At 69.0% G+C, this 115,343-nt stretch carries 89 protein-coding genes, 1 tRNA gene and 3 pseudogenes (1 of these 93 running past the window's edge); 43 read left to right on the top strand and 50 right to left on the bottom strand.

The genetic code is table 11. The annotated features are described in order from the left end of the window. From ASD47_RS04840 to ASD47_RS04830, 3 genes are all read right to left on the bottom strand, one after another. Positions 1 to 427: the 5' portion of a hypothetical protein gene (locus tag ASD47_RS04840; protein ID WP_056752438.1), read on the bottom strand. It extends 35 nt beyond the left edge of the window; only the first 427 of its 462 coding nucleotides appear in the window; the start codon lies at positions 425 to 427; the stop codon falls past the left edge of the window. A gap of 104 nt (positions 428 to 531) precedes the next feature. After that, positions 532 to 2,685: a methylmalonyl-CoA mutase gene (gene scpA / locus ASD47_RS04835; RefSeq protein ID WP_056752436.1), complete on the bottom strand. Its 2,154-nt coding sequence runs from the start codon at positions 2,683 to 2,685 to the stop codon at positions 532 to 534. Then, the gene (locus tag ASD47_RS04830; RefSeq protein ID WP_056752433.1) at positions 2,682 to 4,079 is read right to left on the bottom strand and encodes a methylmalonyl-CoA mutase family protein; all 1,398 of its coding nucleotides are present in this window, start codon (positions 4,077 to 4,079) and stop codon (positions 2,682 to 2,684) included. Before ASD47_RS04830 ends, scpA begins: the two co-directional genes overlap by 4 nt. A gap of 219 nt (positions 4,080 to 4,298) precedes the next feature. On the opposite strand from ASD47_RS04830, the gene ASD47_RS04825 reads away from it, so the two are divergent. The 4 genes from ASD47_RS04825 to ASD47_RS04810 all read left to right on the top strand — a co-directional run bounded on the left by ASD47_RS04825 (position 4,299) and on the right by ASD47_RS04810 (position 10,677). Continuing rightward, positions 4,299 to 5,306 carry a nitronate monooxygenase family protein gene (locus tag ASD47_RS04825; protein ID WP_056752430.1) on the top strand — a complete coding sequence of 336 codons (1,008 nt, stop codon included), beginning with the start codon at positions 4,299 to 4,301 and terminating at the stop codon, positions 5,304 to 5,306. A 90-nt stretch (positions 5,307 to 5,396) separates the two neighbouring features. Beyond that, positions 5,397 to 6,134, top strand: a complete 738-nt coding sequence (locus tag ASD47_RS04820; RefSeq protein ID WP_056752428.1) for a DUF2793 domain-containing protein — start codon at positions 5,397 to 5,399, stop codon at positions 6,132 to 6,134. A 284-nt stretch (positions 6,135 to 6,418) separates the two neighbouring features. After that, positions 6,419 to 6,985 carry a TMEM165/GDT1 family protein gene (locus tag ASD47_RS04815; protein ID WP_056752425.1) on the top strand — a complete coding sequence of 189 codons (567 nt, stop codon included), beginning with the start codon at positions 6,419 to 6,421 and terminating at the stop codon, positions 6,983 to 6,985. Positions 6,986 to 7,092: 107 nt separating this feature from the next. Further along, positions 7,093 to 10,677 (top strand): hydantoinase B/oxoprolinase family protein, encoded by a 3,585-nt coding sequence (locus ASD47_RS04810; protein ID WP_056752423.1) that lies wholly within the window; start codon positions 7,093 to 7,095, stop codon positions 10,675 to 10,677. Positions 10,678 to 10,733: 56 nt separating this feature from the next. Here ASD47_RS04810 and ASD47_RS04805 read toward each other — a convergent pair whose 3' ends face one another. Further along, on the bottom strand, positions 10,734 to 12,311 hold the full coding sequence (locus ASD47_RS04805; protein WP_056752420.1) for an aldehyde dehydrogenase (NADP(+)): 1,578 nt from the start codon (positions 12,309 to 12,311) through the stop codon (positions 10,734 to 10,736). Between the two features lie 167 nt (positions 12,312 to 12,478). On the opposite strand from ASD47_RS04805, the gene ASD47_RS04800 reads away from it, so the two are divergent. Genes ASD47_RS04800 through ASD47_RS04780 form a run of 5 tightly spaced genes read left to right on the top strand, consistent with a single transcriptional unit; the run spans position 12,479 to position 14,353 of the window. Next, on the top strand, positions 12,479 to 12,802 hold the full coding sequence (locus ASD47_RS04800) for a helix-turn-helix transcriptional regulator (RefSeq protein ID WP_056752417.1): 324 nt from the start codon (positions 12,479 to 12,481) through the stop codon (positions 12,800 to 12,802). Further along, positions 12,799 to 13,230, top strand: a complete 432-nt coding sequence (locus tag ASD47_RS04795; protein WP_056752413.1) for an SRPBCC domain-containing protein — start codon at positions 12,799 to 12,801, stop codon at positions 13,228 to 13,230. Before ASD47_RS04800 ends, ASD47_RS04795 begins: the two co-directional genes overlap by 4 nt. 36 nt (positions 13,231 to 13,266) lie before the next feature. Beyond that, positions 13,267 to 13,488, top strand: coding sequence for a hypothetical protein (locus ASD47_RS04790; protein ID WP_056752411.1), 222 nt, complete (start codon positions 13,267 to 13,269; stop codon positions 13,486 to 13,488). A gap of 9 nt (positions 13,489 to 13,497) precedes the next feature. Beyond that, positions 13,498 to 13,917, top strand: a complete 420-nt coding sequence (locus ASD47_RS04785) for a DUF1801 domain-containing protein (protein WP_056752409.1) — start codon at positions 13,498 to 13,500, stop codon at positions 13,915 to 13,917. Between the two features lie 25 nt (positions 13,918 to 13,942). After that, positions 13,943 to 14,353, top strand: a complete 411-nt coding sequence (locus tag ASD47_RS04780; protein ID WP_056752406.1) for a DUF1801 domain-containing protein — start codon at positions 13,943 to 13,945, stop codon at positions 14,351 to 14,353. 123 nt (positions 14,354 to 14,476) lie between these two features. On the opposite strand, the gene ASD47_RS04775 is transcribed toward ASD47_RS04780, so the two are convergent. The 11 genes from ASD47_RS04775 to araD1 all read right to left on the bottom strand — a co-directional run bounded on the left by ASD47_RS04775 (position 14,477) and on the right by araD1 (position 29,431). Further along, the gene (locus ASD47_RS04775; protein WP_056752404.1) at positions 14,477 to 15,631 is read right to left on the bottom strand and encodes an aldose epimerase family protein; all 1,155 of its coding nucleotides are present in this window, start codon (positions 15,629 to 15,631) and stop codon (positions 14,477 to 14,479) included. Between the two features lie 145 nt (positions 15,632 to 15,776). After that, positions 15,777 to 16,784, bottom strand: coding sequence for an arabinan endo-1,5-alpha-L-arabinosidase (locus ASD47_RS04770; RefSeq protein ID WP_056752402.1), 1,008 nt, complete (start codon positions 16,782 to 16,784; stop codon positions 15,777 to 15,779). A 72-nt stretch (positions 16,785 to 16,856) separates the two neighbouring features. After that, on the bottom strand, positions 16,857 to 19,571 hold the full coding sequence (locus tag ASD47_RS04765) for a TonB-dependent receptor (protein WP_056752400.1): 2,715 nt from the start codon (positions 19,569 to 19,571) through the stop codon (positions 16,857 to 16,859). A gap of 401 nt (positions 19,572 to 19,972) precedes the next feature. After that, positions 19,973 to 21,484 (bottom strand): alpha-N-arabinofuranosidase, encoded by a 1,512-nt coding sequence (locus ASD47_RS04760; RefSeq protein WP_056752396.1) that lies wholly within the window; start codon positions 21,482 to 21,484, stop codon positions 19,973 to 19,975. A gap of 15 nt (positions 21,485 to 21,499) precedes the next feature. Next, entirely contained in the window at positions 21,500 to 22,807 is a 1,308-nt protein-coding gene (locus ASD47_RS04755; protein WP_056752393.1) for an extracellular solute-binding protein, read from the bottom strand. Next, positions 22,804 to 23,652, bottom strand: coding sequence for a carbohydrate ABC transporter permease (locus ASD47_RS04750; protein WP_056752390.1), 849 nt, complete (start codon positions 23,650 to 23,652; stop codon positions 22,804 to 22,806). Before ASD47_RS04750 ends, ASD47_RS04755 begins: the two co-directional genes overlap by 4 nt. Continuing rightward, the gene (locus tag ASD47_RS04745; protein ID WP_056752389.1) at positions 23,649 to 24,530 is read right to left on the bottom strand and encodes a carbohydrate ABC transporter permease; all 882 of its coding nucleotides are present in this window, start codon (positions 24,528 to 24,530) and stop codon (positions 23,649 to 23,651) included. The genes ASD47_RS04750 and ASD47_RS04745 overlap by 4 nt, the downstream gene beginning before the upstream one ends. Further along, entirely contained in the window at positions 24,527 to 25,633 is a 1,107-nt protein-coding gene (locus ASD47_RS04740; RefSeq protein ID WP_056752386.1) for an ABC transporter ATP-binding protein, read from the bottom strand. The genes ASD47_RS04745 and ASD47_RS04740 overlap by 4 nt, the downstream gene beginning before the upstream one ends. A gap of 328 nt (positions 25,634 to 25,961) precedes the next feature. Next, positions 25,962 to 27,500 (bottom strand): aldehyde dehydrogenase (NADP(+)), encoded by a 1,539-nt coding sequence (locus ASD47_RS04735; RefSeq protein ID WP_056752383.1) that lies wholly within the window; start codon positions 27,498 to 27,500, stop codon positions 25,962 to 25,964. Positions 27,501 to 27,512: 12 nt separating this feature from the next. Then, positions 27,513 to 28,439, bottom strand: coding sequence for a Gfo/Idh/MocA family protein (locus ASD47_RS04730; protein WP_056752378.1), 927 nt, complete (start codon positions 28,437 to 28,439; stop codon positions 27,513 to 27,515). Continuing rightward, positions 28,436 to 29,431 carry an AraD1 family protein gene (araD1, locus tag ASD47_RS04725; protein WP_056752374.1) on the bottom strand — a complete coding sequence of 332 codons (996 nt, stop codon included), beginning with the start codon at positions 29,429 to 29,431 and terminating at the stop codon, positions 28,436 to 28,438. Before araD1 ends, ASD47_RS04730 begins: the two co-directional genes overlap by 4 nt. A 321-nt stretch (positions 29,432 to 29,752) precedes the next feature. Here araD1 and ASD47_RS04720 point away from each other — a divergent pair, with 321 nt between their 5' ends. The 5 genes from ASD47_RS04720 to ASD47_RS04700 all read left to right on the top strand — a co-directional run bounded on the left by ASD47_RS04720 (position 29,753) and on the right by ASD47_RS04700 (position 36,359). Then, positions 29,753 to 30,505 (top strand): FadR/GntR family transcriptional regulator, encoded by a 753-nt coding sequence (locus ASD47_RS04720; RefSeq protein ID WP_056752370.1) that lies wholly within the window; start codon positions 29,753 to 29,755, stop codon positions 30,503 to 30,505. 14 nt (positions 30,506 to 30,519) lie between these two features. Further along, positions 30,520 to 31,950, top strand: a complete 1,431-nt coding sequence (locus ASD47_RS04715) for a family 43 glycosylhydrolase (protein ID WP_082564460.1) — start codon at positions 30,520 to 30,522, stop codon at positions 31,948 to 31,950. Positions 31,951 to 32,405: 455 nt separating this feature from the next. Beyond that, positions 32,406 to 34,208: an IlvD/Edd family dehydratase gene (locus tag ASD47_RS04710; protein WP_056752367.1), complete on the top strand. Its 1,803-nt coding sequence runs from the start codon at positions 32,406 to 32,408 to the stop codon at positions 34,206 to 34,208. Between the two features lie 52 nt (positions 34,209 to 34,260). Then, a complete protein-coding gene (locus tag ASD47_RS04705; protein ID WP_082564459.1) occupies positions 34,261 to 35,826 on the top strand; it encodes an alpha-N-arabinofuranosidase in 1,566 nt (521 codons plus the stop codon). Between the two features lie 194 nt (positions 35,827 to 36,020). Then, positions 36,021 to 36,359 (top strand): hypothetical protein, encoded by a 339-nt coding sequence (locus ASD47_RS04700; protein WP_230983925.1) that lies wholly within the window; start codon positions 36,021 to 36,023, stop codon positions 36,357 to 36,359. Positions 36,360 to 36,416: 57 nt separating this feature from the next. Here ASD47_RS04700 and ASD47_RS04695 read toward each other — a convergent pair whose 3' ends face one another. The 8 genes and pseudogenes from ASD47_RS04695 to ASD47_RS28100 all read right to left on the bottom strand — a co-directional run. After that, entirely contained in the window at positions 36,417 to 38,012 is a 1,596-nt protein-coding gene (locus ASD47_RS04695; RefSeq protein WP_056752361.1) for an MFS transporter, read from the bottom strand. 177 nt (positions 38,013 to 38,189) lie between these two features. Further along, the gene (locus ASD47_RS04690; RefSeq protein WP_056752357.1) at positions 38,190 to 39,299 is read right to left on the bottom strand and encodes a glycoside hydrolase family 105 protein; all 1,110 of its coding nucleotides are present in this window, start codon (positions 39,297 to 39,299) and stop codon (positions 38,190 to 38,192) included. A gap of 48 nt (positions 39,300 to 39,347) precedes the next feature. Further along, positions 39,348 to 43,118, bottom strand: coding sequence for a beta-galactosidase (locus ASD47_RS04685; RefSeq protein WP_056752355.1), 3,771 nt, complete (start codon positions 43,116 to 43,118; stop codon positions 39,348 to 39,350). A 152-nt stretch (positions 43,119 to 43,270) separates the two neighbouring features. Next, positions 43,271 to 43,603 carry an L-rhamnose mutarotase gene (gene rhaM / locus ASD47_RS04680; protein ID WP_028041357.1) on the bottom strand — a complete coding sequence of 111 codons (333 nt, stop codon included), beginning with the start codon at positions 43,601 to 43,603 and terminating at the stop codon, positions 43,271 to 43,273. A 32-nt stretch (positions 43,604 to 43,635) separates the two neighbouring features. Then, positions 43,636 to 44,550, bottom strand: a complete 915-nt coding sequence (locus tag ASD47_RS04675; protein ID WP_056752352.1) for an amidohydrolase — start codon at positions 44,548 to 44,550, stop codon at positions 43,636 to 43,638. Positions 44,551 to 44,578: 28 nt separating this feature from the next. After that, positions 44,579 to 44,819, bottom strand: a pseudogene (locus ASD47_RS27220) (SDR family oxidoreductase); the annotation flags it as partial. A gap of 1 nt (position 44,820) precedes the next feature. Continuing rightward, positions 44,821 to 45,373 (bottom strand): annotated as a pseudogene (locus ASD47_RS04670) (SDR family NAD(P)-dependent oxidoreductase); the annotation flags it as partial. 1 nt (position 45,374) lies between these two features. Next, positions 45,375 to 45,496 (bottom strand): SDR family NAD(P)-dependent oxidoreductase (locus ASD47_RS28100; protein WP_369800254.1); only part of this gene is annotated, 122 nt, incomplete at its 3' end. A 268-nt stretch (positions 45,497 to 45,764) separates the two neighbouring features. Here ASD47_RS28100 and ASD47_RS04665 point away from each other — a divergent pair. Then, positions 45,765 to 48,026 carry a hypothetical protein gene (locus ASD47_RS04665; RefSeq protein WP_056752347.1) on the top strand — a complete coding sequence of 754 codons (2,262 nt, stop codon included), beginning with the start codon at positions 45,765 to 45,767 and terminating at the stop codon, positions 48,024 to 48,026. A 49-nt stretch (positions 48,027 to 48,075) separates the two neighbouring features. On the opposite strand, the gene ASD47_RS04660 is transcribed toward ASD47_RS04665, so the two are convergent. Further along, a complete protein-coding gene (locus ASD47_RS04660) occupies positions 48,076 to 49,437 on the bottom strand; it encodes a polysaccharide lyase family 1 protein (RefSeq protein WP_235525763.1) in 1,362 nt (453 codons plus the stop codon). 262 nt (positions 49,438 to 49,699) lie between these two features. Here ASD47_RS04660 and ASD47_RS04655 point away from each other — a divergent pair, with 262 nt between their 5' ends. Continuing rightward, positions 49,700 to 52,411, top strand: a complete 2,712-nt coding sequence (locus tag ASD47_RS04655) for a TonB-dependent receptor (RefSeq protein WP_056752342.1) — start codon at positions 49,700 to 49,702, stop codon at positions 52,409 to 52,411. Positions 52,412 to 52,507: 96 nt separating this feature from the next. Then, positions 52,508 to 53,890 (top strand): oligogalacturonate lyase family protein, encoded by a 1,383-nt coding sequence (locus ASD47_RS04650; RefSeq protein WP_082564457.1) that lies wholly within the window; start codon positions 52,508 to 52,510, stop codon positions 53,888 to 53,890. 1,471 nt (positions 53,891 to 55,361) lie between these two features. On the opposite strand, the gene ASD47_RS04645 is transcribed toward ASD47_RS04650, so the two are convergent. From ASD47_RS04645 to ASD47_RS04635, 3 genes are read right to left on the bottom strand one after another with little or no spacing between them, the layout of a single operon-like run. Next, complete coding sequence (locus ASD47_RS04645; RefSeq protein WP_056752340.1) at positions 55,362 to 56,741, bottom strand: glycoside hydrolase family 28 protein; 1,380 nt, start codon at positions 56,739 to 56,741, stop codon at positions 55,362 to 55,364. A gap of 17 nt (positions 56,742 to 56,758) precedes the next feature. Then, positions 56,759 to 59,968 carry an alpha-L-rhamnosidase gene (locus tag ASD47_RS04640; protein ID WP_056752337.1) on the bottom strand — a complete coding sequence of 1,070 codons (3,210 nt, stop codon included), beginning with the start codon at positions 59,966 to 59,968 and terminating at the stop codon, positions 56,759 to 56,761. A gap of 3 nt (positions 59,969 to 59,971) precedes the next feature. After that, positions 59,972 to 62,239 carry a glycoside hydrolase family 88 protein gene (locus ASD47_RS04635; protein ID WP_056752333.1) on the bottom strand — a complete coding sequence of 756 codons (2,268 nt, stop codon included), beginning with the start codon at positions 62,237 to 62,239 and terminating at the stop codon, positions 59,972 to 59,974. 357 nt (positions 62,240 to 62,596) lie between these two features. On the opposite strand from ASD47_RS04635, the gene ASD47_RS04630 reads away from it, so the two are divergent. The 6 genes from ASD47_RS04630 to ASD47_RS04605 all read left to right on the top strand — a co-directional run bounded on the left by ASD47_RS04630 (position 62,597) and on the right by ASD47_RS04605 (position 76,340). Further along, positions 62,597 to 65,554, top strand: a complete 2,958-nt coding sequence (locus tag ASD47_RS04630; protein WP_056752330.1) for a TonB-dependent receptor — start codon at positions 62,597 to 62,599, stop codon at positions 65,552 to 65,554. A gap of 52 nt (positions 65,555 to 65,606) precedes the next feature. Continuing rightward, positions 65,607 to 66,719 carry a pectinesterase family protein gene (locus tag ASD47_RS04625; protein WP_056752328.1) on the top strand — a complete coding sequence of 371 codons (1,113 nt, stop codon included), beginning with the start codon at positions 65,607 to 65,609 and terminating at the stop codon, positions 66,717 to 66,719. A 2-nt stretch (positions 66,720 to 66,721) separates the two neighbouring features. Beyond that, positions 66,722 to 67,447, top strand: coding sequence for a LamG domain-containing protein (locus tag ASD47_RS04620; protein ID WP_056752326.1), 726 nt, complete (start codon positions 66,722 to 66,724; stop codon positions 67,445 to 67,447). 116 nt (positions 67,448 to 67,563) lie between these two features. Then, positions 67,564 to 70,794 (top strand): glycosyl hydrolase, encoded by a 3,231-nt coding sequence (locus tag ASD47_RS04615; RefSeq protein WP_056752323.1) that lies wholly within the window; start codon positions 67,564 to 67,566, stop codon positions 70,792 to 70,794. Positions 70,795 to 70,908: 114 nt separating this feature from the next. Then, positions 70,909 to 73,830 carry a TonB-dependent receptor gene (locus tag ASD47_RS04610; RefSeq protein WP_056752320.1) on the top strand — a complete coding sequence of 974 codons (2,922 nt, stop codon included), beginning with the start codon at positions 70,909 to 70,911 and terminating at the stop codon, positions 73,828 to 73,830. A 113-nt stretch (positions 73,831 to 73,943) separates the two neighbouring features. Then, entirely contained in the window at positions 73,944 to 76,340 is a 2,397-nt protein-coding gene (locus tag ASD47_RS04605) for a TIM-barrel domain-containing protein (RefSeq protein ID WP_056752318.1), read from the top strand. Positions 76,341 to 76,350: 10 nt separating this feature from the next. On the opposite strand, the gene ASD47_RS04600 is transcribed toward ASD47_RS04605, so the two are convergent. The 4 genes from ASD47_RS04600 to ASD47_RS04585 all read right to left on the bottom strand — a co-directional run bounded on the left by ASD47_RS04600 (position 76,351) and on the right by ASD47_RS04585 (position 79,987). After that, complete coding sequence (locus tag ASD47_RS04600) at positions 76,351 to 78,138, bottom strand: M1 family metallopeptidase (protein ID WP_056752315.1); 1,788 nt, start codon at positions 78,136 to 78,138, stop codon at positions 76,351 to 76,353. A 112-nt stretch (positions 78,139 to 78,250) separates the two neighbouring features. Continuing rightward, entirely contained in the window at positions 78,251 to 78,811 is a 561-nt protein-coding gene (locus ASD47_RS04595) for a demethoxyubiquinone hydroxylase family protein (RefSeq protein WP_056752314.1), read from the bottom strand. 1 nt (position 78,812) lies between these two features. Continuing rightward, positions 78,813 to 79,385 carry a disulfide bond formation protein B gene (locus ASD47_RS04590; RefSeq protein ID WP_056752310.1) on the bottom strand — a complete coding sequence of 191 codons (573 nt, stop codon included), beginning with the start codon at positions 79,383 to 79,385 and terminating at the stop codon, positions 78,813 to 78,815. Further along, a complete protein-coding gene (locus ASD47_RS04585; RefSeq protein WP_056752308.1) occupies positions 79,382 to 79,987 on the bottom strand; it encodes a YqaA family protein in 606 nt (201 codons plus the stop codon). Before ASD47_RS04585 ends, ASD47_RS04590 begins: the two co-directional genes overlap by 4 nt. A gap of 160 nt (positions 79,988 to 80,147) precedes the next feature. On the opposite strand from ASD47_RS04585, the gene ASD47_RS04580 reads away from it, so the two are divergent. Then, positions 80,148 to 80,399, top strand: coding sequence for a DUF3297 family protein (locus tag ASD47_RS04580; protein ID WP_056752306.1), 252 nt, complete (start codon positions 80,148 to 80,150; stop codon positions 80,397 to 80,399). Positions 80,400 to 80,404: 5 nt separating this feature from the next. Next, the gene (locus ASD47_RS04575; protein ID WP_056752303.1) at positions 80,405 to 80,827 is read left to right on the top strand and encodes a hypothetical protein; all 423 of its coding nucleotides are present in this window, start codon (positions 80,405 to 80,407) and stop codon (positions 80,825 to 80,827) included. Between the two features lie 119 nt (positions 80,828 to 80,946). On the opposite strand, the gene ASD47_RS04570 is transcribed toward ASD47_RS04575, so the two are convergent. Beyond that, positions 80,947 to 81,129, bottom strand: coding sequence for a DUF3606 domain-containing protein (locus tag ASD47_RS04570; protein WP_018112967.1), 183 nt, complete (start codon positions 81,127 to 81,129; stop codon positions 80,947 to 80,949). A 105-nt stretch (positions 81,130 to 81,234) separates the two neighbouring features. On the opposite strand from ASD47_RS04570, the gene ASD47_RS04565 reads away from it, so the two are divergent. Continuing rightward, entirely contained in the window at positions 81,235 to 81,471 is a 237-nt protein-coding gene (locus ASD47_RS04565; protein ID WP_056752504.1) for a hypothetical protein, read from the top strand. A 346-nt stretch (positions 81,472 to 81,817) separates the two neighbouring features. Further along, the gene (locus tag ASD47_RS04560; RefSeq protein WP_056752300.1) at positions 81,818 to 82,342 is read left to right on the top strand and encodes a MarR family winged helix-turn-helix transcriptional regulator; all 525 of its coding nucleotides are present in this window, start codon (positions 81,818 to 81,820) and stop codon (positions 82,340 to 82,342) included. On the opposite strand, the gene ASD47_RS04555 is transcribed toward ASD47_RS04560, so the two are convergent. Then, positions 82,297 to 83,325: a P1 family peptidase gene (locus ASD47_RS04555; protein WP_056752298.1), complete on the bottom strand. Its 1,029-nt coding sequence runs from the start codon at positions 83,323 to 83,325 to the stop codon at positions 82,297 to 82,299. The genes ASD47_RS04560 and ASD47_RS04555 overlap by 46 nt on opposite strands. Positions 83,326 to 83,472: 147 nt before the next feature. Between ASD47_RS04555 and ASD47_RS04550 the strand changes: the two genes are divergently transcribed. From ASD47_RS04550 to ASD47_RS04540, 3 genes are all read left to right on the top strand, one after another. Continuing rightward, positions 83,473 to 83,557: transfer RNA gene (locus ASD47_RS04550), tRNA-Leu, on the top strand. Positions 83,558 to 83,602: 45 nt separating this feature from the next. Beyond that, positions 83,603 to 83,794 (top strand): hypothetical protein, encoded by a 192-nt coding sequence (locus tag ASD47_RS26475; protein ID WP_156402111.1) that lies wholly within the window; start codon positions 83,603 to 83,605, stop codon positions 83,792 to 83,794. Between the two features lie 516 nt (positions 83,795 to 84,310). Beyond that, complete coding sequence (locus tag ASD47_RS04540) at positions 84,311 to 85,540, top strand: glycoside hydrolase family 27 protein (RefSeq protein ID WP_056752291.1); 1,230 nt, start codon at positions 84,311 to 84,313, stop codon at positions 85,538 to 85,540. A gap of 118 nt (positions 85,541 to 85,658) precedes the next feature. On the opposite strand, the gene ASD47_RS04535 is transcribed toward ASD47_RS04540, so the two are convergent. Both ASD47_RS04535 and ASD47_RS04530 read right to left on the bottom strand, forming a co-directional pair. Then, the gene (locus ASD47_RS04535) at positions 85,659 to 86,612 is read right to left on the bottom strand and encodes a DUF4861 family protein (protein WP_056752289.1); all 954 of its coding nucleotides are present in this window, start codon (positions 86,610 to 86,612) and stop codon (positions 85,659 to 85,661) included. Between the two features lie 29 nt (positions 86,613 to 86,641). Beyond that, positions 86,642 to 87,400 carry a FadR/GntR family transcriptional regulator gene (locus ASD47_RS04530; protein WP_056752286.1) on the bottom strand — a complete coding sequence of 253 codons (759 nt, stop codon included), beginning with the start codon at positions 87,398 to 87,400 and terminating at the stop codon, positions 86,642 to 86,644. Between the two features lie 197 nt (positions 87,401 to 87,597). Here ASD47_RS04530 and ASD47_RS04525 point away from each other — a divergent pair, with 197 nt between their 5' ends. Then, positions 87,598 to 89,601, top strand: a complete 2,004-nt coding sequence (locus ASD47_RS04525; RefSeq protein ID WP_369800253.1) for a transglycosylase domain-containing protein — start codon at positions 87,598 to 87,600, stop codon at positions 89,599 to 89,601. A gap of 92 nt (positions 89,602 to 89,693) precedes the next feature. Here ASD47_RS04525 and ASD47_RS04520 read toward each other — a convergent pair whose 3' ends face one another. The 4 genes from ASD47_RS04520 to ASD47_RS04505 all read right to left on the bottom strand — a co-directional run bounded on the left by ASD47_RS04520 (position 89,694) and on the right by ASD47_RS04505 (position 94,910). Beyond that, positions 89,694 to 90,467 (bottom strand): FadR/GntR family transcriptional regulator, encoded by a 774-nt coding sequence (locus ASD47_RS04520; RefSeq protein WP_056752502.1) that lies wholly within the window; start codon positions 90,465 to 90,467, stop codon positions 89,694 to 89,696. Positions 90,468 to 90,650: 183 nt separating this feature from the next. Beyond that, positions 90,651 to 92,234, bottom strand: a complete 1,584-nt coding sequence (locus ASD47_RS04515) for a DHA2 family efflux MFS transporter permease subunit (protein ID WP_056752283.1) — start codon at positions 92,232 to 92,234, stop codon at positions 90,651 to 90,653. Positions 92,235 to 92,269: 35 nt separating this feature from the next. Continuing rightward, positions 92,270 to 93,385, bottom strand: coding sequence for an HlyD family efflux transporter periplasmic adaptor subunit (locus ASD47_RS04510; RefSeq protein ID WP_056752279.1), 1,116 nt, complete (start codon positions 93,383 to 93,385; stop codon positions 92,270 to 92,272). Between the two features lie 55 nt (positions 93,386 to 93,440). Continuing rightward, the gene (locus ASD47_RS04505; RefSeq protein ID WP_164468865.1) at positions 93,441 to 94,910 is read right to left on the bottom strand and encodes an efflux transporter outer membrane subunit; all 1,470 of its coding nucleotides are present in this window, start codon (positions 94,908 to 94,910) and stop codon (positions 93,441 to 93,443) included. Positions 94,911 to 95,012: 102 nt separating this feature from the next. On the opposite strand from ASD47_RS04505, the gene ASD47_RS04500 reads away from it, so the two are divergent. Beyond that, complete coding sequence (locus ASD47_RS04500) at positions 95,013 to 95,636, top strand: TetR/AcrR family transcriptional regulator (RefSeq protein ID WP_235525761.1); 624 nt, start codon at positions 95,013 to 95,015, stop codon at positions 95,634 to 95,636. Between the two features lie 89 nt (positions 95,637 to 95,725). Further along, positions 95,726 to 96,355: a uracil phosphoribosyltransferase gene (gene upp, locus ASD47_RS04495; protein WP_056752274.1), complete on the top strand. Its 630-nt coding sequence runs from the start codon at positions 95,726 to 95,728 to the stop codon at positions 96,353 to 96,355. Positions 96,356 to 96,491: 136 nt separating this feature from the next. Here the strand turns inward: upp and ASD47_RS04490 are convergent, their stop codons facing one another. Next, on the bottom strand, positions 96,492 to 97,130 hold the full coding sequence (locus ASD47_RS04490) for a hypothetical protein (RefSeq protein WP_056752271.1): 639 nt from the start codon (positions 97,128 to 97,130) through the stop codon (positions 96,492 to 96,494). 60 nt (positions 97,131 to 97,190) lie between these two features. Here ASD47_RS04490 and ASD47_RS28095 point away from each other — a divergent pair. Then, positions 97,191 to 97,296 (top strand): annotated as a pseudogene (locus ASD47_RS28095) (hypothetical protein); the annotation flags it as partial. A gap of 29 nt (positions 97,297 to 97,325) precedes the next feature. Here the strand turns inward: ASD47_RS28095 and ASD47_RS04485 are convergent. Together ASD47_RS04485 and ASD47_RS04480 are read right to left on the bottom strand one after the other, a co-directional pair. After that, positions 97,326 to 98,456 carry an HPP family protein gene (locus tag ASD47_RS04485; protein ID WP_056752265.1) on the bottom strand — a complete coding sequence of 377 codons (1,131 nt, stop codon included), beginning with the start codon at positions 98,454 to 98,456 and terminating at the stop codon, positions 97,326 to 97,328. Between the two features lie 20 nt (positions 98,457 to 98,476). Next, positions 98,477 to 98,914 carry a helix-turn-helix domain-containing protein gene (locus ASD47_RS04480; protein ID WP_200945225.1) on the bottom strand — a complete coding sequence of 146 codons (438 nt, stop codon included), beginning with the start codon at positions 98,912 to 98,914 and terminating at the stop codon, positions 98,477 to 98,479. Positions 98,915 to 98,987: 73 nt separating this feature from the next. Here ASD47_RS04480 and ASD47_RS04475 point away from each other — a divergent pair, with 73 nt between their 5' ends. Further along, positions 98,988 to 100,787, top strand: a complete 1,800-nt coding sequence (locus ASD47_RS04475; protein WP_056752263.1) for a chloride channel protein — start codon at positions 98,988 to 98,990, stop codon at positions 100,785 to 100,787. A gap of 593 nt (positions 100,788 to 101,380) precedes the next feature. Here ASD47_RS04475 and ASD47_RS04470 read toward each other — a convergent pair. Both ASD47_RS04470 and ASD47_RS04465 read right to left on the bottom strand, forming a co-directional pair. Then, positions 101,381 to 102,337, bottom strand: a complete 957-nt coding sequence (locus ASD47_RS04470; protein WP_056752261.1) for an SIS domain-containing protein — start codon at positions 102,335 to 102,337, stop codon at positions 101,381 to 101,383. Further along, positions 102,334 to 102,576 carry a hypothetical protein gene (locus ASD47_RS04465; RefSeq protein ID WP_056752258.1) on the bottom strand — a complete coding sequence of 81 codons (243 nt, stop codon included), beginning with the start codon at positions 102,574 to 102,576 and terminating at the stop codon, positions 102,334 to 102,336. The genes ASD47_RS04470 and ASD47_RS04465 overlap by 4 nt, the downstream gene beginning before the upstream one ends. A 122-nt stretch (positions 102,577 to 102,698) precedes the next feature. On the opposite strand from ASD47_RS04465, the gene gpmA reads away from it, so the two are divergent. The 3 genes from gpmA to ASD47_RS04450 all read left to right on the top strand — a co-directional run bounded on the left by gpmA (position 102,699) and on the right by ASD47_RS04450 (position 106,198). Continuing rightward, entirely contained in the window at positions 102,699 to 103,412 is a 714-nt protein-coding gene (gpmA, locus tag ASD47_RS04460; protein WP_056752255.1) for a 2,3-diphosphoglycerate-dependent phosphoglycerate mutase, read from the top strand. Between the two features lie 120 nt (positions 103,413 to 103,532). Beyond that, positions 103,533 to 104,792, top strand: a complete 1,260-nt coding sequence (locus ASD47_RS04455) for a pentapeptide repeat-containing protein (RefSeq protein ID WP_056752253.1) — start codon at positions 103,533 to 103,535, stop codon at positions 104,790 to 104,792. Positions 104,793 to 104,935: 143 nt separating this feature from the next. Next, positions 104,936 to 106,198, top strand: a complete 1,263-nt coding sequence (locus ASD47_RS04450; RefSeq protein WP_056752251.1) for a pentapeptide repeat-containing protein — start codon at positions 104,936 to 104,938, stop codon at positions 106,196 to 106,198. Between the two features lie 90 nt (positions 106,199 to 106,288). Here the strand turns inward: ASD47_RS04450 and ASD47_RS04445 are convergent, their stop codons facing one another. Further along, complete coding sequence (locus tag ASD47_RS04445; protein WP_056752494.1) at positions 106,289 to 106,771, bottom strand: Hsp20 family protein; 483 nt, start codon at positions 106,769 to 106,771, stop codon at positions 106,289 to 106,291. 237 nt (positions 106,772 to 107,008) lie between these two features. Between ASD47_RS04445 and ASD47_RS04440 the strand changes: the two genes are divergently transcribed. From ASD47_RS04440 to ASD47_RS04425, 4 genes are all read left to right on the top strand, one after another. Continuing rightward, positions 107,009 to 107,851, top strand: a complete 843-nt coding sequence (locus tag ASD47_RS04440) for a class I SAM-dependent methyltransferase (RefSeq protein ID WP_056752247.1) — start codon at positions 107,009 to 107,011, stop codon at positions 107,849 to 107,851. Positions 107,852 to 107,927: 76 nt separating this feature from the next. Then, positions 107,928 to 108,818 carry a class I SAM-dependent methyltransferase gene (locus ASD47_RS04435; protein WP_056752245.1) on the top strand — a complete coding sequence of 297 codons (891 nt, stop codon included), beginning with the start codon at positions 107,928 to 107,930 and terminating at the stop codon, positions 108,816 to 108,818. 165 nt (positions 108,819 to 108,983) lie between these two features. After that, positions 108,984 to 109,292, top strand: a complete 309-nt coding sequence (locus ASD47_RS04430) for an SCP2 sterol-binding domain-containing protein (protein ID WP_035070458.1) — start codon at positions 108,984 to 108,986, stop codon at positions 109,290 to 109,292. Positions 109,293 to 109,295: 3 nt separating this feature from the next. Next, on the top strand, positions 109,296 to 110,243 hold the full coding sequence (locus ASD47_RS04425) for an alpha/beta fold hydrolase (protein WP_056752242.1): 948 nt from the start codon (positions 109,296 to 109,298) through the stop codon (positions 110,241 to 110,243). Positions 110,244 to 110,258: 15 nt separating this feature from the next. Here the strand turns inward: ASD47_RS04425 and hisN are convergent, their stop codons facing one another. Together hisN and ASD47_RS04415 are read right to left on the bottom strand one after the other, a co-directional pair. Beyond that, positions 110,259 to 111,095 carry a histidinol-phosphatase gene (hisN, locus tag ASD47_RS04420; protein ID WP_056752239.1) on the bottom strand — a complete coding sequence of 279 codons (837 nt, stop codon included), beginning with the start codon at positions 111,093 to 111,095 and terminating at the stop codon, positions 110,259 to 110,261. Between the two features lie 63 nt (positions 111,096 to 111,158). After that, a complete protein-coding gene (locus tag ASD47_RS04415) occupies positions 111,159 to 111,545 on the bottom strand; it encodes a helix-turn-helix domain-containing protein (RefSeq protein ID WP_056752236.1) in 387 nt (128 codons plus the stop codon). Positions 111,546 to 111,684: 139 nt separating this feature from the next. Here ASD47_RS04415 and ASD47_RS04410 point away from each other — a divergent pair, with 139 nt between their 5' ends. Continuing rightward, entirely contained in the window at positions 111,685 to 112,611 is a 927-nt protein-coding gene (locus ASD47_RS04410) for a lysophospholipid acyltransferase family protein (RefSeq protein WP_056752234.1), read from the top strand. A gap of 1 nt (position 112,612) precedes the next feature. Here ASD47_RS04410 and ASD47_RS04405 read toward each other — a convergent pair whose 3' ends face one another. The 3 genes from ASD47_RS04405 to xseA form a co-directional block, all read right to left on the bottom strand. Next, positions 112,613 to 113,116, bottom strand: a complete 504-nt coding sequence (locus ASD47_RS04405; protein WP_056752231.1) for a response regulator — start codon at positions 113,114 to 113,116, stop codon at positions 112,613 to 112,615. A gap of 123 nt (positions 113,117 to 113,239) precedes the next feature. Continuing rightward, positions 113,240 to 113,461, bottom strand: coding sequence for a DUF2093 domain-containing protein (locus tag ASD47_RS04400; RefSeq protein WP_056752229.1), 222 nt, complete (start codon positions 113,459 to 113,461; stop codon positions 113,240 to 113,242). 93 nt (positions 113,462 to 113,554) lie between these two features. After that, on the bottom strand, positions 113,555 to 115,141 hold the full coding sequence (gene xseA, locus ASD47_RS04395; protein ID WP_056752226.1) for an exodeoxyribonuclease VII large subunit: 1,587 nt from the start codon (positions 115,139 to 115,141) through the stop codon (positions 113,555 to 113,557). Positions 115,142 to 115,343 lie beyond the last annotated feature (202 nt).

Raw genomic sequence — 115,343 nt, 5'->3', positions numbered from 1 at the left:
GGAACCGTTCTTGCCGGCCGTAGGCTATCCACCAGACGCCGAGGCCCGTGAGAAGGCCGGCCGCCGCGCCGGTCAGGTGCATGGCGACGGCTTGGGTGTCTTCGTCGTCAAAGGTCTTCAGCAGGGCGGCGAAGGCCAGACCGGTCGCCAAACCCACAAAGGCCGCCGCCGATCGGTATTGCCGGTCCAACTGATGCAGCACCGCCCAGGCCACGCAGGCCGGCAGCACGAAGATCCAGCCCGCGAGCAGGCTCATCATCAGCGCGCCAGGCAGGGCCGCCACCACGATGGAAATCCTGTGCGGCTCCTTCGGCAGCGCCATGGCCGCGGCCAGCAGGTCTACGGCCAGGGGCGGAAAAGCGAAGGCGAACAGGATCGCCGCGACGACTCGCGGCGGGCTGGTCATTTCGCGTGCGGGCTGGAACATGGCGGGTCTCGACGGAGGAACGATCGCTCCATCCAGCCCGCCGCGTGTGAACCGAAGATCGCGCTCCCCGGGGAGTTCGGATCGAGGGAACGTGCAGCCTCCGCCTAGGCCGCCTCGCCCTGGGTGTAGCCGAGCTGCTTGTTCAGCTTGTCCAGCAACTCGATCACCGCCTCGGCGATCACCGTACCGGGCGGGAAGATCGCCGCGGCGCCGGCGTCGATCAGCGCCTGGAAGTCCTGCGGCGGGATCACGCCGCCGACCACCATCATGATGTCCGGGCGGCCCTGCCTAGCCAGTTCGGCCTTCAGCTCCGGGGCCAGGGTCAGGTGGCCGGCCGCCAGCGAGCTGGCCCCGACGATGTGGACGGCGTTGTCGACCGCCAGCTTGGCGGCCTCGGCCGGGGTCTGGAACAACGGGCCGATGTCGACGTCGAAGCCGAGGTCGGAAAAGGCGCTGGCGATCACCTTCTGGCCGCGGTCATGGCCGTCCTGGCCCATCTTGGCCACCAAGATGCGAGGCGGACCGCCATGGGCCTCCTGGAAGGCGGCGACCATGGCCCGGGCTCGGGCGGCCTTGGGATCGGCGCCGGCCTCGGCGCCGTAGACGCCCTGGATCGCCTGGATGCTGGCGCGGTGACGACCGAAGACGTTTTCCATCGCCAGGCTGATCTCGCCGACCGTGGCCTTGGCGCGGGCCGCGTCGACGGCCAGGGCCAGCAGGTTGCCGGTTCCCCGCGCCCCGTCCTCCAGCGCCTTCAGCGCCGCGGCCGTCGCGGCCGGATCGCGCTCGGCCTTCAGCCGGGCCAGCTTCTCCAGCTGCTGATTGCGCACCGAGGTGTTGTCGACCTTCAGCATCGGGATGTCGTCGGCGACCTCCGGCTTGTAGCGGTTGACGCCGACCACGCTCTGGCGATTGGCGTCAATGCGGGCCTGGGTCTTGGCGGCGGCCTCCTCAATGCGCAGTTTGGGAATGCCCTGCTCGATGGCCTTGGCCATGCCGCCGGCGGCCTCGACCTCCTCGATATGCGCCAGGGCCCTGACGGCCAGGTCGTGGGTCAGGCGCTCGACATAGTAGGAGCCGCCCCACGGGTCGGCGACACGGGTCGTGCCGCTTTCCATCTGAAGGAACAGCTGGGTGTTGCGGGCGATGCGGGCCGAGAAGTCAGTCGGCAAGGCCAGGGCCTCGTCCAGGGCGTTGGTGTGCAGGCTCTGGGTCTGGCCGTTGACCGCCGCCATGGCCTCGACGCAGGTGCGGGCCACGTTGTTGAACACGTCCTGGGCGGCCAGGGACCAGCCCGAGGTCTGGCTGTGGGTGCGCAGGGACAGCGACCGGTCATCCTTGGGATCGAACTCGCGCTTCATCAGCCGGGCCCACAGCAGGCGGGCTGCGCGCATCTTGGCCACTTCCATGAAGTAGTTCATGCCGATCGCCCAGAAGAACGACAGGCGCGGGGCGAAGGTGTCGATGCTCATGCCGGCGGCGACGCCCGCCCGGGCGTACTCGATCCCGTCGGCCAGGGTGTAGGCCAGCTCCAGGTCGGCCGTCGCTCCGGCCTCCTGCATGTGATAGCCGCTGATCGAGATCGAGTTGAACTTGGGCATGTTCGCCGAGGTGAAGGCGAAGATGTCCGAGATGATCCGCATCGAGGGCGCGGGCGGATAGATATAGGTGTTGCGGACCATGAACTCCTTGAGGATGTCGTTCTGGATGGTCCCCGAGAGCTTGTCGGGGCTGACGCCCTGTTCCTCGGCCGCCACGATGTAGAGCGCCAGGATCGGCAGCACCGCGCCGTTCATGGTCATCGACACGCTCATCTTGTCGAGCGGGATGCCGGAAAACAGGGTGCGCATGTCGAGGATCGAGTCGATGGCCACGCCGGCCATGCCGACGTCGCCCTTCACTCGCTCGTGGTCGCTGTCATAGCCCCGGTGGGTGGCCAGGTCGAAGGCCACCGACAGGCCCATCTGACCAGCGGCCAGGTTGCGTCTGTAGAAGGCGTTGCTGTCCTCGGCGGTCGAAAAGCCCGCGTACTGCCGCACCGTCCACGGGTTGGTCACGTACATGGTCGGGTAGGGGCCGCGCACGAACGGCGCGACGCCGGGATAGCCGCCGGTGAAGTCCAGGCCGGCGGTGTCGTCGGCCGTGAAGGCCGGGGGCACGTCGATCCCCTCCGGCGTGGCCCAGGCGGCGCCTTCCGGAGCGGAGTTGGTCGCGGCGGCCTCGAAGGGTAGGCTCGTGAAGTCGGGGAACTTGCTCATGCCTGGGCTCCCTCGAAGGCGGCCGAGAACCGGATGGGCGCCAGCGGCGGACAGCGGGAATCTGGTCCAGGCACGCGAACGTTGGGCGGATCGACGGCGAAGTCGCCGGTGCTGGGCGTTGCGACCTCCACCGGCTTGTCGTCGGCGTTGGGAAAGGCGGTGACCCCCAGGATCTTGCGGCTTTTGTCGGCGAAGGCAGCCTCCTGCGCCGCGCGCGTGGCGTCGACGATATCGGCGACCCGTCCGCTCTCCAGCGCCTTGACGATCCCGCCGGCCGCCTCGATGGCCTGGAAGCCGCCCCAGGCGGCGCGGGCCAGCTGGTCGGTCAGGCTGTCCAGGTACCAGGACCCGCCGGCCGGGTCGGCGACGCGGCCCAGATGGCTTTCCTCCATCAGCACCAGCTGGGTGTTGCGGGCCTGGCGGCGGCCGAAGGCGGTGGGCAGGCCGATGGCGTCGGTGAACGCGCCCAGGACGATGGCGTCGGCGCCGCCGACCGCGCCGGCGAAGCCCGCAGCGGTCAGGCGCAGCAGGTTGGTCCAGGCGTCGGCCCGGGTCAGCATGCGCTGCGACGAGCGGGCCTCGATGACGGCGGTAACCGATACGCCGCAGGCGTCGGTGATCCGCGCCCACAGGGCCCGGGCGGCGCGGACCTTGGCCACGCCGGTGAAATATTCCGCGTCGAGGCTGACGCCCAGGGTGATCCGGGAGAAGGCCTCCTGCATGGAGAGGCCGGCTCGCGCCAAAGCCTTGGCGTAGGCCAGGGCGCAGGCGGCCATCACCGCCAGCTCCTCGGTGTTGGAGCCGCCGGCCTCGTGCGCCGCGCGGCCGGTGGCCAGCATCAGGCTGGCCTTGGCGTAGGTGTCCGACAGCCGCGCCCCGACCGTCGCCGCCGAAACCAGGTGACCCTCGATGGGCCCCGGGCTGGCGCCGGCCTGGGCGAAGGCGGTCAGCGGATCCATGTGGAAGGCGAGGGGCGCGTTGGGCGCCGCCTTGGCCAAGGCGGCCAGCCAGTCGGCGGCCTTGGGGCCCAGGAAACCGGCGTCCAGGGCGACGGGGGCCAGGTCCAGCAGCACGCCGTTCAGCGCCTGGGCCATGTCCTGCAGCGAACCGACGGCCACGCCGTTGACCCCGGTGGGATCGAGAACCAGCAGCACCGAGGCCGCACCGTTCTCCAGGTCCTTCATGATCTCGGCGGCGGCCTGGCGGGGATCGGGATGGGCGGCGGGCATGCGCAGGTCCCAGGGCCGCACGGCGTCGCGCGCCCGCAGGTCGCGGGCCACGGCCACGCCGTCCTGCGCCGTGTAGAGCGGCTGGATGGCGAGGCCGTCGGCGGTCGGGGTGACCAGGGCGTCGTCGAACGCCTGGCCCTTGAGGGTCTTGTCGACCAGGGCCATCCATTTCGAGGGGTCCGGGGCGCCAAAATCCTCGGCCAGCCGGGAGGGCGGGTGAATCACGACGTTTGTCTCCTGCACCGCAGCATTTTCTTGTTTTGGCCAGCAGATGCCCCCGTGCCGCCGGGGAGGTCAAGCGCTTGCGCCGGGTACGAACGACCGTTTAAGCTAACGCTGTTTACATGCGCCGCCCGCAGCGGCCGCCCCAAAGGAGACGTTCCCATGGCCTTGCCGCCGATCCTGCGCGACCGCCTGCGCCTGCCCGTCATCGCGTCTCCGCTGTTCATCATCAGCAATCCCGACCTGGTCATCGCCCAGTGCAAGGCCGGCGTCGTCGGTTCGTTCCCGGCCCTGAACGCCCGGCCGATCTCGCAGCTGGACGAGTGGCTGGCGCGGATCACCGAGGAACTGGCGGCCCATGACCGGGCCAATCCCGACGCGCCCTCGGCCCCGTTCGCCGTCAACCAGATCGTCCACAAGAGCAACAACCGGCTCCAGGAGGATGTCGAGCTCTGCGTGAAGTACAAGGTTCCGGTGGTGATCACATCGCTGGGCGCGCGCGAGGACCTGAACGCCGCGATCCACAGCTATGGCGGGATCACACTGCACGACGTGATCAACGACAAGCACGCCCACAAGGCCATCGAGAAGGGCGCGAACGGCCTGATCCCGGTGGCGGCGGGGGCCGGAGGTCACGCCGGAACCCTGTCGCCGTTCGCCCTGATCCAGGAGATCCGCCAGTGGTTCGACGGGCCGGTGGCGCTGTCGGGCTCGATCGCCTCGGGCCGCTCGATCCTGGCCGCCCAGGCCATGGGCGCCGACCTGGCCTATATCGGCTCGGCCTTCATCGCGACCAAGGAGGCCAACGCGCCCCAGGGCTACAAGGACACTATCGTCGAGGCCCGGGCCAACGACATCGTCTATTCGAACCTGTTCACCGGCGTGCACGGCAACTATCTGCGCCAGTCGATCGTCCGGGCGGGGCTCGATCCCGAGAACCTGCCGGTCAGCGACCCATCGGCCATGAACTTCGGTTCCGGCGGCAATCAGGAAGCCAAGGCCTGGCGCGACATCTGGGGTTCCGGCCAGGGCGTCGGCGCCATCGACGCGGTGCTGTCGGCCGGCGAGCTGATCGCCAAGTTCGCGGAGCAGTATGAGGACGCCAAGGCGGAGCTGGCCGCCAAGACCGCGTTGACATCGGGCAATCGCCTGGCTTTCGCGGCCCAGTAGGCGGGGACGAGCAGGGGATCCACGGCTGTCGATCCTCGGGGACTCGCGGCGGGGCGACACTGGAGGCGTTGAAACCCTCCAGGAGTTCCCATGTCCAACACCACCACGCCTCGCCTGTCGCTGCCCTTCCTAGCGGCCGGCCAGGCCCAGAAGCACATCACCGTCAACGAGGCCCTCGGCAGGCTGGACGGCCTGGTCCAGCTGGCGGTCCAGAGCCGGACCGTCGCCGCCCAGCCGGCTTCCCCGGCCGACGGGGCGATGCACATCCTGCCGACCGGCGCGACCGGCGCCGCCTGGTTCGACAAGGCCGCCGGCCTGCTGGCCCATTATGTCGACGGCGTCTGGGAGGCCCTGACGCCCAGGGCCGGCTGGCTGGCCTGGATCATCGACGAGGGCCTGGCCCTGATCCACGACGGCGAGAACTGGACTCCGCTGTCCTCGACCTTCAAGGCCCTGACGGCCGCTCGCTCGCCGTTCTTCGCCGCCACGCGATTCGAGATTCTCGAGCAGGAGGTGACCCTGTCCGGCGCCTCGGTGGCCACGACCGTGATGATCCCGGCCCGCGCCATCGTGCTGGGCGTCTCGACCCGCACCAGCGCGGCGATCACCGGAGCGACCTCCTACAGCTGCGGCGTGGCCGGCGAGGCGGGCAAGTTCGGCGCCGCGCTGGGCGTGGCCAAGAACGCCAGCAATGTGGGGGTGATCGGCCCGACGGCCTACTACGCCGACACGCCGGTGGTGATCACGTCGTCTGGCGGCGCCTTCACCGGCGGCAAGGTGCGGGTGTCGATCCACGCGATGCGGTTCGACCCGCCGGCGGCGATCTGAGAGGACGGGGACAGGCGCATGCGCCTGTCCCCAGCCGCAGCGCGACTTGACCTCCACACCCAACGCCGCTACTCACCCCGCACCTTTGGGGAGTAGCCGCCCGCGCCGATCAGCGGGGCCCGTCGTCAACACACTTGCCTCCTTTCTTTCATCGGGAAGGGGCATGGCGCGGGTGAAGGAGGCCATCGGCTTCCGCGGCGAGACCAATGGCGTCGGTTTCCGTTCCGGGCTGGGCGGGGTCTCCGACGCTATTGGCGTGCGCTCGGCCCGGACGGTTTGATTTCATGGAATCCCTGCTCGTTTCGGCCCTCGTGGTGGCCATCGCCGAGATCGGCGACAAGACCCAGCTTCTGGCCATTATCCTGGCCACCCGCTTCAAGAAGCCCGTTTCCATCATCCTGGGCATACTGGTCGCCACCCTGGCCAACCACGCCCTGGCGGCCCTGGCTGGATCGCTGGTCTCGGGCCTGTTCGACGGCGCCTGGTTCAAGTGGGCCATCGCCGTCTCGTTCGTCGCCATGGCCGCCTGGGCCCTGATCCCCGACAAGGCCGACGACGATCTGCCCGGCGGCGCGGGTCGCTATGGGGTGTTCCTGACCACCACCATCGCCTTTTTTCTGGTCGAGATGGGCGACAAGACCCAGATCGCCACGGTCGCCCTGGGCGCGCGCTTCCATGACGTGTTCTGGGTGGCGGCCGGCACCACCGTGGGCATGATGGCCGCCAACATCCCCGCCGTGTACCTGGGCGAGGCGGCGACCAAGATCGTGCCGCTGAAATATGTGCGCCTGGGCGCGGCGCTGATCTTCCTGGGCCTGGGGATCTGGGCGGGCGTGGAGGCGATGCGCTGAGTGGGCTGGGGACAGGCGCATGCGCCTGTCCCCGATCGTGCGGGCGGCCAGAGTCCTTGATACCGACCAGCCTCAGCGCCAAAAGGGATCCGACGAAGGGGATCTTGATGACCGACCGCGGCTGGGAGTTCTGGATCGACCGAGGCGGCACCTTCACCGACATCGTCGCGCGGCGCCCGGACGGGACCCTGCTGACCCACAAGCTGCTGTCGGAAAACCCCGAGCAGTATGACGACGCGGCGGTGGCCGGCGTGCGGGCGCTGCTGGACGGCGACGGCGCCATCGACGCGGTCAAGATGGGCACCACCGTGGCCACCAACGCCCTGCTCGAGCGGGCGGGCGAGCCCACGGTCCTGGCGATCACCCGGGGCCACGCCGACGCCCTGCGCATCGGCTACCAGGCCCGGCCCAAGCTGTTCGACCGGCGGATCGTCAAGCCCGAGGCGCTGTACGGCCACGTGGTCGAGGTCGACGAACGGATCAGCGTCGAGGGCGCGGTGCTGCGGCCGCTCGACGAGCTCGGGGCCCGCGCGGGGCTGCAGGCCGCCTTCGACGCCGGCTTTCGGGCCGTGGCCGTCGTGCTGCTGCACGGCTTTCGCTTCACCGATCACGAGGCGAGGGTCGCGGCGATCGCCCGCGAGGTCGGCTTCACCCAGGTGTCGGTCAGTCACGAGGTCAGCCCGCTGATGAAGCTGGTCGGGCGCGGGGACACGACCGTGGTCGACGCCTACCTGTCGCCGATCCTGCGCCGTTATGTCGACAAGGTCGCCGACGCCCTGGGGCGCGAGACCCGGCTGCTGTTCATGCAATCCAACGGAGGCCTGACCGACGCCCACGCCTTCCGGGGCAAGGACGCGATCCTGTCCGGTCCGGCCGGCGGGGTCGTCGGCATGGCCAGGACGGCGGCCCAGGCCGGCTTCGAGCGGGTGATCGGCTTCGACATGGGCGGCACCTCGACCGACGTCTGCCACTTCGCGGGCGAGTACGAGCGGGCCTACGAGACGGTGGTGGCCGGGGTGCGGATGCGCGCGCCGATGATGAACATCCACACCGTGGCGGCCGGCGGCGGTTCGATCTGTTCGTTCGACGGGGCGCGGTTCCGGGTCGGCCCGGCCTCGGCCGGCGCCAATCCCGGCCCGGCCTGCTACCGGCGTGGCGGGCCGCTGACCGTGACCGATTGCAACGTCATGCTGGGCAAGCTGTCGCCCGACTTCTTCCCGGCGGTGTTCGGCCCGAACGCCGACCAGCCGCTGGATCGCCACGTGGTCACGGCGAAATTCGAGGCGCTCGCGGCCGAGATCCTGGTCGCGACCGGCAGAGCCATGACGCCGGTCGAGATCGCCGAGGGTTTCGTCACCATCGCCGTGGAGAACATGGCCAAGGCCGTGCGGCAGATCTCGATCCAGCGCGGCTACGACGTCACCCGCTACGTGTTGGCCTGCTTCGGCGGGGCGGGCGGCCAGCATGCCTGCCTGGTCGCCGACGCCCTGGGCATGACCGAGGTGATGATCCACCCCTTCGCCGGGGTGCTCAGCGCCTACGGCATGGGCCTGGCCGACCTGCGGACCCTGCGCGAGGCGACAGTGGAGCGGCCGCTGGCCGACGCCGCCGAAGACCTGACCGGCCGCGCGGCCGTCCTGGCGAGCGAGGCCGAGGCCGCGCTGTGGGCCCAGAACGCGCCGCTGGTCCGGGTCGAGACGATCGCCAGCGTGCTGGTCAAGTACGCCGGGACCGACACCCCGCTGCGCGTGCCGCTGGGCGACGCGGCGGCCGTGGGCGAGGCTTTCGAGGCCCTGCACCATCGGCGCTTTGGCTTCGTCTCGCCGGGCACGGCCCTGGTCGTCGAGGCTCTGGCCGTGGAAGCTATCGGTCACGCCGACGCCGGCGGGGCGCCGGACCTGGGCCTCGGCGCGGACTCCAAGCCCGAGCCCCTGGCGGTCCTCACCGTCCGCATGGCCGGCGCCGAGCACGCCGCGCCGGTGTTCGACCGCGCCGCCCTGCCGATCGGCGGCGAGGTGGCGGGGCCGGCCATCGTCCGCGAAGACACCGGCACCACGGTGATCGAGCCTGGTTGGCGGGCGACGGTCGACCGCCACCTGAACCTGATCATCGACCGCGTCGTCGCCCTGGCCCCGCGCCAGGCGGCCGGGACCAAGGCCGATCCTGTGATGCTGGAGGTGTTCAACAACCTGTTCATGGCCGTGGCCGAGGAGATGGGCTTCGCGCTGCAGAACACCGCCTATTCCGTCAACATCAAGGAGCGGCTGGACTTCTCCTGCGCCCTGTTCGACCGCGACGGCGCCCTGATCGCCAACGCCCCGCACATGCCCGTGCACCTGGGCTCGATGGGCGACAGCGTGCGGGCTGTCCGCGACGGACGGCTGCACGATCGCCGGGGCCTCCTGCCCGGCGACGTCTACATGCTCAACGCGCCCTATAACGGCGGCACCCACCTGCCGGACGTGACCGTGGTCATGCCGGTGTTCGACGCGGCCGGGGCGCTGGCCTTCTATGTCGCGGCGCGGGGCCACCAGGGCGATATCGGCGGGATCACGCCGGGTTCGATGCCGCCGGGCAGCCGCACCGTCGAGGAGGAGGGGGTGCTGATCGAGAACTTCCTGCTGGTCGAGGGCGGGCGGTTCCGCGAGGCCGAGGTTCGGGCGCTATTGGCCTCGGGCAAGTGGCCGGCCCGCAATCCCGACCAGAACATCGGCGACCTCAAGGCCCAGGTGGCGGCGTGCGCGCGCGGCGCCGAAAGCCTAACGGGCCTGGTCGCCGAGTTCGGCCAGGCGGTGGTCGAGGCCTACATGGCTCACGTGCAGGACAACGCCGAGGAGGCCGTGCGGCGTGTGCTGGCCACCCTGTCGGACGGGGCCTTCGCCTACGAACTGGACGACGGTTCGGTGGTGAAGGTGGCGATCACGGTGGACCGCGCGACGCGCATCGCGCGGGTCGATTTCACCGGCACCAGCGACCAGGTCCCGACCAATTTCAACGCCCCGGCCTCGATCTGCCGGGCGGCGGCGCTCTACGTGTTCCGCACCCTGGTCGACGACGAGATCCCGATGAACGACGGCTGCCTGCGGCCGGTCGAGCTGGTGATCCCCGAGGGCTCGATGCTGCGGCCGCGCTATCCGGCGGCGGTGGTGGCCGGCAATGTCGAGACCAGCCAGGTGGTGGTGGACGCCCTCTATGGCGCGCTGGGGGTGATGGCGGCCGCCCAGGGGACGATGAACAACTTCACCTTCGGCGACGACCGGCGGCAATATTACGAGACCATCTGCGGCGGGGCCGGGGCCGGGCCGGACTTCGACGGCGCCGACGCGGTCCAGACCCACATGACCAACAGCCGCCTGACCGACCCGGAGGTGCTGGAGAGCCGCTATCCGGTGCTGGTCGAGGCGTTCTCGATCCGGCGCGGCTCGGGCGGGGCCGGCGCCCGTCGCGGCGGCGACGGGGTGGTGCGCAGGATCGGCTTCCGCGAACCGATGACGGCGACCCTGCTGTCCAACCGCCGACGGGTGGCGCCGTTCGGGTTGGCGGGCGGTGGTCCAGGCGCGTTGGGCGCGGCCCGCGTCGAGCGGGAGGACGGCTCGGTTCAGGTGCTCGGCGCGACCGACGCTGTGGAGGTCGCGGCGGGGGATTCAATCGTCATTGAGACCCCCGGTGGCGGGGGCTACGGGGCGGTTTAGGCCGAGGAACGATTGGGGACAGGCGCATGCGCCTGTCCCCGACCGAGGCGAGGCGCCTAGGCCAGCACGACCTTGCCATCCACCCGCCGCGCGATGCCCAGCGGGTTGGCGTCCTGCAGTTCCACCGGCAGCAGGGCCGCCGGCAGGTTCTGGTAGCTGACCGGCCGCAGGAAGCGGAAGATCGCCAGCGAACCGACCGAGGTCGAGCGGCTGTCGGAAGTCGACGGGAACGGGCCGCCGTGGACCATGGCGTGGCCGACCTCGACGCCGGTGCCGAAGCCGTTGACCAGCACGCGGCCGGCCTTCAGCTCCAGGGTCGGCAGCAGGGCGCGGGCCAGGTCTGTGTCGGCCTCGTCCATGTGCACGGCGATGGTCAGCTGGCCTTCCAGGGCGGCGAGCACCTGGGTCAGCTGGGCCAGGTCCTGGGCGCGGACCACCAGCGAGGCGGCGCCGAACACTTCGTCCTGCAGGTGCGGCGTGGCCAGGAAGGTGGCGGCGTCCACCGAGAACAGGGTCGCGCGGCCCTGGCCGTGGCCGCCTTCCAGGCCGTGCGCCACCTCGGTGACGCCCGAGGTTTCGGCCAGGGCTTTCACGCCGCCGGTATAGGCCTTGCAGATACCGGGGGTCAGCATCTGGCCGGCCGGGGCCTTGGCGATCACCTCGGCGGTGGCCGCCAGGAAGGCGTCCAGCTCGGGGCCGTCGATGCCCAGGATCAGGCCGGGATTGGTGCAGAACTGACCGGCGCCTTGGGTGAGAGCGGCGACGAACTCGGGGGCGATGGCCGCGCCGCGCGCCTTCAGGGCGTTCGGCAGCAGCAGCACCGGGTTGATGCTGCTCATCTCGGCGTAGAACGGGATCGGCTCGGGACGGCCCTGGGCGACGGCCGTCAGGGCCAGGCCCGCGCGGCGCGACCCGGTGAAGCCCGCGGCCTTGATGCGGGCGTCGGCGACCAGGCCTTGCGAGATCTCGATGCCGGCGTCGTGCAGCAGGGCGAAGACGCCCGACGGCAGGCCGCATGCCTTCACGGCCTCCTGAACGGCGCGGCCGACTAGTTCCGACGTACCCGGATGCGCCGGGTGGGCCTTGACCACCACCGGGCAGCCGGCCGCCAGGGCCGAGGCGGTGTCGCCGCCGGCCACCGAGAAGGCCAGCGGGAAGTTGCTGGCGCCGAACACCGCCACCGGACCCAGCGGCACGTTGCGCAGGCGCAGGTCCGGACGCGGCAGCGGCTTGCGGTCCGGCTGGGCCGGGTCGATCCGGGCCTCCAGCCAGCCGCCGTCGCGCAGCACGCCGGCGAACATCTTCAGCTGGCCCATGGTGCGGCCGCGCTCGCCTTCCAGGCGGGCGCGGGGCAGGCCGGTCTCGGCCATGGCCCGAACGATCAGGTCGTCGCCGATCGCCTCGATCTTGGCGGCGACGGTTTCCAGGAACACGGCCCGCTGCTCGGGCGAGGTGGCGCGATAGGGCCCGAAGGCCGCGGCCGCCAGGGCACAGGCCTCGTCGAGATCGGCCTTGGTCGCGCCACCGAAGGTCACGTCCAGGGTGGCTCCGGTGCTGGGGTCGACCGCGTGGATCGCGCCGCCGGTCCCGGGGCGGGCGCCGCCGTCGATCAGAAGCTCTCCGGTGATGGTCATGGCGCGATCCTCGTGTCGTCGTTGAACGGGTCTTAGATGATACCGCTCCCATAGACGTCAAGCCGATGGCTCGGATACCGGCCGATTTCGAAGCTTTCGGCAGGCCTTGACTGACTCATAACTCGCCAGCTATGAGTAACCCATAGCCAACGGGTTATCGGTTTTTCATGACGGACGCTCACGACCTGCTTTTCAAGACGCTCGCCGATCCCACCCGACGTGGGATCTTCGAGCGGCTGTGCCGCGACGGCGAACAGACGGTCGGGGCCCTGACGGCCTTGGCCGGAGTCTCGCAGCCGGCGGTCTCCAAGCATCTTGGGGTGCTCAAGCAGGCCGGCCTAGTCAGCGACCGTCATGAGGGCCGGCAGACGCACTACAGCGCCCAGCTGAACGCCCTGGCCCCGTTGGTCGACTGGACAAGCCGCATGGCCGGGTTCTGGGAAACCCGGTTCGACAATCTCGAAGACCTGCTCAACAGGATGGACCAATGACCAGCACCGCGACGCAAACCCGTTCCGTCGTCGTCGAGCGTGACATCGCTCATCCGCCGGAAAAGCTCTGGCGCGCCCTGACCCAGCCGCACCTGATGGAGGAATGGCTGATGAAGAACGACTTCAAGCCCCAGGTGGGCCACAGCTTCAACCTGCGCGGGGAGTGGGGCGGGGTGCTGGACTGCAAGGTTCTGGCCGTCGAGCCCCAGAAGACCCTGTCCTATACCTGGGATTTCGCCCACGAGGACGCGGCCTACAACCTCCAGAGCGTGGTGACCTTCACCCTGACCCCGACCGCCACGGGCACGCACCTGCGCGTCGAGCAGGCCGGTTTCCATCCCGACCAGAAGCAGGCCTACGGCGGCGCCCACGCCGGCTGGAAGTCGTTCCTGGGCAATCTGGACCAACTGCTGGAGCGGCTGGACTAGCCGTCCGCAGCGCCCGATCCCGAAGGAGAAAGACCCTTGAACTGGAACGCCCTCATCCGACAGACCCATCGCTGGTTGTCGATCCTCTTCACGGCCGGCGTCATCGGCTACATGATCGTCATGACCAAGGGGCAGCCCCCAGGCTGGGTCGGGCTGTTCGCCCTGGTCCCGCTGATCCTGCTGCTGGTCAGCGGCCTGTACATGTTCGTGCTGCCCTATGTCGCCAAGGGGCGAAGCGGACGGCGCGCGCAAGGCTAGGAGGGAGCCGTGGCCGGGGAGAGGTCCGAACCGAAGCTGCTGTCGGGCGGCAACCCGCAGATCGCCAAGGGAGACGGCGACACCCCGGTCCAGGCCTATATCGCCGCCATGCCGGGCTGGAAAAGCCAGGTCGGGCGCAAGCTGGACGCGCTGATCCAGGCCGCTGTTCCCGGCGTGCGCAAGGCGGTGAAGTGGAACTCGCCGTTCTACGGCGTCGAGGAGAAGAGCTGGTTTCTCGCCGTTCATTGCTACGCGAAGTACGTCAAGGTGGCCTTCTTCCGCGGCGCGGCGCTCGATCCCCAGCCGCCGGTCGCCTCCAAGCAGAAGGACGTTCGGTATCTCCACATCCACGAAGACGACCCGATCGACGAGGCCCAGTTCACCGACTGGGTGAGACAGGCCAGCCAATTGCCCGGCGAACACATGTGAGCCGTTACGACGAGGTATGAGGACCATGAAGAAGAAGATGGGCGGCCCGCTGGAAGGCCCGCCGTCCGAACTGATCGACAAGGCGATTGCGGCGCTGGACGATTGGCGCGGCGAGACGCTGGCCAGGATCCGAAAGCTGATCCACGAGGCCGACCCCGACGTGGTCGAGGAGTGGAAGTGGGGCATACCGGTGTGGTCGCACGACGGCATCCTCTGCACCGGTGAGACCTACAAGGCCGCCGTGAAGACGACCTTCCCCAAGGGCGCGTCGGCGGAGGATCCTTCGGGCCTGTTCAATTCCAGCCTGGAAGGCGCCACCCGGCGGGCCATCGACTTCCGCCAGGGCGAGGCGATCGACGAAGAGGCGTTCAAGGCGCTGATCCGCGCCACCGTGGCGTTGAACGTTTCGACGCGGACGGCGAAGAAGCGCGCCTGACGCGCCTCGAAGGCTTCCAACGATAAAAGGCGAACGCCGCGACGGCCTGTCGGCCCTCGCGGCGTTTCCTTCCCATGCGACCTGTTTAGCGGGCCGCCGGTTCCCACAAGGAGAGGGGGTGGGCTATTTCTTATCGGTGGTCAGCTTGAAGACCATGACGTTGCTGTACTTCTGGCCCGGATCCAGCCGCACCGGCGCGAAGGCCGGCTTGTTGGGGGCGTCGGGGAAGTGCTGCGGCTCCAAGGCGATGCCGTCGCCCTGGCGATAGATCTTGCCGCTCTTGCTCACCGTCGTGCCGTCGATGAAGTTGCCGGTGTAGAACTGAATGCCGGGCTGGTCGCTGAGGATCTCCAGCACCCGGCCGCTCTTGGGATCGGCCAGGCGCGCCGCCAGACGCGGCGCGCCGCCGGCCTTGCCGGTCAGCACCATGTTGTGGTCGTAGCCGCGGCCGATGACCATCTGCGGGTCGCGGGCGTCGCGGACCCGCTCGCCCACCACGCGCGGCTTGCGGAAGTCGAACGGCGTGCCGGCCACCGGCGTGATCTGGCCCGTGGGGATCAGCTCGGCGTCGACCGGCGTATAGCCATCGGACGCCAGGGTCAGGACATTGCCCATCGCGCCGTCGGCCGAGCCTTCGCCGGCGACATTGAACAGGGCGTGGTTGGTCATGTTGACGATGGTCGGCTTGTCGGTGGTCGCGCCATAGGTGATGGTCAGTTGGTTTTGCTCATCCAGCGCGTAGGTCGCCGTGGCGGTCAGGGTTCCGGGATAGCCTTCCTCGCCGTCGGGGCTGACATAGGTGAAGGTGACCGAGGCGACCGGGCCGCGCTTGACCTCGGCGACCTTCCAGACCTGCTTGTCGAAGCCCTTGACCCCGCCGTGCAGGGCGGCGACGCCGTTGTTGTTCAGGGCCAGCTGGTAGGTCTTGCCGTCCAGGGTGAAGCGGCCCTTGCCGATGCGGTTGGCGAACCGGCCGACCGAGGCGCCGAAATAGCTGGCGTTCTTGGCGTAGGCCTCGGCGTCCTTGAAACCCAGGGCGATGTCGGCCTTGGTTCCGTCGCGGCCGGGCGCGATCAGCGACTGCAGGGTGGCGCCGTAGGTGATCACGGTGGCGCTGACGCCCTTGCCATTGGTCAGGGTGATGGCCTCGACCGCGACGCCGTCGGGCGTCTTGCCGAACGGGGCGCGGGCATAGTCGGCCGCGAAGGCCCCCGCCGGGAGGGCGATGGCGGTGGCGGCCAGGAGGGCGCCGGTCAGTGTGCGGCCTGAAGTCTTCATGGGGTTCCTCGTTCCAACGATCGCGAGCGGCTCTGGATGGCGCTTGGCGATCATATAGTCCGACAATTGGAGCCTGCGCAATCGAAGCGGGGCGGAAAGAGCGAGCCCTCGTTCCGGAAGGGCGCAAACCCATGTGCGGAACGGCTCAAAGGGCTATGGGCCATCCGTCGTCGGTCCATCCCAGGGGCTGAATGCGCAGGGTGGGAACACCGCCTTTGCGGGCGTCGTAGGCGTGATAGACGATGTGGTCACGGCCGTCGTCGCGCAGCACGGCCACGTGGCCTGGCCCTTTGAAGCGCTTGGCCGGATCCAGGTCGGCGTGCAGCACGATGAAGCCGCCGCCCTTCATCATCGGCTTGCCGTCGCGATCGACATAGGGCCCGGCCACGGCCTTCGAACGGCCGACCACGGTATAGTAGGTGCTGTCGGCGCCCCGGCAGCAGAAGTCGAACGAGGCGAACAGATAGAACCAGCCGTCGCGCTCGACGATGCAGGGCGCTTCGATGGCGCTGGGCCGGGGTCGGGCGGCGATCGCCGCCGGGGCCGCGCCGGGGCTGGGCTTGCCGGTCGAAGGATCGATCTCGACCAGCTTGAGACCCGACCAGAAGCTGCCGAAGCTCATCCAGACGCGGCCGTCCGGCGTGGCGACGATGTTGGGATCGATGGCGTTGAAGTCGTCGCTGGGCTTGGAGGCCAATACGACGCCCTCGTCGCGCCAGCCGAAGGCCGGGTCGGACCGGTCCAGGGTCGGCGTGGTCTGGAGGGCGATGGCCGAACGGTTCTTTCCGAACGTCGAGAGGGCGTAATAGAGGTGGTAGCGGCCGTTGATCAGGCTGATGTCCGGCGCCCAGGCGCCCCGCACGCCGGGGACCTCTCCCTGCGCCCAGTCGGGCAGGGTGGGCATGACCGCGCCGATCAGGGTCCAGGTCACCAGGTCAGGCGAGGTGCGCCAATGGATCAGGCCAGGCTTCTGGTTGGCCTGACTGGTGCAGAACAGGTGATAGGTCCCGCCCTGCCGGATGATGCAGGGGTCGTGCACGGGCGACAGGTCGCCGGTCATCCGATCGTTGAGGCGGGCCTCGGCCATGGCCGACGCGGCGACCAGGCTGGCCGTCGAGAGGCTGCCGGCCAGGGCGTGTCTGCGGGTCAGCATCAGGACCTCCGGCGCCGGAAAGCAAGAGACGAGAAGGGGGCGCCCGGCCGAGAGCCCGGCCGGGCGCGGGTTCTACATCTTCCAGCGGAAGCCGATCAGGACCTGGCGGTCGTAGCGACGGGTGTCGCGCGGATACAGGTGCTTGTCGGTGAAGTAGTCCTTGAACTCGGTGTCGAGCAGGTTGACGCCTTCCAGGGTCAGGGTGAGCTTGTCGCCCACCTTGTAGGAGAGGCTGCCGTCCATCTGGGCGGTGTTGTCGGCGATCAGGTCGAAGCCGCTGTTCTCGAAGTTGGGCGTGTCGAGGAAGTGTTGGCGCCAGTTATAGGCCAGGCGACCCGAAATCGGACCTTTTTCATAGAGAACCGCCACGTTGTAGGACCACTTCGACAGGCCGCGGAAGTCGGTCTTCACGCCGGTGACGGCGTTCTCCATCGACCCGTCCATGAAGGTGAGATTGGCCTGCAGGCCAAGGCCGCTCAGCGGTCCGGGCAGGAAGTCGTAGAACTGCTGGTAGCCCAGTTCGACGCCGTCCAGCTTGTCCTTCCCCGAGTTGCTGGGGCGCGTCATGATGTAGGTGGTGCCGTTGATCACTTCGTTGGCCGAGGTGGTCTCGACATAGCCGTCGATGTTGCGGTGGAAATAGGCCAGCGTCAGGAAGCCGTCGGCGGCGAAGTACCATTCCAGCGAGGTGTCCAGGCTGTCGGAGGTCACCGGTTTCAGGTTCGGATTGCCCCCGGAGCCGGAGAGGAAGGTGGTGTTTGACGCCACGGTCGACAGCGAGACGCCCGGATTGAGCTGGGCGAAGTCGGGACGGGTGACCGTGCGGCCCAGCGAGATGCGGCCGATCAGGTCGGGACGCAGGTTGAACTTCAAGTTCGCGCTGGGCAGCAGGTCGACCGACGAGTTCTTCTTGCTGGTCGGCGTATAGGCCAGGATCGGACTGGCGGTGTCGACATTGTTGCCGCCCAGGGTCTGCTCGGTGCGGACCAGGCGCAGGCCCACCACGCCGCTCCACGGCACGCTGCCCAGGTCGCCGCCAATCTTGGATTGTACGTAGCCGGCATAGGTCTTCTCGACGTCCGAGAAGAACATGCCCGGGTCGATCCGCCGCTTGCCGGTGACAGGGTCGTTGCGCAGGGCGAACAGGGCCGCGCTGGTGGCGTTGCGGTCGTACAGCAGCGCCGTCTGGGCCCGGACCTTGTCGGTGTTGTTGAGCAGGTATGAGGCGCTGGGCGTGTACCACTGAGTGGTGACGTAGTCCGGACCGCCGCTGGCCATCTTCTCCGACACGCCGTTCAGGCCCGGCAGGGTGCTGACCGAGGTGTGAGTGAACGGATAGGCCGCGCCGCCGTACGACTGGTTGGATTCGGCGCTGCGGTCGGCGTAACGGAAGCCGGCGCTGATCTCGCGGATGAACTCATCGGAGGGGGCGGTGTAGACGACGTCGGCGCGCCAGTCGACCGAGGTCCCGGTCTGCTTGCCGTAGTTGTCGAACCAGTTCTCGATCGTATAGGCGGCCGGATTGGTGATGTCGTAGCCGGGGCTGTTGTAGTTCAGCTGGGCCGTGCCGCCGTGGCTGGTGTCGACCTGCACGAGCGGCACGATCGTGGAGGTGTCCATGATCGGGTTCTCGTACCGGAAGAACGAGTTGGTCACCGACAGGTCGGTCGACAGCTTGAAGCTGCCCAGTTCCTTGTAGCCGCCGGCCGAGAACTGGTTGGTGTTGGAATGCTGGTCGTTGGCCTGGGTCGACATGATCGTGAAGACGTTATGGTTGGTCAGCGTCTTCAGCTGGTTGGTGCCGGGGAACACGGTGGCCGACAGGTTGCCGTCGCCCAGCCAGGGCAGGCCCACCAGGAAATCCAGTTCGAACACGTTCTTGTAGTCGGTGACGAAGCCTTCGAGGTAGAGCTCGCTGGTGTCGTCCGGGCGCCATTGCAGGGCGAAGTTGGCCGCCTTGCGCTTGCGCTCGCCGGCGATCGGGATGTAGCCCATCACAAAGGGGCCGTTGATCGAGGTCACGCCCGCCGGCAGCGGGTGGGCCGGACTGAACGAGCCGGTGTGGTCGTCGGAGCGGACGTTGAAGGCGCGCTCCTCGTGATAGTCGCGGTCGACGAACGACACCCCGAGCAGCGCGCCGAACTCGCCGGCGCTGGTTTCCCAGCGGTTCGAAGCGGTGGCCCCGAAGTCCGGATTCCAGGCCTTGGCCTTGTCGGAATAGACCCCGTGGCCGAAGGCGTTGAACTGGGCGCCGGCGAAGTCGAACGGCCGGCGGGTGCGGACGTCGATCGATCCGGCGATGCCGCCTTCGATCTGGTCGGCCGCGGCGCTCTTATAGACGTCGACCCGCTGCAGCATGTTGGCCGGAATGTCGGCCAGGGCGATGTAGCGGCCGGTGGTCGTGAACACCTCGCGGCCGTTGAGCAGGGTCACCAGGTTGGGCAGGCCGCGGATCAGCACCGAATTGGCCTCGCCGGAGTCGCGACGGACCTGGATGCCGGTGACCCGCGCCAGGGCGTCGGCGACATTGTTGTCGGGCAGCTTGCCGACGTCCTCGGCGACGATGGAGTCGACGACCAGGTCGTTGTTCCTCTTGATCTGCTGAGCGCTCTGGGCGGCCTGCCGCTGGCCGGTGACGACGATCTCCTCGACCGTCTGGTCGTCCTTCGTCGCCGCGGTCTGCGCCAGGGCCGGCGCGGCGGCCAGCAAGGTCATGGCCGAGGCGGCCGAGATCAGCAGGGCGCGGCGCACGGCGGAGCGCATCGGCTTCTGGATGCCGGTAGTCATGGATTTCCCTCCCAGGTTCATCGTCTCCCCGTCTGCGCGGGGCGTTTCTCGATGACCGTCATCTTGTCTGACAAATAAATTGAGCGCAAGAGGATTGCCTGCGCGTGATCAAAAAAATGAACGACGTTCTTTGTTCCTCAAGGGGCACGATGCACCCGCATAGGGCTCGTTGATTGTTATGATAAATGGCAATAAAGTAATTAAAACAACATGATGAGGTTGGCTCACTGGACGCTATCGCGGCCGCGGCGGGCCCCGGGCTGGGTGCGCGTGGCCGTGGTGTCGTTCGTGAAAAGTGCGCGAACCTTGGTCAGACAAATGATCGAGATTGGCATGGCCGATTCGCGCGGCCGCGGTCTGGAAGCGGCGGCGGCCGGAGGCGCGGCCACCGTCTCGCTGAATCAGCCTCGCGCCAGGCTGATCACGTTCCAGGACTGAGGCTTCAGCGTCGCGGTCAGGCGGCCGGCTTCCAGCCTGGCGGTAGGATTGGCGGCCGGGGAGACGGCGTCCGGCGCGGCCTTGGTGTTGGTTTTCTTCAGGTCCGGATCGTGCAGTTGGGTCGAACCGGCGATCACCAGCCCGTCGGCCAGGCCGCGCAGGTCGACCGACAGCGCCATGTCGTCGGTGACGCTGCGGTTCAGGGCGAACAGGGTGGCCGCGCCGGTGTCGGGATCGCGCACGATCGTCGCCAGCAGGTTGGGGACCTCGCCGTGGGCTTTGGTCGGGAACGTGCCGGTCTCGACCTTCAGCCTCAACACCTCGCCGCGGCCGTGGCGGGCGCAGTCGGCGAACGGGTGGAAGATGGTCTGGCGCCAGGCCGGGCCGTCGGTTTCCGTCATGATCGGGCCGATCACATTGACCAACTGGGCCAGGCAACCGGCCTTCACGCGGTCGGCATTGTTCATCATCACGATCAGGCAGCCGCCCACCACCAAGGCGTCCTCGTGATTATAGACCTCCTCGATCAGCGGCGGGGCCTCGGGCCAGCCAGGCTTTTTCAGGTCGTCGGGGCCGCTGGCCTTGTACCAGACGTTCCATTCGTCCAGCGACAGCATGATCCGTTTCTTGGAGCGGCGCTTGGCCGCCACGGCGTCGGCGATCGCGGCCACCTCGCGGATGAAGTGGTCCAGGTCGTCGATCGTGGCCAGGAACTCGTGGATATCGTCGGCGTCGTTGCGGCAGTAGTGGTGCAGCGAGATGTAGTCGACCTGGTCGAAGCACTGGTCCAGCACTTCGTATTCCCACTTGCCGTAGGTGGGCATGGCTCGCTGGGACGAGCCACAGGCGGTCAGCTCGATGGTGGGATCCACCCACTTCATCACCTTGCCGGTCTCCTGGGCGATGCGGCCATACTCGGCCGAGGTCTTGGCGCAGATCTGCCAGGGACCGTCCATCTCGTTGCCGATGCACCAGAACTTGACCCCGTGCGGCTGCTCGTAGCCGTGCGATCGGCGCAGGTCGGAGTAGTAGGTTCCGCCCGGATGGTTGCAGTATTCCAGGAAGTGACGGGCCTCGTCGGCGCCGCGCGTGCCGACATTGACCGCGAACATCGGCTCCAGCTGCGCCTTGCGGCACCAGGTGATGAACTCGTTGGTCCCGAACTGGTTGGTCTCGGTCGAATGCCAGGCCAGGTCCAGGCGGACGGGGCGCTCTTCCTTGGGCCCGACGCCGTCCTCCCAGTTGTAGCCCGACAGGAAGTTGCCGCCCGGATAGCGGACCAGGGTGACGCCCAGCTCCCTGGTCAGGTCCAGCACGTCCTGGCGAAAGCCCTCGGGCGTGGCGGTGGGGTGGCCGGGCTCGTAGATGCCGCCATAGACGCAGCGGCCCATGTGCTCGACGAAAGTGCCGAAGATCCGGCGGTCCAGCGGCGCCACCACGAAGTCGGCGTCGGCGATGATCTTGGCGGTCAGCATGGCGGACTCGTAAGGCTAGAGAAGGTGGAACAGCAGGTCGTTGACGCGTCGCTCGGCGTCGGCGAGGGCGGTGTCGATCGGCTTGCGGCCGGTGATGGCGCTGGCCATCTCGTCGCCGATGATGTCCTGGATGGCGAACTGGCGCTGGACCTGGGGCGGCAGGGTCTGGCCGATGGTCGCCAGCGGCGCGATGGCCTGGCGATGGGGCAGGGCCTTGAAGCGGGGGCTGTCGATCACCGCTTGCATGGCCGGCAGGTGGCCGGTGCGCGACCAGTCGTAGTCGTGGTCGGCCAGGAACCGCACCAGGCGATAGACGGCGACGCGCTGGGCCGGCGTGCGCTCGCGGTGCGGCACGACCCAGGCGTGGCCGTCGACATAGGCCGCATCGCGGGTCCCGAACAGCCGCGGATAGGGCATGACCGCGTAGCCGTTCGACAGCGGCCGGCCCGGCGTATGCGATTCCGCCTGGAACGTGCCGATCATCCAGGTGCCGACCAGATAGACCCCGCCGTCGCCGTTCATGAAACCGCTAGTGGCGGCCGGATAGTCCTGGTCCTTGGTCGTCAGGTTCTCGTCGTACATCTGCTTGAGCAGCGCCACGATCCGATGGGCTTCCGGCGTTGTCAGCTTGATGTGCTTGGGATCGGGAAAGAACGCCGCGTCCTGGGTCATCAGCCAAGTGTAGAGGTTGCGGGTGTAGCTGGCCGTCTCGTTGGCCATGGCCTGGACCAGATAGGGCCTGCCCGTGGCCGCCTTGAACTGGCGGGCCTGGATCAACAGCTCGTCGGCGCTGGTCGGCAGGATCGGCTGGCCGTCCCGGACCAGCCCCGCCTGGCGGAACTGGTTCAGGTTGACATGCCAGAGCGGCGCCCAGTTGTCGAAGGGCAGGCCCCAGACCTGGCCGTTCTTGGTCACCCCCTCGCGGGCGGCGCGGGTGAAGGCGGCGGGATCGACGCCGACGCTTTCCAGCCCAGGGCCCATCGGTTCGATCAGGCCCCGCGACTGGTAGTCCGAGATCGCTGACATGTGCATGGTCACCAGGTCGGGCGGATCGCCGGCCGCGAACTGGGCCGACAGCTGGTCGTAGCCGGGCCAGGCGGCGATGTTGACCTTCAGCCGGATGTCGGGGTTCTCGCGCTGGAACTGATCCAGCAGGCCGGTGATGATCTCGCACTCGCCGTCGGGATTGCGCGCCCCGGCTCCGGCCGAGCGGCACTCGCCGAAGATGCGCTGGACGGTGATCTGGGTGATGTCCGCCTGTTTCGCGCAACTGGTCAGGACCAGGGCCATAGCGGCCAGGGCAAGGACGCGAAGACGGCTCATCGCACCGCCGCTCCCGACACCGCCCGCACGATGTACTTCTGGAAGAACACATAGACGACCAGGATCGGCGCGCTGGCGAACACCGCCTGGGCCATCAGAAAGCCCAGGCCGCTGGTCTGGGCGAAGTTGATCTGCGAACTGGCGACGCCGACGGTCAGGGTGAACATTTCGCTGCGCGTCGCCGAGATCAGCGGCCACCAGTAGTCGTTCCACGACGACAGGAAGGTGAAGATGCCCAGGGTCGCCTGGGCCGGCAGGGTCAGGGGCAGGAGCACCTTCCAGAACACCTGCCGGCGGCTGGCGCCGTCCAGCATCGCCGCCTCGTCCAGCTCGGCGGGAATGGCCTTGAAGTACTGGGTCATCAGGAAGACCCCGAACGGCGCGGCCAGGCCGGGCAGCACCAGGCCGGGGTAGGTGTTGTGCAGGTGCAGGGCGGAAAACAGCTGGTGACGGGTGATGATCACCGACTGCTCGGGCACGGCCAGGCCGAATAATACGAGGGCGAACAGCCACTTGCGGCCCGGGAACTCCAGCCGGGCGAAGCCGTAGCCGGCCAGGGACGACAGCACCAGGACGCCGGCGGTCGTGCACAGCGAAACCACCAGGCTGTTGGCCAGCCAGCGGAAGACCGCGGGGCGGGCCAGGATCGAGCCATAGTTCTCCAGCGTGTAGGGCGCGCGAAACACCGAGGCGGTGTCGCGCAGCAGCTCGCCGTTGGCCTTCAGGGACAGGCCCACGGTCCATAGCAGCGGCAGGACCATGACCACGGCCGCCAGGGTCAGGGCGGCCCAGCCGACGCGGTCGATCCAGGGGTTGCGCCCGGCGGCGCGGTCCAGGGCGCTCATCGGCTCGCCGCCTTGTCGCGGGTGGTGACGTACTGGAGGATCGTGGCGACCAGGATCAGGCCGAACAGGATCTCCGAGGCGGCGGCGGCGTAGCCGATGTCCCAGCGCCGGAAGCCGACCTCGTAGATGAACAGCACGATCGGCCGCGAGGCGCCGTTGGGACCGCCCTGGGTCAAGAGCTGGGCCTGGCCGAACAGCTGGAACTGCAGCACGCACTGGATGATCACCACCAGCACGATGGTCCGGCGGATCGAGGGCAGGGTGACGCGGGTCAGCGTCTTCCACGGCCCGGCCCGGTCAAGGGCGGCGGCTTCATAGAGTTCGGCTGGAACCTGCTGCAGGGCGGCCAGGTACAGCATCATCGGCAGGCCCAGGCACCACCAGACGGTGGTCAGGGCGATGGCGGGCAGCACCAGGTCCGGGTGGCTGAGCAGGGGAAGCGGCGGCCGGCCGACCGCGTGCATCAGGTTGGCGATCAGACCGCCGTCGGGGATCAGAACGAGCCGCCAGATCAGGGTGACGATGGTCACCGACAGCACCGACGAGCTGAAGAACACGCCCCGGAAGATGGCCGCCGCGCGGGTGGGGCGGTTCAAGGCTATGGCCAGGCCCAGCGCGATCACCGCCAGCGGCGGAACGGTCAGCAGCACGAAGAGGAAGGTGTTGCGCACCGCCTGCAGGAAGACCGTGTCGCGCAGCAGCCGGCTGAAGTTCTCGATGCCGACGAACGCCTCGCCGCCGAACAGGTCGGCCTTGTGCAGGCTCAGCCAGACGCCGGCCAGCAGCGGGTAGAGCAGCAAGGCCAGGTAGACGAGCAGGTAGGGCCCGACAAACAGGCCGTTGGTCCAGCGGCTCTTGCGCGACGAGGCGGCGGTCATGGCTGGCCGCCGATCGGCGATGGGCCGTAGTGGGCGCGGTCGTCGGCGTCGAACAGGTGCCTGGCGCCGTCGAGGGCCAGGCCGACCCGGTCGCCCATGGCCGCGCGACTGGCCCCGACGTCCTCGGCGGTGATCGTCGCGCCGTCGGCCAGGCGCAGATAGACCAGGGTGCGGTCGCCCAGGCGCTCGACGAACTCGACCTGGGCGTCGACCAGGCCGGCGCCCGGCGCCACGACCTTCACCCCTTCGGCGCGCAAGCCCAGGCGCCAGGTCGGGCTGGTCGGCAGGGCCGCGAGGGGGACGTCGGTGTCGAGGCTCGCGCCGCCGGGCAGGGTCGCGCGGGCCAGTCCATCCACGCCGGCGTCCAGGGTGACGTCCAGGAAGCTCATCGGGGGCGAGCCGACGAAGGTGGCCACGAAGCGGTTGGCGGGCCGGGCGTAGATCTCCATCGGAGTCCCGACCTGCTGGATCCGGCGGTCGCTCATCACCACGATGCGGTCGGCCAGGGTCATGGCCTCGACCTGGTCATGGGTGACCAGGATCATCGTCGCCTGCACCCGGCGGCGCAGCTGGGCCAGCTCCAGTCGGGTGCGCATGCGCAGGGCGGCGTCGAGGTTGGACAGCGGCTCGTCGAACAGGAACAGGTCGGGTTTCTTGACGATGGCCCGGCCGATGGCGACGCGCTGGCGCTGGCCGCCCGACAGCTGGCCGGGCTTGGATTTCAGGAACCGCTCGATCTCCAGGATCCGGGCGGCTTCGGCCACGCGCGCTTCGATCTCGGCTTTCGGAACCTTCGCGTTGCGCAGGCCGAACGCCATGTTCTCGAAGATCGTCATGTGCGGATAGAGGGCGTAGTGCTGGAACACCATGGCCACGCCGCGGTCGCCCGGCGGCAGGGGATCGACCCGTCGCTCGCCGATGTGGATCTGGCCGGTCTCCACTGTCTCCAGCCCGGCGATCATCCGGAGCAGCGTGGACTTGCCGCAGCCCGAGGGGCCGAGGAAGGCGATGAATTCGCCGGGCGCGATGTCGAGGCGGATGTCGTCGAGCACGGCCACGGAACCGAAGCTCTTGCTCAGATGGTCAAGCCGCACGCGCGCCACGGTCTGCTCCCCCCGGACGGCTCGGCGGCCCGCAAGGCGGAAGGATGGCGTGAAGCCGCCGTCTCCTCCCGATCACGCGGCGCCGAGCGCCTTTGTTTCCGCTCGCCTTGGTGGCGCGCTGGTCTGATTATTTACTCAGACAAAAGCGGGATAACGTTGAATCCTGGATGGCGCAAGATGAAATGTGAGTGGGGATAGTTGGCGAAAGGCGGGCAAACCGGAGCTGTGCCGACGCGCGTTATTGTCCGACTATATGGCCTGCCCGTCGGAGCTCAGCTTTAACGACGGGGACGAGCGCAAGCGCCCGTCCCCTTTGCCGAGAGGCGGCCTACAGCACCCCGTCGATGGCCCGCCGAACGCCCAGCGGGTTGTCGGCCTTCAGCGCGGCCGGCAGCAGGGCGTCGGGGATGTCCTGGTAGCAGACCGGACGCAGGAAGCGCTCGATGGCGCGCGTGCCCACCGACGTGCTGCGCGGGTCGGACGTCGCCGGGAACGGACCGCCGTGGACCATGGCGTGCGAGACCTCGACGCCGGTCGGCCAGCCATTGGCCAGGACACGGCCCGCCTTGCGCTCCAGGATCGGCAGCAGCGGCCGGGCGGCCTCGACGTCGGCCGGGTCCATCTGCAGGGTGGCGGTCAGCTGGCCCTCCAGGCTTTCCAGGACCGTCGCCAGCTGGGCGGCGTCCTTGACGCGTACGATCAGCGAGGACGAACCGAACACCTCGTGGCTCAGCACCTCGTCGCGCTGGAAGGTCTCTGCGTCGACGCTGAACAGCGCGCCAACGGCCTGGTTGACGCCGTCGCCGACGCAGCCGCGCGCCAGCAGCTTGACGCCGTCGCGGTCGAGCAGTTGGTTCACGCCCTGCTCATAGGCGCCGAAGATGCCGGGGGTCAGCATGACGTGCGGCGGGGCCACGGTCAGGGCGGCGACGGCGGCGGCCTCGAAGCGGTCGAGATCGGGACCTTCGAGCGCGAAGATCAGGCCGGGATTGGTGCAGAACTGGCCCGCGCCCATGGTCAGCGAACCAACGAACGCCGTCCCCAGGGCCTCGGCCCGGGCGGCCAGGGCGGCCGGCATCAGCACCACGGGGTTGATGCTGCTCATCTCGGCGAAGACCGGGATCGGCTCGCGGCGTTCGGCGGCGATGCGCATGAAGGCCACGCCGCCGGCCCGCGAGCCGGTGAAGCCCACGGCCTTGACGCGCGGATCGGCGACCAGGCCGGCGCCCAGGGTGCGCTGCTGGCCGATCAGGATGGAGAACACGCCGGCGGGCAGGCCGGCGGTCTTGATCGCCTTGTCGATCGCGCTGCCGACCATGGCGCCGGTGTTCGGATGGGCCGAGTGGCCCTTGACGATCACCGGGCAGCCGGCCGCCAGGGCCGAAGCGGTGTCGCCGCCGCCGGTCGAGAAGGCCAGCGGGAAGTTGCTGGCGCCGAACACCACCACGGGGCCCAGCGGGATGAAGCGCTGGCGCAGGTCGGCGCGGGGCAGGGGCGTACGCTCGGGCAGGGCCGGGTCGATGCGCGCGCCGATCCAGTCGCCGCGCCGCACGACCTGGGCGAACAGCCGCAACTGGCCGCAGGTGCGGCCGCGCTCGCCGGTGATGCGGGCCTGGGGCAGGCCGGTCTCGGCCATGGCGGTCTGGATCAGCTCGTCGCCCAGCGCCTCGATCTCAGCGGCGATAGCCTCGAGGAAGGCCGCGCGGGTCTCAAGATCCGTCTCGCGATAGATGTCGAACGCGGCGGCCGCGGCGGCGCAGGCCGCCTCGATCTGGGCGGCGCTGGGCTCCGGGAAGCTGGGACCGAAATGTTCGTTGGTGGCGGGGTTCAGGGCCCGCAAATCAGCTTTCGGAGCGGCTTCGGCCATGTCGTTCTTTCTCTACTCGATGAACGCCGGGGCGACGACCCGTCGGCCCAGCAGGAAGGCGTCGGCGACGTGACGCAGCGGACTGACGTCGACGTCGCTGGCGGCGTCGGCCACCAGACGCGCGAAGGCGTCGTAGAGGCCGGCATATTCAGCGTCCGGGCCCTCATGGAGCAGTTCGCCGTCGATGAACAGCTTGGCGCCGCCATGCGACAGCTTCAACACGCCGGCGTCGGTTTCGACCGCGATGTCCCAGCTCTGCGGGCCCGTCTGCAGGAAGTCGAACTCCGCCCGGACCGGCGCGCCGGCCGCGTCCACGAAGTCCAGCTCGGCCTGGATCGGCGACTGGCAGTTCTCGGGCACGTGCAGCACCGCGCCGGTCAGGAAGAACGGCCGGGGCAGGATGGCGGTGGCGATCGACAGGGCGTTGATGCCCGGGTCGAACACGCCCAGGCCGCCGGCCTCCCAGATCCAGGTCTGACCCGGGTGCCAGACGCGGACGTCCTCGCGCCAGTCGATCCGCACGGCCTTGATGGCCTTGTCGGCCAGCCAGGCCCGGGCCGGCGCGACGCCCTGGGCGTAGCGCGAGTGCCAGGTGGTCTGCAGGGTCAGGCCGCGGGCGGCGGCGGTCAGGCGCAGGTCCTCGACCTCGCTCAGCGTCGCGCCGGGAGGCTTTTCCAGCATCACGTGCTTGCCGGCCGCCAGGGCCAGGTGGGCCAGCGGGTGGCGCGGCTGGGGCGGGGTGCACAGCGACACCGCGTCGACCGCCACGTCGCTGGCCAGCAGGTCGGCCAGGGTCGTGAAGTGGGCGACGCCCTCCAGGTCGGCGTTGCGGCTGACGATGGCGACCAGCTCGAACCGGTCGTCGGCGGCGATGGCGGGCAGGTGCTGGTCGCGGGCGATCTTGCCCAGGCCAACGAGAGCCAGGCGGATCTTGCTCACAGGCTGCGCACCGTCACCGGCTTGTCCTCGGCCAGGGCCAGGGGACTGCTGACCGGGTGGAGGAACGGGGCGGCGCTGATCTCGAACACGTCGCCGACCTGCGTCTGGAAGCCCTCCGAGAACGACAGGGTGGCCGTGCCGAAGAAGTGCACGTGCACGTCGCCGGGCTTGCGGAAGATGTCGTACTTGAAGTGGTGGTGCTCGAGATTGGCGATCGTGTGGGACATGTTCGCCTCGCCCGACAGGAAGGGCTTCTCCCAGACCACCTGGCCGCCGCGCAGGATCTTGCTGGCCCCGCGCACGTCGGCCGGCAGGTCGCCGGTCAGCAGTTCGGGGCCCAGGGCCGCCTGGCGCAGCTTGGAGTGGGCCAGCCACAGATAGTTGCCGCGCTCGATCACGTGGTCGGAGAACTCGTTGGCCAGGCAGAAGCCCAGCCGATACGGCGCGCCATCGGGGCCGATCAGGTAGACGCCGGCGATCTCCGGCTCCTCGCCGCCGTCCTGGGCGAAGGCGGGCGAGGTGAGCGGTGCGCCGTGGCCGACGACGTGCGAGCCGTCGCCCTTGTAGAACCATTCCGGCTGGGCCCCGACGGCGCCGGCGGCGGGCTTTCCGCCCTCGACGCCCATCAGGAACATCCGCATCGAATCGGTCAGCTGCTCGCCCGCCTGCGCGGCCTTGTGCATCTTGTCACGGCCCTCGGCCGAGCCCAGGTGGGTCAGGCCAGTGCCGGTCAGCACCAGGTGGGCGGGATCGGGATGGTCGATCGGGGCCAGCACCCGGCCCTCGGCCAGGGCGGCGGGGATGTCGACCTCGGCGCCGAGCGGGTGGGCCTGGGCGGCCTCGGCCAGGGTGGCGCCGGCGGCCAGAGCCGCCTGGGCCAGGGCCAGCAGGGTGTCGGCCACCTCGACCTTACGGGCCAGGCCCGAATCGTTGACCGCCGCGAGGATTCGCGCCCCGTCCTTTTCCTTCAGTTGCACGAACCGCAGCACCATGGCTGTCGTTACCTCCCAGCGGGTTTGGCTATTTAGTCAGACAAATAGCGATCTGTCGGACGGTGTCAAACCCGGATCGACGGGGTTGTCGCCACGGTCATCGCCGGGTTGGGCGCTGTGATAGCACGGGAACCGGCGCAAACCCGCGCCACGTCGGGGTTTGGCAATCATCGTACTTTTGAGCGTGTAATTTGGCTGCGGGTTCGGTGGCCGCCTGCGAAATCCCTTGTCGTCGCATGAACAGTCTCGTTAGTGTCCGCTGCGCCGGATAGGCGGACGGACGGGGGCTCCGTCCGTCGACGGGCAGGGAGTGAAGCGCGCGTGCGGAAGAAGAAGGACAAGGCTGGGGACGGGGAGTTCGCGCGCGACGGGCTGGCCAATAGCCGGATTCACGGCTCGATCGCCCGCACCCTGGGCGTGGCCATCGTCTCAGGCCAATACGCGCCTGGCGACATCCTCAACAACGAGATCGACTCCAGCGAACAACTGCACGTTTCGCGCAGCGCCTATCGCGAAGCCATCCGCATCCTGGCCGCCAAGGGGCTGGTCGAGAGCCGTCCCAAGACCGGCACCCGCGTCACCGAGCGCAACCGCTGGAGCCTGCTGGACCCCGAGGTGCTGGCCTGGTTCTTCGAATCCGAGCCCAGCGAGGAGTTCCTCAAGGGGCTGTACGAACTGCGAATGATCGTCGAGCCCGCGGCCGCGGCCCTGGCCGCCGAGCGTCGCAACGACAGCCAGCTGGAGCGCATGCGCAAGGCGCTGATCCAGATGGAGAGCCAGACCCTGGCCACCGACGCGGGCCAGGCCGCAGACCGCGACTTCCACGACACCGTGCTGGAGGCGACGGGCAACGCCCCGCTGTTCACCCTGTCCAGCAGCATCGGCGCGGCGGTGCGCTGGACCACGATCTTCAAGCAGCGCAAGCGCGAGTTGCCGCGCGACCCGATGCCCGACCACTGGAAGGTGTTCGACGCCATCGCCGCCGCCCGGCCCGACCAGGCGCGACAGGCGATGGAAAAGCTGGTCGGTCTGGCCCTGGAAGACACCCGGGCGGCGATCGAGCCGAAGGACTGAGCCGGAGACCTCCGATGAGTTTCGATTTCCCGTCGTCGCGGCGCGCGGTGATGGCTGGCGCCGGTGCGGCGGTGCTGGGCGGCGTCGTCGCGCCGTCCGCGGCTAGCGCCCAGGCCAAAGGCTCCAGCGAGGTCGCTCGCAATCCGCTGGTGCGACAACGGGCCGACGCCCAGGTGTTCCGCCACCGCGACGGCGACTACTACATGACCGCCTCGGTTCCCGAATATGACCGGCTGGTCCTGCGCCGCGCCCGCACCCTGGCCGGTCTGGCGACCGCGCAGGAGGCGGTGATCTGGCGACGCCCTGCCCAGGGCAAGCTAGGCGGCTATATCTGGGCGCCGGAACTGCACCAGATCGACGGACGCTGGCACATGTATTTCGCGGCCGGCGATGCGGGCGAGCCGTTCCACATCCGCACCTACGTCCTGCGCTGCCTGGACCGCGACGCCCTGACCGGCCGCTGGGAGCTGTTGGGCCAACTGCAGACGCCGTGGGACACCTTCACGCTGGACTCCACCGTCTTCAGCCACCGCGGCGTGCGCTATCTGTGCTGGGCGCAGCAGGAGCCCGGGATCGCGACGAACAGCAACCTGTACCTGGCGCCTCTGGCGACACCGACCACCCTGGCCTGCCCGCCGGTCCGCCTGACCGTCCCGACCCTGCCGTGGGAGATCGAGGGCTACAAGGTCAACGAGGCCCCGGCCTTCCTGGCGCGCAACGGCCGGGTGTTCATCGCCTATTCGGCCAGCGCCACCGACGCTCGCTACTGCCTGGGCCTGCTGATGGCGAACGCCGACGCCGACCTGATGTCGGCGGACGCCTGGAGCAAATCCCAGGTTCCGGTCTTCGTCTCGTCGGAGGAGACCGGCGTCTACGGGCCGGGCCACAATTCCTTCACCGTCGACGAGCAGGGTCGCGACGTGCTGGTCTTCCACGGCCGCGACTATAAGACCATCCAGGGCGACCCGCTGTTCGATCCGAACCGCCACACCCGGGTGCAGCGGCTCTACTACCATCCGGACGGCGCGCCCGACTTCGGCGTGCCCGTCGGGGCTGGCGAGATCCCCGACCGATTCGCGCCGTTGGATCGGCCGGGCGCTTATCTTCGCCTGGACGGGACGCGGCTGACCGTCGGCGACGGCCCGCTGGCGACCACGCAGTTCCGCCAGAAGGCCGGGGCCGCCGGCGCGGTGGTCCTGGAGCCGATTCTCAAGCCGGGCCAAGGGCTGCAGGCCACGGCGGATGGTGGAGTGGTGCTGGCTCCCGCGCTGCGGGACCCGACGCGGAGCGGCTTTCGCAAGGTTCGCGGACTGGCCGGGCGAGGGGTTTCGTTCGCAGCCCTGGCGCCGGGCGGGGGCTATCTGCGCCACCGCGACGGCGCGATCGTGGTCGGGCCGGCCAAGGACGCCCGCGACAGGGCCAGCGCGACCTTCATCGTCAGCTGAATCAGCCGAAGGGGACCTGCTCGGCGCTCTCTCCAGCGCCGCCACGCCGGAAGCCGTGGGAATCGGCGTCCGTGTTTTCCCCGAAGGCTGAAGCGCTGCGGCCAAACCTCGCCGGAAAGGCGCCGTACGCGGCATGCGCCGGTCCGTGACGAACGGATTTTTTCGTATCCCCAAAGGCTTCCCGTCAATCTATCGTCGGACAACTGCCAGCGAACGATTTCCTTATCCGTTCAATTAGAAGACCCGGTTTCTTGCGGGTGCGGGGCAGCGCAGCTCTCACATTGACGCCGCGTCTCGAGCGGTATAGTCAGACAAATGAACAGGAGTGAAACGAGCGGGATGTCGGTCGCTCCGCCCGGGTGGCGGACAATCCTCCTGACGTCCCGTCAAGCCCTCCCGCCGTCGCCGACCCAAGGCCCCCTCTCCCAGCAGGGGCCGCCTTATCAAGGACTGTCATGAGCTCTGCCGCCGTTCCGCCCCGCGCCCTTCGTTCGCGCGCCTGGTTCGACAATCCCGACAACGCGGACATGACGGCGCTGTACCTTGAGCGCTACCTGAACTTCGGCCTGTCGCTGGAAGAACTGCAGTCGGGCAAGCCGATCATCGGCATCGCCCAGACCGGCAGCGACCTGTCGCCCTGCAACCGTCATCACTTGGTGCTGGCCGAGCGGATCCGTGAAGGCATCCGCACCGCCGGCGGCATCGCCCTGGAATTTCCGGTCCACCCGATCCAGGAAACCGGCAAGCGTCCGACCGCGGGCCTGGACCGCAACCTGTCCTATCTGGGCCTGGTCGAGACCCTGTACGGCTATCCGATCGACGGCGTGGTCCTGACCATCGGCTGCGACAAGACGACGCCCGCCTGCCTGATGGCCGCCGCGACGGTCAACATCCCGGCCATCGCCCTGTCGGTGGGGCCGATGCTGAACGGCTGGCACAAGGGCCAGCGGACGGGCTCGGGCACCATCGTCTGGAAGGCCCGCGAGATGCTGGCGGCCGGTGAAATCGATCGCGCCGGCTTCATCAAGCTGGTGGCCAGCTCGGCCCCGTCGACCGGCTATTGCAACACCATGGGCACGGCCACGACCATGAACTCGCTGACGGAAGCGCTGGGCATGTCGCTGACCGGCTCGGCCGCCATCCCCGCGCCTTACCGCGACCGGCAGCAGAACGCCTATGAGACCGGCCTGCGGATCGTCGAGCTGGTGGAACAGGACATCAAGCCGTCCGACATCCTGACCCGCGACGCCTTCCTGAACGCCATCGTCGTCAATTCGGCGATCGGCGGCTCGACCAACGCCCCCATTCACCTGAACGGCCTGGCCCGCCACATGGGCGTGGAGCTCTCGGTCGACGACTGGCAGACCTACGGCGAGGAGGTGCCGCTGCTGGTCAACCTGCAGCCGGCCGGTGAATATCTCGGCGAGGACTACTACCACGCCGGCGGCGTGCCCGCCGTCGTCAACCAGCTGATGGGCCAGGGGCTGATCCGCGAGGACGCCCTGACCGTTTCGGGCAAGACCATCGGCGAGGCCTGCCGCGGCGCGACCATCGAGGACGAGGCGGTGATCCGTCCGTTCGACAAGCCGCTGGTCGAGCGCGCCGGCTTCGTGGTCATGCGCGGCAACCTGTTCAATTCGGCGATCATGAAGACCAGCGTGATCACCAAGGAATTCCGCGACCGCTACCTGTCGGACCCGAACGATCCGGACGCCTTCGACGGCGAGGCCGTGGTGTTCGACGGCCCCGAGGACTACCACCACCGGATCGACGATCCGGCGCTGGGCATCACCGAGCGCAGCGTGCTGTTCATGCGCGGGGCCGGGCCGATCGGCTATCCCGGCGCGGCCGAGGTCGTGAACATGCGGGCCCCCGACTACCTGATCAAGCGCGGGATCCATCAGCTGCCGTGCATCGGCGACGGGCGCCAGTCGGGCACGTCCGGCTCGCCCTCGATCCTCAACGCCTCGCCCGAGGCGGCGGCCGGCGGCGGCCTGGCCCTGCTGAAGACCGGCGACCGCGTGCGGGTGGACCTGCGCAAGTCGCGGGTCGACGTGCTGGTCACGCCCGAAGAGATCGTCGCGCGGCGCAAGGCGCTCGAGGCGGCCGGCGGCTACGCCTATCCGGAAAGCCAGACGCCCTGGCAGGAGATCCAGCGGGCCATCGTCGGCCAGATGGAGACCGGGGCGGTGCTGGAGCCGGCGGTCAAATACCAGCGCATCGCCCAGACCAAGGGCCTGCCGCGCGACAACCACTGAGCCAATCCACCGAAGACAAGCGCCGACCAACGGCGACCCTAGGGAGAATATCGTGAAGCTGACCACGCTGAAGCACGCGCTCGTCGCGGGCCTTGCCACTGCTGCGCTGGCGACGGCCGGAGCCGCCCTCGCCCAAACCGCTGTCACCGGCGCCCTGCGCGCCGACCAGCCCGGCGCGGTGATCCAGCCGGAAGTCTACGGCCAGTTCGCCGAGCACCTGGGCCGGGGCATCTATGAGGGCGTGTGGGTTGGGGAGGACAGCAAGATCCCCAACACCAAGGGCTATCGCAACGACGTGGTCGCGGCCCTGAAGCAGATCCACGTGCCCGTGGTCCGCTGGCCGGGCGGCTGCTTCGCCGATGACTATCACTGGCGCGAGGGGATCGGCCCGCGCGACAAGCGCCCGACCAAGGTCAATGTGATGTGGGGCGGCGTCGAGGAGCCCAACAGCTTCGGCACCAACGAGTTCATGGACTTCGCCGAACTGATCGGCGCCAAGACCTATGTCGCCGGCAATGTCGGCAGCGGCACGCCGCAGGAAATGGCCGAGTGGGTCGAGTACATGGTCTCGCCGACCAAGTCGACGATCGCCAACCAGCGCCGCGCCAACGGCCGCGACAAGCCCTGGAAGCTCGACTTCTTCGGGGTCGGCAACGAGAACTGGGGCTGCGGCGGCCAGATGACGGCGGCCCACTACACCAATCTCTATCGCAACTTCGCTGAGTTCGTGCGCGTGCCGGCCGGGACCAACACCGTCAAAGTGGCCAGCGGCCCCAACGCCGAAGACTACGCCTGGACCGAGACCCTGATGGCCGGCGCGGCCAACAACATGAACGCGTTGAGCCTGCACTACTACACGATCCCCACCGGCAGCTGGAAGGACAAGGGCTCGGCGACGGAGTTCAATGAGCAGCTGTGGGCCGACACCATGGTCTCGACCATGAGGATGGAAGAGCTTGTCACCAAGCACAGCGCCATCATGGACAAGTACGATCCCGAGAAGAAGGTCGGGCTCTATGTCGACGAATGGGGCATCTGGCACAATGTCGAGCCGGGCACCAACCCAGGCTTCCTCTACCAGCAGAACACCATGCGCGACGCGGTGGTGGCCGGCGTGAACCTGAACATCTTCCACAAGCACGCCGACCGGGTGCGGCTGACCGCCATCGCCCAGATGGTCAACGTGCTGCAGGCGATGATCCTAACCGACAAGGAAAAGATGGTCCTGACCCCGACCTACTGGGTCTACGACCTCTACAAGCCGTTCCAGGGCGCGACCTCGCTGCCGCTGGAGATCAGCAGCCCGAACTACACGCTAGGCAAGTCCAGCGTCCCGGCGGTCAGCGCCTCGGCGGCCCGGGACACGGCGGGCGTGGTGCACCTGGCGCTGGTCAACGTGGATCCGAACAAGTCGGCGACCGTGACGATCAAGCTCACGGGCGTGGCCGGCAAGGCGGCCAAGGGCCGGGTGCTGACGGCCTCGACCATGGCGGCCCACAACACCTTTGACGCGCCCAACCTCGTCAAGCCGGCGGCCTTTACCAACGCCTCGATCAAGGGCGACGTGCTGACCGCGACCCTGCCGAGCAAGTCGGTGGTGGTGCTGGACCTCAACTAGGGTCGAGACCGAGCCGGGGACATGCCCATGGGCATGTCCCCGGCTTGCGCCATGACTGTTCCGGCCAAGGCCGGGCGGGCTCCGCGGATCCGGACAGGGATCCGCGGAGCCCTTGGCGTTTCTTCCGAGGCGTAAGGCTGGAGCGAAATGGGCTATGGTCGCTGCGCTCTAAACAGCCTGAGGAGGAAATGGCGATGAAGACGTTCCTGGCCCTCTACATGGGGTCCGACGCGCCCGTGGATCCAAGCTCGCTGGACCCGTCCACCATCGACAAGGGCATGGCCGCCTGGGGCCAGTGGATGACCGATCACGCCGGCCAGGTCCTCGTGACCGGCGGGCCGCTGGGCAAGACCAAGAAGACGGGCAAGGACGGTGTAAGCGACATCCGCAACAAGGTCGCCGGCTACGTCGTCGTGCAGGCGGAGTCGCACGAGGCGGCGGCGCAGCTGTTCGAGAACCATCCCCACTTCGCGATCTTCCCGGGGGACTCGGTGGAGATCATGGAGCAGCTGCCGATCCCGGGGCAGGAGTAGTTTCGAGCCGTCATCCCGGTCTGAACGCCAAGGCCGGGACGACGGCTCGGCGGATGGCTAACCGCGCCCCCACAGCCGCTCGAACTTCCACCCGGTCAGGTTCTCGACGATGGCCTTCGACTCCGGGCTCTCGGCCTGGGTCTCGCCGGCCCGCAGACGCTCGACCTCGTGGATCAGCACTTCGTGGGTGCGGGCGTTGAGGCGGAACGACCAGGAAACCACCAGGCCCCACAGCATGACCAGGATCGGGCCGCCGACCATCACCAGCACCACGGCGCGTACGGCTTCCGGAGTCTGGACCACCGCGACGCCGGGATGGGCCTTGTCGGCCGAGACATAGCCGCCCAGACCGATCAGCGAGGTGGTCACGACGATGGCCCCAGACTGGGCGATCTTGCGCACGAAGGTCATCACCCCGGCGAAGATGCCCTCGCGGCGCTGGCCGGTCACGGCCTCGTCGACATCAGGCAGGTAGTTGTAGACGCTCCAGGGCACGAAGTTCAGCGTCCCGCGTCCCAGACCCGCCAGGACGATCGGGACGAACAGCCAGAACGCCACCATCGGATTGAAGGCGGCGCTGGTCGGGATGAAGGCCGCGAACGTGTCGCCGCCGAGGGCCGCCAAGCCCTCGGCGAAGCCGGCCGGCCGGATCAGGTAGAAGGTCAGGAACAGCAGCAGGGCCGCGCCAACGAAGCTGATGGCCATGCGATAGGCGGCGGTCGGCCCGGTGCGGATGACCACGTTGATGGCGATCATCACCGAGACCAGCTGGGCGACGTACATGGTGGTCATCAGCTGCGAGATCACCAGGGTCGCGCCCATCATCACCGTCGCCACGAACAGGGGAAAGGCGGTGTTGAAGATGTCTTGGCTGATGTAGCCGCCCAGATAGAGGCTGAGGTGCTGGCGGAAGGCCTTGATGCGCAGGGTCGAGAACAGGTCGCGGAACATGTTGACCGGGATCAGCGCCGCCCGCTTCCAGTCCATCGGCTCGGGCTGGATCAGCTTTTCCGCCTCGGTATAGGGCCGCTCCCAGGTCAGCAGGACGACCAGAAGCACCACCAGGCTGAACAGGACGCCGAAGATCGCCGCCATGATCAGGAAGGTGCCGGGCGAGTCCTTGCCGCCGAAATGGCTGATGATCAGGGTTGGCAGGTAGGAGGCCAGGATCGCCGAGCTCTGGGCGACCAGCATCCGCGCGCCGGCGAACTTGGCCTTCTTGCCGTAGTCCTTGGTCATCTCCGCCGCGAGGGTTTCCCACGGGATCAGGAACATCGTGTAGAGGAACTCGAAGAAGACGAAGGTGGTCAGGTAGTAGGCGAACGTCTGGCCGGTGACGAAGATCAGGGCGAAGCTGGGCAGCAGCGGGATGGTCAGGATCAGGAAGATCTTGCGCCGGCCGATCTTCCGCCCGACCCAGGTGTGGCGCAGGTTGTCGGAGATGTAGCCGATCAGCGGGCAGGTGATCGCTTCAAGCAGGCGCGGCAGGCCCAGGATCAGGCCGGTCTCGACCGGCGACAGGCCGCAGAAGGTGATGAAGAAATAGGCCAGCCAGCCGGTGATCACCGCCTGGGCGCCGGCCCCCAGCATGTCGCCGGAACCCCAGCCCCAGTAGTTGATCCAGGTGGGTGTGCGGAGTTCCGGCGTCGCCATCTGCGTGTCATTCCCTTGGAGGCGAGGGCTTGGCGCCCCTTGTTCGTTGTTCGGCGGCTGGGGCGAAAACCTCGTCCTTCGACAAGCTCAGGATGAGGTTTTCTATTGCCGGAATCTGGGCTCTGGTCCTCATCCTGAGCTTGTCGAAGGATGAGGGCCACGCACCGAGTTGGAGCCTTAGATAAACGCGCGCTGGAACTCGCCCAGGGCCAGGATGGCCAGGGACTGGCCGTACGGCATCGAGGTCAGGGGGATGTCCTTGTAGCCCTGCAGGGTGTCGAACACCGGGGTCCCGAACGACACCTGCTGCAGTTCGCCCTTATCGTCGATATTGGCCAGCACGCCCTTCAGCGCCTTGATCCCCATCTCCTGATACTCGCGGCCGATGTAGCGCTTGCGCACGGCCTTCAGCACGCCGTAGGCGAAACCGGCCGTGGCCGAGGCCTCCAGGTACGAGGTCTTGTCGTCGACCAGGGTGTGCCACAGGCCGGTCTCGGCGTCCTGGTAGCGGGCCAGGGCCTTGATCTGGGCTTCCAGGGTGTCGATCAGGAAGTCGCGCAGCGCGTCGCCGGGCTTCAGGTCCAAGAGCTCGATGAACTCCGGGATGGCGATCGTCACCCAGCAGTTGCCGCGGGCCCACAGGGCGTCGGCGAAGTTATGCCGGCCCTCGAAGGTCCAGCCATGGAACCACATGCCGGTCTTGCGGTCGGCCAGGTACTTGATGTGCACCATGAACTGGCGCTTGGCCTCTTCGACGAAGTCGTCGCGGCCTAGCAAGAGGCCGATCTTGGCCAGGGGCAGGACGCTCATCATCAGCGTATCGTCCCACAGCTGCTGGGGGTTCTCGCTGTTGAAGACGATGTGCTGGAAGCCGCCTTCCTCGGTGCGCGGACCCTCGTACATCACGTAGTCGGCCCAGGTTTCGAGGTAGGGCAGGTAGGTGTGGTCGCCGGTGGCCTCGTACAGGTAGGCCAGGGTCAGGAACGGCGAGACGGTGTTGATGTTCTTGGTCGGGGTGCCGGCCTCGAAGCGGTCGGCGAACCACTGCGTCATGATCTCGAAAGCCCGCGGGTCGGCGGTCATCTCGTACTGCTTCCACAGGCCGTACAGGCCCACGCCGTGGGTCCATTCCCAGTCGTTCCAGCCCTTGGTGTCGATGACACGGCCATCGTCCAGGCGCAGCAGGAACTCGCCGGTCTCGTCCTGGATGTCGACCAGGTTGCTGATCAGCAGGGCGATCTTGGCCTTGATGTCCTTGGCCTCGAGGCCGTGGGCGAGATTGGGCACGATAGTCTCCTTGGAAGTCTTTTCAGGCGCAGACGGGGGAGCGTCCGGTCAGGGTTTGAAGTCGGGCGCGGGAACGCAGGCGACGGGAATGCCGCCGCGTACGGTGCGCAGGGTGACGAGCTTGACGGTCTCCAGGGCGTCGCCGGGCGCGCCGTCGCTGGTCACCGCCAGGGCGAGGGTGTTTTTGCCATGCAGGTCGACGATTCCAGTCGGCAGGACGAAGGTCCGCTGCGGGCCGACATGGGCGATGAACTGGCCCATGTTCCAGCCATTGACGAAGATCAGCACCCGGTAGCGGCCCGGCGAGCGCGGCGTGTTCGGATCGCCGATGGTCAGGCCCAGGGTGGTGTCCTGGTCCTTGGGCAGGTCCAGGTCGAAGCTGGTGCGGTACCAGGTCGTGCCGGCGGTGGACTTGGTCGCGGCCATGTCGGCCTTGGCCCATTCCGCGTCGGGGAAACCGGGCAGGTGCCAGCCCATCCGTTCGCCGTACTGGCCGCCGTTGTTGGCGTTGCCGCGCACCGGGTCCTGGATGTCCTCGCCGCCAAGGTTGCCCTGGATCTTCCAGGCGATCGGCACGGCGAAACTGTAGCTGCTCGGACCCGACAGCGAGGCCGAGACCAGGCCCCGGGCCTCCTTGTGGAAATCGTCGGCGTCCAGGTCCCAGTTGTGACCGTTGTTGCGGACCATCACCGAGATCACGTGCTCGCCGGTCCCGCGCAGATCTTCCGGCAGCTTGAAGGTGGCAACCCCGGTGGTGATCGGGCGGGGCAGGGCGCCGTCCAGCTCGTGCTGGCCCAGGAACCGGCCGTCCAGCCAGACCTGCAGCATGCCCGCCCCGCCGCCGCCGTAGTGCAGGGTCAGGGTGTCGATGTCGGGCTTGCCCTGGTAGCGGCCGCGATACCAGACGTCGCCCTGGTGGAAGCCGTAGGCGCTCATGTCCAGGACCGGTTGGCCCGTAGGACCGCGCACGGTCGAGCCGCTACGGCGGCCCTCGGTCTTCAGCCAGGCGGCGTCGTCGAATTTCGGATCGGCTTCCGGCGAGCCCGGGGCGGTCTTCCAGTCCAGCCTGGCCAGGTCGGGCACGGTGATCGCCGCCGGACCGGCCAGCGGCTTGTCGGCCAGCAGGCTGCCCGACGCGGTGGCCTTGACCGCGACCTTGGCGCCGTTCCAGCGAAGGGCGGTCACGGCCTTGGGCGCGAAGACCTCCAGCGGGCTGGCGGTCTCGGTGTCGCCGGTCAGGCTGAGCACGCCGCCCTTGACGGCGTCGCTCCGCACTAGGCCCGGGCCGCGCACCAGCAGGGCGTCGCGGCGCCAGAAGGTCTGGCCGGTCTCGGCGTCGGCCAGCAGCAGGGTCAGCGGCGGACGCCCGCCGCCGGTGATCCGCACGCGGGCCAGGCCCCCTTGGACGCCCCCGTGGGCGTAGGTCAGCTTCAGGTCGCCCTTGGCGGCGTCGAAGCTGGAGGCGACCTCGCCCTCCAGGACCTCGACCTTCGGCGCCGAGGCGTAGCGCAGCACCGTCTCGCCCGCCTCGCCGGCCCGGCCGTACAACAGGGCCAGGTCGCCGTCGTTCCACTTCAGGTGCGTCTGGATCTCGGACGTCGAATAGACCAGCCGCTGGCCGCCCAAGTCGTAGCTGGCCATCAGCATCTTGCTGTCCTGGCCCTTGATCCGCGAGGCCACCTCGTACTCGCCGTCGCGGGTCTTGACCTGGAAGGTGAAGGCCTCGTCGCTCACGCCGCTGCTGGGGTTGTGGACCACCACATAGAGGTGGCTGCCCGTCTCGGCGTTGACGTTGTGATAGACGCGGACCTTGTCATTGGCTGGCTTGACGGCCTCGCCCTTGTCCATGCGGCGCAGGTCGGGCACGGCGGCGATGAACTCGCCCATCTGCTTCATCACCCGCGCCTTGTCGCGCAGGCCGCGGGCCTCGTCGATCGCCGAGCCGTAGTCGTAGGACGTGAACACCACCGGGCCCGGCAGCCAGCCCCAGCTGGTCCCGCCATAGGTCATGTAGAAGCTCTGGATCGTCAGGCCGTTGGCGATGTTCGTGCCGTAGAACACCCGCTGGTAGCCGACGCCGCGATGCTGGGCGGTGCAGTCGTAGTCGCCGTTGCTGCCCCAGTAGTCGAACCAGCCGCCGCCGAACTCCGCCGCGAAGCCGGGGGTGTTGGGGCTGGCCGAGGCGCCGCCCTTGGCCCCGCCGGGACCGTACAGCCCCCAGTCCGGCGCGACGCCGGGGCTGGACGGGGTGGAGTCGACCTTGCAGCTGCCGCCGGGATAGCCGTCGAAGGCATAGAGGTCGTTGGGCCCTTCGACCGTGCCGGGGACCTTGGAGTCCTTGGGGACCCAGTAGCCGTTGCGGCCCTTGTCGTTGTGGAAGATCGGGACGGTGATCCCGTCGGCCTTGGCCTTGTCGTCCAGCCACCGCATGTAGCGCTGCTGCGGGGCGCCGACCACGTCCAGCTCGTTCTCGATCTGGTGGGCGATCACCGTGCCCTGGCCGGTGGTCAGCTGGTGGCGGGCGATCACGGCGTTGATCCGGGTCAGCCACTCGTCGGCGGCGGCGACGTATTCCGGCGCGTCGGTGCGGGCCCGGGCCTGCTGGTTGACCATCCAGCCGGGGAAGCCGCCCCGGGTCAGCTCGGCGTTCACATAGGGCCCAGCGCGGGTGATGACGTAGAGGCCTTCCTCCTTGGCCATGGTCAGCACGCGGTCCATGTCGCGCACGCCGTTGAAGTCGTAGACCCCCTGTTTGGGCGAGTGGTAGCCCCAGTCGAAATAGATGGCGACGGTGTTGTAGCCGCTGGCCTTCATCTTCTGGAGGATGTCGCGCCACAGGTCCGGGCTGGGCACGCGGAACGGGTGGAACTCGCCGCCCCACGAGAAGACCCGCTCGCCGTCGACCTTCAGCGAGTACTTGTCCCAGGTGATCTGGTGAGCTGGCGCCGGCTTGGCCGCGACCGCCTGGTCGCCGCCTTCCTTCAGCACCGTGAAGTGGCGCACTGTGCCCGACAGCTCCGGCAGCTCGGTCTTGGGCGTCCAACTCCGAAATCCATCGTGGCTGTCGCTGTACCAGTAGCGCTTGGCCGAATATTCGTCGAAATAGATCCGCCAGCCGCCGTCGGGAGTCCGGACCATGGCGGGGCCTTCGACGCCCTTGCCCCAGCCGGCCCAGTCGCCGGTTCCCTTGGCCTGCCAGGGACCGTCCAGCGAAGGGGCGGTCCACAGCTCGATGAACTTGCTGGTCTCGTTCTTGGCGAAGGCGTTGTAGAGCCCGCCCTCGCGCACCACGAAGGTGTCGATGAAGTTGGGACCCAGGCCGCTTAGCGGCTTGGGCGCGGACCAGGTCGCCAGCGAGGCGTCGGTGGCGGTGATCCGGTAGGGCTGGAACTGGCCGGCGATGCTGGTGGTCGAGACCGACAGGATCAGGCTGATCGCGCCATCCTGCTCGACGAACCATTCCGGCGCCCAGCTGTTGGTCGCCCCGGGCACGTCGATCGTCACGTCGCGCAAGAAGGTCCAGTCGGTCAGGTTCTGGCTGCGGGCCAGGCCGATGGTGTTCCCGGTCCAGCCGGTGGTGTAGGCGACATAGTACCAGCCGTCGGTGTGCTTCATCACGCTGGGATCGCGGATCAGGCCCTTGGGCGGGGTGTAGGCCAGTGGCTTCTTCAAGGTGAAGCGCGTGCCGTCGGCCGAGTCGTAGACGCTCATGTTCGATTGGCTGGCGTTGGTGAACGCCGTCATCGTGTAGCGCGCGGGCTCGGCCCGGACGGGTTCTACAAAGGCGGTGGTGGCCAGCAGGGCGAGCGAAAGGCCCAAGGCGCATCGACCGACGAGCGCCCCGCGTGGCCCTCGTCCTTCGACAAGCTCAGGATGAGGTCCATTCACAGGCCTCGCAGTCGAAAACCTCATCCTGAGCTTGTCGAAGGACGAGGTTTTCGCGACGGCGTGAAGGGGCGGGCGGATCATCTTCAGCCCTCGAAATAGAAGACGGGCTTCAGCGGCCATTCGACGGGCTTGTTGTCCGGATGGACCTCCATCAGGTCGGCCATGTAGTCCCACCAGCGCTTCATCACCGGCTCCAGCGGCAGGGCGTCCTTGGTGTTGTCGGGGCGCAGGCGCAGCACCGCGAACAGGCTCATCGTCTGCTCGTCCAGGAAGATCGAATAGTCGTGGATCCCGGCCTTGCGCAGCGCCTCGGCGAGGTCGGGCCACAGGTCGTCGTGGCGGCGCTCGTATTCAGCGGCGACGCCGGGCTTGAGCTGCATGCGGAAGGCGAGGGGCCGGTCCTGGTGGTTGCTCATCGTGTCCTCCCGTTTCTTGCTTTTGTCGTTGGTCAGGTCGTCGGCGGCAGGCGGTAGATCCGACTGGCCGTTCCGGCGAACATCTGGTCGCGCTCGGCCTGGCCGAAATCGGCGGTGATCGCGTCATAGGCGGCGTAGAAGTCGCCGAACGAGCCGTGCACCTTCTCGACCGGGAAGTTGCTGGCGAACATGCAGCGGGCGGGGCCGAAGGTCTCGATGACCTGCAGCACGAACGGCCGCAGGCTGTCGACGGTCCAGGCGCGGTCGATCATCGCCAGGCCGGAGATCTTGCAAGCGACGTTGGGCAGCTGCGCCAAAAGCGCCAGGCCCTCGCGCCAGGCGGCCAGGCCGGCCTCGTCGCGGTCGGTGGGCATGCCGGCGTGATTGACGATCGCCGGGATGTCCGGATGGGCGGCGGCCAGGGCGGCGGCGGTCGCCATCTGCGACGGATAGAGCTGCAGGTCGAACGACAGGCCGTACCTGGCCAGCAGGGCGTAGCCGGCCCGCCAGGCGTCGCTCAGCAGCAGGTCGGTCGGGCCGTAGGTCTTGGCCGGGTCCTTGTGCCAGTTGACGATCTGGCGCACCCCGCGAACATTGGCCCGCGCCGCCTGGGCCTCGAGCAGGGGCTCGACGCGCGGATCGTCCAGGTTGGCGCCGGCCACGATGCCGCCGATCACCCCGCGGGTGTCGGCCAGGCCCTGCAGCCAGTCCGTCTCCGACAGCTGGTCCTTGGGCGGCAGGCCGCACTCGACGTGGACGGTCTGGACGAGGTTCCACCCGGCCGTGTCGGCCAGGTAGTCGTCCAGCCCATAGGACTTGTAGGCGATCGGCGACATGTCGCCGGCCGGGTTGTTCGGCAGCGGCCTGTCCTGGAGCCAGCTGTAATAGTGCCGGTCCAGGTCCCACAGGTGCATGTGCGGGTCGATGATCGGGCCGAGATAGGTCATCGCTCCCGTTTCTCCCAAAGGTTTGGCCCTAGAACGTGGTGCGGCCGCCGGAGGTGTCGAAGGTGGCGCCGGTGGTGAAGCTGCATTCCTCGGACGCCATGAAGCAGACCATGGCGGCGCTTTCGTGCACCTCGCCCAGGCGGCCCATGGGGATCTTGCCCTTCATGTACTCGACCTGGCTGGGGGGCAGCTGCTCCAGGATCGGGCTTTCGAAGGTGGCCGGGGTCAGGCTGTTGGCGATCACGCCCTGGGTGGCCAGTTCCTTGGCCNCGACCTGGCTGGGGGGCAGCTGCTCCAGGATCGGGCTTTCGAAGGTGGCCGGGGTCAGGCTGTTGGCGATCACGCCCTGGGTGGCCAGTTCCTTGGCCAGGGACTTGGTCAGGCCGATCACCGCSGCYTTCGAGGCCGAATAGGCGCCGGCGTTGGGATTGCCTTCCTTGCCGGCCACCGAGGCGACGTTGACGATGCGGCCATAGCCGTTGGCCAGCATGAACGGGGCCACGGCCTTGCAGCAGTAGAAGACGCCGTTGACGTTGATGTCGAAGACCCGCTTCCAGCTGTCGGTGGGATAGTCGTGGACCGGAGCSGTSGCGCCGGTGATGCCGGCCGAGGCGACCAGCACGTCGATGCGGCCCAGGGCCTGGTGGGCGGCCTGGCCSGCGGCCAGGACSGCGGCCTCRTCGGAGACGTCCAGGGCCACGGTGTGGGCCGCCCCSACCTCGGCGGCGGCGGCCTTCAGGCCCTCGGCGTCCAGGTCCCAGAGCGAGACCTGGCCGCCCTCGGCGACGATCCGCGCGGCCACGGCCTTGCCCAGGCCCGAGGCNACCTCGGCGGCGGCGGCCTTCAGGCCCTCGGCGTCCAGGTCCCAGAGCGAGACCTGGCCGCCCTCGGCGACGATCCGCGCGGCCACGGCCTTGCCCAGGCCCGAGGCYCCGCCGGTGACCACCGCCGTGCGGCCGGAGAAGCGGCCAAGATAGGGATTGGCGTAGGCGCTCACGCGACGCTCGATCCGGCCATGACGATGATCCCCCGACGCTGAACGCCCGTCCAGGCACAAGAAAGCTTGCGATGGACTTTCACAATATGAGAAACATTCCTACAGAATGGAACCATGAGCGTCAATCGAGCGCGCGAACCGAACCGTCCGGCCGACGCGCTGAGGCGGCGTTCGGGTCGGCGCCGATGGTCTCCGCTTTCAGTTTGGGAGAGAAACGATGCGACGCGCACTACTGGCCGGCCTGGCGGCCATCGCCCTGGGCGGCCCGGGGCTGGCCCAGCCGATCGACCGCCACGCCCTGGTCAGCCGTCACGACATCCGGCTGACCAGGGTCGATCCCTCCGCACCGCTGATGGTCGGCAACGGCCAGATCGGCTTCACGGCCGACATCACAGGCCTGCAGACCTTTCCGGAGGCCTATTCCAAGATCGCGCCGCTGCTGACCGAGGCCCAGTGGGCTTGGCACAGCTTCCCCAATCCCAACGGCTATACCTATGCCGACGGGACCACGCCGATCGACGTGCGCGGGACCCAGCAGCCCTACGCCTACATGAAGGACTGGAACGAGGCCGCGACCCGGCCGGCCCTGGCCTGGCTGCGCGAGAATCCGCACCGCTTCTCGCTGGGCCGGGTGGCGCTGGACCTGCGCGCCAAGGACGGCCAGCCCGCCAAGTTCGCGGACATCACCCAGACCGACCAGACCTTGGACCTATGGACCGGCGTCCTGACCAGCAGGTTCGTCTATGACGGCGAGGCGGTGATGGTGCGCACCCGCGTGCACCCGACGCTGGACATGATCGTAGTCGACGTCGATTCAGCCCTGGTGGCGCAGGGCCGTCTGGGCCTGTCGGTGAAGTTCCCGGGCGTGTCGAAGGCGCTCAATCCTGATCCGTCCGACTGGTCCAACCCGGGCGGCCACCTGACGAAGGTGACCGGCGAGGGCGCCAAGACGCTGAGCCTGGCCCGCCAGATCGACCAGACCCGCTATTTCGCGGCGCTGCGGGCCGATGAGGCCGTCAGCTTCACGCCGGACGGGCCGCACGGCTTCAAGGTGGCGCCCAGGGCCAAGGGGCGGACGCTGGGGCTGGAGGTCGCCTTCTCCCGCGCCGCCCTGCCGGCCTTGCCGGCGCAGGCTATCGCCGACCAGGCCGTGCGCGACCACTGGAAGACCTATTGGACGCAGGGCGCGGCGGTCGATTTCAGCGGCAGCACCGATCCCCGCGCCGCCGAACTGGAGCGCCGGGTGGTGCTGTCCCAGTACCTGATGGCCCTGAACGCCGCCGGCGAGGTCCCGCCGCAGGAGGAGGGGCTGTTCTCCAACAGCTGGAACGGCAAGTTCCATCTCGAGATGCACCCCTGGCACGCGGCGCATTTCGCGCTGTGGAGCCGGCCTGAATATCTGGAGCGCAGCCTGCCCTGGTACCTGGGCCACCTGAAGGACGCCCAGGCTCGGGCGGCCAGCCACGGCCTGAAAGGCGCCTGGTGGCCCAAGATGGTCGGGCCCGACGGGGTGGACAGTCCCAGCAAGGTCTCGCCGTTCATCATGTGGCAGCAGCCGCATCCGATCTGGATGTCCGAGCTGGTCTGGCGCGACAAGCCGACCAAGGCCACCCTGGCCCGGTACGGCGAACTGGTCGAACAGACCGCCGACCTGCTGGCCAGCTTCCCGCACCGCGACGACAAGGGCCGCTTCGTGCTGGGCCCGCCGATCATTCCGGTGCAGGAGAACTACGACCCCCTGACCACCTTCAACCCCGCCTTCGAGCTGGAATACTACCGCTGGGGGCTGGAGACGGCTCAACAGTGGCGGCTCCGCCGGGGTCTGGCGCGCAAGCCCGAATGGGACGTGGTGATCAAGGGCCTGGCCCCCTTGGCCACCAAGGACGGCCTCTACCTGCCGACCGAGTCCACCCCCGACTTCTGGGACGTGGCCAAAAGCGCCGAATGCTCGCGCCACGCGGTCGAGGAAAAGTGCCTGAACCGCGATCACCCCTCGTTCCTGATGGCCTACGGCCTGCTGCCGGGGAAGGGCGTCGACCGGGAGACCATGCGGCGGACCCTGCGGGCCGTCGAGCGCGACTGGGACCTGCGCCAGACCTGGGGCTGGGACTATCCGATGGTCGCCATGACCGCCGCCCGCCTGGGCGAGCCGGACAAGGCGGTGGACTGGCTGTTCTTCGACGCCAAGAACAACAAGTTCGGCCTCAGCGGCATGACCCCGCGCGTGCACCTGGACGCCCACGCCCAGGCCTTCGTGCCGACCTCGGCGGGAGCCGGCGCGCCGGCGGGGGCGCCGGTCGGGCAGGACGGACCGGGCTATTCGCGGGCGGCCGAGACCTATTTCCCGTCCAACGGCTCGTTGCTGGCGGCCGTGGCGATGATGGCCGGCGGCTGGGACGGTTCGACCGGACCGGCCCCGGGCTTTCCCAAGGACGGCAAGTGGCGCGTGCGGGCCGAGGGCTTCAAGCGGCTGCCCTGAGCGGGGGCGGGGACTCCGGAGCGGCTGCCCCGCTCCGGAGCGCCGGGGTCTATTTCACCAGGCCGTTCACATACTCCTCGATGTTGGTGTAGCCGTCGCCGTCGCGGTCCTTGGCGGCGTCGGACGGATCCCTGGGGTTCAGCTTGCGGGCCTTCTCCCAGGCGTCGGGCATGCCGTCGCCGTCGCCGTCCTTGGGCGCGGCGGTCGAGGACGCGGTGAACCAGCCGCCGACCTCCTTCTGGCTGTTGATGATCCTGCCCGTGCGGTCGCGGACGCTCTTGACCACCCGGGCGTCGATCGGGTCGCGGGCCTTGGAGGCGCCGGCCTTGTCCAGCACCAGGCGATAGGCCACGTCGGCGGGCTGGGTCGCGACCGGACCGAACGGGAAGGGCTGGTCGACGACGTGCTCGCCTGGCGCCGCGGTCGAGGCCAGGACCAGGCTCTTCTGGTCGGCCACCGGCTTGCCGTCCATCCAGTTGCCCGAGAAGTAGGTCCTGCCGCTCTTGTTGCGGATGTAGAGGGCCAAGGGGCCGCCGGTGTTGGCGCCCTGGAGGTAGTAGTTGCTGACGAAGTTGGAGCGGGTGTTGGCGTTGGTGTTGAGGTCTTCGCCGGCCGCGAACCGCGAGGCGTTGTCGGGGCGGCCGTAGAACGGGTCCATGGCGTAGCCGCGGCTGACGCCGGGCTCCCAGTTGTAGAAGTCCGTCGTGGCCCCCTGGCCCCAGTTGTAGAAGACGTTGTCGCGGAAATCGAGGACGATGCCCTCGGCGTCGTCCTTGGCCCCGGCGTAGTTGCCGATGCGCGGCATGCGGGCCTCGTGGTGGGCCCACAGATTGTGGTGGAAGCTGTACTTGGCCCCGTAGGAGCCCTGGATAAGGCTGCCATAGCCGTGCTCGCCCTTCTCGTGGATCGAGTGGTTCAGGCTTTCGGCGATCAGCGACCACTGCACGGTGACATTGGTCAGGCGCTTGACCTCGGGGGTGACCTTCTGGGTCACCGACAGGCTCTCGTCGATCGACCAGCCCGACGAGATGTGGTCGAGGATGATGTCCGAGCCGCCGCCGATCGAGATCGAATCATATTCCTTGCCGGCCTCGTCGCCGACCCGCGAGCGCAGGTAGCGAACGATCACATGGTTGGCGTGGATCAGGAACTGGCCATCGCGCAGGGTGATCCCATAGCCCGGAGCGGTCTGGCCGGCGATGGTGATGAAGTCGTTGGCGATCTTCAGGTCGCTCTTCAGGCGGATCACGCCGCCCACGTCGAACACCACGATCCGCGGCCCGTCCGCCTCGACGGCCGCCCGCAGCGAGCCCGGTCCGGCGTCGTTCAGATTGGTAACCTTGATTACCTTGCCGCCGCGTCCGCCCTTTGAAAATTGGCCAAAGCCTTCCGCGCCCGGAAAAGCGGTCAAGTCGGATGCGGTGTCCGCAAGGGCCGTCGAGGCCATGAGGCTGAGAAGAAGCCCAGAAAATACAACGGCTTTCATTTGTCGCATGATTGCAGCCTTGCTCTTACTTAGTTGTCCGGACGCCACAACCTGCGTCGAATTGGTAATACCAGAGTTGCAGACTTTCGCCGGATGTTGCAAGGTATGGAAAGTGGTTCCACATTTTGAGACTCGTGGTTCCAGTCAAGACACCGGTGTCAAGCCGGTTTGTACGGGGAGAAACCGCATGATCTCGACCACCCTGAAAACGCGTCTGCTGGCCTCCGGCGCCTCCGCCTTGGCCCTGGCCATGACCCTGGCCGGCGCCGCCGTCGCCCAGACGTCGTCGACGACCGCCGCCCCGGGCGCGCCGGCCGCCGACGAAGCGTCCCAGGTCGAGGAACTGGTGGTGACCGGCTTCCGCAGCAGCCTCAGCAAGGCGCTGGACGTCAAGCGCGACAGCATCGGCGCGGTCGACGCCATCCTGGCCGAGGACATCGCGGCCTTCCCGGACCAGAACCTGGCCGAGGCCATCCAGCGCCTGCCGGGCGTCACCATCGACCGGGTCGGCGGCGAGGGCCACCAGATCACCGTGCGCGGCCTGAACGCCGACTTCACCCGCGTGCGCATCAACGGCGTCGACGCCATCGCCACGGGCGGCGGCAACCGCAGCCGCGGCTTCGACTTCAACGTCTTCGCCTCGGAGCTGTTCAACAGCATCACCGTGCGCAAGACCCAGTCGGCCGACACGCCGGAAGGCTCGCTGGGCGCCACGGTCGACCTGCAGACGGGCCGTCCGTTCGACTACAAGGGCTTCAAGGCGGCCGGCTCGGCCGAGGGCAGCCTCAACAGCATCACCGACCGCATCCTGCCGCGCGTGGCGGGCCTGGTCAGCTGGGCCAACGAGGACCAGACCTTCGGCGTGCTGGCCTCGGTGGCCTATTCCAAGCGCCAGCCGGTGGCCGAAGGCTTCAACACCACCCGCTGGCAGGGCCGCGACGCCACCGACAACTTCGCCGGCTGCACGATCTGCACCAGCCCGGCCGAGCTGGCCAAGGTGCAGAACGCCTTCTATCCGCGCATCCCGCGCTACACCGCCTCGAAGATCGACTCCGAGCGCCTGGGCCTGACCTTCTCGACCCAGTGGCAGCCGTCGGACAAGACCCGGTTCGACCTGGACGTCCTGTATTCGGACCTCGACCAGTTCACCGAGAGCCCCAACCTGGAGGCCATCTCGTTCAGCCGCTCCAACGCCGCCGGCGTGGGCAGCACGATCGTCCGCGACTATGCGATCAACGACCGCAACACCTTCACCTACGGCGTGTTCGACAAGGTGGACGTTCGTTCGGAGAACGGCATCCAGCGCGACCACACCAAGTTCACCCAGGTGAGCCTGGCCGGAAAGCACGACTTCAGCGACCGTCTGCGGGTCAAGGGCCGGATCGGCGTGGCCAACTCGGCCTATTCGATGCCCGAGCAGATCTCGTTCCAGCTCGATCGCAACGACGTCAACGGCTACACCTACGACGCCCGCGCCAACGACCGCACGCCGATCATCAACTACGGCTTCGACGTCGCCAATCCGGCGCTGTTCACCCTGACCGAGATGCGCTCGCGCGAGAGCACGGCGCTGAACATCGTGCGCACCGCGACCGGCGAGGTGGAGTATGACGTCGACGAGTATCTGACCCTGCGCGGCGGCGTCAACGCCCAGCAGTACGTGGTCAAGTATCGCGACAAGAGCCGCAACCAGACCCTGACCGGCGCCAACCAGGTGGTCGGGGTCGGCGCCTTCGCCAAGGTCGTCCGCTTCGGCCGTGACTTCCCGTTCCCGGGCGGCGACCGCTCCTACGTGGTGGCCGACATCGACAAGGCCCTGGCCTACACCAAGCTGCTCAGCTACCCGCTGATCGTCCAGTCGGGCGACACCCGCGACGTGGCCGAGGACGACCTCAGCGGCTTCGGCCAGGCGATCGTCAACGCCACCGTGCTGGGCGGCATGCCGCTCAAGGCCGACTTCGGCGCCCGGGTGGCCCGGACCAAGCTGGTGTCGAAGGGCTTCGTCAACACCACCTACATCACCGCCAAGAACGACTATACCGACGTGCTGCCGTCGATGAACCTGTCGCTGGAGCCGACCGACGGCGTGATGCTGCGCCTGGGCGTCGCCAAGGTCATGGCCCGTCCCACCCTGGGCAGCCTGACGCCGGGCGGCTCGGTCAGCGCCACCACCCGCACGGTCAACTTCGGCAATCCCGACCTGGAGCCGTTCCGAGCCACCAACTACGACCTGGCGGCCGAATGGTACTTCGCGCCGGAGTCCCTGATCTCGGTGGCGGTGTTCTACAAGAAGATCGACAGCTTCATCGCCAGCAAGACCACCCAGGCCGTCTACAGCTCGCTGAACCTGCCCACCAGCCTGATCACCAGCGCCGGCGCCGCGCCCAGCGACATCTTCGACGTCACCACCCCCTACAACGGCACGGGCGGCACCCTGAAGGGCGTCGAGCTGCAGTATCAGCAGCCCTTCACCTTCCTGCCCGAGGCCCTGAAGGGCTTCGGCTTCATCGGCAACTTCACCTATGTCGACTCGAGCGTGAACTACGGCACCGAGGCCGCGCCGAACTACAACAAGCTGACCGGCCAGTCGAAGACCACGGCCAACGCCACCCTCTACTTCGAGCGCGACAAGCTCAGCGCCCGCGTCTCGGCCGCCAAGCGCTCGGGCTTCCTGACCGGCTATCCGGGCTCGAACGGCAACAGCGAGGGCGGCACCCACGGCAGCACCTATTACGACTTCTCGACCAGCTACAAGGTCCGCGACAACCTCACGGTCACGCTGGAGGGCATCAACCTGTCGGACGAGTACACCGACGCCTATGTCGACGTGGCCGACCGCGTGAACGACTACCGCCACACCGGCCGCGAGATCATTCTCGGCGTCCGCTGGACCTACTGAGGAAGTCTTCCCCCCCACTTCCTCGTTTTGGCCTGGAGCGGATTGTCCTCCGCTCCAGGTCCTTTTCTTTCGGCCCAGTTTCTCGGGAGCAGCTTCATGTCGAACGCGACCATCTCGGCCCATCGCCGCCAGTTCCTGGGCGGGGGCGTCCTGGCCCTGGCGACCGCCATGGCCGCGCCGGGCCAGGCGCTGAGCCAGGCGGCGCCGGCGCCCGCCGCGCTTTCCGCCGAACCCCCGCGCGACTGGATCGACCCGAAGACCGGCCACCGCATCGTGCGGCTGTCCAACGAACCGGGCACGCAGAACCTCTATTTCCACCAGAACGGCTACACGCCGCAGGGCGACAAGCTGGTCCTGAAGAGCGCCGGCGGCATCTGGCTGTGCGACCTGAAGACCTTCAAGCTGACCCTGCTGGTCAAGGGTCCCGACGCCGACCTGCTGTTCACCACCCGCCACGCGCGCGACGTGCTCTATTCGATCACCGCGCCCAAGATGGCCGACGGGAGCGAGGGCCTGGCGACCGACCGGCCCAAGACCATCTACGCCATCGACGTCGATACGAAGAAGACCCGCAAGATCGCCCAGATCCCGGCCGGGGCGATCAACTCGATCAACGCCGACGGGACCCTGCTGCTGGGCTCGGTGGCCTATGGCGCCAAGCCGCTGCAGCCCAGGACCGAGGACGACCGCAAACGCTTCGGCCAGGCCGAGTACGCGGCCCTGGGCCCGGACGGCAAGCCGCTGTCCTTCGCCAAGGCCAAGGGCGTGCGGATGACCGAGCGCTTCGAGACCGACGTGCCGGCCGAGATCTTCACCATCGACCTGAAGACCGGCGCGCGCACGGTGATCCACAAGTCCGTCCGCTGGCTGGGCCACGCCCAGTTCTCGCCGACCGACCCCACCCTGGTGATGTTCTGCCACGAGGGGCCCTGGCACCGGGTCGACCGCATCTGGACGATCCGCACCGACGGCACGGGCCTGACCAAGATCCACACCCGGACCATGAACTTCGAGATCGCCGGCCACGAGTTCTTCTCGGCCGACGGCCAATGGATCTGGTACGACCTGCAGACCCCGCGCGGCCAGGTGTTCTGGATCGCCGGGCACGAGATCGCCACCGGCAGGAAGCTCTATCGCCGGGTCGAGCAGAACGAGTGGTCCGTGCACTACAACGTCGCCAAGGACGGCCAGCTGTTCGCCGGCGACGGCGGCGACGAGGACATGGTCGCCCACGCCAAGGACGGCAAATGGATCTACGCGTTCCGGCCCGAGACCATCCGCGACGCGGCGACCCAGTACTACACGCAGGACCTGATCACGGTGGAGAAGATGGCCAGCGAGAAGCTGGTCGACATGTCGGCCCACGACTATCGCCTCGAGCCGAACCTGACCTTCACGCCCGACCAGAAGTGGATCGTGTTCACCTCCAACATGCACGGCGCCAACCACGTCTATGCGGTGGAAGTCGCCAAGGCCTGACTCCGTCCAGCGTCACCGTTCCCGCCACAAGGACCGGTGTCACCCGAGACCGACAATGGCTCGCGGCGGCGAACTGAAGGCCAGCTTGTCGGCGGGACGATGATGGAGAATTTCGACCCGTTGCTGACTTCTCAAACGCCTTGCGTCCTTCGAGGCGCGCTCAGGAGCGCGCACCTCAGGATGAGGAATTCAGCACAACGCTCCTCATCCTGAGGCGCCCGCGCAGCGGGCCTCGAAGGACGCACGACCTGTCTGAAATCGCGCCTGGAGCGCCGTCGCCAAGGTCAACTTTCTGGTAGCGCCCCCAGAGGCGCTTTCCACCCGTTGCGGACGTTGATCTCAAGGAGCCTTTCGGTGGAATTTGGGCCTCAAAATCGAATGAACAAATAAGAAATCGGCATTGACGGGAAGGGGCGTCTCTATCCGTTCTGCGACCAAGTGTTCTAAATATGGGTCCGCGATACAAATAAAACTCGCGACTGAAGGAAGGGTGAGGGCCGCTAGCCAATATTCTTCTTCCATCCAAGACACGCCAGGCTCTTGCGGCATTGCCTCCGAAAGATCGCCCAAAAGGACCTCTTCGAGGGAGAACGCCCGAAACCTCGTAGACCTCGAATCGCCAACGCTCATGAACCGGTAGAAGGAGCCGTCGGCAGCTCCAGCAATTCCCTCTTCCACGCCGTCGTAAAATCCCCAAACCCACCGGCGAGGGAGTGTCGATGGGCTCAGAGAGGCTTCACGAGCAGAGAGTTGAGCGTGCGCCTGTAAGGCGGTGCTCGGTGCGCTTGGGGGTGAGCCAATGGTGAAAGCCATGCGGCAAACTATGCTAGAAGAGGGTCCGGCATCCACCCCTTGCAGACCATCGGCAGGTCCGCTGCCTGCACCGGCGACTGGGTTTGCCGGCAAGGGTGCATCCCCGGGGTTTCCGGGCGGGAATGACGACGGCCATGGGGATAGACGCCGTTCCATCCCCGTCGTCGGCGCAAAGAACATCAACGATCTCAAGGCCCTGAAAAATAGTCAGCGTGTCTCCATCGCGGGGAGGGCTCTTGGTACCGGCCCAAGCAGGCGATGGGGGTGGAACCGAGCGGGGCCGCCTGGGCCTGGCGATCGGATCGCGGCGGGCGGCGGGGCTCAGAAGGCTCCAAGGCTTGTCGGGGGCGATGGCGGGACAGGCGGGTCGACGGGGCTGGGAGTTCAAACCGGCCTGTTCGAGGATCAGTCGGAGTCGCCGACGGCCCCTTCCGGGCGACTTTGATCCTGCCCGCCCGAGGGGGAACGCCGACCGGGATGAAACAGGCCCTCAGTCGTCGTCCCTTGAGAAGAACGGTTTCGCGGAGCGGACTGGTCTAGCCGAAACGCACACTCAATACCCACGGTCATCCGGGCCAGGCCCGGACCGCTCCGCGCCTCCCCACCCACTCGCCCGCGAAGGGCCGAGGTCGAAGAACCGTGTCCGCCAAGAGCGGTCTCAGGCCGCCGGACGAGGCTCCAGCTCGACCACGCCGGACGAGTCCGCCACCTCCGGCGCCTTGCCGTCCAGGGTGTCGACCAGGGTGCGCCTGAACGTCCAGTCCTTGGCGTTGGCGATTTTGCCGCCGGCCTGGGCGTCGAGGTGCAGGTTGTCGAACGCGAACCGCTCCAACGGCGCCTCGGGGAAGGCGGCGACCTCGAAGGCGGTCTTGGCGCCGATCGCCTTGATGTCGCTGACCCGCACGTCGCTGAGATGGGCGCGGCCGCGCTCGGGCGGCACGGGCTGGGTCATCACCCGCCAGTAGTCCGGCACGTTCGTCATGCCCTCGGGGATGGTCGCGTAGCTGTAGCTGGGGTTCCAGTTCAGGTTCACCCGGAACACCGTGAACACGTCCTGCAGGTGCAGGTCGCGGATATCGATGTCGCGGATCACCCCGCCGCGGGTATGGGCCGACTTGAACAGGATGCCGACCGGGGTGGGATGCAGCACGGTCAGGCCCGAGACCTTGATGTCGTGGAAACCGCCCGAGGTCTCGCTGCCGAAGGTGATCCCGGCCGAGGCGTCGCGGATCACGCAGTCGCGGATCGTGACATTGTAGGTCGGCCGCGCCACCCGCAGGCCGTCGGCGTCGCGGCCGGCCTTGAGGCACAGGGCGTCGTCGTTGCAGGCCACGTCGATCCGCTCGACCAGCACGTCGTGCGAGGAGTCGATGTCGACGCCGTCGGTCGAGGGGCCGCGCCCACCCTCGTTGTTGCGGATGTTCAGGTCGGCGACGTGGATGTCGTGCGAGTAGCAGACATGCACGGTCCAGAAGCCGGCGCGGCGCAGGCGCGGCCCGGCCAGCTCGACCGCTTCGGAGTCGAAGATCTGGATCAGGCGCGGCCGCTTGCAGTCATAGTCGGCGGCCCAGCGCAGGCCCTTGGGATCGTACCGGCGGCGCAGGGCCCAGTAGCTGTCCCAGAACACCTTGCCGTCGCCGTCGATGGTCCCGTCGCCGACGATGCGGACGTTCTTCTGCTTGTAGACATTGATCAGGGCCGCCGGCCAGGTCAGCTCGATCCCCGCCACGCGGGTCGGCAGCTCGGGATAGTCGGCCAGGTCCTGCGAGCCAAGGATCGTCACACCCTTGTCCAGCCGCAGGGTGACGCCGGACTTCAGGAACAGCGATCCGGTCCGATAGACGCCGGGTTTGAAGGCGACGGTTCCGCCCGTCTTGGCCGCCGCGTCGATGGCCGCCTGGATGGCCCGGGTGTTCAGCGTCCTGCCGTCGCCGACCGCCCCGTGGGCGTTGGCCTCGACGGCGCGCGAGGCGGCCAAGGCCAGGGTCGGGGCGGCGGTGGAGACCAGGCCAAGCTGGAGGAGGGCGCGTCGGTGCATCTTTGGAACTCCGCGAACTAGGCGGTGACGGTGAAGGCGTAGGAGCCGGAGCCGACCTGGACGATCGCTTCGGTTTCCGTGCGCTGGAGCGAGGTGATCGCGCGCCGGCCCTCGCGAACGGTCGCGCCGGGCAGGGCCGGCAGGTGGACCCGAGCCGTGGCGTTGGCGGGCACGGTGACGTCGACGGCCAGGCCGTCGCCGGTGCGGCGCCAGGCGCAGGCGATCCGACCCATCGCTGACTCGTAAGTCCCCGCCGCGCCCGGCAGGCGCGGATCGACCAGCGGCCGGAAGGCGATGGTCTTGAAGCCGGGCTCCAGGGCGTCGATGCCGATCACCCGTCGCCAGAGGAAGCCGCACACCGCCCCGAACGCATAGTGGTTCAGCGAGCCCGTGACGACGCCGTCCTTGATCCCGTCCCAGCGCTCGAACACCGTCGTCGCCCCCTGGCGGACCTGGTAGCCCCAGGATGGCAGGTCGGTCTGCAGCAGCAGGCCGTAGGCGAGGTCGGCGTGGCCGTGGTCGGCCAGGGCGTCGAGGATGTAGGGCGTGCCGATGAAGCCGGTCGACAGCTTGGTCCCACGCCGCCGGATGTCGGCCGCCAGCCGGCCAGCCGAGGCGGCGCGAAGGGCGGGTGGGACCAGGCCGAAGCGCAGGGCCAGGATGTGACTGGTCTGGCTGTCATTGCCCACGCCGCCGTCGGGCCGCACGAATTCGCGGACGAAGGCCTCTTTGATAGCCGCGTGGAGGGCTTCCAGCCTTGCGGCGTCGGCGGTCCGTCCGCTGGCCTGGGCCATCTGGGCCAGCAGGTCGGTGGACCAGGCCCAGTAGGCGGTCGAGACCAGGGTCTTGGGCGTGGTGACGTCCGCGCGGCTCCTGGCGTCCACCGACAGCCAGTCGCCGTAGTCCATGCCCCGGCCGTTGCGCCAGACGTGGTCGGGATTGGTCTCCAGCAGCCGACGGCTCCAGCGGTCCATGGCCGCCCAGTTCTCGTCGATCACGGCGGTGTCGCCGTACCGCCGCCAGACCGTCCAGGGTAGGATGACGGCCGCGTCGGCCCAGCCGGGGGTGTTCTGGCCCAGGGCCCAGAACGGCGCGGTGTCGGGCATCTCGCCGGTCGCCGACTGGCCGGCGCGGATGTCGCCCATGAACCGCCGGGTGAAGGCGTCGACGTCCATGTTGAAGGCCGCCGCGTCCCAGAAGATCTGGGCGTCGCCGGTCCAGCCCATGCGCTCGTCGCGCTGCGGGCAGTCGGTGGGCACGCCCAGAAAGTTGCCGCGCTGGCTCCACAGCGTGTTGCGCCAGATCGCCTGGATCAGCGGATGGTCGATCCGCGCCGCGCCGGAGAGGGCCGCATCGCTGTGCAGCACCACGCCCTCGACGGCTTCGGCCGAGAACGCGCCGGGCCAGCCGGTGACCTCCACATAGCGGAAGCCGTGGAAGGTGAAGCGCGGCTCGAAGGTCTCGCCGGCCGGATCGCCGCGCAGGATGTAGGTGTCGGTCTGCAGCGCTCGACGGTTCGAGGTGGTGTTCAGCGTCCCGTCCGGCCGTAGGGCCTCGGCGAAGCGCAGCGTGACGGCGGTTCCGGCCGGCCCCTTGACCTTGATCCGGCACCAGCCGGCGACGTTCTGGCCGAAGTCGAGGATGCGCACGCCGGGCGCGGGCTCGCTGACCTTGCGGATCTTGACGGTCTGGATCGGCCGGATCGGCGGGGCGACGTGGGCGGCCAGGCGGCATGGCGGCGTCTCGCCCAACCGCGCGGCGGACCAACCTTCGTCGTCGAAACCGGGTGCGTCCCAGCCGGCCTGTTCGAGGCGCGCGTCATAGGTCTCGCCGTCATAGATCTCGGACAGCACGACCGGCGAGGCCGCCAGCCGCCAGCCCTGGCCGTCGGTCTCGATCCGCGTGCGCGTCCCGTCCTTGTGCTCGACGTCGAGCAGGGCCGAGAACCGGCGCGGCGGCGGGCCGAAGGCGTAGCGCATGTCCAGGAAGCCGAACGGGCTGGCGAACCAGCCGTCGCCGACGATCGCGCCAAGCACGTTGTCGCCCGTCCGCAGCAGGCCGGTGACCTCATAGGTCCGGTAGAGCGCACGGGTGCGGAAGTCGGTGGATTCCGGCGCCAGCACGCCGTCGCCGACCTTGCGACCGTTCAGCCGCGCCTCGTAGCCGCCCAGGGCCGTGGCGTAGAGCCGGGCCCGGGCCACGGGCTTGTCCAGCCGGAAGGCGCGCCGCAACTGCACCGCCGGTCCGGTGACCCAAGGATGGCAGGGCGGGACGATCCGCGCCGGCCTGGCCTTGGACCAGGCGGAGTCGTCATGGGCCCTTGCCTGCCAGGCCTCGGGCGCATCGAGCGTCGTGCGCCAGCCGTCCTTGGCGTGGACGCGGACCTCGCGGCCGTCGGCCAGGGTCAGGCGCAGCATGGCCGCCAGGGCGCCGCCGATCACCGGGCGTGGCTCGTCAAGACGCAGCCCGACCTCGACAGCCAGGACGTGCGCGCCCGGCGAAAGGTCGGGCAGGGCGAAGCTGGGGCCCTGGCCCCAGGCGGTGCGGTCGCCCGGCCTGATCAGCGACACGCCGTCCAGCCACAGGCCCGCCAGGCTGTCCTTAGCCGAGACCGTGACCCGCGCGGCCTTGACCCCTTCGGGCAGCTCGAAACGCCAGCGGAACCGGCGCGGGCCGGCGTCATCGGTCTCGCCCCAGACCCAGTGGACGCCCTCCAACCGCTCCTGGCGCATGGCCTCGGGTTCGGCCTCCAGCCAGCCGGCGGTCCAGTCGTCGGGGTCCAGCAGGGCCATCTCCCACCAGGCCGGAGCGCTGGGCCGCGCGGGCCGATCGTCCTGGACCCAGGCCTCGACCCGCCACCAGCAGCGCTGGCCGGACGCCAGGGGCGGACCTTCATAGGCGATGTCGAGCGAGCGATCCGAAGCGATCTTGCCGCTGTCCCACAGCAACGGACCGCCGGCGCGCAACGCCTCGGGGTTGCTGGCCACGGTCACACGATAGACGGTCTGCTTGACGTCGCGCGCCGCGCCGGCCTCGAGGGTCCAGGAGAACCGCGGCCTTCGATTGTCCAGGCCCAGCGGGTTTTCCAGGGAATCGACCCGCGGCGCCGCAACCCGGACCTGCGGCGTCGCGGCCTGGGCCGCGGTCGCCGACACGCCTGCGCCCAGGCCGGCGGCCGTCAGCACCTGACGGCGGTCCAGGCCAGACCGGGAGCGAGCGGCGGCCATCGGCTATTTCGCCGGGTCGAACGACGGCTTCTGGGCCTGGACATAAGCCTCCCATTCGGCGCGCGAATGGAAGTCCAGGCCTTTGTCCCAGGCCGCGCCCATATAGTAGACGAACGGCTTGTCGGGACTGACCTTCAGCAGCACCAGCCAGTCGCTGTCGGTCTCGACCACGTCGACGATCTGCCTGGGGTCCAGCAGCAGGGCCAGGCCCATGGTTCCCTTGTCCGGGTCGGTGACGTCCCAGAAGGTCGCCACGCCCTTGGCCTTGTCGAGCGAGAACGCGCCCGGGGTCTTGGCGGTGGGCTTCTTGGTGATCCCCACGGCCACGGTCAGCGGGCCCTTCCTGTCGGACTGGAAGGTCGAGACCAGCCGCGTGAAGTTGGTCCCCATCGGCAGGGTGAACGTGCGGCTTTCCCAGACCTTGCGCGCCGCCCCGGCCCGCCAAGGCGCGTAGTCGACCTTGAACGAGGCGACGTCCGGTCCGTCCTTGAGGATCTTGTAGGACTTCCAGTTGCGCGACACCCACAGCTTGCCGCCGTCCCAGACGCCCAGGCCGCCGGCGCCGCGGAAGGTCCCGACATTGTAATAGTCGATGCCTTCGCCGTGATAGGCGTGCTGGTCGCCGGTCCGCAGCTGTCGGGTCATGAACGGGTAGCGGACGCTCTTGCCCCAGGCGTCGATCCCCGAGGTCGAGGGCGGCTCGGCCAGTTCCAGCGCCGGACCGTAGATGCGGTGGGCCGTGCGGTCGTTCTCCCACAGGATGTCGTCCAGGCGCTCGGGCGCATAGCGGACGGTGGCGCGCGGCCTGTCCTGGCCGGCCGGCGGCGGCGCCATCCGGTAGATCATCTTCGGCGGCGTCGGTTGGCCCGGCGCGGCGGGCGGGACGGTGGCCGGCGCCAGGCCTGGCCCCTCGATGGCCGGGTCATAGGCCAGGGCGGCCACGGCCTTCATCTCGGCGGCGTGCCGGGCGGTCTCCTCCGGCGAGCCTTGCACGGTCCGGGGCAGGGCGGGGGTCGGTGTAGTGGCGACGATGAAGTCCGGGGCGTCCGGGGCGGGCTCGGCCAGGGGCAGGGCCGTCGATGGCTTGCCCAGGTTCATGACCTCGATCCCGGCCAGCAGGAACGCGCCCGTGCCGTAAGGGCCGATGTCGCCGGGGGCGGTGGTGACGGGCTGGTCGCCGGTCTTCTGGACCGCGCCGATCATGCCGCTCGGCAGGACCTGGGCCTCCAGCGCCGCCCAGCCCCTGGTCACGTGGGGCAGGTAGGTCGCCCGGTCGAGCACGCCGTGATTGATCCCCCAGGCCAGGGCGTAGACGAAGAACGCCGAGCCCGAGGTCTCGGCTTCGGGGAACAGGTCCGGCTGCATCAGGCTGGAGGCCCACAGGCCGTCGGCCCGCTGCAGGCTGGCCACCCGCTTGGCCATGGCCTGGAAGGTCGTCAGATAGCGGGGGCGCGAGCCGTAGTCGGCCGGCATGGACTCCAGCACGCGGGCCATGCCGGCCATGACCCAGCCGTTGCCGCGCGACCAGAACAGCTTGCGGCCCTGGTCGTCGCGCCGCTCGATGAAGCGCTCGTCGCGGAAGTACAGGCTCTCGTCCGGATCGTAGAGGCGGGCGAAGGTGCGCCACCACTGCTTGTCCATGGCGTCCAGATAGGTCCTGTCGCCGGTCTGGGCGCTCATCCGCGCCAGAACCGGCGGGGCCATGAACAGGGCGTCGCTCCACCACCAGACCAGGTGTTGGGGGATCGGCGTGCGGGTCAGGTGCTGGACCGACCAGTCCAGCCGCTGGTGCAACGGCATGATTACCCCGGGCTGTTTCCGACGGGCGTAGAGCTCTTCGTACAGGTCGCCGATCGCCCATTCGTCGGCGTTCAGCATCAGCTTGGGCGATCGCGCGCCGCGCAGGCCGTAGTTGAAGTGCTCGGCCGCCTCACTGAGGAAGACCAGGGTGTCACGGTCGTTGGTCACCCGCGCCAGCCGCGCCGCGCCGACATAGTAGGTGGCCGACACCCAGTTGGACGACATCTCGCGCACCGCGCCGCCCGTCGAGACGGGGATCGGCTCGGCGCGCATGGCCTGGATCTGGGCGGCGTTGGCGCGGTTCAGCACCGCCAGCACCCCGTCAGGGGACGGGATGGCGGCGGACTTGGCGGCGGCGGAAGGTTTCGGCGCGGCGGCGACGGCGTGGGCCGAGAGCCCCGTAGCCAAGCTCGCAGTCGCCAGGGACGCGGCCAGAATTCGGGCCAGGGGCGAGAGGGGTTGGAATATCACGATTTTCCTCCGCAAAACGCCACTGCAACCGGTGTCATTTTCATTATATGGATTTCTATGCCATAAAATGGTAGTTGGCAAAGCCGATCCGGACGCCGCGCGAGACTTTCGACCGCGTTTGTCGAGGTCGTCTGGATCGGCCTCGCCGGTGTCGCGACTTGTCGAAAATAAACAACAGCAAACCGCACCGCCTGCTGTCGAGACCATCGGCGCCCAAGCGTGGCTATAGGGGCCGTTTGCGGGATCGGATCCTGGCCCGCCCGCTTTCGTCTTGAAAAATATGGAAAGCAATCGCAACATGCGGGAACAATGATACCGGTGTCATAAACGACGCCGAAAATCCTGGGAGGGACGACCATGCGGAAATCATCCGGCTCCTTTCGCGCGCGCCTGTTCTGCGGCGGCGCCAGCCTTGGCCTGCTGCTGGCGATCGGCGGGACGGCCCACGCCCAGGCCCAGACCCCGCCACCTCCCGCGGAGGACAGCACCGTCGAGGCCGTCGTCGTCACCGGCTTTCGCAACAGCCTGGCCCAGGCGCTGAACGTCAAGCGCACCTCGGCGGCGGCGGTCGACGCCATCTACGCCGAGGACATGGCCAAGTTCCCCGACCTGAACCTGTCCGAATCCATCCAGCGCATCCCGGGCGTGGCGATCTCGCGCGACGCCGGCGAGGGGCGGCAGATCTCGGTGCGCGGCCTGGGCGCCCAGTTCACCCGGGTGCGGATCAACGGCATGGAGGCGCTGAGCACCTCCGGCGGCACCGACGCCTCGGGCGGCACCAACCGCGGCCGTTCGTTCGACTTCAACGTCTTCGCCTCGGACCTGTTCAACCGCATCACGGTGCAGAAGACCGCCTCGGCCGAGACCGAGGAAGGCTCGCTGGGCGCGACGGTGGACCTGCGCACGGCTCGGCCGTTCGACAAGCGCGGCTTCAACTTCGCGGTCTCGGGCAAGGAGGGCTACAACGACCTGGCCGACAAATATAATCCGCGCGCCGCGGCCCTGATCTCCAACACCTGGCGCGACGACACCCTCGGGGCGCTGTTCTCAATCGCCTATTCCAAGCGCGAGTTGCTGGACGAGGGCACGAGCACCGTACGCTGGCAGACCGGCACGGCCGCCGCCCCCGGCTTTCGTAGCGTGAAGGGGGTGACCTGCGCGACCAACGCCGCCGCCTGCGCCGAGGCCAACGCCGCCGTCCACCCCCGCATCCCACGCTTCGACTGGTACAAGAACAAGCAGGAGCGCCTGGGCGCGACCGGCTCGCTGCAATGGGCCCCCAGCGACAAGACGCTGTTCACGTTCGACATGCTGTACGCCGACTTCAAGGGCCAGCGTAACGAGGACTTCCTGGAGACCTTCACGCCCCAGACCGCCGGCGCCTGCACGGCCAGTTCGCCGGCCTCGTGCGGCATCAATCAGGTCGACGTGGTGGACTACACCATCGCCACGCCGCGCACCGGTTTTCCGGTGATGACCAAGGGCACGTTCAACAACATCGACCTGAAGACCGAGCAGCGCCACGACGAGCTGGAGACGGAGTTCAAGCAGTTCACCCTCGACGGGGAACACCAGCTGACCGACCGGTTCAAGATCCACGGCGTGCTGGGCTATTCCAAGTCGGAGTTCAAGAACCCGGTCCAGAACACCGTCCAGTGGGACCAGTACAACGTCCAAGGCTACAGCTACGACTACAGCCGCGGCGACGATTACCCGACCATCACCTACGGCACGGGCGACACCGCCAACGCCGACGCCTGGACCCTGGCGGAGATCCGCATGGTCCAGGGCTTCGTCGACAACAGCTACAAGACCGCCCAGCTGGACGGCGCCTATGACTGGAACGACAATCTGAAGATCAAGGGCGGTCTGGCCTACAAGGCCTACGAGACCGACAGCGTCGCCCTGGCCCGCTCGAATGGCACCACCGCCAACATCAATCCCGTGACCCTGGCGGCGCTGCGCAACATCCCGCGTTCGTCCTACGCCCAGACCATCGACTTCTCGAGCCTGAGCCTGCCGGCCGGCAACGTCAGCTCATGGATCACGCCCGACCTGAACGCGGCCATCACCGCGCTGCACATGAACGATCCCAGCTACAACAGCGCCGTCACCACGACCCCGGGCACGGTGTGGCGCAGCCCGTTCGCCACCACCTGCTTCACCACCGGCTGCGGCATGTACAATCTGGGCGTCGAGCCCAGCCTGGGCAGCAACTACACCGTCAACGAATGGGATACGACGGGCTACCTGCAGGGCGACTTCAACTTCAGCGCCTGGGGCGTGCCGGTGCGTGGCGACCTGGGCTTCCGCTACGTGCAGACCCGCCAAAAGTCGCTGGGCTACGGCGTCGTGCCGTCCACGGTCAACGGCGTGAACTACCAGACCATCTCGGCCTCGACCGCCACGCGCAGCTACAACGACTTCCTGCCGGCCCTGAACCTGGTGATCGAGCCGACCGAAGACGTCCTGATCCGCTTCGGCGCGGCCAAGGTCATGTCGCGGCCGAACCTCGGCTCGCTGACCCCGGGGGTCAACATCAGCACGGGCAGCACCAAGACCGTCAGTTCGGGCAACCCCTTCCTGGATCCGTATCGCGCCAAGACCTACGACCTGGCGTTCGAATGGTACTTCCAGCCCCAGGCCCTGCTGTCGACGGCGTTCTTCTACAAGGACATCTCGACCTTCGTGCAGAGCTACACCTCGGCCCTGTCGACGTTCGACAAGAATCCGTTCGGCCTGCCCGACAGCGCCGCGGTCGCCGCCTGCGGCACGACGCCGGGCTGCTCGCCCGACCTGCCGGTCTGGCAGTTCAGCACCTCGATCAACACCCCCGGCGGTCCGCTCAAGGGGATCGAGCTGAACTACCAGCAGCCCTTCACCTTCCTGCCGGCGCCGTTCGACAAGTTCGGCTTCCTGGGCAACATCACCCGGGTCACCTCGGAGGTCACCTACCTGACCTCGACCGGCGCGGTGGCGGCCAAGGGCCAGCTGACCAACCTGTCGAAGACCTCGTACAACGCCACGCTCTATTACGAGGACTCCAAGTTCAGCAGCCGGGTCTCGGCGGCCTATCGCAGCAAGTACCTGACGCAGATCCCCGGTCGGAATGGCTCGGACGTCGAGGGCACCAAGGCGACGATGAACATCGACGCCTCGGCCACCTACAACTGGACCAAGAATCTGGCTTTCACCTTCGAGGCGGTGAACCTGACCAACGAGATCCAGGACCAGTACTATGACTCCAGCCAGCTGGTGTCGTTCTATCATGAGACCGGCCGCGAGTTCTTCGTCGGCTTCCGCTACACGTTCTGATGACGGCCGGGACGCGGCCTTGGCCGCGCCCCGGCGTCCCTGGGGATCGCTGATGTCGATGCTTCATGATCGCCGGACCGTGCTGTTCGCCGGCGGGGCCCTGGCCGCCCTGGCCGTCGGGCCGGCTCGCGCCGCGTCCCGACCGGCGTTCGACGCGGTGCTCGACCGCGAGGGCCGGGATCGAGGCGGCGCCAAGGGTTTCCCCACCCTGGCCGCCGCACTGGACGCCGCGCCCGCCGATGGCGCCCGGCCGTTCCGCATCCTGGTCCCGGCCGGAACCTGGCGCGAGCAGGTTGCGGTCACCCGCCCCAACGTCCACCTGATCGGCGAGGGACGGACGGCCAGCGTCATCGTGTTCAACGAATACGCCGCCGGCCGAAACCGCCCCGGCGGTCCGGCCGAAATCGCCACCGTCACGGTCACCGCGCCCGGCTTCCGGGCCGAGCGGCTGACGATCGCCAACGACTTCGACTATCCGGGTCACATGCCGGCCGAGGTCGACTACGACCGCACCGGCGCCAGCGGCGCCCAGGCCACGGCCCTGAAGCTGGGCAAGGGCTCGGACAAGGCCTATTTCGAGGACGTGGCTCTGACCGGCTGGCAGGACACCCTGTTCACCGACGCCGGCCGCAGCCTGTTCCGGCGCTGCTATGTCAGCGGCTGCGTCGACTTCATCTATGGCGCCGGCCGGGCGGTGTTCGATCGTTGCGAGATCCGCGCGCGCACCCGGCCGGGCAAGGATTTCCATGGCTTCATCGCCGCGCCCGACACCGATCGTCATCAGCGGTTCGGCCTGGTGTTCCTGGACTGCCGCCTGACCCGCGACGCCGACATGCCCGATCACACCATGGCCCTGGGCCGGCCCTGGCGTCACACCATGACCTTCCCGGACGGCCGCTACGGCAATCCCGACGCGGTCGGGCAGGCAGCCTTCGTCCGCTGCTGGATGGACGACCACATCGTGCCCGAGGGCTGGTATCCGATGCACTACAATCTGAAAGGCGGTCGCCGCGCCATGCTGGAGCCGGAGGATGCGCGTTTGTTCGAATACGCCAGCCATGGACCGGGCGCGGGCCGGGCGTCCAGGCGTCGTCGCCAGCTGACGACGGCGCAGGCGCGCGCCTATACGGTCTCCACGGTGCTCGACGGCTGGACGGGGTTCTGAAGATGGCCAATAGCGCAGTGATCCGCCGCGACCTTCTGCTTGGCGCCGCCGCCAGTCTGGCCGCCGGGCCCGCCCTCGCCGCCGCCAAGTCCGCCGCCGCCAAGCCTGCCGCCGTCGTCTGGACCTTCGACTGCCTGGACCGCATCGGCGGCGAAGCGACCCGTGTCGAGGGCGCGCCGACCGTGATCGACACGCCGCTGGGCAAGGCGGTGCTGTTCGACGGCGTCGACGACGCCCTGTTCATCGACCGCCATCCCCTGGCGGGCGCCGCCACCTTCACCTTCGAGGCCTTCATCCGGCCCGACGGCGGCGTGTTCGCCCAGCGTTGGTTCCACCTGGCTTCCGACGAGCCGGTCCCCGCGCCCGCCACGCCGTCCAACACCCGGATGCTGTTCGAGCTGCGCGTGGTCGGGGACCAGTGGTACCTCGACGCCTTCGTCAACGGGCCGGGCTACAAGCAGACCCTGGTCGCTCCCGACAAGCTGTTTCCGGTCGGCCGCTGGCGCCACGTGGCCCAGACCTATGACGGCGAGACCTACCGCGCCTATGTCGACGGCCAGCTGCAGGGCGAGGCGAAGATCGCCTTCACCCCGCAAGGCCCCGGGCGGGCCTCTGTCGGCGTGCGGATGAACCGGGTCGACTACTTCAAGGGCGCGATCCGCCAGGCCCGCTTCACGCCCGCCGCGCTCAAGCCGGAGATGTTCCTGAAGCTGCCGGCGGAGATCTAGGGCGGGGCTCGCAACAAGCGTTGCGCGAAGGCGATCTGATATAATCATCATACCAGCTTTCGCTTTCAGCGCCCGCGGCTATGGTGGCGCCTCAGGCGAAATGACAGGGACAACGCATGGCGGGGCGTGGGATCAGTTTCGGCCTGGCGACGATGCTGGCGAGCGCCTGTCTCGCTCCCTCGACCGCCCAAGCCGAAGACGCGCTCCGCGCCGGTTTCGAGACGCCGCCCGCCGCCACGCGGCCCCAGGTCTTCTGGCAATGGATCAACGGCAACGTCACCCAGGAAGGCGTCCGTCTCGACCTGGACTGGATGAAGCGCGCCGGGATCGGCGGGCCGATCCTGTTCGACATCGGCTTCGGCTCGCCGCCGATCCCGCAATATGTCGAGCATCGGGTCGGCTATGGCTCGCCCGAATGGAAGGCGATGGTCCGCTACACCGCCGAGCGGTCCCGGGCGCTGGGTCTCGACTTCGGCCTGGCGGCCGGCGGCGGCTGGAGCGAGACCGGCGGTCCCTGGGTGACGCCGCAGCAGGCCATGAAGAAGCTGGTCTGGAGCGAGACGACGCTGTCGGGCCGGGGGCCGCACCGCCTGCCCCCGCCGCCCGGGGTCAGCGGACCGTTCCAGGACCTGCCGATCAACGCCCGCTTCGCCGAGCCGCGGCTCTATCGCGACGTCAAGGTCGTGGCCTGGCGACTGACGCCGGACGAGGCGGCGGCCGTCGGGCCGGCGGCGGCGTCCAGCGCCGGCGTGGTCGACGCCGCGCGCCTGTCGGACGGCGCCTATGCCGCGCCGGCCCTGGCGCCTCTGGCGGCGCAGGGCTGGCTAACGCTGCGTTTCGCCAAGCCGGTGACGCTGCGGGCGGTGACGGTCGGGGTCGAGGGCGCCATGCCGAAGGGCGTGGTCGAGGCCAGCGACGACGGCGTGGCGTTTCGTCCGCTGGCCGTGCTGCCGGGCGAGGCGCGCCAGGGCCTGCCGGTCCGCACCTTCGCCTTCCCCGCCGCGACGGGGCACGTCTTCCGCTTGCGCCTGGAGGCGGACAAGCCGGTCGCGGTCACCGAGTTCGCCCCGCACGCCGACCCCCGCGTCAATCGCTTCGAGGACAAGGCCGGCTGGGGCGTGCTGGACGACTACGAGGCCGTCGCCACGCCGGCCGGAGGGCAGGGGATCCCGGCGGAAGGCGTACTGGACCTGACCGACCGCCTTCGCGCTGACGGAACGCTGGACTGGTCGCCGCCGCCAGGCCGCTGGCGCGTGCTGCGCCTGGGCTGGTCCCTGACCGGCCGCCGCGACACGCCCGCCTCGGCCGAGAGCCTGGGCCTGGAGGTCGACAAGCTGAACGCCGACCATGTGCGGGCCCATATGCACGGCCTGCTGGACCCGCTGAAGGCCGAACTCGGTGAGCTGTACGGCCCCAAGGCGCGAAGGGGCGGGTTGGGCTTCCTGATCACCGACAGCTGGGAGGCGGGGCAGGCCAACTGGACCGAGGCCATGCCGACCGAGTTCGCCAGGCGGCGCGGCTACGACCTGACGCCGTGGCTGCCGGCCCTGACCGGGCGGGTGGTGGACGACGCGGCCCGCACCGAGCGCTTCCTCTGGGACTACCGCCGCACCCTGGCCGACCTGCTGACCGAGCATCATTTCGAAGAGATCGCCAGGGTCCTGCACGGCGAGGGCCTGACCTACGCCGCCGAGGCGCCGGGCGTCGATCTGCCGACCACCGCCGACGGCCTGCAGGCCAAGGGCCGGGCCGACCTGCCGATGGGCGAGTTCTGGGTCTACGCCAAGGACAAGCCGCCGCCGGCCGCGCATCTGGCCGACATCCGCGAGGCCGCCTCGGCCGCCCACGTCTACGGCAAGCCGCTGGTCGGCGCCGAGGCCCTGACCACCATGGGCGAGGAGCCCTGGCGGACCGGTCCCTGGCAGGCCAAGCCCATCGTCGACCGCTACATGGCCGAGGGCGTCAACCACTTCGTGCTGCACACCTCGGCCCACCAGCCGTTCCTGGACCGCAGGCCGGGCATGACCCTGCGCCAGTATGGCCAGCACCTGTCGCGCAACGAGACCTGGGCCGAGGGCGAGATGCGGGCCTGGACCGACTACCTGTCCCGCAGCGCCTGGATGCTGCGCCAGGGTCGCCCGGGCGCCGACGTCGCCTATTTCTACGGCGAGGGCGCGGCGGCCGGCCTGCCGCTGCTGGAGGGCGGGAAGGCGAGCCTGCCGGCGGGCTACGACTTCGACTATCTGGATGCGGAGAGCCTGATCCAGCGACTGTCGGTGGCGGGCGGGCGGCTGATCCTGCCGTCGGGCGTCAGCTATCGCGCCCTGGTTCTTCCGCGGCGCATCGATCGGCTGAGCCTGCCGGTGTTGCGCAAGCTGGACGCCTTGGCGGCGGCCGGCGCCCTGGTGATCGGCGAGCGGCCGGTGGGCTCGCCCAGCCTGTCGGGCGGGATGGCCGCCGACGCCGAGTGGCGCGGGCTGGCCGACCGGCTGTGGGGCGGAGGACGGGTGCGCTCGGGCGAGGTCGGCCAGATCCTGGCAGGGGCCGGGATCGCGCCGGCGGTGCGGTCGCCCAGCGGCAGCCTGGTCTGGACGCGCCGGGTCCTCGACGACGGCGAACTGTTCTTCGTCGCCAACACCTCCGGCAAGAGGGTCGAGGCCGACCTCGACTTCCGCGTCGCCGGGAAGGCCCCGGAGATCTGGCGAGCTGACACCGGCGCGGCGGCCCCAGCCGGCTATGCGATCGACGGTTCGCGCACACGTGTCCCTCTGGCCCTGGGCCCCAGCGACGCCGTGTTCGTGGTCTTCCGCCAGCCGGCGAAGACCGCCAGCCGTCCCGCGCCCGTCCGGACCGCCACCACCCTCGCGCGGATCGATGGACCGTGGACCGTCCGGTTCGCGCCCGGCCTCGACGCGCCGGCGTCCATCACCTTGGACGCCCTGGGCTCCTGGGCCGAGCAGCCGGACCCCGGCGTCCGTTACTTCTCCGGCGCGGCCACCTACGAGAAGACCCTGACCGTTCCCAGGGCCTGGCTCGGTTCCGGCGCGCGCCTGTCGCTGGACCTGGGCGAGGTGCGCGAGTTCGCCACCGTCACCCTGAACGGCAAGGTCCTGCCCGTGCTATGGAAGCCGCCGTTCGCCGTCGACGTCACCGATCAGATCAAGCCAGGCGAGAACAGGCTGGAGGTCAGGGTCGTGAACTTCTGGGCCAACCGGATGATCGGCGACCTGCAGCCCGGGGCTCGGAAACACACCTTCGCGCCCATCCAGCCGTTCGAGCCCTCGTCGCCCCTGTCGCCGTCCGGATTGCTGGGACCGGTGACGCTGCAACGTCAGGAAACCCGGTAACCGGTTTCCCCTCGCGCCTTGCCAAGACTCTCAACTGGTATAATGATCACTCCACGTGCTCGCAGAAGCACGCCTTAGAACGCGCGGCGCCGACCGCCAGGAGAGGGGAAACGAATGATCGATAAGGTTCACGCGCGCCTGATCGGCGGCGTTTCCACCCTGGCGCTGGTCCTGGCCCTGGGCGACGTCGCCCAGGCCGGCGAGGCCATGACCACCGCCAGCGGCCAGCCCGCCCCGGCCGCCGAGGCCCCGCTGGTCCAGGCCCAGGACGTCCCTGCCGACGCCGTGACCGAGGTCGTCGTCACCGGCTTTCGCAACAGCCTGCAGCGGGCGCTGGAGCTGAAGCGCAGCAACACCGGCGTGGTCGACTCGATCCTCGCCGAGGACATCGCCAAGTTCCCCGACAACAACCTGGCCGAGTCGATCCAGCGCATTCCCGGCGTCGCGATCAGCCGCGATCAGGGCGAGGGACGGGCGCTGTCGGTGCGGGGTCTGGGGCCCGACTTCACCCGCGTGCGGATCAACGGCATGGAGGCCCAGGCCTCCACCGACGGCTATGGCGGCGCCAACCGCGGCCGGGGCTTCGACTTCAACGTCTTCGCCTCCGAACTCTTCAACCGCATCGACGTGCGCAAGACGCCGTCGGCCGACGTGGAGGAGGGGTCGCTGGGCGCGACGGTCGACCTGACCACCGGCCATCCGTTCGACTACAAGGGCTTCAAGCTCGCCGCCTCGGCCCAGGCCGGCTACAACGACCAGACCGAGAAGACCCGCCCGCGCCTGGCCCTGCTGGTCAGCAACACCTTCGCCGACGACAAGCTGGGCGCGCTATTCTCGATCGCCTATTCGAAGACGGCGGTGAACTTCCAGCAGTCCAGTTCGGGCCTGTGGAACCAGGGCACGGGCGATGGCGGCTGGTGCCGGCCGACCACCGGCACGGGCGGCCTCTGCGACGTGCCGGCCGCGGAGTTCGCCCACGCCACCGAGATCTACAACCTGGCCAGCGCGCCCACGACCTACTATCCGCGCTTCATGCGCTACGTGCAGGGCCTGGGAAAGACCGAGCGCCTGGGCCTGACGGGCTCGCTGCAATGGGCGCCGGACGAGGACACCAAGGTCACGCTGGACGGGCTGTTCTCGCGCTACAAGGTCAACCGCGACGACTGGCCCCTGGAGGCCATCGGCTTCAGTCGCGGGGCTTCGCAGGGCGGCAAGCCCGAGATGCTGGTCCGAGACATGATCCTGGATGCCGACAACACCCTGCAATACGGCCTGTTCGACAATGTCGACATGCGCTCGGAGCATAACCGCGACGTGTTCTCGACCGACTTCGGCCAATGGACCCTGAACGGCGAGCACAAGTTCGGCGACAAGTTCAGCCTCGACGGCGTGGTCGGCTATTCCTATTCCGACTTCGACAATTTCAACGACATTTCCACCCAGATCGACCGCTTCAACGTCGACGGCTATTCGATCGACATCCGGCCCAAGGGCCAGTACCTGCCGGCCATCAGCTACGGCTTCGACGTCACCAATCCGGCCCTGTGGTACTTCGGCCCGACCGTGACCCAGCCGGGCGGCACGGGCCCCACTGGTCCGGAGATCCGTCTGCGCCCCAACTACACCGACAACAGCTACAAGACCGTCCAACTGAACGGAAAGTACGCCCTCAGCGACGGCTTCTCGATCCGCGCCGGCGCCAACTGGAAACAGTACGACTTCAACGCCCAGTCCTACCGCTACGCCCTGGGCGAGGCCAATTTCCCGGCCATTCCGTCGGGCTACACGATCCAGAGCCTGACCGAGCAGTTCTGCGGCCTGGGCAACATGAAGGTCCCCAGCCCGACCCCGACCTGCTGGACGACGCCGAACATCGACGCCTTCGCCGCCGCCTACGACATCTACGGCAATACCGGCCGGACCGCCCTGTCACAGAGCGTGGCCAGCGTGCGCGGCGAGAACCGCTCGGTGCGGGAGGAGGACAGGACCGGCTATCTGATGGCCAATTTCGACCAGGGCCTCGGAACCTGGCGGGTGCGCGGCGACCTTGGCGTGCGCTATGTCGAGACCAGGCAGACCTCGACCTTCTACACCAACGTGCCGACCACGGTGAACCGGGCGGGCTTCGTGCAGACCACCGTCGAGCGCGCCTATGACGACACCCTGCCGTCGATGAACCTGGTGGCCGAGCCGAATGACAAGCTGTTGATCCGTTTCTCGGCCGCCAAGGTGATGGCTCGACCGGCCCTGGGCAACCTGGCGGCGGCGACCACCGTGTCGGTGGCTGGCGGCTCGCGCAGCGTTTCGACCGGCAACGCCAACCTCGACCCGTATCGCGCCAAGACCGCCGACTTCTCGGTCGAATGGTATCCCAAGCCCGGCGTGATCCTGTCGGCGGGCCTGTTCTACAAGAAGATCAGCACCTATGTGCAGACCATCACCACCGTGGCGCCCTATTCCTCGACCGGCCTGCCGGTGTCGCTGCTGGACGGCACGGGCGTCAACGCCAACGACGACTTCAGCATCACCAACGTCATCAACACCCCTGGCGGTCCGCTGAAGGGGCTGGAGCTGAACTACCAGCAGCCGCTGGACTTCCTGCCCGAGGCGCTGCGGGGCTTCGGCCTCCTGGCCAATTACACCTATGTCGACTCCGACATCGACTACTTCGCCAGCACGGCGGCCGGGGCCCAGACGATCAGCGCGCCGCTGCTGAACCTGTCGAAGAACGCCTACAACGCCACGCTTTACTACGAGCGCGGCAAGGCGCAGGGCCGCATCTCGGTGAACTATCGCGACAAGTACCTGACCGCCGTGCCCGGCCGCTACAACCAGGATGTCCAGGGCAACCTGTCGACCACGTTCCTGGACGGCTCGGCCTCGTACAAGGTCAGCGACCAGCTGTCGTTCAGCGTCGACGCCCTGAACCTGACCAACGAAAAGGACATCTCGTACGTGGACTCCAAGACCCAGCGCTTCGAGAACTATCGGATCGGCGGCCGCCAGTTCTATCTGGGCGTTCGCTACACCTACTGATCCGATCGGCTGACGGTGATTGCGCCTCCTCCCGCATGATCCGTTATTGCGGCGCCGGTCCTTGTCCGACCGGCGCCGCTCTTGTCTCCAGGAGGCGAGAGCGGAGACCGGCGTTGCTGCATCGCATGGCGTGTCGACTGTCGTTGGGCCTGGCGCTCTGCCTGCCCGCCGCTGCCTGGGCCGCGACCGTGTCGGTCACCCAGGAGAACGGCGCCGTGGTCGTGCGCAACGGCGTGGATGTGATGCGGGTGACCGTCTGCGATGAGGACGTGGTGCGGGTGGTCGCCAGTCCGGACGGCGGGGCGTCGGGATCATCGCCGAGCCAGCCCTGGTTCGCCAAGGCCTGTACGCCCCAGGCCTTCGTCCTGCGCGACGCCGCGGCGGCCGGTACGGGCAGCAACACCGCGGCGGGCGCCGGCGGGGCCGGGGCGTCGGTCGCCGCCAAGGTCCTCGACACCGGCGCGTTCCGCGTGTCGATCTCACTGGCCGATGGGACCCTGACCTTCCTGGACGCAAGCGCGGGGCAGGGCGACCGCATATTGCTGCAGGAGATGGGCGAGCGGCCTCGGGTCTACGACCCCGTGAAACTGTCGGACGGCGAGAACGCCTTCAAGGTGACCGAGCGCTTCCACCCCGTGCTGCGCCAAGGGATCTACGGCCTGGGCCAGCATCAGGGCGGCCAGTTCAACTACCAGGGCGGCGTCGTGCGGCTGGCCCAGGCCAATACCGACATCGCCCATCCGCTGATGGTCTCGACGGAGGGCTACGGCCTGCTGTGGAACACGGCGGCGGCCTCGACGATGGACAATCGCTTTCCCACCGAGATGACCCTCCAGGCCGATGCGGCCCAGGCGATCGACTACCTGTTCATCCACGGCCCGGAGTTCGACGACATCATAGGGGCCTACCGCCGGCTGACCGGCCAGGCGCCGCTGTTCCCGCGCTGGGCCTATGGCCTGTTCCAGTCGATGGACCACTATGACAGCGCCCAGGACCTGCTGGACGTCACGGCCAGGCACCGCGCGGCCGACGCGCCGGTCGACGTGGTGGTGCAGGACTGGAAGTGGTGGAGCCGCATGGGCGACCCGCCGTTCCGCCCCGCGGCCTATCCGGACGTGCCCGGCCTGCTGGCGGCCTTGCGCCAGCGCCATGTCCACACCCTGCTCAGCCTGTGGCCGCTGCTGAGCAAGTCGTCCGACCTGTACGCCGACATGAAGGCGCGCGGCTGGCTGATCCCCGGAACGGCGCTCTACGACCCCACCAACCGCGAGGCGGCCGATCTCTACTGGTCGCACCTGGGCGGCAAGTTGCTGGACCAGGGCTGGGATTCGTTCTGGCTGGACGGCTCCGAGCCGGAACTGCACCTGCCGACCATGGCCGAGACCGATCGCACCCTGGCGGGCCGCCGGCTGGCGATCGGCCCGGGCGAGCTCTACAACAACATCTTCCCCCTGGCCCACGTCGGCGGGGTTCATGACCACTGGCGGGCCCAGCGCGACGACAAGCGGGTGTTCATCCTGTCGCGGTCGTCCTTCGCCGGCGTCCAGCGCTACGGCGCGGCCTCGTGGTCGGGCGACATCCTCAACAGCTTCCCGGTGTTCGAACGCCAGATGGCCGGCGGGCTGAACTTCGCCCTGTCGGGCATGCCGTACTGGACCACCGACATCGGCGGCTATTACCAGGGCGTGCTCGACAACCCGCCGCGCGGTCCCGACACCCGCGACCCGGCGTTCCAGGAGCTGTATGTCCGCTGGTATCAGTTTGGGGTGTTCAACCCGCTGTTCCGCACCCATGGCAAGCGGGCCAACAACCAGAACGACCTGTTCGCCTATGGTTCGATGCAGCCGATCCTGCTGGACTACGACCGGCTGCGCTATCGGCTGCTGCCTTACCTCTACGCCCTGGCCTGGGCCGTGACCGACCGTTCGGGCACCATCATGCGGCCGCTGGTCATGGACTGGCGCACCGACGAGCGGGTGTGGAGCATCGGCGACCAGTTCCTGTTCGGCCCGGCCCTGATGGTCGCCCCGGTGACCAAGGCCGGCCAGACCTCGCGCCAGGTGTTCCTGCCCAGGACGGCGGGCTGGTACGACTTCTGGACCGGCAAGCCGGTGGGCGCCGACCGCTGGATCGAAGCCCCGGCTCCGATCGACCGCATCCCGCTGTTCGCCCGGGCCGGGGCGATCCTGCCGCTGGGCGAGGCCGTCCAATACGCCGACCAGGCGCCGCAGGGACCGGTCGAGCTGAGGGTCTATGCCGGCGCCGACGGGACCTTCACCCTCTATGACGACGCCGGCGACGGCCATGCCTATGAACGCGGCGAGCGGGCGACCATCGGCCTGACCTGGAACGACGCCGCGCGCCGGCTGGACGTGGGCGCGCGGGCCGGAACATTCCCAGGCCTGGCACGGGAACGGACCTTCAAGGTCGTGCTGGTCGACGGCCGGCGGACGCGGTCGAAGCTGGTCCGCTACGACGGGACGGCCACGGCCGTGTCGTTCGGGCGGTAGCGTCCAGCGCCTACTTCTTCTTGGCCGGCTTGGCGGTTTCCGCCTTTTTGGCCGCCTCGTCCGCGGCCTTCTTCCAGGCGGCGTACTCTTCCAGATAGGGCTGGCGGCGCAGGATCTTGGAGGCCGGGTCGACGATCACCGGCACGGCGTCGCCCACCTTGATGCGGCCGGTGTTGTCGCTCATCGGAGCGGTGACGATCTTGTCGCCGACCTTGACCTCGACCGGCATCGGGAAGGCCTTGCCCGAGGGCGTCTTCCAGCTCAGCACCAGGTCGTCGCCGTCGCGGGCGGTGCGCAGTTCCGGCAGCTTGGCCTGATAGAAATAGGCGTCGAAGAACCACTGGTAGTCCTTCCCCGTCACGTCGTTGACGATCGCGATGAAGTCCTTGGTCGTGGCGTAGCGCGGCGCGAAGTTGCCGGGCTTTGGGTCGGGGCGGCCATAGACCAGGAGGCGCACGGCCTTGAAGAACGCCGCGTCGCCGATCGTGGCGCGCAGGGTGTGCATGATGTTGGACCCCTTGGCGTAGATGTCGTTCGCCGGGCCGCTTTCGGCCTTGTAGACTTGGTCCTCGGTCATCACCTTGTCGGAGACGATCGGGAACTGGTTCTTGCTGCCCACCCGCTGGGCGTTCAGGCGGGTCATGTATTCCATGTCGCCGTGCAGCCACTGCGAGAACAGCGGCTGCATGTAGCTGCCCAGGCCCTCGTGGATCCACATGTCGTCCCAGTCGACATTGGTCACCTGGTTGCCGAACCACTCGTGCGACAGTTCGTGCTGGAACAGCCAATCGTAGCCGTAGACGTCCTTCTTATATTCGTTGCCGTAGGCGTTCATGGTCTGGTGTTCCATGCCCAGGTGCGGCGTCTCGACGACGCCCAGCTTTTCCGAGCGGAACGGGTAGGGGCCGATCATCTGCTCGAAGAAGTCCAGCGTGGTCGGGAACTCGGCGAACAGGGCCCTGGCCTTGGCCGGATCGTCGCTCTTCAGGTACCAGTACTCGATCGGAAAGCTGTCGCCGAACCGGCTCTTGTAGGTGTCCTGCAGCTTCACATAGGGGCCGACATTGACGGCGATGGCGTAGGTGTCGGGCTGCTTCTGGCGCCAGTGGAAGGTGCGCCAGCCGTCCTTTTCCGTGACGTCCACCAGCACGCCGCCGGCCGGCGCCGACAGCGGCGCCGGCACGGTGATGTAGAAGTCGACCAGCAGCGGCTCGCCGGTCGGGAAATCGATGCACGGCCAGAACAGGTCGCAGCCGTCGCCCTGCACGGCGCTGGCGATCCAGGGCTCGCCGGTCGGGGCGGTCTTCCAGACGAAGCCGCCGTCCCACGGCGCCTTCTCGGCCTCGTGCGGCTGGCCGGCGTAGCGGATCTGGACCACGGTCTTGGCCCCGGCGGCGATCGGGGCGGGCGGGGTGATGGTCAGCCGGCCTTCGGGATTGGTCCAGGCGGAGGCGGGCAGGGCCTTGCCGTCGACGATCAGGGCGCTGACCGCGAAGTTCTTGTCGAAGTCCAGGACGATGCGGGGCAGGGCGCTCTTGGCCGCCAGGGTCAGGGTGGCGTCGCCCTCGATCGCCTTGCGCTCGGGAAGGACCTTCAGCTTCAGGTCGACGTGCTCGATGGTCACCGCCGCTTCCTCGGCCGGCATCTGGCCGCCGGTCCCCAGGGTCAGGGCCGTGGTCGGCGCCGGCTTGGCGGGCTTGGCGGGCTTGGCGGGCGGCGCGGCCTGGACGGCGCCGGCGAGGGCCAGCAGCGAGACGGCGCACAGGGCCGCGGCCCGGCGGTGAAACTGGGTAGGCAAAGCGAAACTCCCCACGCGACGCGATCTTTCGGCGACATGGGTAAGCGCGGCCACGCACGTCGCCAAGCGGGAAGTTTCGGGGCGCTTTTTCCGGCGTTGCAGCGAACGCCGGTCAGATCTTTTCGCTGATCTTGATCGCCGCGCGGCAGCCGGCCCGGATCACCGCCGACAGCAAGGGATAGGCAGGAGCCTCCAGGGCGCCTTCGCCGATGGCGATGTCCTTGTGGTGCAACTCGTCGTCGCGGAACTGGCTGAGCTCGGCCGCCAGGGCGGGGTCGCGCGCCTCTAGCTCGGCGATCTGGCCGGCATAGTGCTGCTCGATCACCGTCTCCACCGCCTCGGTGCAGGCATGGGCGGCCTTCTCGCCCAGCAGGGCCGTGCCGGCGCCCAGGGCGAAGGCGGCGGCGCGCCAGACGGGCGACATCAGGGTGGGGCGCACCTGGCGCTCGCCCAGCAGTTCGTTGAAGCGGCTCAGATGGACCTGCTCATGGCCTTCCATCTCGCCCAGTTGGTCGGCGATCCGCTGGCGTCCCGGGGCGTTGCGCATCACCGCCTGCTGACCGCGATAGATGTGCACGGCCGCCAGTTCGCCAGCCTGGTCGACCCGCAGGATCTCGGCCAGCCGCGCCTTCTGGGCGCCTTGACCGGGACGGGGAGGGACGGGCTGGCTCATCTCAGGCCGCCTTACGGACGCCGGCGAAGAACGAGGCGATCGCCAGGCCCAGCGAGATGACGGCGTTCCAGCCGGCCATCGACAGGCCCAGGAAGATCCAGACGGCCTTGTCGCAGGACGGGGCGGCGATCTTGACGCCCTTCAGCATGGCCACCAGGTCGTCGGCAGAGGCCGCGCCGCCGGCCGCGCAGGCGGCCGGACCGGGCCACCACTTCCACTCGGCGCCGGCGTGGTAGGCGGCCACGCCCGCGCCGTAGAGGAAGCCCAGGCCGATCAGCAGGATCAGCGGTCGGCGCACCTTGTCGGCCCAGGCGGTGCGGGTCAGCACCACCGCGACCAGGGCGACCGCGCCGGTCACCCAGTAGACTTCGCGCTGCTTCAGGCACAGCAGGCACGGCGCCAGCTTGCCGAAGGTCTCGAAGGCGTGGGCGGCGCCCAGCATGACGGCGCAGGCGATGAAGGCCAGCAGCGGCCAGTGGTCGACGGCCCAGGCGATCGCCGGGCGGTTGGGCGCCAGGGCGCCCGCCGCGCCGACCTTGCCGGCGCCTTCGATGCTGGTGTCTTCGATCGTCATCCCGCGCACGCTCCGCCGCCGCTTCCCCCCAAGAAGTGGCTCGCCGTGAGGCCGATGACAAGCAGGGCGATCAGAAGGCCCGCGAACAGGGCTAGGCGCTTCTCGATCACCGGCATCATGGCCGGGCCGAACTTCTTGACCACGAAGGCCACCAGGAAGAAGCGGGCGGCGCGGGTGACGACGCAGGCGGCGATGAAGATCGGGAAGCTGAACTGCAACAGGCCGGAGGTGATGGTCACCAGCTTGAACGGGATGGGGGTGAAGCCCTTGGCGATGATCACCCAAGAGCCCCAATGGCGATACCAGCACTCGGCGTCGGCCAGGGCGTTGGGCTTGCCCAGCACGGCCAGCAGTTTCTGCGCCGCGTCGTGGAAGAAGAAGCCAATGCCGTAGCCGAGAATCCCGCCCAGCACCGAGGCCAGGGTGCAGAGCGCGGCGTAGCGCCAGGCCTTGTCCGGCTTGGCCAGCACCATGGGCGCCAGCATGACGTCGGGCGGCACCGGGAAGAACGAACTCTCGGCGAACGAGATCGCGAACAGGCTGACCGGGGCATGGCGGGAGGCGGCCAGGCTCATGACCCAGTCGTAGAGGCGACGCAGCATGCGGACTCCGAAATGAGGACGGCCGTAGCTAGCAGGCGGCCATGACGTTGTCGCGGCGCTTGATGCGATCGCGCGCAATCCTATTGGAATTGCCGGCCCGGGTGGCTATCACGCCCGTTCGATGGCTCGCGCCGTCCCAAATTCTTCGAAAGACCCTCCCATGAGCGATACGCCCCCCGACCGCCTGGCCTCCAACCCCTCCAGCCCGCATTACGACGCCGACATCCTCGAGCGCGGCGTGGGCATCGTGTTCAACGGCGTGGAGAAGACCAATGTCGACGAATACTGCGTCAGCGAGGGCTGGATCCGCGTCACCGCCGGCAAGGCCGTCGACCGCAAGGGCAATCCGATGACCATCAAGCTGCAGGGCGTCGTCGCGCCCTACTGGCGCAACGACAACGTCGAAGGCTGAGACCGATGGCCCCGCGCCGCCTGATCGACCTGCCCGGCTTCGCCGACCTGGAGACCCGGGCGCTGATGAAGCCGTCGTTCGCCGATCCGGAGGCGCGGGCCCAGTTCCCGGAGATCGACCAGTTGGCCCGCGACACCTTCGGCCTGACCGCCGACCAGGCCGCCGCCATCCCCGATCCGCCGGGCTGGGACGGCGTCGACGTGAAGTCGATGCGCGAGCAGGCCGAGGCGTTCGAGCGGGAAGGCTGGGACGTCACCGACGACAAGCGCCGCCCGCTGCGGATCCTGGGCCACTTCAGCCATCCGCTGTGGCTGGCCCTGCGCGGCGTGGCCGGCCATCTGCCGTTCGAGCCCGAGCCGGAGGACTTCGATCCGTCGACCTCGTCCCTGGCGGCCGAGGCGGCGAAGTTCCGGCGCGACAAGCGGTAGGGTCCTTGCGTCCTTCGAGGCCCGCTGCGCGGGCGCCTCAGGATGAGGAAATCAGAGCCAACCCACGTTCCTCATCCTGAGGTGCGAGCCCAAGGCGAGCCTCGAAGGACGCACGGCGCTCAGCGCTTCTTGCCCAGCTCGGCGCCGATGTCCTTGATCGAATTGCCGACCTTGCGGTGGGCGGCGACCAGCTGGTCCTTGGTCACGCCCCAGCGCTTCATCCAGTATTCGACCTGATGGCGTTCGCGCGGATCCAGGCGATCCTCGTCGCGGAAGTCCCGCTTGCCCTTGGGAGCACCCATCGTCGCCTCCTTCGTCCTCTTGCGGGCCTAACGCGCGCGGCGGACGTTGTCGAGGCGGCGACTGACCTTGGAAAGACCCCGATGAGCGATCCCGACCTCGAAGCCATGGCCCAGGACGAGCTGGCGCGCGCCATGACCCTGACCTGGCGCGACCTGAACAAGGTGATTCCCTGGGGCGACACCTTCGAGGGCATCTCGCCGGCCGGGCGCAATGTCGAGGTCGAGCGCAACTACCTTTGGTCCGACCAGCCCGGCGGCGACATCCTGTGCGAGGTGGCCGTCTATGGCGGTCCCAGCCGCTACGACCAGGGCGCCCGGGCCCGCGGCGTCATTTCCCGCTGACCGACATAACCCCGGTCGCGAGAAAGGCCGAAGGTTCTTGACGCTCGGCGCAATTCTCGCCAAGTCCGCATGGGTGTTGCGGAATTTTCCGATTTCTGGAGCCCGGGCGATTGTCTCATCGAACTTCGACGCCGCCGGGCGGCGCTGACCAGGACCGGGCCTTGCCGCCGGCGCCCCTTCGCTGGGCGTCCGGGAGGCTGGATGCACAACCACCAGGCGAAATGTTCGCTTTCCTTCCCCCAGGCTTGGCCATGATTGAGCGGAGCAGACGCGCCGCGCCAGATCGGGCCTTGTCGACGCGAGCGACCGCCAGAGTCGCGGGCGTAAGGAGGACGAAAGGAAGGCCATGGCCGCGACGGTCTCACTCATGACTCAGATTCCCCCCGAAGGCGCCCCCGAGCACGTCTCGCTGGCCGACTATCTGCCCTACCAGCTGGTCGTCGCCGCCAATGCGGTGACGCGGCTGGTCTCCCGCGCCTACGAGGACCGGTTCGGCCTCAGCATCCCGCAATGGCGGCTGATGTCGGTGCTGGCCGAGGGGCCGCTGACCCAGCAGGCCGCCGTCGTCCGCACCGCCATGGACAAGGTGCGCGTCAGCCGCGCGGCCCAGGACCTGGTCGAGCGCCGCCTGGCCGTGCGCCTGAGCAACCGGGTCGACCGGCGCTCGCACAGCCTGGAACTGACCGCCGCCGGTCGCCGCCTGTTCGCCGAGATCGTGCCCCTGGCCCGCGCCTACGAGGCCGCCCTGCTGGCCGGCCTGGCGCCCAGCGAGGTGGCGACGCTCAAGCGCCTGCTGGGCCAGCTGGAGTCCGCCGCCGGCACGCTCTACGGGGCCGACACCGCGCCGCCGCCGCCCGAACGGGCCGAATAGACCCCGCGCGCGATCGCCCGGGCCAGGGTGTCGGCCGCGGCCGAGCCCAGCCGGGCGATCGTCACCGACCGCGCCGGCCCCTCGCCGATCTCCACCGCGCCTGACGACAGGGCGAAGACGACGTCGCCGTCGAACGGGGTGTGGGCGGGGCGAATGGCGCGGGCCAGGCCGTCCTGGGCCATCATCGCCAGCCGCGTGGCCTCGGCGGTGGTCAGGGCCGCCGTGGTGGCCACCACGGCCAGGGTGGTGTTGGCGCCGGCGGTGAACCGGCCCAGCGCGGCCAGCTTGCTGTCGTCCGGTACGGGATCGATCGCGCGGGCCGAGGGATCGGGACGCACGCCGCCGAACTCGCCGTCGATCTCGAACGGCCAGGCCCAGAACGCCTCGCCGTCGGCCATGTACACCGATCCCACCGGATTGACGGCCGCCAGCGCCCCGACCACCAGGCCCTCGCCCAGGTCCAGCGAGGCCGAGCCGACGCCGCCCTTGTGCAGGCCGGCCATGGCCCCGCGCCCGGCCCCGACCGAGCCCAGGGGGAAGACCTCGCCCGCGGCGGCGACGGCGGCCAGGCCCAGGGCGCGGTAGGGCGGCTCCAGGCCCCAGGCCTTGTCGCCGCCGTTGCCCAGGTCATGCAGCACCGCGCCCGGCACGATCGGGATGGCCGGCGAGCCCGCCGCCAGCCGCAGGCCGTGCCCCGCCGCGGACAAGGCCGCCACCACGCCGTCCGCCGCGCCCAGGCCGAACACCGAGCCGCCGGACAGGGCGATCGCATGGGCCCGGCTGAAGGTGTTCTCGGGGCGCAGCACGTCGCTCTCGCGGATCCCCGGCCCGCCGCCCCGCACGTCCACCGCGCCCACCCAGCCCCGCGGGCAGAGGAGAGCGGTCACGCCGCTGCGCGCCGCCTCGTCGACCGCGTGGCCCACCGTCAGGCCGGGCACGTCGGTGATCAGGTTGCGGGGGCCGGGACGGGGAGGATGGGGCAAGGCTTCAGGTCTCCTGCGCAGGCGCGGAGCATCGGCCGGCCGCGCCCGGAAGGAAAGCCGCCGCGACGCGGTGAAAGGGACGCTGGAACTTCCCGCGGGCCTTTGCTAGACAACCCCTCCTTCGCCGACCTTGCGTCGCCGCGAAGCGCGGGCGTGGTGAAACTGGTAGACGCGCCGGACTCAAAATCCGGTTCCGAAAGGAGTGTCGGTTCGACCCCGACCGCCCGCACCAATCTCTTCCGATCAAGTCTCGGGCGGCCTCGCGGCTGGCGCGTCCTTGCGTCGGCGCCGCGACGGCAGCCGGGTGCTGACGGCGAGCGCCACCGTCGCCACGCCCAACAGCGCCAAGGTCGCCCAGTCCACCGCCGTCGCCGCCGCGCCCAGCGGCGCCTTCAGCGACCGGGTGGCGCGTGACGGCGCTCCGCGAGGCGTTTCGGCCATGGCTGCTTCTTCCTGTTCGTGCTGCTGAGCGCGCACCGGCTTTTCCGGTTCCGCCGTGCCGGGTCGAAACCTCGGCAGGCGCGCGCCGTGCCTGAAGCGACCCCCGATTCCGGACGCAACGGGGGCGGTTGGCTGGAGCATTCATAGGACCAGCGGCTGGGGCGTCTGGGCGTGTCACCGGTGAAGCCCGGCGTAACCGGGGCTTCCAGTCGCCGTGTCAGCGCCGATTTGTCGGGTCAGAGATACTCGTAGTTATAAAGTATAGATGGCGCCAGGCGGTCTGAATTGAAATCATGTTATGAAATCTAATGGATCTAGATTTTGATTCCGAAATCTGAGACTGAGATTTTCATAGGGGATGGAGTCACGATTACGGCGTTTCGCGGAAATTCCAGGCTTGAATTTTGCCTGCCCGCTTGGAAGGCTATCGGCATCTCCTGGAAATTCGGGGATGGCGCTTTCTGAAGACAAACGTCGTATTCAAGATCGCCCACCTCAATATGGCGCAACGCCGGGACGACAGGACCAGGCTTAGGGATTCGAGATGAACACCAAACGCATAGTGCAGCTCGTGATGGGGGTCGTCCTGGCCGCCGCGGCCTGCGGCAACAGCTGGGCTCAAAAGGCCGAAGGCCTGGCCAGCACCCCGCAAATGGGCTGGAACAGCTGGAACAAATTCGCCTGCAGCATCGACGAGCGCCTGATCCGCGAGACCGCCGACGCCATGGTCGCGACGGGCTTGAAGGACGCCGGCTACCAATACGTGAACATTGACGATTGCTGGCAGGGCAAGCGCGACGCCAACGGCGACATCCACCCCGACCCCACGCGCTTCCCATCCGGCATCAAGGCGCTGGCGGACTATGTGCACGGCAAGGGACTCAAGCTGGGCATCTACTCGGACGCCGGCGCGACCACCTGCGGCGGCCGTCCCGGCAGCCGCGGCCACGAGTATCAGGATGCGCGGACCTATGCGAGCTGGGGCATCGATTACGTCAAGTACGACTGGTGCAACACCCCGGGCATGAGCCCCGAACCGGCCTACACCACGATGCGCGACGCGATCGCCGAGGCGGGCCGTCCGATGGTGTTCAGCATATGCGAATGGGGCATCGGCAAGCCGTGGGAGTGGGGCGCCAAGGTTGGCCATTCGTGGCGCACCACGCCCGATATCTATAATTGCTTCGACTGCGAATTCAGCCCCGGTTTGTCGACGGGTCTGGGCGTGCTGCGCATCCTCGACAGGCAGGCGGGCCTGCGCCAGTTCGCGGGGCCCGGCCACTGGAACGACATGGACATGCTCGAAGTGGGCAACGGCATGAGCGAGGATGAAGATCGCGCCCACCTGTCGATCTGGGCCATGATGGCCTCGCCCCTCATCCTGGGCAACGACCTGCGTTCCATGTCGGAGTCGACCCGCCGCATCCTGACCAACCCCGGCGTGATCGCGGTGAGCCAGGACAAGCTGGGCGTGCAGGCGCTGCGCGTTATGGTCGACGGTCCGCTGGAGATCTACGCCAAGCCGCTCGATGGCGGCCAATGGGCGCTGATGTTCCTCAACCGCTCCAACCAGGCTCTCGACGTTCGCCATGACTGGAAGGCGGAAGTCCTGAGCGATGGTCTGAGCAACCGGTCGGCCGATTTCAAGCAGACCGTCTACAGCTGGTCCGACCTGTGGAGCAAGAAGACCGGCGACACCAGCACCAAGCTGGAAGCCCGGCTGGCGCCGCACAGCGTGCTGATGTTGCGCCTGACCGGCCCCGCGAAAACATAGGGGGCGCCCGGCGTCCCAGAGCGCGTTGGGCGAAAGAGTGAGCGGTTTCGCCCAACGCGCTCCAAATGCTTGAATCTAGAGCCAGGAGAAGAGCCGCCGGTGCGCGGAGGGTTGCGCCTCAGTGCGCCGGGTCGAAGTCGGCCTTCTCCGAGCGGACATAGGCTTCCCAGCCGGCCCGGTCGTGGAAGTCCAGGCCTTTGTCCCAGGCCGCGCCCATGTAGTAGACGAACGGCTTGCCGGGCTCGACCTTGACCAGGACCAGGTAGTTGTCGGCGTCCTGGCGCACCTCGACCAGGGCCTTGGGATCGACCATCAGAGCGATGGCCATGGTGCCCTTCACCGGGTCGGTCGGCTCCCAGTAGGAGACGCGGCCCGCGCCGAGATCCTTAGTGAACACCCCGCCCGCGCCGCCGTGGGCGGGCTTGCGCTTGCTGATGCCGATGCCGACGATCAGCGGGCCGGGCTTGTCGGAGCTGATCGTCGAGACCATCCGCGTGAAGTTGGTCCCCAGCGGCAGGGTGAAGGTGCGGGTCTCCCAGACCTTGCGGTCCACGTCGACCGGCCAGGGGGCGTAGTCGACCTTGAACTGGGCCACGTCGCCGCCGGTCTTGAGGATCTGGTAGGACTTCCAGTTGCGCGAGGTCCACAGCTTGTTGTCCTGCCACACCCCCAGGCCGCCGGCCCCGCGGAAGGTGTTGACGTCGTAGAAGTCCAGGCCCTCGCCGTGGAACGAATGCTGGTCGCCGGTGCGCAACTGGCGGTCCATGAACGGCCAGCGGACGTTCTTGCCCCAGGCGTCGATCCCCGAGGTCGAGGGCGGTTCGGCCGCCTCCAGGGCCGGGCCGTAGATGCGGTGGGCCGTGCGGTCGTTCTCCCAGAGGATGTCGCCGTAGCGGTAGTCGGCATAGACCACGACGGCGCGGGGTTTCTGGCCATCGGCGTCCGGCTTGGGCAGCGGCTTGACGACCGGCGGCAGGGTCGGCGCGGTCTGGGCCGAGGCCGGGATGGACGCGGCCAGGGTCGGCGCGAGCAGGGCGGCGGCCAGGGCGAGGCGAAGCAGGGGCTTGGTCATCGGGCGGACCTCGTGACGATGAAAAGGGGTCAGATCTGGGTGCGGCGGGCCAGTTCGCGGCGCTGTTCGGCCATCTTCTGGCGCGTCTGCTGGAGGGCGTCCAGCTCGGTCACCGCCAGCAGGTCGTCGACCACCTGGGCCAGGTGGGCGTGGAGGGCCTGGCGGGCGGCCCTGGGGTCGCGCCGGCGCAGGGCGGCGACGATCCGGCGGTGCGCCTCCGCGCGGTCGCCGCCGCCGTGGGCGCGAGCCCGCCGCAGCAGGGCCACGCAGGCCGGCGACTGCTGGCGCAGGGTCCACAGGTCGGCGACCCCGGCCTCGATCGCGGCGTTGCCGGTGGCGCGGGCGATGGCCAGGTGGAAGTCCTGCTCCAGCCGCTCGGCCTCGTCGGCCGCGATGCTGCTGGCCATCTGGCCGACGACCTGCTCCAGCCGGGCCAGGTCGGCCTCGGTGATGGTGGCGGCGGACAGCGCGCAGGCCTCGCCCTCGAACAGCCGCCGCGCCTCGGTCAGCTCCAGGGCGCCGACCTCGGCCTCGGCCGAATCCTCGCCGGGCGGCGCGGCGGCGTTGACATAGACGCCCGAGCCCTGGCGCGCCTCGACCAGGCCCTGGAACTCCAGGGCGATCATGGCGTCGCGGATGGTCGGGCGGCTGACCCCGAAGTCGTCGGCCAGTTCGCGTTCCGATGGCAGCTTGTCGCCGGGGCCGTAGCGCCCGTCGCCGATGGCCGTGGCGATCGCCCGGGCGATCTGCTGGTAGAGCTTCTGGGGATCGGTGGCGCCGGTGGTCATGTCCGACATCCTAGCGGGGACGAAGGGCGAGGCGCCAGCGCCAGCGTCACCGTTGGCCGCTCGCGCACGGTCAGGCGCGACCGTGGCGGTGACGGGGCTGGTCACTTTTTTGCGTGCGGGGCGTGCCGCGGGACGGATCGCCTGTGCTATTGCCGCGCTCATCCTGGCGACCCTTCGCCTGAATGAGTGCGACCCGAATGTCCGACGCCGCCGACCTCGACCCCGCCGACCCGACGCCGCCGCCCGCAAAGCCGCCGATCTGGAAGCGGCGGCCCTGGCTGATCGGCGGGACGGCGGTCGTCGTGCTGGCGGTGATCGTCTTCGTCGCCTCGCTGCTGTGGTCGCTGCCGCTGGGCCGGGCGCTGGAGCCCCTGGCCAATCCGACCCTGGTGATCGTGGCCGCCGACGGTTCGCCGATCGCCCGCCGGGGTTCGTACAAGGAGGCGCCGGTCGACGTGGCCAAGCTGCCCGCCTATGTGCCGGGCGCGTTCATCGCCATCGAGGATCGACGGTTCTACAAGCACATCGGCGTGGACCCCAAGGCGATCCTGCGGGCCGTGGGCGCCAACGCCAAGGCGGGCGGGGTGTCCGAGGGCGGCTCGACCATCACCCAACAGCTGGCCAAGAACGCCTTCCTGTCCAACAAGCGCACCTTCCGGCGCAAGATCCAGGAGGTGCTGATCGCCCTCTACCTGGACGCCCGGCTGTCCAAGGACGAGATCCTGTCGCGCTACCTGTCGTCGGTCTATTTCGGCGACGGCACGTTCGGCCTGGGCGCGGCGGCCCGGCACTATTTCGACAAGTCGCCCGAGCAATTGTCGGTGGGCGAGGCGGCGATGCTGGCGGGCCTGGTCAAGGCCCCGTCCCGCTGGGCCCCGACCGAGAACTTCGACGGCGCCAAGACGCGGATGAAGACCGTGCTGGGCGCCATGGTCGACACCGGGGTGATCACCCAGGCCCAGGCCGACCGCGCGGTCCAGCAGGTCCATGTCCAGGCGGGCCGGCCCAAGCTGCCGGTCGGCTCCTACTTCGCCGACTGGGTGTTCCCCCAGGCCAAGGCGGTGTTCGAGAACACCTATGGCGAGACGGTGGTGCGCACCACCCTGGACCCGAAGCTGCAGGCCCAGGCCGAGAAGATCCTCGACCAGGCCATCGCCCGCGACGGCAAGGCGTTGAACGTCACCCAGGGGGCGATCGTGGCCATGCGCACCGACGGCCGGATCGTGGCCATGGTCGGCGGCCGCGACTACAAGCTCAGCCAGTTCAACCGCGCCGACGCCCAGCGCCCGCCGGGCTCGGCCTTCAAGCTGTTCGTCTATCTGGCGGCGCTCCGCCAGGGCATGACCCCGACCAGCCCGATCCTCGACGCGCCGGTCGAGGTCAGCGGCTGGACGCCCAAGAACCACGAGGGCAAGTACGCCGGCCGTGAGGTGCCGCTGATCACCGCCTTCGCCGCCTCCTCCAACGTGGCCGCCGTGCGCCTGGCCCATGACATCGGCCGCGACGCGATCGTCCGCACCGCCCGCGACCTGGGCGTCACCGACCCGATCCCCAACGACCTGACCCTGGCCCTGGGCACCGGGCCGATGAGCCTGGTGCGGCTGACGGCCGCCTATGCGGCGATCGACGCCGGCGAGGCGCCGGTGATCCCGCATGGCCTGGCCGACTGGAAGAAGCCCGCCGGCGTCAAGTCGCTGAGCAAGGCCGAGTTGGCCGGAATGCGCGATCTGTTGCGCTCGGCCACCCAGCGCGGCACCGGGATCGAGGCGGCGATCCCCGGCGCGTTCGGCAAGACCGGCACCAGCCAGGATTATCGCGACGCCCTGTTCGTCGGCTATGTCGGCGACTTGGTGATCGGCGTTTGGGTCGGCAACGACGACAACAGCGCCATGAACGGCGTGGTCGGCGGCGGCCTGCCGGCCAAGATCTGGAAGAGCGTGGCCACCTACGCCGTGAACCGCGACGCGCCCAGGGCCGCCGAGCCCGAGGGCGACGACGCCGTCTCGGCGGCCGAGGACCCGATGCTGCTGAACCCCGACGGCACGCCGGTCGAGGGCGCGGTTCCGGCGGACGGCGAGGTCCCACCGCCCGCCGACGGTGCGGCGCCGGCTCCCGACGCGCCGCCCGCCGCTCCGGCCGCTCCGGTCATCGCGGTCCCCGCCGCGCCGGCCGCGCCGGCGGCGGATCGACCGGCGGGCTAGAGCCGGGGCCGGGGACGCGCCCTCGCGGCGTGTCCCCATCGTCGCGCCGCGGCTGAAAGGGGGACACGCCGCAAGGGCATGTCCCCGCAAGCCTATTTCGCCGCGCTGGCCGCTCGCAGGGCGATCTCCTCGCGCTTGCTGGCCAAGCGTTCGCGGGTCTGCTCCATCGCCTCCAGTTCGGCGGTCAGCAGCAGGTTCTCGATCAGCCCGCCCAGGTGGGTCTGCATGGCGGCGCGGGCGGCCTTGGGGTCGCGGGTGCGCAGAGACTCGATGATGTCCTGGTGCTCGTCGTTCAGCGGCCGCTTGCGCACGTGCCGGGCCTTTTCCAGCATCTGCATGCACAGGCGCGACTTGTAGCGCAGGTCCCAGGTGTTCTCGACCACGCGGACGATGGCGCTGTTGCGGGTGGCCTGGGCGATGGTGATGTGGAACTGGCGGTCGGCCAGCTCGGACTGTTCCTTGGTCGAATTCTCGCTGTTCATCTCGGCCACCAGGGTCTCGAGATAGGCCAACTCCTCGTCGGTGATCAGGGTGGCGGCCAGGGCGGCGGCCTCGCCCTCGAACAGGCGGCGGGCCTCGGCCTGGTCGAAGGCCCCGATGTCCAGATCGCGGGGCGGCGGGGCCGGCTGGCCCCCGGCGCGCACATAGACCCCCGATCCCTGCCGGGCCTCCAGCAGGCCGCGCATCTCCAGGGCGATCACGGCCCGGCGGATGGTCGGGCGGCTGACGCCGAAGGCCTCGGCCAGGTCGCGCTCGGAGGCCAGGCGCTGGCCGGGCTGGTGGCGGCCCTCGGCGATGGCCTGGCCGATGTCGGCGGCCACGCGCTGGTAGAGGCGCAGGGGACTGGCGGCCGCCGTCGTCGTCATCTTCGTCTTCAACCCTCTCGACGGCGCTATCCTAAGCGGCGACGCAGCGGAAGGGTAGGGCGGGCGAAGACCTCGTCCTTCGACAGGCTCAGGATGGGGTCTTACTGCACGGCCTGTGAAAGGGTCCTCATCCTGAGCTTGTCGAAGGACGAGGACCCCGTACGGCGCGACACGTTGAGACTATCAGTCGGCCGGCGGCGGCGCGCCGCCGCCGCTCATCGCCTTGTTGGTCAGCCAGATGCAGGGGATCAGCAGCACCGCCAGCCAGGCCGAGGCGCGGAAGAAGTCCACCGTGGCCAGCAGATAGGCCTGGTTGACCACCTGGCTGGTCGCCGCGCCCACCGCCTGGGCGTGGGAGAGGCCCACGGCCTGCATGCGCTCGACAGCCGCCAGCCAAGCCGGGTCGTTGGAGCCCATGGTCTCGGCCAGACGCGTCTGGTGCAGCGACTCGCTGCGGTCCCAGATGGTGGTGACAAGCGAGGCGGCGAAACTGCCGGCGGTGATCCGCGAGAAGTTCGACAGGCCCGAGGCCGAGGGCAACTGGTGCGGCGCGATCCCGTTCAGCGAGATGGTCACCATCGACAGGAAGAAGGTGCTCATCGCCACCCCCTGCACCAGCATCGGCCAGACCAGGGCCTTGAAGTCGACGTCGGGGGGGAACTCCGAGCGCATGAAGAACGACAGGGCGAAGGCGGCCATCGACACGCTGGCGGTCCAGCGGGCGTCGACCTTCTGCATCAGGCGGGCGGCGAACGGCGTCAGGATCACCGCCACCACCCCGCTGGGCGCGGCGACCAGGCCGGCCCAGGTGGCGATGTAGCCCATGCGGGTCTGCAGCCACAGCGGCTGCAACAGGTTGCTGCCGAAGAACACCGCATAGCCCAGGCAGAAGGCCAGGGTGCCCAGGGCGAAGTTCTTGGACTTGAACAGCGACAGGTCGACGATCGGGTGCTTCTCGCCGAGCTCCCAGATCACCCAGGCGATGAAGCCGACGATGGCGATCACCAGTTCGACCAAGATGGCCGGCGAGTTGAACCAGTCGGCCTCCTTGCCGGTGTCCAGCATCACCTGCAGGGCGCCGACCCAGATCAGCAGCAGCATGAAGCCGGTGGTGTCGATCGGGACCTTGCGGGTGGGGGTCTCGCGGCTGGCCAGCGGCCGCCAGCAGAAGAAGGCGCAGATCAGGCCGACGGGCACGTTGATCAGGAAGATCCACGGCCAGGCGATGTTGTCGGAGATGTAGCCGCCCAGGATGGGGCCGCAGATGGGCGCCACCAGGGTGGTCATCGACCAGATGGCCAGGGCCGTGCCCCGTTTGTGGGGGGGGAAGATCATGATCAGCAGGGCCTGCGAGCCCGGGATCATCGGGCCCGAAACCAGGCCCTGCAGCAGGCGGAAGCCGATCAGCGAGGTCAGGCTCCACGAGATCCCGCACAGGAACGAGGCGATGGTGAACAGCAGCACCGAGACCACGAAGGTCTTTACGACGCCATAACGGCCCATCAGCCAGCCGGTCAGGGGCACCGACACGCCGTTGGCCACGGCGAACGAGGTGATCACCCAGGTGCCCTGGCTGGTGCTAACGCCCAGATTGCCGGAGATGGTGTTGATCGAGACGTTGGCGATGGTGCTGTCCAGCACCTGCATGAAGGTGCCCAGCGCCAGGGCGATGGCGGTCACGCCCAGGGTGACGCCGGTCAGGGGCGCGGGGCCGGCCGGCTGGGCTGGCGCTGCGGGCGCTGCGGGGGAGGTGTCCGGGTCGGCCATGCGGCGCTTCCTTGCGGGGGCTTACGGGCGCGGGGCTACTTGGACGTGTCGATCTTGGCCTTCATCGACAGGCCGACCCTCAGCGGATGGTCCTTCAGTTCGGCCGGATCCAGGGTGATGCGGACGGGCAGGCGCTGCACCACCTTGATCCAGTTGCCCGAGGCGTTCTGTGCCGGGATCAGCGAGAAGGCCGAACCGGTGCCGCCCGACAGGCCCTTCACCCGGCCGTGGAACTTCACGCCGTGGCCGTAGAGGTCCGAGGTCAAGGTGACCGGCTGGCCGACGCGCACCTTGTCCAGCTGCACTTCCTTGAAGTTGGCGTCGACATAGGCGTTGGTCGTCGGGACGATGGCCATCAGCGGCGCGCCGACTTGGACCTGCTGGCCGACCTGGACGTTCTTCTTGGACACCACGCCGGCCAGCGGCGCGCGCAGCACGGTGCGGTCCAGGGCCAGCTGGGCGCTGGCCAGGCGGGCCTCGGCGGCGGCGATCTCGGGGTTCTTGTTGGCTGGCAGGCCGGAGATCAGGGCGGTGTTGACCTCGCGGTTGCCCTCGGCGGCGGCGCGGGTGGCCTTGGCCTGGGTCAGGGCGGCGCGGGCCTCGACCAGCGCCGACTGGGCGTTGGTGTACTGGCTCTGGGCGGTGGTCAGCTCCTCGCCGGACACCGCGCCGGAGTCCGACAGGGCCTTGCGTCGCGACAGTTCGATCCGCGCCTGCTCCAGGCTGGCCTGGGCGCCGGTCACGGCGGCGGCGGCGCGGGCGATGTCGGCGTCGCGGGCCGCCACCTGGCCGGCCAGGGCGTCGTCGCTGGCGAAGTAGCCCTGCACCTTGCGCTGGGCCTGGCCGAGGGCGGCCTGGGCGGCGAGGACCGCGATCCGGGCGTCGGCGTCGTCGATCACCACCAGCGGCTGGCCGGCGGTCACGGTCTGGGTCTCGGAGACCAGAACCTGGGCGACCGGCCCGCTGATCAGCGGCGTCACCTGGGCGACTTCGGCCCCGACATAGGCGTTGTCGGTCTCGACGTGGCGCGAGCCGATCAGGACGGCGTAGAGCACCCAGAGCACGACGCCGATGACGACCACGACGGCCAGGCCGGTCAGCAGTTGTCGACGATTGCCGTTGGGCTTGGCGGAAGAGGCGGTGTCGGCCATGGGGGAGGTCCTGGAGGCGCGAAAGCGAAGGGTGGAAAGCGGGTTCGAATTGGGGTCAGGCGGGAGCGAAGCCGCCGCCCAGGGCGCGCACCAGGGCGACGTCCAGGGTCAGGGCGCGGCTTTCCAGATCGGCGACGATCCGGCGCTGCGACAGCACCGCCTGTTCGGCGATCAGCACGTTCTGGTAGGTCGACAGGCCGCCCCGGTAGCGCAGCTTGGCGATCCGGAAGCCGTCCTCGCTGGCGGCCAGGGCGGCGCGGCTTTCGCCGAGCCGGGCGCTCAGGGCCCGCTCGCTGGCGGCCACGTCGGCGACGTCGCGCAGGGCCTGGGTGACGGCGGCGTCGTAGGCGGCCACAGCGCCGTCGCGGTCGGCCTCGGCCGCGCGGAGGTTGGCCTTCAGCCGTCCGCCCTCGAAGATCGGCAGGCTGACGGCGGGGCCGACGCTGCCGACGTCCGAGCCGCTGTCGAACAGCTTGTCCAGGTGCAGCGACTGCACGCCGATGGCGGCGGCCAGGTTGACGTTCGGATAGAAGGCCGCCTTGGCCTGGCCGATCCGCTTGCTGGCGGCCTCGGCTCGCCATTTGGCGGCGACCACGTCGGGGCGGCGGCCGATCAGGTCGGCGGCAAGGTTGGCGGGCAGGCCGAACGGCTTGAGGGCGGCGACCGAGGGGCGGGCGATCGCCAGGCCGCGGTCCGGGCCCGCGCCCAGAAGGGCGGCCAGGCCGTTGCGCGTCTGGGCGATCTGCTCGTCGAGGGCGGCCAGCTCGGCCCGGGCGTTGGGCGGACCGGCCTCGGCCTGGCGCAGCTCGCCGCGCGTATCGAGGCCGTTGGTCACCCGGTTGCTGACCAGGGTCAGGGTTTCCTGCCGCAGGGCCACCGACCGCTCGGCCACGTCGCGCTCGGCGTAGAGGCGGGCGAGGTCGGCGTAGCTGGCGGCCACCGAGGTGGCCAACATCAGCCGGGCCTGGGCGGCGTCAGCCTGAGCGGCCCTGGCTTCGGAGGTCGCGGCGGCCACGGCCGCCCGGTTCTTGCCCCAGAAATCCAGCTCCCAGCTGAAGTCGAGGCTGAGCCGGCCGTAGTCGTTGTAGCCCTGGGGCACGAAGTCGGCGGGGATGCCGTTGTTGTAGCTCTGCTTGGACCGCTCGACCGCGCCGTTGGCGGCGACGCTGGGCAGCTGGGCGGCCTTGGCCTGGTTGGCCAGGGCTTGGGCGCGGCGCAGGCGGGCCTGCGCCTGGGCCAAGGTGGGCGAGCCCGTCAGCGCTTCGTCGATCAGGGCGTCCAGCTGGGCGTCGCCATAGGCCTTCCACCAGGCGTCGGCAGGCCAGGCGGCGGCCTCTGAGGCGGCCAGGGTCTGGGCCGTGGCGTAGGCCTCCGGCCCCTTGGCGACCCGGGCCGGCGCCGCGTCCGGCATCGTCGCGCAGGCGCTGGTCAGCAGGGCGGCCAGCAGGATCGAGACCGTGGCGCCGATCGCGTGGGATCCGGGCGACTTGGAGGCGGGGGGCTTGTCCAGGACGTTGGATGACATCGGCGGCTGACCTTGAATTGACCGTACTGTACGGTCATATGGTGGCGCTGATATAACCGCGAGCTTGACGGGATCAAGGGGGCTCCCGAAGGAAAAGAAATGATGCAGGACGTGAAACCGCGTCTCGACCGAGACGCCCGCCGTGAAGCCATCCTGGATGTCGCCAGCGACGTGTTCCTGGAGGAGGGCTACGCCAACGCGTCCATGTCGACGATCGCGGCCCGGCTCGGCGGGTCCAAGGGCACGCTCTACAACTACTTCAAGAACAAGGAAGAGCTGTTCGCCGCCTATGTGGTGCGCCACTGCGCCTGGCAGCGCGACGCCATGTTCGAGATCGGCTCCGAGCCGGGCGACATCCGTGAGGCCCTGACCAGGGTCGGGCGCACCTACCTGTCGATCGTGCTGAGCGATTTCAGCATGGCCAACTTCCGGGTCATCGTCGCCGAGGCCCAGCGCACGCCCGAGATCGGCCACGCCTTCTACGAGGCGGGCCCCCGGAGCGGGGCTAAGCTGCTGGGCGTGATCCTGCAGAAGGCGGTCGACAGCGGGCAACTGCGGATCGACGACCCGGTCCACGCCGCGCACCAGTTCATCGGCCTGTGCCAGAACCGCATGCTGAAGGCGCGGCTGTGCCGGGCCATGGACGCGCCCACGCCGGACGAGATCGACCGCGAGGTGCTGCCGGCGGTCAGGGTGTTCCTGGCCGCCTACGGCGCGAAATCCTGACGATTTCCGCTTGGCGAGACGACGCTAAGGCGGCACTGGGTGCGGGGAAGGGAGCGCCGTCCGCCTCCCGCGAGACGGAAGCTCGGCCCATGCAAGGCGTCACCATCGTCGACCACCCCCTGGTCCGCCACAAGCTGACCCGGATGCGCGACAAACAGACCTCGACCAAGACCTTCCGCGCCCTGATGCGCGAGACCGCGACCCTGCTCTGCTACGAGGTCACCCGGGCCCTGCCGACCCACACGGTTGAGATCGAGACCCCCGTGGCCCCGACCACGGCCGAGGAGATCTCTGGCAAGAAGCTGGTCTTCGCCCCGATCCTGCGCGCGGGCCTGGGCATGGCCGAGGGCATGCTGGACCTGGTGCCGTCGGCGCGGGTGGCGCACATCGGCCTGTTCCGCGACCCCGCGTCGCTGGAAGCGGTGGAGTACTATTACAAGACCCCCGAGGACATCGCCGACCGCCTGGTCATCGTGGTCGACCCGATGCTGGCCACCGGCCATACGGCGGTGGCGGCGCTGAACCTGCTCAAGCGTTCGGGTGTGAGCGACCTGCGCTTCGTCTGCCTGGTGGCCTCGGTCCAGGGCGTGGAGACCCTGCGCGCCGCCCATCCCGACGTGCCGATCTGGACGGCGGCGGTGGACGCCGAGCTGAACGACCACGGCTACATCGTGCCCGGCCTGGGCGACGCCGGCGACCGGACCTTCGGCACCCGTTAAGAGTGGCGGTGCGTGGTCCTCGTCCTTCGACAAGCTCAGGATGAGGACCAATTTGCAGGCCGAGCCGTAGAAAACCTCATTCTGAGCCTGTCGAAGGACGAGGTTTTCGGCTCCCCGAGCTGAATGTCGATCCGGCCTAGAAAGGCCACCAGCCGCGCCACCAGGCCATGACGCTCGCCCAGAAGGCCGCCAGCCGCTCCAGCGGACCGGGGGCGGACGGCGCCGCGACCGGCTTGGGCGGCGGGGCGGGGACGAACCAGCTGGGCGCGGCCGGTGGGGCGCAGTTCATGCGCATGCCCACGCCTTTCAGATAGCCGCGACGGATGCCGCCGGCCTTGATCGCCGCCTGCACCGCCCGATCGTGCCGGGCCGCCCCGGTCAGCTTGCGGATCCAGCCGCGGAACGGCAGGGCGTGCTGGGTCGTGTCACGCACCTGGCCCACCCCCGCGCCATAGGCGGCGTCGGCGACCTTCTTGCCGCGCGAGCGGGTGTCGGGGGGCGGCGCCTCATCCAGGTCCGGACCCAGCGCCGCGTCGAGCCGGCCGATCTCGCCGGCGATCCCCTCGCAGCGGGCCAGGCCGGTCAGGTCGTAGGGGCTGTCGACGGCGCGCAGCAACACGGGCGGAATGGCGGTGTGTTTGAGGTTCAGGTCCTCCAGCGGCGCGGCCACCGCGTCGCGCAGGGTGTCCTTCTGCTGCAGCGTGCCTGGATCCGACGCCAGGGCGGGACCGGCCAGCAGGGCGCAGATCAGCGGGAGCAGGAAACTGCGGCGCATGTCCCGAGATCGCCCGTCTCGGCCCCGCCGCGCAAGCGGAATCCGTTTCGCTTTGGAGCCGAAAACCTCGTCCTTCGACAGGCTCAGGATGAGGTTTTCTACTGATCGGCCTGCAAATGATCGGCCTGCAAATGCTCCTCATCCTGAGCTTGTCGAAGGACGAGGCGCACGCACGGCCTTGACGGTCGATCCGCTCTAGATCGCCGGGTCGATCGCCCCGGACTCCTCGGCCCGTTGCAGCGCCACCGCCTCGACGATGTGGGCCCGGTAGAGCACGCCCAAGAGGTCGGTCTGGGTGATGATCCCCAGCAGCGCCCGGTTCTCGTCGACCACCATGGCCTCGTGCGCCACGCCGCTGGACAGGATCGGCAGCAGGGCCTCGATCGCCGTGCCCGGCCGCACCTTGTGCACGAACGGGTCCAGCACCGCCTCGACCGGGCCTTCGCGGCCGGTCTGCAGTTCGGCCCGGCGCACCATGCCGACCACCCGGCGCTCGGAATCGATCACCGGGGCGCTGCGCAGGTCGTGGGCGCGCATGTAGGCCAGGGCGCTCTCGGCGCTCTGGTGCAGGTCGACGCTGAGCACGTCGCGGGACATGATGTCGCTGCACAGGATGTGGGCGTGGATCCGCCGGTGGGCCTGGAGCTCGACCTCGCGGAACAGGGCGTCCAGGTCGGCGCGGTCGACGTCCAGCAGGTCGCCGTAGTGGGCTAGGGCGTTGTCGATGTCGGCCTGGGTGAAGCCGACCCGCCGCTGGGGCGGGGCGTCCCGGGTGTCATGCACGTTGGCGGGGGGCGGGACGCGGTGGGGATAGGAGCGTCCGACGACGCGCGCATAGGCCATGGCCGACAGCACCAGCAGCACCGAGCACAGGCCCACCGGCACGAAGACGTAGCCGTACGAGGCGGGGCCGACCGGTCCAGCGACCAGGGCCGCGCCCAGCGCGACCGCGCCGCCAGGCGGGTGCAGGCAGCCCAGCAGGCCCATGGCGATGATCGCGCAGGCCACCGCCGCCGCCGCCGTCAGGGCCGGATGCGGATGGAAGGCCAGGGCGCAGGTCACGCCGGCCAGGGCCGAGACCATGTTGCCGCCGATCACGGCGCGCGGCTGGGCCAGCGGACTGGCCGGCACCGCGAAGGCCAGCACCGCCGAGGCGCCGATCGGTGGAACCAGCAGCGGCAGGGCCGACGGCTGCCCGCTGGCGATCAGGTGGGCCAGCAGGCCCGTGGCCGGAATGCCGATCAGGGCGCCCAGGCCCGAGCGCAGGAGGTCCTGCGGGCGGATCGGCTGGCGGCCGCGCAGGGCCTGGACGAGGGTGTTTGGCATGATCTCGGATCGGTTTCGGGTCAGGCCTGGTCGCGGCCCAGGCGGGCGAGCGCGGCGGTGAGCGCGGGCTCCAGGGATTTCAGCTCTTCCAGGTGGGCCGCGCTCAGGGCCGCCAGCAGCGACTCGGCCTTGGTCGTCAGGGCCAGTCGCATCTTGCGGCGGTCCTCGCGCGAGGGGATCTTGTCGATCAGGCCGGCCTCGACCATGCGCGCCACCAGTTCGGTGGCGGTGTGCGGGGCGATCAGCAGGCGCTCGGCCAGGGCGCCCACCGTCGGCTGATCGGCCCCGTCGAAGCCGGCGATCACCAGCAGCGCTTGGTGCTGCTGGGCGGGCAGGCCCGCGCCATGGGCGGCGGTCTCGCTGAACGCCAGGAAGCGGCGCAGCTCGTAGCGGAAGGCCGCCAGCGCCACATATTGCGCCCGCGTCAGCCCGTCCTCGCCGGAAATTTCACCGCCCAATCGCTCGCCCCTCTTGGAAAGTATCGTAATACGACATATTGGCGCTTCCACAAGAGCGCGTGGAGAAACAGGCATGACCGCGAACACCGCCGAGGCGGGCGCCTCCGGGACCGTCGCATCCGGGGCCGGGCGAAGGCCGCTGGGCGACTTCACGGCCGACCGCCGGCTGCTGATGCTGGCGGCCATGGCCGTGGTCGTGGGCAGCGGCGGGGCGGGGGCGGCCTGGGTGCTGATCCGCCTGATCACCCTGACCACCAACCTGGTCTGGTTCGGCCGCTTCGACGTCGTCAGCCGCTCGCTGGAAACCCTGTCGCCCTCGGCCTGGATGGTGGCCGCCCCGGTCCTGGGCGGCCTGATCATCGGGCTGATGGCGCGGTTCGGGTCGGAAAAGATTCGCGGCCACGGCATTCCGGAGGCGATCGAGGCGATCCTGATCGGCGGCAGCCGGATGTCGCCCAAGGTGGCCGTGCTCAAGCCCATCTCCTCGGCCATCTCGATCGGGACCGGCGGTCCGTTCGGCGCCGAAGGGCCGATCATCATGACCGGGGGCGCGATCGGCTCGCTGTTCGCCCAGTTCTTCCATCTCAGCGCCGCCGAACGCAAGACCCTGCTGGTGGCGGGGGCGGCGGCCGGCATGACCGCGATCTTCGGCACGCCGGTGGCCGCGGTGCTGCTGGCCGTGGAGCTGCTGCTGTTCGAATGGCGGCCGCGCAGCTTCATCCCGGTGGCCGTCGCGGCGGTCACCGCCGCCGGTTGGCGGCCGGGACTGTTCGACGCCGGCCCGCTGTTCCCGTTCTCGGCCGACCCGAACCTGCCCTGGTGGGGCCTGCTGCTCTGCGCGGGCCTGGGCGCGCTGGCGGGTCTGCAGTCGGGCCTGCTGACCAAGCTGCTCTACGGTCTGGAGGACGCGTTCGAGCGCCTGCCGATCCACTGGATGTGGTGGCCGGCCCTGGGCGGGCTGGGCGTCGGCCTGGGCGGCCTGGTCGAGCCGCGCGCCCTGGGCGTCGGCTACGACGTGATCCGCGACCTGCTGACCGGCCACCTGCTGGTCCAGGCGGTGGTGACTCTGCTGGTGGTCAAGGCGCTGATCTGGCTGGTGGCCCTGTCGTCCGGCACCTCGGGCGGGGTGCTGGCGCCGCTGCTGATCCTGGGCGGGGCCATGGGCTGGCTGGCCGGCCAGGTGCTGCCGGGCGACCCCGGGTTCTGGGCGCTGCTGGGCATGGCCGCCATGCTGGGCGGGACCATGCGCTCGCCCCTGACCAGCGTGATCTTCGCGATCGAGCTGACCGGCGACTGGCGGATGCTGACCCCGCTGCTGGCGGCTTGCGTCGCCGCCTACGCCGTCACCGTGCTGCTGCTCAAGCGCTCGATCCTGACCGAGAAGATCGCCCGTCGCGGCCGCCACATCACCCGTGAATACGGGGTGGACCCCTACGAGTTGGTGCGGGTGTCGGAGGTGATGGTCGAGGCGGTCGACACCTTGCCGGGCGACCTGCCGATCCCCCAGGCCGTGGCGGTGCTGCAGCAAGGCCGTCACCGGGTCTATCCGATCGTCGAGGCGTCCGGCCGGCTGGTCGGGATGGCGTCCCGGGCCGACGCCCTGGCCTGGCGGGTCGAGGGCGGACTGGAGACCCAGACCGTGGCCGAGCGGGTGTCGGACGCCGCCCTGCCGGTCGCCCACCCCGACGACGTGGTCGCGCGGGTCGTGGCGCTGATGCTGGCGACGGGACAGGGGCGCATCCCGGTCACCGACCCCGCCACCGGTCGCCTGGTCGGCCTGTTGGCCCGCAAGGACCTGCTGCGGATCCATGCGGGAACGTCGCGCGCCGAGGAGGAGCGGCAGGCCTATTTCCCCGCGGGACGGCGGGGATAGAGCGGCTTTCCGGCCAGCGGAATCAAGACCTTGCCCGCGGGATCGAAGAGCGTTCGAGAAATCGACGCATCGCGCTCCAGACCGCACGCATACTGGTCCTCGCCCCGTCGTGGGGGAGGACGTCCGGCCGGCGACCTCGACGTGCGGCGGGGGCGGTCGAGCGGGAAGCGTCCGCCGGCCGGTGTCGAAGGGCCCTTCGGGTCGGTCGGCGGAGCGTGGGGGTCCTGGATGGGGCCTCGGGCGGTCCGGACCGGACGGCGGGAACACCCCCTCGGGGCCGAACGGCGAAACGCGCCAGGCGCGGGCTGAAATCGCCCGCGCGGTCCAGGACGAAGCCAACGTCCTGCCCGCCGGGGGCCTCCATCGGAGCGGGTTAAAAATCCGCGACCCGAAGGCTTCTGGAAGAAGGCCGCGCGGAGCGCCCGTGACGTGTCGAAACGGTACTCTCCAAAACTCTAGACCGGGCGCGCCCCGGACGCTCCGCCGCCTCCCCAAGCCTGTCGGCTTTCACCGACGGGGACATGCACTTGTGCGTGTCCCCAGGGCTTTCCCGTGCATCTGCTGGGGACACGCCCAAGGGCATGTCCCCGGCCTCAGATCACCCCGGCCCGCAACAGGTCGTGGACGTGCAGGATGCCGACCGGGCGGTGCTGGTCGACGACGAACAGCACGGTGATGCGCCGCTCGTTCATCAGCTTCAGGGCCTCGGCCGCCAGGGCGCCCGGCGCGATGGTCAGCGGGGCGCGGGTCATGACCTCGCCGGCGACATGGCCCATCAGCCCGTCCATGTGGCGGCGCAGGTCGCCGTCGGTGATCAGGCCGCTCAGCGATCCGTCCGGAGCGACCACCCCGACCGCGCCGAAGCGTTTTTCGCTCATCACCAGCAGCGCCTCGGACATCGAGGCGTCCTCGCGGGTCAGGGGCAGTTCGCCCTGGCCATGCATCAGGTCGCCGACCGTGCGCAGCATGGCGCCCAGCTTGCCGCCCGGGTGGAAGACGCGGAAGTCGCTGGCCGTGAAGCCGCGCCGCTCCAGCAGGGCCACGGCCAGGGCGTCGCCCAGCGCCATCTGCAGGGTGGTCGAGGTGGTCGGGGCGCTGACTTCGGCGGTGGCTTCCGGCGCATCGGGCAGCAGCAGCAGGATGTCGCCGGCCCGGCCCAACTGGCTGTCGGCCACGGCGGTGACGGCGATGGTGGGGATCGAGAACCGCTTGGCGTAGGCCAGGGTGTCGGACAGCTCGCGCGCTTCGCCGGATTTCGACAGGGCCAGCACCACGTCGCCCTGGCCGATCATGCCCAGGTCGCCGTGGCTGGCCTCGGCGGCGTGCACGAACATGGCCGGCGAACCGGTCGAGGCCAGGGTGGCGGCGATCTTGCGGGCCACGTGGCCGGACTTGCCGACCCCGGTGCAGACCACCCGGCCCTTGGCGTCGAACAGGGTTTCGACGGCGCGGACGAACGATTCGTCCAGCGCCGCCGACAGCAGCGTCAGGGCCTCGGCCTCGGCGTTCAGGACCCGCTGGCCGACGGCGACGGCGTCGAAAGCGCTCACGGGGTCCCCGCCACGGCGGCGCGGGTGTCGCTCATCTGCCCGCGCGCCTGCTGGTCGTGCCGGGCGGCGGCGTCCTTCTCGCGCTGGATCTTGGCCTGCATTTCCGGCGTCTGCTGGATCGGCACCGAACCGAAGGGGCCGGGCGAGCGGGCGCCGTAGCCCTGGGGCCAGACGAGCGAGAACGCGACGAGGGCCAGGCCGACGAGCGCCAGGAAGGGCATGAGGATGCGATCGGGCATGGCCTGCCTATAGCACGCCCCCCGGAGGAGAGAAGGGCGAGAGCGGGGCGAGGAAGGGGCGGGACGCTTGACGCGGGGCCGGCCGGGGCTTAGCCCGCCCTGCGTCACATCCTGGAGGTCCGATGCCCGTTCTCGTCCTGCTGCGCCATGGCCAGAGCCAATGGAATCTCGAAAACCGCTTCACCGGCTGGGTGGACGTCGACCTGACCGCCGAGGGCGAGGCCCAGGCCCACAAGGGCGGCGAGCTGATCAAGGCCGCCGGCGTCGAGATCGACGAGGCCTTCACCTCGGTCCAGACCCGCGCCATCCGCACCTGCAACCTGGCCCTGGACGCGGCCGGCCAGAGCTTCGTGCCGGTGACCAAGGACTGGCGGCTGAACGAGCGCCACTACGGCGGCCTGACCGGGCTGAACAAGGCCGAGACGGCCGAGAAGCACGGCGAGGAGCAGGTCACGATCTGGCGCCGTTCCTACGACATCCCGCCGCCGGAACTGGCCCCGGGCGGCGAGTACGACTTCAGCAAGGACCGCCGCTACGCCGGCAAGGACCTGCCCAGCACCGAAAGCCTGAAGACCACCCTGGTCCGGGTGCTGCCCTACTGGGAGGCGGCCATCGCCCCCAAGCTGGCGGCCGGCGAGACGATCCTGGTGGCCGCGCACGGCAATTCGCTGCGGGCCATCGTCAAGCACCTGTTCAACGTGCCCGACGCCGACATCGTCCATGTCGAGATCCCGACCGGCAATCCGCTGGTCATCGACCTGGACGGCGCGCTCAAGCCGATGGGCGCCCGCTACCTCGACGAGAGCCGGTCCCAGCCGCTGCCGACGGCGCGCTGATCCGGCGTTCGGACACCGGGGCAAACCAGGCCCCGGTGTCCCGAAATGCCTGGAAACTCAGCGTTAATGCGGGGCGCGCATTGTAGGGGTCCAGCCCTTCGGGGAGTGATAAGAGCAGCCATGAGCGCCCCCCCCGCGGCAGGCCAAGAGCACAAGCGCCTGACGCAACACGACGTCGACATGATCTGCGCCCGGCATGACCGCCTGTGGTCGGCCCGGATGGGCGGGGCGCGCGCCGTCTTCGCCTTCTGCGACCTGTCGGGCCTGTCGGTCACCGGGCGCAATCTGTGCGACGCCGATTTCACCGGCGCCCTGATGGTCGGCTGCGACCTGCGCAAGGCCAAGCTCGACAACGCCAACATGTACGGCGCGGACCTGCAGGGCTCGGACCTGACCGACGCCTCCATGCGGCGCGCCGACCTGCGCGGCTCCAGCCTGCGCGGCGCCAACCTGACCGGCGCCGACCTGTTCGAGGCCGACCTGCGCGAAGGCCAGATCGCCGCCGCCGACCGCAAGGAAGGCTATCGCATCATCGAGCCCGTCCAGCGCGAGGCGCAGGCGTCCGGCGCCATCTTGGCCGGGGCCAACCTGGAACGCTCGCGCCTGTCAGGCATCATCGCCACCAAGGCCGACTTCAGCGACGCCATCCTCAAGGACGCCAAGCTGGTGCGGGCCAACCTCAAGCAGGCCAATTTCAACGGCGCAAACCTGGCCGGCGCCGACCTGTCGGGCGCCAACCTGGTCGGCGCCGACCTGCGCAACGCGGTGCTGGTCGGCGCCAAGACCATGTCCTGGAACATCAACGACACCAACATGGACGGCGCCCTGACCGACAAGGCGTCGGGCAAGGACGTGTCCGACATGCCCTACGAGCAGATGATCGCCGACCACGCCCGCTGGTGCGAGACGGGCGGGGCCGAGGGGGCGCCCTCGGTGTTCGACAAGGCCGACCTGCGCAACCTGAAGTCCGTGCGCGGCTTCAACCTGACGGCCCTCTCGGCCAAGGGCGCGGTGTTCTACGGTCTGGACATGGAAAGTGTGCAGATGCAGGGCGCGCAGCTGGAAGGCGCCGACCTGCGGTCCTGCAATCTGCGGCGGGCGGACCTGCGCGGAGCCCGTCTCAAGGGCGCCAAGCTGGCCGGATCGGACCTGCGCGAGGCCCAGCTGGGCCCGTTGCTGATCGGCCGCGACCGCCTGCTGCCCAGCGACCTGACCGGCGCCTTGCTGACCAACGCCGACTTCGCCCGGGCCGACCTTCGCCAGGCCTGCCTGAGCGGCGCCGACCTGTCGCGCGCCAACTTCACCAACGCCCTGCTCAAGGACATCGACGTCACCGGGGCGATCCGCATGGGCGCTCGCGGCCTGGACGACGTGATCTAGGCAGCGGTTAGCGCTGACGGCGAACCTTCCACAACCATGTTCCGAAAGTCGCGACAAAACCGCGCGGCCTTAACGCTTCCCTCGTCGATCGCCGGTATTTTCCCAGGCGGATCAAGGGGTTTCTCGGGGGAGAAGCATAGGACATGAACGCGGCGCAGAGCATCGCGGGGCGGCGACGCCTGAGCCAGGCCGAGCTCGACATGATCGTGTCGGCGCACGAGAAGTTCGTCACGGGCAAGCAGGGCGGCAAGCGTGCGTCCCTGCGCTTTATGAACCTGTCGGGCCTGGACCTGTCGTTCCGCAACCTGGCCGACGCCGATTTCTCCGCCTCGATCCTCGACGGCTGCCGCATGGTCCGCACGCGGCTGGAGCGGGCCAACCTGTTCGGCGCCGACCTGCGCCAGGCCGACCTGCGCCAGGCCGTGCTGGTCCGGGCCGACCTGAGGGGCGCCTGCCTGCGCGGCGCCAACCTGTCCCTGGCCGATCTGACCCAGGCTGATTTCCGCGAGGGCCAAGTGGCCGTCCCCCACCCTCGAAAGGGGTTCGACACGCTCCGGCACGAAGCCCGCAACGGCGAGGCCGACGAGGTCAACTTTTCGGGCGCGACCCTGGACGGCTCACAGCTTGCGGGCGTCTCGGCGTTCAAGGCCGACTTCAGCGATTGTTCGTTGCGCGGGGCCAAGCTGTCGGGCGCCAACCTCAAGGAAGCCAATCTGAGCGGCGCCATCCTGGAGGACGCCGACGTCAAGGGCGCCAATCTCGAGGGGGCCAACCTCACGGGCGCCGTCATGGCCGGCGTCGACACCTCCACGGCCCGCACCAGCGGCGCGGCGATGCAGGGCTGCCTGGCGTCGTCGACCGAACAGGCCGTCTCGCGGGCCGAGGAAATCTACCAGCGTTGCCTGGCCAACCAGGCCTGGTGCCGCACCGGCGGCAAGGAGGGCCAACCCGCACGGCTCGATGGCGAGGACCTGCGCCCGCTCGGCGACCGCCTCAAGGGCCTGCGGCTGACGGCGATGAGCGCCGCGGGGGCCTGCATGGTCGGGATCGACCTGTCGGGAACCCAGCTTCAGGGCGTTGACCTGCGCAACGCCGACCTGCGCACGGCCAATCTGCGCGGCGCGGACCTGCGCGGCGCGAAGCTGGCGGGCGCCAACCTAACCAAGGCCGACCTGCGCCAGGCCTTCCTGTCGCCCTTGCCCCTCGGGCCCCAGCGCAAGACCCTGGTCGACCTGAGGGCCGCCCGGCTGCGCTATGTCCAGATGCAGGCGGCCGATCTCAGCGAGGCCGTGCTCGACGGCGCCGACCTGCGCGGCGCGGACTTCACCGGCGCCCGGCTGGACCGGATCAGCCTGCGCGACTGCGATCTCAGCCAGGTCCAGGGCCTGGATCTGGCGCCGGCCTAAGGCTGGCCGCTTCCGGCCAGAAAAAAGGGCGGCGCATCGCGCCGCCCTGGAAGTTCTAGAGGGGGAATACAGTAACGCGCGAAGGTGGTGTTAGGCTGCCTTCTCGCCTTCGATCTTGTCGCCCTCGAGCTTTTCGCCTTGGATCAGGGGGGCGGCCGACTTGATCTCGATCGTGCGCGGCTTCAGCGCCTCAGGCAGCTCGCGCTTCAGCGAGATCGACAGCAGGCCGTCGGACAGGGCGGCGTCGGTCACGACCACATAGTCGGCCAGCTGGAAGCGGCGCTCGAAGTTGCGCTCGGCCAGGCCGCGATGCAGGTAGCGCTTGGTCTCGTCATTGGCCGGCTTGCGGCCGGTGACGGTGAGAAGGTTTTCCTTCACCTCGATGCCGAGCTCTTCCGACTTGAAGCCGGCGACGGCGATCTCGATGCGGTACGCGTTCTCGGCGGTGCGCTCGATATTGTAGGGGGGATAGCCCGAGGCGGCTTCGTTCGAGGCGGCGGCGTCCAGCAGGGCGGCCAGCCGGTCGAAACCGACGACGGAGCGATACAGGGGGGACAGGTCGATCGTACGCATGGTCACATCCTTCTCATCAAGCAAGGTTGTTCAGTCTGTTCAGACCTTTGGCGACCCGGATTGGCGTCGCCGACGGTCCGGAAGGCCCGGGTTTCCAGCGCCTTCGGGATCAAGGTGGTGAGCCGTTTTTCGACTTCAAGGGGGTGAATGGCCAGGTGGTGAAATGCTTGATCGGCGGTGGGTCACCGTTAAGGTCTGCGCTGCCCGACCCGGCCAAGCCCTTCGAGAGTTCCGACGATGACCCACCGCCGCCACCTCCTGTTCCTGGCCGCCGCCGCGCTTTGCCTCGCCGCGACCCCCGCGCTGGCTGACGACGCCGTCCTGATGACCGCCGTCAACTCGCCCCATCGCACCGCCGCCAACACCGCCCGCGACCAGGCGCGTCACCCCTACGAAAGCCTGCTGTTCTGGGGGCTGAAGCCCAGGCAGACGGTGATCGAGGTGTCGCCGGGCGGCGGCTACTGGACCGAGATCCTCGCCCCCTACGCCAAGGCCACCGGCGGGACCTATATCGCCGGCGTCGCCGACCTGGCCAATCCGAAGATCTCGGAAGGCGCGAAGAAGGGTCGGGCGGCGTTCGAGGCCCGCTTCGCCGATCCCGCCCTGTACGGCAAGGTCCGGTTCGTGAACTTCGGCCCGGTGGCGGGCCCCCTGGGGGCGGCGGGTTCGGCCGACCTGGTCCTGACCGCGCGCAACGTCCACAACTGGACCGGCCAGCCGGGCGTGGCCGACAAGATCTTCGCGGACTTCTTCGCGGTTCTGAAGCCCGGCGGGATCCTGGCGGTCGAGGACCATCGCGCCGATCCCAAGTCGGAAACCGACAAGGGGGCGGACGGCTATCTCGCCACGGCCACGGTGGTGGCGCTGGCGGAAAAGGCCGGCTTCAAGCTGGACGCGACGTCCGAGATCAACGCCAACCCCAGGGACACGAAGGACTACCCGTTCGGCGTCTGGACTCTGCCACCCACCCGGCAGAGCGCGCCCGACGGCCAGCGGGCCGATCCCGCGTTCGACCGCGCCAAATACGACGCCATCGGCGAAAGCGACCGCATGACGCTGCGCTTCCGCAAGCCGGGCTGAAAACTTGGCCGGCCTGGCGCCGTTTCGCCAAGGTCGAGTGCATGATCAGGTTTGCGCGTTGGTGGCGGGGGAAGGCATGGGTTCAGGACTTCGATGGTCGCGGCGGGGTTTGCTGGCGGGAGCGACTGCGCTGAGCTTGGCCGGCTGTGGCCGCAAGGACGCCAAGCCGGACGCCGACAAGCCGCCGGCCAAGACGGGGCCCATGACCCTGGCGACGGCGGCGAAGGGCGACTGGCGATCGCCCGCCGACAGGGCTCGCGACGTCTGGCGCCACCCCGTGGAAAGCCTGGAATTCTGGGGGCTCAAGCCCGGACAGACGGTGGTCGAGTTCTGGCCTGGGGCCGGCTGGTACACCGACATCCTGGCGCCCTACCTGGCGGCGACCGGCGGCAAGCTCTACGCCGCCTCGCTACAGACCAACCTGCCGGACGACCCCGCCGCCAAGGCCGCGGTCGAGGAATATCAACGCAAGCTGGCCGACAAGAAGAAGCTGTACGGCGACGTCGTCGTCACGGCCTTCGGGCCGACCAGCGGTCCGGTGGCGCCGGCGGGATCCGCCGATCTCGTGCTGTTCCTGCGCAACCTGCACAACTGGATGGCGGCAGGCTTGGCCGAGAAGGCCTTTCGCGAGGCGTTAATCGCGCTGAAGCCCGGCGGGGTTCTTGGAGTCGAGGAGCACCGCGGCGAGCCCGGGCGGGTGCAGGATCTCCTGGCCGCCGACGGCTATGTACAGCAGGCCTATGTGATCGAGATGGCCCGGGAGACTGGCTTCGTCGTGGCTGGCGAAAGTGAGATCAACGCCAATCCCAAGGACACCAAGGACCATCCGTTCGGCGTCTGGACCCTGCCGCCGACCCGCCTGTCGGCCCCCCGCGGCGAGCCCGCCGAACCCGGCTTCGATCACGCCAAGTACGACGCCATCGGCGAGAGCGACCGCATGACCCTGAAGTTCGTCAAACCCAGGTGAGGACTGGACCGAAGTGACCGTGCGGAAGGGGCGACGGCTTCCCTTGGGTGATCTTGAAGATACGAAGAAATAAGCCGCCGGCGCGTCTGAACAGTGTTTACTCGCGGCGATCCAGCGGCCAGTCTGCCGCCGCAGAATCCACGCGCCACAGAGGGAGACGCGCTTATGGCTACGTTGCAGGAAATCACCGATCGCATGAAGGCCGCCGTCGGCGAGGACAGCGGCCTGGGCAAGAGCCTGAAGTTCGACCTGAAGGACGCCGGCGTCATCCACATCGATGGCGGCTCGGTGACCAACGAAGACAAGCCGGCCGACCTGACCATGACCCTGTCGATGGACGACCTGCTGGCCATCGGCGCCGGTGCGCTGGACCCGACCATGGCGGTCATGACCGGCAAGCTGAAGCTGTCGGACATGGGCACGGCCATGGCCCTGCAGTCGAAGATGGCGGCCCTTTTCGCGAAGATGCGCTGATCCATGGGGCACGCGGCGCCGCTGGTCTCGATCGTCGAGGCGCCCGTTCCCGACCGTGGAAAGGCCGAGTGGTTCAACGGCGCGGACGGGGCGACCCTCCGCGCCGCCCTGTTTTCACCGGCAGGCCCATCCCGAGGTTCGGTCGTGGTCAGCCCCGGCCGCAGCGAGCCGATCGAGAAGTATTTCGAGGTCGTGCAGGACCTGCTGGACCGGGGCTTCGTGGTGCTGGTCCATGACTGGCGCGGGCAGGGGCTGTCCCACCGCGCCCTGCCGGACCGCCTGAAGGGCCACGCGGCCGGCTTCAAGGATTTCCTGGGCGACTACCAGGCGCTGCTGGCCGCGTTCGAGACGCGGTTGCCGAGGCCCTGGATCGCCCTGGGACACTCGATGGGCGGATGCCTGACGATGCTCGTCCTGGCCACGGGCGAGCGCCGCTTCGCCGCCGCGGTGCTCTCGGCGCCTATGCTGGGCCTCAACACCGGCGGCAAGCCCGCCGGCGGCGCTCGCGCCCTGGCCTGGCTGATGAGCCGTTCGCGCTACAAGGGCGACTACGTGCTGGGCGACGCCGGCGACCCGTTCGTCCAGAGCTTTCCCGACGACGCCCTGACCCACGACGCGGCCCGCTACGCTCGCCACCGAGCCCAGATCCACGCCAATCCCGACATCGCCCTGGGCGGCATCACCTGGGGCTGGACCGATTTCGCCTTCTCGGCCTGCGCGTTCCTGCGCCGGACCAAGGGGGTCGAGGCCGTGCCGATCCCGGTGACCATCGTCGCGGCGGGTCAGGACAGCCGCGTGCTGATCGCCGACGAGAGGTCGATCGCCGGCCGCATCCCGCAAGGCCGCTATGTCGAGATCCCCGACGCCTTCCACGAGATCCTGATCGAGACGGACGACCGCCGGGCGGTGTTCTGGAAGGCTTTCGACGAGACGGTGGAAGAGGTTCTCTGAACCGTTTGAGGAACGCTACTTCGCCGACCGTCGCAGCGCCACCAGGGCCTCGTCCAGGCAGCGGCGGTCGCTGGAGATCACCATCTGGCCGCCGTCCTGGCCGATCGGTTCGCCGCGCCAGTCGGTGACGCTGCCGCCTGCGCCCTCGATCAGCGGTATGGCCGCCTCGACGTCCCAGGCCTTCAGGCCGGCCTCGATGACCATGTCCATCTTGCCCAGGGCCACCATGGCGTAGGCATAGGCGTCGCAGCCCAGACGGGCCAGCTTGGCGGCGGCGCGCACCTGCAGCCAGGCGCCGCGCTCGGCCCCGTCGAAACAGGCGTCCGGGTCGGTGGTGGCGATGATCGCGTCGGTCAACCTGGGGCATTCGCGCACCCGGATCGCCTGTTCCGAGCCGCGCGACAGCAGGCGTGAGCCCGCGGCCGAGCCGATGAAGATCTCGCCCGTATAGGGCTGGCCGATCGAGCCCAGCACCGGCCGGCCCTGGTGGCGCAGGCCGATCAGGGTGGTCCACAGCGGCAGGCCGGAGATGAAGGCGCGGGTGCCGTCGATCGGGTCCAGCACCCAGACGAACTCGGCGTCGGGACGATCTTCGCCGTATTCCTCGCCGATCACCCCGTGCTCGGGATAGCGCTCGGCGATCAGCTTGCGGATCGCCGCCTCGGCGCCGCGGTCGGCCTCCGTCACCGGATCGAACGCCGCGTGGCTGTCGCGCGGCAGGTTCTTGCCCGCGCCCTTGTCTTCCAACCCGTGGTCGGCCCGGAACAGCGGCAGGATCGCCGCCGCCGAAGCGCGGTTGAGATCGATGACGAAGGCGTCGAGCTGGGCGAGAGGGGCGGCGGCGAGGGTCATGGACGAGGACTTAGCCCGCCCTTCGACTCGACGCCACCGTTCGCGGTCGCCAAACAGATAGCCTCAGGCTTCCAGCACCTCGCCGCCGTTCAGCGACTTGGCCAGGTCCAGCAGGCGACGACGCGGGCGCTCACCCAGCAGGTAATAGGCGCGCACCAGGTCGAGCGTCTCCTTGCGGGCGAACATCTCGCCGCCGCCCTCGGCCTCCAGGTTGGTTTCCTTCTCCATCCGGTCCGACAGGCCGTCGTAGAAGTAGCCGACCGGGACGTCGAGCGCTTCGGACAGCTGCCACAGCCGCGCGGCCGAGATGCGGTTGGCGCCGCATTCGTATTTCTGGATCTGCTGGAAGCGCACCCCGACAGTGCCGGCCAGCTGTTGTTGGGTCAGGCCCAGCAGGCGGCGACGACGCCGCAACCGCTTGCCCAGATACACATCGATGTCGTTACTCATGATGACGCCCCGATTTCCTGCTTCCGTCCCGAAACGGAACGGCCTGGGTTGAGGTCCGCAAGTCGCGTGCCGAGCGAACGGCGCGACTGCACCTACGCCGCGAGTCCCCCTCATCCACGAAGCAGGCTAGTAAGGGTTCATGTCGGATAAGCGTCGGCCTTGGGCCCAGGATCTGTTGTGGCGCGCGGAAGCGCTGGGTTTCGACCTGTTCATCGGCGTGGTGCGCCTGCTGGGCGTCGACGCCGCCTCGGCGTTCGGCGGCTGGCTGGGCCGCACGGTGGGTCCCTTGAGCGGCGCGCACAAGGTGGCCGTCCGCAATCTCAAACTGGCCTTCCCGGACAAGGATGAAGCCTGGCGGGCGGCCATGCTCAAGGCGCAGTGGGACGGCCTGGGCCGCACCTTCGCCGAGTTCCCGCTGATGGACAAAATCCTGCCCTCCACCGGCCGGGTCGAGGTGGTCAACCAGGAGCGCCTGTTCAAGATCGCCGCCGACAAGGTCCCGGTGGTCTTCGTTTCGGGACACCTGTCGAACTGGGAGGTGATGCCCGCGGCCATCGTCGATTCTGGCGTCGTCTGCGAGATGACCTACCGGGCGGCCAACAATCCGTATGTCGACGAGCGGATCAAGGCCAGCCGCTTCCGCTACGGCGTGCGGCTGTTCGCCCCCAAGGGCGGGGATGGCGCGCGGGAACTGCTGGAAGGCATGAAACAGGGCAAGTCGGTGGCGCTGATGAACGACCAGAAGTTCAACACCGGCGTCGAGGGCCCGTTCTTCGGCCATCCCGTGCGCACCGCCCCGGGGCCCTCGCGCCTGGCGCTCCGCTTCGGGACGGTGCTGCAGCCGATGTCGGTGCAACGGATCAAGGGCGCGCGCTTCCGGGCGGTGGTCCACGACCCGATCCACCTGCCCAACACCGGCGACCGCACCGCCGACATCGAAGCCGGGGTGAGGCTGGTCAACGCCTTCATGGAAGAGCGCATCCGCGAGCGGCCCGAGGAGTGGTTCTGGGTCCATCGCCGCTGGCCCAACGAGGTCTACGCCGCCCTGGCGGCGCGGGACGAGTGAGCTAGAGCTCCAGCGCCCGCTCATGGCTCCGGCGCCGAGGGCCGTCATAGGCCGGGTCGTCCCGGCGGCGGCGGCAGGGGCCGAAATAGTCCTCGACGCGGATGAACGGCCGAGGCTTGAAGATCACCGTGTTGATCCGGTCCAGCAGCGAGCGGGCGGTGACCGGCTTGACGACGATTTCGGTGACCCCGGCGTCCCGGGCCTCGAACACCCGGTGGCGCTCGGCGAAGCCCGTCAGCATGATGATCGGCAGGAACGGGTCGGGGCTGTCGGGCGACTGGCGCACCAGCTGGGTGAACTGCACCCCGTCCAGGGGCGACATCTTGAAGTCGACGATGGCGATGTCGATCTGACGGTCGCGCACCACCTGCAGGGCCTCGGCCCCATCCATGGCCTCCAGCACGTGCCGCACGCCCACGCTTTTCAGGATCGTCGAGACGATCGCCCGCATGTGGTGGTTGTCGTCCACCAGCAAGAACCGCAGCTGCTCGAGCGTCGCGGACATGCGGGCGGACCTCCATCGCGAAAGGGGATGGCGGGGGATACTGTACGGCTAACGGCCTGTCGATCCCTTGGCGGGCGAATTCGTCGCGAGGCGCTCGCGCCAGGCGTGTGTCGCCCGACCGCCTCAGCCCCGGCTTTCGCGCCAGCGCTTGAGCGCTTCGGCGGGACCGGCATAGGGCTCCTGCAGCTCGGGGCTCCAGTAGCGCAGGTTCTCCAGCGCGACCTTGGCGCCGGTGACGGCGCACAGCACGTATTGGCCCGGGCTCATGACGGCGAACTCGCCGTCGCCATAGTGCAGGGTGGCCGGGCCGCCGGACTTGCCGAGATTGGGATCGAACGCGTTCATGGGAGTCTTTTACGCCAGTTGGCGGTTGGGGAACAGGCGCCGAGATCATCGACCGCCCATTCCGGCGTTGGCCGGGGATGGGCGGGGGCGGGGTCAGAACAGGCTTCCCTGATCCGAGGAAGACGGCGTCTTGGGCTTTGGCGCCGGGCGGGGCGGGGCGGGAGGCGCGGGCCGAGCCGGAGCCCCGGCTTCGCCGTCGATCACCGCCTCGCGCTCGCCAAGCTTGAACTGCAGCCGAACGCGTTCGCCGCCTACGAGTTCGGACGCCGAGCGGGCGATGCCGCCGTCCGCCTTGTGCACCAGCGCGAACCCCAGCTCCAACGGCCTTGTCGGATTGAGCGACAGCCGCAGCTTGTCCAGGGCGACCAGACGGTCGGCCTCACGCTCCAGCCGCCGGGTGACGCAGTTGTTCATGCGTTCCTGCAGGGCGGGCAGGCGGGCGTGCTGGGCGACGCGCTCGGGAACGCGGCGGGCCGCCAGGTCCAGCCGCCGCGAGAGGTCCCCGACGCGCCGGCCGCAGTCGGCGCGCTGGCGGTGCAGGGTGTCGGGCGACAGGCGGGCGGTGACCTTCAGCAGGTCGCGGGCGTGGATGTCGGTGTTGCGCTGCAGGGCCGCGTCCAGGCGGGCGGCGACGTCCCTGAACCGGCGCTCGGCCGGGGCGGTCAGGTCGTCCAGCCGCGGCAGGCCGCGCACCGCCAGGTCCAGCCGCTGCTGGGCCAGGGCCAGCAGGTCGGCGGGGCGGGGCAGGCCGCGGGCGGCGCTTGTCAGGCGGGTGCGCCGCTCCTCCACGGCCCGGCCGCCGCAGGTGTTCAGGCGGCGGTCGTAGTCGCTGACCAGCGCGCGCAGCTCGGCCAGCACCGGCGTGGCCATCTCGGCGGCGGCGGTGGGGGTCGGGGCGCGGCGGTCGGAGACGAAGTCGATCAGGGTGGTGTCGGTCTCGTGGCCGACGGCCGAGATCAGCGGGATCGCGCCCTCGGCCACCGTACGGGCCAGGCCCTCGTCGTTGAAGGCCCACAGGTCCTCGACCGAGCCGCCGCCCCGGGCGACGATCAGGATGTCGGGGCGCGGCACGGCCCCTCCCGGCGCGATGGCGTTGAAGCCGCGGATCGCCGCGCTGACCTGGCCCGCGGCGGCGTCGCCCTGGACCACGCAGGGCCAGACCAGCACCCGGCAAGGCCAGCGGTCGCGGATGCGGTGCAGGATGTCGCGGATCACCGCCCCGGTCGGGCTGGTGATCACCCCGATCACGGCCGGCATCGAGGGCAGGGGGCGCTTGCGGTCCGGCGCGAACAGGCCCTCGGCCTGGAGTTTGCCTTTCAGGCGCTCAAGCTGGGCCAGCAGCGCGCCGACGCCGGCGGCTTCCATGGTCTCGATGACGATCTGGTAGCGCGAGCCGGCCGGATAGGTGGTGATCTTGCCGGTGACGATCACTTCCAGCCCGTGCTCGGGCCGGATCTGCAGCTGGCGGACATTGCCCTTCCAGACCACGCCGTCGATGGCGGCCTTGTCGTCCTTGATCGTCAGGTAGACGTGGCCGTTGGAATGGTGGGTGACCTTGGACAGTTCGCCGCGCAGCCGCACGAAGCTGTACCGATCTTCCAGCGTGCGCTTCAGGGCGAAGGCCAGTTCCGAGACCGAATAGGCCTGGGCGTTGGAATCAGGGGCGACGGTGTCGGTCATGGGCCTCTAGATAGGACGGATCGGGGCGAGGTGTGAAATGGCGTGAGCCGTCGTGCGGCGACCCCTTGCCCCCTACGGACCGCTTCGCGGTCGTCTTCCCCCAGAGGGCAGGGGAATCGCATATGGATTTTTGGTCCGAACGGGATTCTGAGGGTGTCTCCTTGTGAGAGGGAGACGGTCGGATGGAGACGTTCGCGGCTTG

Source organism: Caulobacter sp. Root1472 (assembly GCF_001426985.1).
Taxonomy (GTDB): domain Bacteria; phylum Pseudomonadota; class Alphaproteobacteria; order Caulobacterales; family Caulobacteraceae; genus Caulobacter; species Caulobacter rhizosphaerae.
The sequence above is the reverse complement of the archived record's forward strand: the minus strand, read 5'-3'. Positions and strand labels throughout refer to the sequence as shown.

Excerpts from the sequence above, each read along its gene's own strand:
- scpA (WP_056752436.1), bottom strand. The coding sequence starts at position 2,685 with ATGAGCAAGTTCCCCGACTTCACGAGCCTACCCTTCGAGGCCGCCGCG.
- ASD47_RS04830 (WP_056752433.1), bottom strand. The coding sequence starts at position 4,079 with ATGGCCCTGGTCGACAAGACCCTCAAGGGCCAGGCGTTCGACGACGCC.
- ASD47_RS04825 (WP_056752430.1), top strand. The coding sequence starts at position 4,299 with ATGGCCTTGCCGCCGATCCTGCGCGACCGCCTGCGCCTGCCCGTCATC.
- ASD47_RS04820 (WP_056752428.1), top strand. The coding sequence starts at position 5,397 with ATGTCCAACACCACCACGCCTCGCCTGTCGCTGCCCTTCCTAGCGGCC.
- ASD47_RS04815 (WP_056752425.1), top strand. The coding sequence starts at position 6,419 with ATGGAATCCCTGCTCGTTTCGGCCCTCGTGGTGGCCATCGCCGAGATC.
- ASD47_RS04810 (WP_056752423.1), top strand. The coding sequence starts at position 7,093 with ATGACCGACCGCGGCTGGGAGTTCTGGATCGACCGAGGCGGCACCTTC.
- ASD47_RS04805 (WP_056752420.1), bottom strand. The coding sequence starts at position 12,311 with ATGACCATCACCGGAGAGCTTCTGATCGACGGCGGCGCCCGCCCCGGG.
- ASD47_RS04800 (WP_056752417.1), top strand. The coding sequence starts at position 12,479 with ATGACGGACGCTCACGACCTGCTTTTCAAGACGCTCGCCGATCCCACC.
- ASD47_RS04795 (WP_056752413.1), top strand. The coding sequence starts at position 12,799 with ATGACCAGCACCGCGACGCAAACCCGTTCCGTCGTCGTCGAGCGTGAC.
- ASD47_RS04780 (WP_056752406.1), top strand. The coding sequence starts at position 13,943 with ATGAAGAAGAAGATGGGCGGCCCGCTGGAAGGCCCGCCGTCCGAACTG.
- ASD47_RS04775 (WP_056752404.1), bottom strand. The coding sequence starts at position 15,631 with ATGAAGACTTCAGGCCGCACACTGACCGGCGCCCTCCTGGCCGCCACC.
- ASD47_RS04770 (WP_056752402.1), bottom strand. The coding sequence starts at position 16,784 with ATGCTGACCCGCAGACACGCCCTGGCCGGCAGCCTCTCGACGGCCAGC.
- ASD47_RS04765 (WP_056752400.1), bottom strand. The coding sequence starts at position 19,571 with ATGACTACCGGCATCCAGAAGCCGATGCGCTCCGCCGTGCGCCGCGCC.
- ASD47_RS04760 (WP_056752396.1), bottom strand. The coding sequence starts at position 21,484 with ATGCTGACCGCCAAGATCATCGCCGACGCCGACTTCGTGGTGGCGCCG.
- ASD47_RS04755 (WP_056752393.1), bottom strand. The coding sequence starts at position 22,807 with ATGAGCCGTCTTCGCGTCCTTGCCCTGGCCGCTATGGCCCTGGTCCTG.
- ASD47_RS04750 (WP_056752390.1), bottom strand. The coding sequence starts at position 23,652 with ATGAGCGCCCTGGACCGCGCCGCCGGGCGCAACCCCTGGATCGACCGC.
- ASD47_RS04745 (WP_056752389.1), bottom strand. The coding sequence starts at position 24,530 with ATGACCGCCGCCTCGTCGCGCAAGAGCCGCTGGACCAACGGCCTGTTT.
- ASD47_RS04735 (WP_056752383.1), bottom strand. The coding sequence starts at position 27,500 with ATGGCCGAAGCCGCTCCGAAAGCTGATTTGCGGGCCCTGAACCCCGCC.
- araD1 (WP_056752374.1), bottom strand. The coding sequence starts at position 29,431 with ATGGTGCTGCGGTTCGTGCAACTGAAGGAAAAGGACGGGGCGCGAATC.
- ASD47_RS04715 (WP_082564460.1), top strand. The coding sequence starts at position 30,520 with ATGAGTTTCGATTTCCCGTCGTCGCGGCGCGCGGTGATGGCTGGCGCC.
- ASD47_RS04710 (WP_056752367.1), top strand. The coding sequence starts at position 32,406 with ATGAGCTCTGCCGCCGTTCCGCCCCGCGCCCTTCGTTCGCGCGCCTGG.
- ASD47_RS04700 (WP_230983925.1), top strand. The coding sequence starts at position 36,021 with ATGAAGACGTTCCTGGCCCTCTACATGGGGTCCGACGCGCCCGTGGAT.
- ASD47_RS04695 (WP_056752361.1), bottom strand. The coding sequence starts at position 38,012 with ATGGCGACGCCGGAACTCCGCACACCCACCTGGATCAACTACTGGGGC.
- rhaM (WP_028041357.1), bottom strand. The coding sequence starts at position 43,603 with ATGAGCAACCACCAGGACCGGCCCCTCGCCTTCCGCATGCAGCTCAAG.
- ASD47_RS04675 (WP_056752352.1), bottom strand. The coding sequence starts at position 44,550 with ATGACCTATCTCGGCCCGATCATCGACCCGCACATGCACCTGTGGGAC.
- ASD47_RS04665 (WP_056752347.1), top strand. The coding sequence starts at position 45,765 with ATGCGACGCGCACTACTGGCCGGCCTGGCGGCCATCGCCCTGGGCGGC.
- ASD47_RS04655 (WP_056752342.1), top strand. The coding sequence starts at position 49,700 with ATGATCTCGACCACCCTGAAAACGCGTCTGCTGGCCTCCGGCGCCTCC.
- ASD47_RS04650 (WP_082564457.1), top strand. The coding sequence starts at position 52,508 with ATGTCGAACGCGACCATCTCGGCCCATCGCCGCCAGTTCCTGGGCGGG.
- ASD47_RS04645 (WP_056752340.1), bottom strand. The coding sequence starts at position 56,741 with ATGCACCGACGCGCCCTCCTCCAGCTTGGCCTGGTCTCCACCGCCGCC.
- ASD47_RS04640 (WP_056752337.1), bottom strand. The coding sequence starts at position 59,968 with ATGGCCGCCGCTCGCTCCCGGTCTGGCCTGGACCGCCGTCAGGTGCTG.
- ASD47_RS04630 (WP_056752330.1), top strand. The coding sequence starts at position 62,597 with ATGCGGAAATCATCCGGCTCCTTTCGCGCGCGCCTGTTCTGCGGCGGC.
- ASD47_RS04625 (WP_056752328.1), top strand. The coding sequence starts at position 65,607 with ATGTCGATGCTTCATGATCGCCGGACCGTGCTGTTCGCCGGCGGGGCC.
- ASD47_RS04620 (WP_056752326.1), top strand. The coding sequence starts at position 66,722 with ATGGCCAATAGCGCAGTGATCCGCCGCGACCTTCTGCTTGGCGCCGCC.
- ASD47_RS04615 (WP_056752323.1), top strand. The coding sequence starts at position 67,564 with ATGGCGGGGCGTGGGATCAGTTTCGGCCTGGCGACGATGCTGGCGAGC.
- ASD47_RS04610 (WP_056752320.1), top strand. The coding sequence starts at position 70,909 with ATGATCGATAAGGTTCACGCGCGCCTGATCGGCGGCGTTTCCACCCTG.
- ASD47_RS04595 (WP_056752314.1), bottom strand. The coding sequence starts at position 78,811 with ATGAGCCAGCCCGTCCCTCCCCGTCCCGGTCAAGGCGCCCAGAAGGCG.
- ASD47_RS04590 (WP_056752310.1), bottom strand. The coding sequence starts at position 79,385 with ATGACGATCGAAGACACCAGCATCGAAGGCGCCGGCAAGGTCGGCGCG.
- ASD47_RS04585 (WP_056752308.1), bottom strand. The coding sequence starts at position 79,987 with ATGCTGCGTCGCCTCTACGACTGGGTCATGAGCCTGGCCGCCTCCCGC.
- ASD47_RS04580 (WP_056752306.1), top strand. The coding sequence starts at position 80,148 with ATGAGCGATACGCCCCCCGACCGCCTGGCCTCCAACCCCTCCAGCCCG.
- ASD47_RS04575 (WP_056752303.1), top strand. The coding sequence starts at position 80,405 with ATGGCCCCGCGCCGCCTGATCGACCTGCCCGGCTTCGCCGACCTGGAG.
- ASD47_RS04570 (WP_018112967.1), bottom strand. The coding sequence starts at position 81,129 with ATGGGTGCTCCCAAGGGCAAGCGGGACTTCCGCGACGAGGATCGCCTG.
- ASD47_RS04565 (WP_056752504.1), top strand. The coding sequence starts at position 81,235 with ATGGCCCAGGACGAGCTGGCGCGCGCCATGACCCTGACCTGGCGCGAC.
- ASD47_RS04560 (WP_056752300.1), top strand. The coding sequence starts at position 81,818 with ATGGCCGCGACGGTCTCACTCATGACTCAGATTCCCCCCGAAGGCGCC.
- ASD47_RS04540 (WP_056752291.1), top strand. The coding sequence starts at position 84,311 with ATGAACACCAAACGCATAGTGCAGCTCGTGATGGGGGTCGTCCTGGCC.
- ASD47_RS04535 (WP_056752289.1), bottom strand. The coding sequence starts at position 86,612 with ATGACCAAGCCCCTGCTTCGCCTCGCCCTGGCCGCCGCCCTGCTCGCG.
- ASD47_RS04530 (WP_056752286.1), bottom strand. The coding sequence starts at position 87,400 with ATGACCACCGGCGCCACCGATCCCCAGAAGCTCTACCAGCAGATCGCC.
- ASD47_RS04525 (WP_369800253.1), top strand. The coding sequence starts at position 87,598 with ATGTCCGACGCCGCCGACCTCGACCCCGCCGACCCGACGCCGCCGCCC.
- ASD47_RS04520 (WP_056752502.1), bottom strand. The coding sequence starts at position 90,467 with ATGACGACGACGGCGGCCGCCAGTCCCCTGCGCCTCTACCAGCGCGTG.
- ASD47_RS04515 (WP_056752283.1), bottom strand. The coding sequence starts at position 92,234 with ATGGCCGACCCGGACACCTCCCCCGCAGCGCCCGCAGCGCCAGCCCAG.
- ASD47_RS04510 (WP_056752279.1), bottom strand. The coding sequence starts at position 93,385 with ATGGCCGACACCGCCTCTTCCGCCAAGCCCAACGGCAATCGTCGACAA.
- ASD47_RS04505 (WP_164468865.1), bottom strand. The coding sequence starts at position 94,910 with ATGTCATCCAACGTCCTGGACAAGCCCCCCGCCTCCAAGTCGCCCGGA.
- ASD47_RS04500 (WP_235525761.1), top strand. The coding sequence starts at position 95,013 with ATGCAGGACGTGAAACCGCGTCTCGACCGAGACGCCCGCCGTGAAGCC.
- upp (WP_056752274.1), top strand. The coding sequence starts at position 95,726 with ATGCAAGGCGTCACCATCGTCGACCACCCCCTGGTCCGCCACAAGCTG.
- ASD47_RS04490 (WP_056752271.1), bottom strand. The coding sequence starts at position 97,130 with ATGCGCCGCAGTTTCCTGCTCCCGCTGATCTGCGCCCTGCTGGCCGGT.
- ASD47_RS04485 (WP_056752265.1), bottom strand. The coding sequence starts at position 98,456 with ATGCCAAACACCCTCGTCCAGGCCCTGCGCGGCCGCCAGCCGATCCGC.
- ASD47_RS04475 (WP_056752263.1), top strand. The coding sequence starts at position 98,988 with ATGACCGCGAACACCGCCGAGGCGGGCGCCTCCGGGACCGTCGCATCC.
- ASD47_RS04465 (WP_056752258.1), bottom strand. The coding sequence starts at position 102,576 with ATGCCCGATCGCATCCTCATGCCCTTCCTGGCGCTCGTCGGCCTGGCC.
- gpmA (WP_056752255.1), top strand. The coding sequence starts at position 102,699 with ATGCCCGTTCTCGTCCTGCTGCGCCATGGCCAGAGCCAATGGAATCTC.
- ASD47_RS04455 (WP_056752253.1), top strand. The coding sequence starts at position 103,533 with ATGAGCGCCCCCCCCGCGGCAGGCCAAGAGCACAAGCGCCTGACGCAA.
- ASD47_RS04450 (WP_056752251.1), top strand. The coding sequence starts at position 104,936 with ATGAACGCGGCGCAGAGCATCGCGGGGCGGCGACGCCTGAGCCAGGCC.
- ASD47_RS04445 (WP_056752494.1), bottom strand. The coding sequence starts at position 106,771 with ATGCGTACGATCGACCTGTCCCCCCTGTATCGCTCCGTCGTCGGTTTC.
- ASD47_RS04440 (WP_056752247.1), top strand. The coding sequence starts at position 107,009 with ATGACCCACCGCCGCCACCTCCTGTTCCTGGCCGCCGCCGCGCTTTGC.
- ASD47_RS04435 (WP_056752245.1), top strand. The coding sequence starts at position 107,928 with ATGGGTTCAGGACTTCGATGGTCGCGGCGGGGTTTGCTGGCGGGAGCG.
- ASD47_RS04430 (WP_035070458.1), top strand. The coding sequence starts at position 108,984 with ATGGCTACGTTGCAGGAAATCACCGATCGCATGAAGGCCGCCGTCGGC.
- ASD47_RS04425 (WP_056752242.1), top strand. The coding sequence starts at position 109,296 with ATGGGGCACGCGGCGCCGCTGGTCTCGATCGTCGAGGCGCCCGTTCCC.
- hisN (WP_056752239.1), bottom strand. The coding sequence starts at position 111,095 with ATGACCCTCGCCGCCGCCCCTCTCGCCCAGCTCGACGCCTTCGTCATC.
- ASD47_RS04415 (WP_056752236.1), bottom strand. The coding sequence starts at position 111,545 with ATGAGTAACGACATCGATGTGTATCTGGGCAAGCGGTTGCGGCGTCGT.
- ASD47_RS04410 (WP_056752234.1), top strand. The coding sequence starts at position 111,685 with ATGTCGGATAAGCGTCGGCCTTGGGCCCAGGATCTGTTGTGGCGCGCG.
- ASD47_RS04405 (WP_056752231.1), bottom strand. The coding sequence starts at position 113,116 with ATGTCCGCGACGCTCGAGCAGCTGCGGTTCTTGCTGGTGGACGACAAC.
- ASD47_RS04400 (WP_056752229.1), bottom strand. The coding sequence starts at position 113,461 with ATGAACGCGTTCGATCCCAATCTCGGCAAGTCCGGCGGCCCGGCCACC.
- xseA (WP_056752226.1), bottom strand. The coding sequence starts at position 115,141 with ATGACCGACACCGTCGCCCCTGATTCCAACGCCCAGGCCTATTCGGTC.